Here is a 115,343-nt window from a genome sequence, read left to right as displayed (position 1 = left end):
TCTGGTTTAAATCATCACCACGCTGGCAACGAAGAAGCAGAGCAATGCCAGCGCACCGCCTACCATCGCATAAGGCAGCTGGGTTTTTACGTGTTCCAGCAGATCGCACCCTGATGCCAGGGCTGACACAGCACTGGTGTCTGAGATGGGTGAGCAATGATCGCCGAAGATACCACCACTGAGGATCGCACCCACGACCAGAGACGGGGGCAGTCCTAAGGTCTGGATCAACGGCACCCCAATGGGGATCAGAATCGCAAACGTGCCCCAGGAAGTCCCTGTAGTGAAAGACATCACGGCGCCTGTTAAGAACAGCACAGGCACAATAAAGTAAACAGGTAAGTAATCACCCACTAACGATGCAACAAACACCCCAGTGCCCAGCTCTTTTAAACTCGCGCCCAGCGTCAGTGACAGCAACACGATGCTCACCAGAGGCAATAACTCTCCCATCCCTTTAAAGCCTACATCGACCAGTTGTTGATGGGTAAAATGACGGGCTTTTAACAACAGTAAATAGGCGACTGCCGTTGCCAGTACCGTGGCATATAACACGGACTTTGAGCCACTCCCCTGGGCCAGCTCTCCACCACCAGTCCATAACATAAAGCCCAGCATACTGATGATAAGCGTTGCCAATGGTACGAGCATAAACCGAGCTTTGCTCGCTGCGGGGCCTTTGTCTATCTCCTGATCTTGCTTTGTCAGCGCTCGCTCGGCGACTTTCATCGGACCATGCACTTTGTCAAAAACAATGGTGTAAAACACAATCAGCAAAGCGATGATGGCATAAAAATTAAAGGCCACGCTGCCCCACAAAATACTGACTGCCGACTGCTCTAACTCATAGTTGCTCAGCAAACCCAGCACATAGGCGCCCCAGCCGTTGAGCAGGATAAGAATACACACGGGTGCACTGGTACTGTCTATGATATAGGCAAGGCGTGCGCGGCTCATTTTGAACTTGTCAAACAACCCCCGGGATACAATCCCCGACGTCAGCACACTCATATTTGACTCAATAAAAACCGCCATACCGGTGAACATAGTCAGCAAACCGACCTGACGTTTACTTTTTGCGACACCGATATTCAGCAGCTTATTTACCGTCGCACCCACCCCACCAGACTCTCTGATGTAAGCCAGCAACGCGCCAATCACGATACTAAACAGCAGGATCCGGCTGTTTCCGGGAGAAGTGGCCACACTGACAATGCGCTCAATGCTATTAATAAAGGTGGCAAATAACGCATTGCCATCACCATTCAGCGCGAGCAGAAATTCCGACGAGATCAGCGCCAGGATCAGCGCCACAATGACCTCTTTGCGCCAGAACACCACGGCAATGGCTATCAAAGGCGGTAAAATCGAATACCAGGACATAGATTCCCTATTACTAATTATTAGATCAAGCTGTAAACCCGTTAGCTTAAATAGTTGCGTGGAAAAAACCAAGCTTTTCGCGGCTGAATTTACAAACGCAACAAAAAGAACTTTTTTAGGTACCAACCAGATTAAAAAGCGCAATAATATATCTTTCTGATCTATTACATTGTCATCTTTGAACCTATAATATGGACACCTCTGTTAGTACAGGTTACCAAGTGAAGCGCATGTCTACTTTTATTAAAATAAAGGCATTAAGGCCAACTCTCTCACAAAGTGAGGCAAAACTCGCCGACTTTACCCTTAGTTCGGGGAGCCAGATACGTACTTTATCGTCTATTGAACTGGCCAAAGCGGCCGGGGTGAGTCAGTCGAGTGTCGTAAAATTTGCACAGAAATTAGGATACCGGGGCTTTCCCGCATTTAAACTTGCTGTTGTAGACGCGCTGAATGAGCAAGCGAGTGATCAGGCTGCCCCCTCTGCGCAGTTTGAACAGAGCGACTCTTTGGCAGACATCAGTGAAAAACTCATTGCTAATCAACACAAAACACTCAGTGCAACACAAAAACTCAATAGCAGTGCTGAGTTTGAACGCAGCGTACAAGCCTTAAAAGCAGCACGTAAAGTCCTGATCTGCGCGAAAGGCGCATCCTGGTCAGTGGCCCAGGATTTTGCTTTTAAACTGCAAAAGGTCGGCATTTCCGCTGTTTGCCACAGTGACGAATACAGTGCTGCCAGCTATATCGCCTCCATGGGCAAAGAAGATTTATTGATTGTGATCAGCAACTCAGGCCAAACCAAGGCGTTACTGAAGCTGGCCGAGCAGGCAAAATACAACGAGTGCCGCCTGTTTGCCATCAGCCGTTATGGCGACTCCCGGCTCAGTGACATTGCCGATCATATTTTATTTACTGTGCAAGAAGTAGAGCCTGTGGATCACAGCGCCATACTGGCCCGGGCGTCGCAATGTTATCTTATCGATACCTTGTTTGTTGCGCTGGCGCAGTCAAATTTGCACTGGCAGCGCCGAGTTGAGCGCGCCAATGATAATATGCGCGCGGTCTTTCACGACTGAGCCAATATTACTCGCGTGCATAAAGCAGGTAAGGCAGGCGGCGTGTCTTAAACGCCTGCACTTCCTGTTGCCAGATAGCTTCAATCTGATGTGCTTTCAGACCTTGCTCCAGTGCCAGGCGGATCATATCCGTGCCCGCCAGCTTATCAAAGAAGCTCGGTGAATTGATCAGCGTATTTCCCTGTTGCTCAAACGCACTGTGTGCCTGCACTAGCCAGTCTAACGACAATCCTCGCTGCCCGGAATAGCGCAGGTCTTCACCATAGACCGTTTTGCCCTTTAGCTTAGGGTGCATTGCTGCACCAGGTATTGAACGCGGTGAAAAAGCGAACTTGCCGAGCAGAACCCGATCATGGCCAAGTACCTGAAACGGAAAGTCACTCCCTCGCCCAACAGACACCTGAGTCGCCTCAAATAAACATAACGAAGGGTACAAATAGATGGCGCGTTGATTCGGTAAGTTAGGGCTCGGCGCTATGGGGAGTTCATAGTCATCCTGCGCACTGTAACTGGCTACAGGTATCACCGTCAGGTCTAATTGCCCGGGACTTCTTAACCACCCCTCACCGACGCTCATCAGCGCCAGCTCGCCGAGCGTCATACCATGCAAAACAGGCACCGGCAGCATACCAACAAATGAGCGAAAGCCGAGGTCCAGTACCGGGCCATCAACATAAGCAATATTGGGGTTGGGCCTGTCCAGCACCAGGTAGCTGACCCCACTTTGCTGCGCGGCTTCCATGGTCAGAAACAAAGTGCTGAGGTAAGTGTAAAATCGTACCCCTACATCCTGGATATCGAACACCAGCATGTCTATGCCTGCAAGCTGATCGGGTTTAGGCTTTTTATTAGTGCCGTACAAGGAGACAATGGGCACGCCCGTTTTTACATCTTTGCCATCATCGATGTAAACACCCGCTCCTTTGTTGCCCCGAAATCCATGCTCTGGGGCAAAGATCCGGATGACATTAACCTGATTGTCTGTCAGATAATCCAGCAGGTGCTGATCACCCACCCGCGCACTCTGGTTCACAACCAAACCCACTCGCTTGCCTTTTAGCAAGGGCAGATACTGATCTGTGCGCTCAGCGGCAACCTCAATCGCCCGTGTTTGAAATGAGCAAAGGAGCACACTGGTGATAATCATCATAAGAAAAGCATGGATAGTCTGGCGCACAAAAGTTCTCAGGGGAAAGCAAACTGTATCGAGATTGTGCGGTGCGATGGCTCACCTTTGCAACTATTTACGACGGAAGAAATCACGCAAAGACATGTGCTCACTCGCACCAAACACATACCATAATTCAGACAAAAAAACCGACTCTCGTCGGTTGATTGATCACTTCTTGAAGAAGTGGCGGAGGTGGGTGAGGCAAGACCGAAGCACTGCTTCGCAGCTTGCTGAACGCGAGACATGGAAGTCGAGCCGGTAGCCCTTCACACGGACGTGTGTCCACTCGTACCAAATTACCCAAAACTACAGACACAAAAAAACCGACTTTCGTCGGTTTATTGCTTACTTCTTAAAGAAGTGGCGGACGCGGGACGTCTTTTGTGGAGAGTGGTGAACCTCCGACCGCCTGGTTCGTAGCCAGGTACTCTGTCCAGCTGAGAAAACAATCTCAAATTTCAGATACAAAAAAACCGACTTTCGTCGGTTTATTGCTCACTTTCCCAGAATTCAAGAAAAGTGGCAGACGCGGGACGTACTTTGTGGAGAGTGAACCTCCGACCGCTTGATTCGTAGCCAGGTACGCTATCCAGCTGAAATAACTCACACCAAATTTCAGATACAAAAAAACCGACTTTCGTTGGTTTATTGCTCACTTCCTGAATAAGAAGTGGCGGGCTCGGGACGTCTTTTGTGGAGAGTGAACCTCCGACCGTCTGGTTCGTAGCCAGGTACTCTACCCTGCTGAAACCTTTATCCCAAAATACAGACACAAAAAAACCGACTTTCGTCGGTTTATTGCTCACTTTCCCAGAATTCAAGAAAAGTGGCAGACGCGGGACGTACTTTGTGGAGAGTGAACCTCCGACCGCTTGATTCGTAGCCAGGTACGCTATCCAGCTGAAATAACTCACACCAAATTTCAGATACAAAAAAACCGACTTTCGTTGGTTTATTGCTCACTTCCTGAATAAGAAGTGGCGGGCTCGGGACGTCTTTTGTGGAGAGTGAACCTCCGACCGTCTGGTTCGTAGCCAGGTACTCTACCCTGCTGAAACCTTTATCCCAAAATACAGACACAAAAAAACCGACTTTCGTCGGTTGATTGCTCACTTCCTGAATAAGAAGTGGCGGGCTCGGGACGTCTTTTGTGGAGAGTGAACATCCGACCGCCTGGTTCGTAGCCTGGTACTCTATCCAGCTGAAGTAACTCTCACCAAATTTCAGACACAAAAAAACCGACTTTCGTCGGTTGATTGCTCACTTTCCCAGAATTCAAGAAAAGTGGCGGACGCGGGAGGATTCGAACCTCCGACCGCCTGGTTCGTAGCCAGGTACTCTATCCAGCTGAGCTACGCGTCCGTATTTATTCAATTTTATTACTTGAATAAGTAATCTCTGTTTTTACCATCTGAGAAAGATGGCGGACGCGGGAGGATTCGAACCTCCGACCGCCTGGTTCGTAGCCAGGTACTCTATCCAGCTGAGCTACGCGTCCGTTTCTTAAGTTTGTACTCTTCAGCACTTCATGTTTAACCACTTGAAGAAAGTGGCGGACCGGGACGTACTTTATGGAGAGTGAACCTCCGACTTCCTGATTCCGATTCTTCTTATTTAACCACTTGAAGAAAGTGGCGGACGCGGGAGGATTCGAACCTCCGACCGCCTGGTTCGTAGCCAGGTACTCTATCCAGCTGAGCTACGCGTCCGTTGTTCAATTCTATTTTACTACCTGAATTGGTGTAGTCTTTTTATTTAACCACTTAAGAGAAGTGGCGGACGCGGGAGGATTCGAACCTCCGACCGCCTGGTTCGTAGCCAGGTACTCTATCCAGCTGAGCTACGCGTCCGTTTTGTGTTTTTGGAGCCTAAATACATCCTGTAGCTTGGTTCCGGCTCGTCGTCCTGACTCGCGTTCATCAGACTGCTAAGCTTCGCTTAGGTTCTTCTTCACCCAGCTGAGCTACGCGTCCGTTTTACTACAAAGACACCATTTTAATAAATGGCGGAGAAGGAGGGATTCGAACCCTCGATAGGGCTACAAACCCTATACTCCCTTAGCAGGGGAGCGCCTTCAGCCACTCGGCCACCTCTCCGTCTTTGTGGGGCGTATAATATAGAACCGTGAAAATATGTCAAATACTTTTCTTGTAAAAAAGCACTGTATGGTGATAGATTGTTCAGCTTGGTGTGTTTTAAGGCACTTTGTCGATTAATTTGTCATAAATTAGTCACTTTTAGGATCTGGCTGTATATTAAAGTGGTCCAAAAGGGATTGCTTGCGAGAGGTTTCTTCCGAGATAAAGGCATCTACATAGCCTAAACGCTGAAATTCACTGATACAGCTGCGACAGTAATTTATCCTTGCCTGGTCGTGTTGTGCTTTTGATTTTTGTTGCGACATGGTCAGAGGTCTTTTGCATCCATTCGTAGTGACAGCAGTATAGGTGAAAGCACCAGGTATGCCAGCCCTACTCAGCTATCACGTATTGAAGACACAAGGCTTTTCGACTATCTGACGTCTGATTTTATTGCCCTTTTACAAATACCTTAAGACTTAAGCCAGTTTTTAGCAGAGATCTCTTACACAGATAAAAGAAAAGCGCCTTAGGCGCTTTTCTCAATCGTTTGTTCTGAATAACAGGCTTAGTCAGCCTGAGGTCGCATATGCGGGAACAGGATAACGTCTTTGATAGTCGGAGAGTCAGTAAATAGCATCACCAGACGGTCAATACCAATCCCTTCACCCGCCGTTGGCGGTAAGCCGTATTCAAGTGCACGGATGTAGTCATCGTCGAAGTGCATTGCTTCGTCATCACCGGCATCTTTTTCTTCAACCTGACGGGCAAAACGTGCAGCCTGGTCTTCGGCATCGTTCAGCTCCGAGAAACCATTTGCCAGCTCACGACCCCCTACGAAGAACTCAAAGCGATCAGTGATAAACGGGTTTTCGTCATTACGACGTGCCAGCGGCGACACTTCCCACGGATATTCTGTGATGAAAGTCGGCTGGATCAGTTTATGTTCCGCAGTTTCTTCAAAGATTTCACACAGGAACTTACCGGCACCCCAAACGCATTTCTCAGGGATCTTCACGTGTACTTTCTTCGCGTACGCAACCAGCTCGTCAAAGTGGTTTTCTGGATCTTTAAAAATGTGGGCAGAGGCTTCAGCGTCCGGGCCATACTTGATGATCGCATCCGCCATAGACAAACGCTCAAACGCTTTACCGAAGTCATACTCGATAGTTTCAAGTACTTCGCCTTCCGCGTTCTTAACCGTGTTAACCACAGTAGTAGTACCCAGTACGTCTTGTGCCACTGTGCGCAACATGTCTTCTGTCAGGTTCATCAAATCGTTGTAATCTGCGTACGCCTGATAGAATTCAATCATAGTGAATTCAGGGTTGTGACGAGTCGACAGGCCTTCGTTTCGGAAGTTACGGTTGATCTCGAAAACGCGATCAAAGCCGCCCACAACCAGGCGCTTAAGATAAAGCTCTGGTGCGATACGCAGATACATGTCGATGTCCAGCGCATTGTGGTGAGTCACGAACGGACGTGCTGTTGCACCACCCGGGATCACCTGTAGCATGGGCGTTTCAACTTCCATAAAGTCACGCTCAGCCAGGAAGCGACGAATGCCTTCAATCACTTTAGAGCGAATACGGAAGGTCTCACGAGTTTCCATATTGGTGATCAGATCAACATAGCGCTGACGATACTTAGCTTCCTGATCCGTTAAGCCGTGGAATTTCTCTGGCAGTGGACGTAGTGACTTGGTCAGTAGCTCGTACTGTACCATATCCACATACAAGTCGCCTTTACCTGATTTGTGTAGCGGACCAGACACACCAATGATGTCGCCGATGTCCAGCTGACCATATTTGGCTTTCAGCTCTTTTTGTACGTCTTTAGACGCATACGCCTGAATACGGCCTTTCATGTCTTGTAAAACAAGGAAAGGACCACGCTTGGCAAGGATACGGCCAGCCACAGAGACCTGATGATCTAACTCAACCAGCTCTTCTTTTGACTTATCACCAAACTTAGCCTGTAGATCAGCCGTATAGTCTTCACGGCGGAAGGTGTTCGGATGGCCATTGGCACTGCAATTTTCACGAATTGCATCCAATTTAGCACGACGCTCAGCAATGAGTTTATTCTCGTCTTGGATTTGCTCTGTCATTTTTTAGCTCTTAGTTTAGCTTGTTGATTATAGGCCTGATTTCAGGCTGGCTTCGATAAATTTGTCTAGATCACCGTCCAGGACCGCCTGGGTATTACGATTCTCAACACCGGTGCGTAAGTCTTTAATACGCGAGTCGTCCAGTACGTAAGAACGGATCTGGCTGCCCCAACCGATATCAGATTTGGCATCTTCCTGGGCCTGCTTTTCAGCATTTTGCTTTTGCAGCTCCAGCTCAAACAGTTTTGCTTTGAGCTGTTTCATGGCCTGATCTTTGTTTTTGTGCTGTGAACGGTCATTCTGACACTGCACAACCGTATTGGTCGGCAAGTGAGTAATACGTACCGCAGATTCTGTCCGGTTAACGTGCTGACCACCGGCACCCGATGCACGGTATACGTCGATGCGTAAGTCTGCCGGGTTGATGTCAATCTCAATGTTGTCGTCGATTTCCGGATACACAAATGCCGAGGCAAACGACGTATGACGGCGGCCACCTGAGTCGAATGGACTCTTACGAACCAAACGGTGTACACCGGTTTCTGTGCGCAGCCAGCCGTAAGCATATTCACCGCTAACACGCAGTGTTGCCCCTTTGATCCCCGCTACGTCACCATCGGTTGCTTCAACGATTTCGGTTTTAAAGCCTTTCGCTTCCGCCCAGCGCAGATACATACGCAACAACATGTTACACCAGTCCTGCGCTTCAGTACCGCCGGAGCCTGCCTGCAAGTCAAGATAAGCATCGTTGCTGTCCTGAGCACCAGAGAACATGCGGCGGAACTCCAGCTTTTCAAGCTGGGCGTTCAGGCCCTGTACTTCCTGCTCTGCTTCTGCAAAGGTTTCTTCATCTTCTGCTTCGACAGCAAGCTCAACCAGGCCTTCGGCATCATCTGCACCGCTTACCAGGTTGTCTATGGTTTCGACTATGGTTTCCAGGCTGGACTTTTCGCGGCCCAGCGCTTGTGCCTTTTCAGGCTCATTCCAGACGGCTGGATCTTCCAGTTCTGCATTGACTTCTTCTAAGCGCTCTTGTTTCAGAGCATAGTCAAAGATACCCCCGAAGAAGTTCAGTACGCTCGCGAATTTCCTTGATTTGGTTAATCACAGGATTCACTTCAAACATTCACATTACTCCAATTTACGTGATGGTAACGCAGCCAATGGCACGGTTTTTTTGGCCACTGGGCTGAAAATAGTGTGACCGCTGTGTGTCCACAAAATGAATAAGCGGTCTAAACGGCCAATACTAACAAATAATAGGCGCAGATATCAGCCCTTGTGGAGAACATTTTACGCCTTTCTCGCATTTGTTAGCAGGCGCGGATCTCCCTGACGATTAACTGTAGGGTAAACTTGCCTCTGAACTCATTAATGTCCAGCTGGTAAGCCAGCTCAGCCGCCTGTGCCGCTGTATTGGGCCAGGCACGCACATCCACGTTAAAGGCAATGGCGTCCACCAATTTACCGCTGGGGTGTTTCAACACCAGTTTTAGGTGCTTATCACCAACAATACGCTGTTGCACCAGCTCAAACACGCCACTAAACACCGGCTCAGGAAAATGCTGTCCCCACGGACCTGCCTGTTGCAGCAACATGGCAAAGTCCATATTAAAACACTCAGCAGGCAGTTCACCGTCGGTCAGTAATACCGACTGCTTGTGCTCCTCACTGAGGGTTTCGCTGACCAGAGCCTCAAAGGTGCGTTTAAAGTCGCTAAAGTCAGCTTCTCTGATAGTCAAGCCGGCCGCCATCGCATGACCACCAAACTTTACTATCAGCTCAGGGTGGCGGGTATTGATCTGCTCCAGCAAATCGCGCATGTGCAAGCCTTCTATCGAGCGGCACGACCCCTTGATTTCGTCGTTATCTCCCTGGGCAAAAATAATCGCCGGGCGGTGATACTTTTCTTTCAGTCTGCCCGCCAGGATCCCAATCACCCCCTGATGCCAGTCATCCTGATACAAACATACCGCATCGGGAATGCTTTGCTGGGCAGCGACCAGACGTTCTAGCACCGCTTGCGCTTCTTGCTGCATACCCTGCTCAATCTCGCGTCGCTCCTGGTTCAGGCTATCCAACTGAGCGGCAATGCGCCGTGCCTGATGCTCTTCTTTGGATAACAGGCAGGCGATACCCAGGCTCATATCATCCAGTCGCCCTGCGGCATTCAGCCTTGGTGCCAGCGCAAAACCAAAATCACTGGCGTTAAGCCGGGTTGCAGTGCGATTTGCCACTTCAATCAGCGCGCGGATCCCAGGCCGGGTTTGTCCTTTACGAATGCGTGCCAGGCCCTGATGTACCAGAGTCCGGTTATTCGCGTCCAGCGCGACCACGTCCGCCACCGTGCCCAATGCCACAATGTCCAGCAAAGACGCAAGGTTAGGCTGAGTGAGCCCCTGGCGCTCAAAATAGCCCGACTCACGTAAATGATGACGAAACGCCACCAGCAGATAAAACGCCACGCCAACCCCGGCAATGGATTTTGACGGAAACTGACAATCATGGCGGTTCGGGTTAACGATGGCATCGGCATTAGGCAGCTGCTCACCCTGCAAGTGATGATCGGTGACCAATACCGAAATACCGGCTTGCTTAACGATATCTATGCCTGCCAGGCAGGAAATTCCGTTATCGACCGTGATCACCAGTTGTGGCGCCAGCTGAACAATTTGCTCTGCCAGTGCCGGACTCAGGCCATAGCCCAGGCTAAAGCGATCGGGCACCAGATAGTCGACCTGTTGCAGGCCAATCAGACGCAGCCCCTCCATCAGCACGGCGGTGCTGGTTGCGCCATCGGCATCGAAATCTCCAACAATCAGCACGCTTTGCTGCTGATGCAGCGCCGTTTCAAGTAAAGCACAGGCCTTGTCCATATCACGAAACAAACGGAAATCCAGCAAAGTAGCGGCACTGTTATCAAGCTCTACAGCCTCTTTCACGCCCCGCGCGGCATAAATCTGCTTAATGACCGGGTGAAGATGGGCGGGTAAATGACTATCGTCGACGCGTAATCTGGGTCGGATCTCTGTTTGCATAACACTCTCTGAACTACCTGATGGCGTGGAGGGAGCCCCCACAAAGCAAAAAAGGCCCACAGGCCTTTTTAGAAATGCTGAGAGTATACCTCAGATTTAGGATTTTTTACTGGCCTGATTTAACATTTTTGCCAGTGCATCTGCCGGCTGGTAGCCCGGGATCATGCTGCCATCTTCGAGAACGATGGCCGGCGTACCGGAAATACCAAAGCTCTGGCCTAACTGATAGTGCTCAGCAACCGGTGCCTGACAATTTTTAACGTCCGGTACCTCATTACCGGCCTTTGCTTCTGTCAGTGCCGCAGCTGCATCCTCTGCACACCAGACATTCATCAGGCTCTTGTAGCCGTTACCGCTCAGGCCACCGCGCGGAAATGCCAGGTATTTAACTGTGATACCCGCAGCCAGGTAGTCTTCCAGCTCACGGTGTAGTTTACGACAGTAGCCACAGGTGATGTCAGTAAAAACGGTGATCTGATGCTTTTCGTTTTCAGCCTTGTACACAATCATCGAATCCTGATACTGCGCGACGCCGCTCTTACGTACATCGCTCAGCGCATCTTCTGTGATGTTACGACGATTGGTGACATCAATCATAGTGCCCTGAACCAGGTATTGACCGTTCGGACTGGCATAAAACACGCCTTTATCCGTGATCACGGTTTTAAGGCCTGAAATGGGGCTATCTGATACACTCTTTACCGTTAAACCCAGATCCGCAAACTGAGATGCGATAGGGCTAACCGCCATAGGTGAAACTTCTTGTGTTGTCTCGGCAAAGGCACCGACACTAAAAGCGAGCGACGCTGCTAAAAGTAACTTTTTCATGTTTTTCTCGTAAAATTGCTCTGATTAATCACTAGGACCGGATAACTACAAATAAATTCCATCATGCCCTAGGATGATGTTGCTGATGAAGCGATTTCAGACGCTCACTGGCAACATGCGTATAGATCTGGGTTGTCGACAAATCGCTATGGCCTAACATCATTTGCACAACGCGCAGATCCGCCCCATGATTTAGCAAGTGTGTTGCAAACGCATGACGCAGCGTGTGTGGCGATAACGGTGACTTAACGTCTGCCAACATAGCATAGTGTTTGATGCGATGCCAAAAAGTTTGCCGGGTCATACCAATCCCGCGCTTCGACGGGAAAACAAAATCATTGGCATGCTTGACCATTTGAGCGCGACCCACTTTTAAGAATTGTTCGACCCAGTGCAACGCCTCTTCTCCCATCGGCACCATCCTTTCTTTGCCACCTTTACCACGAACCAGCAGTACAGCCTGGCGCAGGTTAATTTGCTCCATCCGCAAGCCAACCAGCTCAGTGACACGCAATCCCGTTGCATACAACAATTCCAGCATGGCTTTGTCTCTGAGGCCCATGGCATCTTCAACATCAGGGGCGCTTAGCAAAGCTTCCACTTCCTGCTCACTGAGCGTTTTCGGTAACGCCTGTGACAACTTAGGTTGGGCAATATGCGTCATAGGACTGGCAGCAATAACCTGTTTGGTCACCCAGTGTGCATAAAAACGCTTGAGGGCACTCATTGCACGGGCGGTGCTGCGCGGCTTCAGGCCCTGATCGACTCGATAAGCCAGATAGGCTTCCACATCTGCCCCAGTAATGGTCAACAGGGGTTTATCGTCCAGCTCGCCAGACACATAACGGACAAATTTATCCAGATCTGCGCGGTAGGCTGCCAGCGTATTGTCGCTAAGGCCTTGCTCCAAAAAGAGCATATCCAGAAAAGATTCGATCAGTTCACTGTTGCTGAACTTGGCTGGGTCAGATATTTCTAAATCGGTCACGGGGCGCCTGTATCAATTCGTTACACCATAAGGTAGACTTCGCGCCATATAATAACAGCCAATTGAGCGAAGACTACTATGCAGATCGGGTTATTTTACGGTTCAACTACCTGCTACACAGAAATGGCAGCAGAGAAGATGCAGGAGATCATAGGTAAAGACATTCTGTCGCTCCACAACATTAAAGACGAGCCGCTAAAAAACGCAGAGCAGTTCGACTTTGTGATTTTCGGTATCTCCACCTGGGATTTTGGCGAGTTACAGGAAGACTGGGAATCACACTGGGACGACATCGATACCGTCAACCTGGCCGGTAAAACCATTGCCTTGTTCGGCATGGGCGACCAGCAAGGTTACGGACAATGGTTCCAGGACGCCCTGGGGATGTTGCACGATAAAATTGCCCCACAAGGCGTCGATTTCATCGGCTACTGGCCCAACAGCAGTGATTATGAGTTTGAAGCTTCTAAAGCACTGACGGAAGATAAGAGTCAGTTTGTCGGCCTGGCACTCGACGAAGACAGTCAGTACGAAAAAAGCGATGAACGCATTGCCAGCTGGATAGAGCAAATCATGACAGAATATAGTGAGTCATTGTAACAACGCCATAGCTATGCGCCGTTTTAATCGCGGCGCAATTTGATGCAGGCAGTCGCTAACCGCGTTTGTGATACTTTCCCGGAGAACACCCAAACCACCGCTTAAAGGCTTTGTTAAATGCCGCTTGTTCGTTAAACCCTAACTCTCTTGCCAACTCTGCCAGCGGCAGCGTGCCCAGCAAGTTTTCAGCGCGCCTCATTCGCTCTTCAGTCAATAGTTGTGAATAGCTGGTATGACATTGCTTTAACTGCCTTTGTACCTGACGGACCGATTTATTTAGCGCGCCTGCTACCGCGCCCAGCTGACACTGACCCAAGTCGGCACTGGCAGCCAGCATAATCTGGATCTGTGTTGCCAGTGTATGGTGTTGCTGCAATTGCACAAGTGCCTTGTCGGAGAGCCGCTGGAGCGCCTCATGCATTGCGCTATTTGCCCGCCTGAATGGCAAGCTCAGATAGGCTCGGGGAAATTTAATCTGATTGTGTGGCTGACTGCCAACAACCGGACAGTCAAACCAGTGTGCCAGTTGCGATGCTTCGTTGGCGTTGAGTGAGCAGGTAAGCGAAACGTGCTCAGGCGCAACAGGCTGGGTTAATAAGGCACGCACCATAGCAACCCAGCCAGTCATATTACGCAGAATAACATGGCGGGTCGTCTGTAAATTGGGCAGCCAGTCAAGCACAGCCCAGTCTCCCTGATGATGAAATTTGGCTTGTCCAATGCTGGCCACCAGCTGATCGTAACGCAGTAACGCCATCAGTGCCTGATTAAGGTTTTCGCAGTTTTCCACCAGATAGCCCAGCACGCCATAATCTGCCGACTGGATCTGCTGACCCAGGTGAAAGCCAAATAACGGATCGCAGGTTTGCTGCGCCCCAAACTGCAAAACTTGCTCATATTCAGCAAGCTCCACCCGGGCAACCAGCTCAGACTCTGCGCCGCGCGTCGGTGCAACGGCATCGCCGTAGGCTACCCCCTGGCGCTCCAGATACAGCAGCACACTGCTGAAATAATTTTTGTCTAAGGTATTTTCCATGTCGCATTTGGACAAATTTACGTCGCCTTTTCGCAAGATTGCCAGATAAAGCTTATTTACACTAGAAAAAACTGTGAATAAGGAAACACCATGGTCAATATTCGTTGTCACAAAGTGATCCCTGCTGAGCCACATCAGGTCCTGGAAACCCTGCTAGACCACCCACGCCTGAACCGTTTTTTTAATGCCCAATTTAAAGTCGTGCAAAGTGCCGTCCACCCGGAAATTCGTGGCGGCAGTGGCTGTATTCGTGAGGTACGTATGCTGGGGATCCGCTTTTATGAGCAGATCTTACATGCCGATCAAAGCGCGATTCGCTATCAAATCGTGGGCGACTTTCCGGTTAAGCAACATCATGGTGAGATCCGCCTTCGCAGCAACTCAGATAAGCAGTCCACACGCGTTGATTACCATGTACGCTTCGCCGCCCCAACCTATGTACCGGGCTTTGTGCTGCGCCGCCTGATCACACGAGACATCAATCTTGCATTGACCCGCCTGGAGGCCCTGTATGCCACCCGTTGAACTCATTTTGTTCTTACTTAGCCCGGTGTTTCTCATCGCCATTGCCTTGGAATATCGTGCAGCCCGCAAACACTATCGCCTCAAAGACAGCCTCCATAATGTGGCACTTGCCTTACTGCACCAGGGCAGTGATATGCTGGCTTTACTGTTACTGATGCCGCTGTTTTACTGGCTACATCGCTTTGCTCTGTTTGACATTGAGCTCACTGCTGTGACGCTGTTTGGGGCATTTTTGCTTCAGGACTTTCTGTATTACTGGTTTCACCGGGCTTCGCACCATGTTCACTGGCTGTGGCTGGCACATGTGGTGCATCACAGCTCCCGGCATATGAACTTTTCTACCGCCTTTCGTCAGAGCCTGCTTTACCCGTTAGTGGGTATGTGGCTGTTCTGGACGCCTATGATAGTGCTGGGCTTTGCACCTGAGCTGGTGTTAGCCATAGTGGCGATTAACCTCGCCTTTCAGTTTTTTGTTCATACCCAAGTTATCGGCCAGCTGGGCTGGCTTGAGCGGGTGTTTAATACCCCAACGCACCACCGTATTCATCATGCCAGCAACTCCTGCTATCTGGACAAAAACTTTGCTGGTGTCTTAATCATCTGGGACAAACTGTTTGGCACCTACACAGATGCACAGCCGTCGGAGCAGATCCGCTATGGCATTGTCGGCAGCGCACCACAAGATACCCTGCTATCGATTAATTTCCATGAGTGCCGGGTATTACTCAGTAAACTGAAAAAAGCACCGGGATTCAAAGAGAAGCTCCGTCAGTTGTTTTCAGCGCCACGGCATTTACCCTAGCCAGCTCACACGTGGGTCAAAAAAATCACACTTTATCGTTTACTTTTACACCGAAACAAAAGTAAACTGCACGGTGTAGTTTACTTTTAGGTAGCACAATGAAAAAGTGGTTTGTTATTTTTGCCATCGTGTTTGGCGCTATTACAGGGGGCTGTTCTATGATCTCTAACCTTAATGCACACGTGCCTGCTCAGGATTATCAGTCTGCGCATTTTCAGGCTGGGCGGTTTCAAAACCTGCACCCGACCGAACCGACCAGTTTGCGTAAAACGCTGGCGATCACCTGGCGGTTTTTTACCGAAAGCAAGGTCGCCGCAGAGCCAGAGCAAGCCCTGCCAGTTAAAACGTTTACCCGTGCTGAGCTGGATGCATTGCCAGATACCGGCGTGCACATTGTTAAACTGGGTCACTCTTCGGTATTGCTTAAAGTCAATGGTGCATACTGGTTGTTAGATCCGGTGTTCTCCGAGCGCGCCTCGCCGTTTTCATTTATGGGCCCCAGTCGCTTTCATCAGCCTCCGATTTCGCTTGATGAGCTGCCTGATATAGACAAGGTGCTGATCTCTCATAACCATTATGATCACCTCGATAAAGAAGCGGTTAAACAGCTCAATGCAAAAACACGTCAGTTTCTGGTGCCACTGGGTGTGGAGGGAGATTTGATCCGCTGGGGCATAGCAGCTGAAAAAATTCATGCATTTGACTGGTGGCAGGAACAAGCGGAGCAGGATGTGATGGTGGCCTTTACGCCCACTCAGCACTTTTCAGGTCGCGGCCTGAGTGACGCAAATCGCACCCTGTGGGGCTCCTGGGTCATTAAAACCGCCCACGAAAGCCTGTATTTTAGCGGTGACTCTGGCTATTTCCCCGGCTTTAAAGACATTGGCGAGCGCTATGGGCCTTTTGACTACACCTTGATTGAAACAGGGGCCTATGATGCCGACTGGGCCGACATTCATATGACGCCCGAGCAAAGTGTGCAGGCACACCTGGACCTGCGCGGCAAAATCATGATCCCGATCCACAACGGCACCTTTGATCTGGCATTTCATAGCTGGTATGACCCGCTGGAGCGTGTACTCAGCGCCGCACAGCAACAAGGTGTGGTGCTCAACACGCCAACCCCAGGCGAAGTCATCACCATCAACCAGGCCTATTTAAATCAAGTCTGGTGGCAATCTTTAATGGCGCAAGTTGGCCGCTGAGGGCAACACAGGACCCTTGCCTGGCGCAAACATTATCAAGTATGGCAAGTGCGCAAACATTATCAATTCCCCCTGACATAAGCTAAGTTTCGTCGCCAACAACGTCAGTCTGCACCTGCGGGTGCTAGACTGATTGACTTATAAACCAAAGCGAGAAATAACAACATGACAACACGTGCTACCACACTCAATTACTATCAGCAGCGCCTGCTGCGGGTGATTGATTATATGTATGACCATGTTGACCAGGATCTGGATGTGAACACGCTGGCCGATGTGGCCTGTATGTCTTGCTACCACTTCCACCGTATTTTTCGTGAGTTTATGGGTGAAACGGTTAACGCCACAGTCAGGCGGATGCGTTTGTTGAAGGCGGCATCTTACTTAGTTCGCAGCACGCTGACGCAGCAGCAAATAGCCAGGCGGGTAAACTATGGCAGTGTTGAAGCCTTTAACCGGGCATTCAGCCGTCACTATGGTATGACGCCCAATCAATTTCGCCAGCAACAACAAAGCGAGTCGCTGCACAGCGCTGCGTTTTATCCGGCTCAACCACAGGAGTACAACATTATGTATCAGGTAGAACAAACGCAACAAAACGCACTGACGCTGATTGGTCTTGCCCATCAGGGCGATTATATGCAGATTGGCAAAACCTTTGAAAAACTCGGGATGATGGCAGGCAGCGTGGGGCTTATCAATGAGCAAACCCGCTACTTTGGCATTTATTACGATGACCCGCAAACGGTGGAACAAACCAAGCTCAAAGCCATGGCGTGTATTACGCTCGCACCTGGCGCTGACTTCGATCAGGACACCTTTGAAGCCATCACCATTCCGCCAGGTAAACTGATCTCACTGACCTTCAAGGGCGATTACAGCGAACTGGAACAACCCTATAACTGGTTGTTTGGCCAATGGTTGCCGCAAAGTGGTTTGGAACTGGTCGACTTTCCGCCGTTTGAGGAATATCTGAATGATACCCGGGACACAGCGCCACAAGACTTACTGACCCGAATTAACTGCCTGGTACAGGCATAGACAAACGCTGCGCCAGCGCACCTAGCACGGCACTGACCAGTTCTTCCGCCTGCTGCTGCGATGATGCCTCGGCATAACAGCGCAGCTCAGGCGCATTGCCCGATTGCCGCAGATGAACAATGCGCTCTGCGTCCAGCGCAAAGCGTACTCCGTCCAGCGTGCTCAGAACCTGGGGCTCAGCGTTGCACGATACCACTTCAGCCAGCCACTGCGGTTGCTCAGACAATGCCAACAGAAGCCCCGTTGAACTGGCTTTTTCCACACCCTGTAAGCGATCACTGGCGGTAAAACGACTTTCATATTGGCAGCAGAGCTGAGCCAGCGTGACATCTGGCTGCTTGAGCAATGACAGGATGGCCAACAGTGGCAGTAACGCATCCCGGGTCGGAAGACGTTCAATGACTTTGCCATGGATGCGGATGTCTGAGCCCAGTAAAAAGCCGCCATTGGCTTCAAATCCGCCGGCTGTGCGGTATTGCTCTGTCAATTTAGAGAGTTGCTCAATGACATAGGGCGACCCTATTCGTGTACGCTGCACAGCCTTAAACTCACCACAGTGTTCCAGTGAAGAATTACAGTTCAGTGGCACACTCAGCGCCTCAATGCCCAAAGCTTTGGCGCACAGCAACCCCAGAATATCCCCTCTGAGCCAGCGTCCTGAATGATCCGCTATCATAGGTCGGTCGCCGTCCCCGTCGGTGCTAAAGAGCAGATCCAGCTGATGCTCAGCGCACCATTGCCGGGCCTGTACTTTGTCCTGCTCGCTGAGCGCCTCTGTATCAACCGGGACAAACGTATCGCTGCGCCCCAGACACCGCACCCGGGCACCCAGTGCTTGTAACACCGAAACATATAAATCGCGCCCGGCACTAGTGTGCTGATACACGCCTATGGTCAGCCCCGCACACAAATCAGCCGGGAACGCATCCAGCATACGCGCCACATAAGGTAAGCGGATAGTGTCGTCGGGCGTCGGCAGTGGTTGTATCTCAATCTGCTCCGGGACAGCTTGGGCAGACAATATGGCCGCTTCATCGGTTTTATCTATTTCACCGTGGGGATGATAAAACTTGAGTCCGTTACGATCATGAGGAATGTGACTGCCAGTCACCATCACCGCCGCCAACCCATGTCGCTGCGCGTACAGGGCCAGTGCGGGCGTGGGTAACACCCCGGCAAAGTGTACCTTGATGCCCAGTGCACCTAACGCACTCGTACAATATTGTGCTATCTGCGGGCTGGAGGGGCGATTGTCCATGCCTAATACTACTTCATCGAATCCGTAGCGTGCTTGCAGTTGCCCGGTCATTGCGAGCATAAAAGCCTGACAAACCTCGGCGCTAAACTGACTATGCAACCCTCTGGCACCACTGGTGCCAAACTGAATACCACTTTGAGCAATCAACTGCGCACAATTAGCAGGCGTCATGCGTACCCCGGGTATAATCATCCTCAAAACGGACTATGTCATCTTCACCCAGATAGCTGCCCGACTGTACTTCTATCAGCTGTAAATCGACTTTGCCCGGATTGCTAAGTCGGTGTACCACAGTTGCGGGGATGAACACCGACTGATCTTCACTCAATAAACGACGCTCGTCGCCAATTTCAATTTGTGCCGTGCCAGACACCACCACCCAGTGCTCGGCACGATGGTAATGCAGCTGACGCGATAAACTGTGCCCCGGCCGCACAGTGATCCGCTTGACCAAAAACCGCTCTCCCCGATCAACAATGTCATACTTACCCCAAGGCCGATACACTTCCCGATGCTCAGTCACCTCACTCAGCGCCCGGCTTTTCAGCTCATCCACCAGCGTTTTAATCGTCTGGCTCTGAGCGCGATGGGCCACCAGCAGCGCATCTTTGGTATCTACCACCACCAGATCCTGCACGCCGACCGTTGCCACCAGCCGCTCCTGCGCAAGTACTAGATTATCGCGTGTATTGAGCGCTGTGACGTTTCCTATGTGGGCGTTATTGTGGGTGTCTTTGTCCAGGGTCTGCCACAGGGCCTCAAAACTGCCTATGTCATTCCAATTTGCATTCATCGGCACCACGGCAGCATGCAGGGTATGCTCCATCACAGCATAATCGATTGACTCAGACGGCGCAGCCAGGAAGGCCTCCCGATTGACGCGAATAAAATCCAGATCCGGCTGCGGTGTGGCCATCGCCTGCTCACAGGCTTGCACAATATCGGGCCGGTACTTGGCCAGCTCGTTAAGATAATCACTGGCTTTAAATAAAAATAAGCCACTGTTCCAGAGGTAATTGCCCGCCGCTAGGTAACGCTCGGCAACCTCAGCATCGGGCTTTTCAATAAATGCAGCCACCTCGGCACCCAAAGTACCTGCCGGGTCATGCGCAATCGGTGAGCCGCACTGTATGTATCCATAACCTGTGTGTGGGCAGTCAGGGGTGATACCAAAGGTCACCAGTTTCCCCCTGTTCGCCAGCGCCAGCCCCTGTTTAATGCTGTGTCGAAATGCCGTGACATCGCCAATAAAATGATCAGACGCCAGAACCAGTAAAATTGGATCTTCACCATTTTTGCGCGCCTGGAGTGCTGCCAGAGCAATTGCTGGGGCGGTATTTCGCCCCTCAGGTTCCAGTATAATCCCACCGGCCTGATAGCCGATGGTGCGCATTTGCTCCGCACAAATAAACCGGTGCGCCTCATTACAGATCAAAAGCGCAGCCTGATGACTGTCAGGCTCAAGTCGCAATAGCGTTTCCTGCAACAGGGTGTATTCGGATCCCAGCTGTAAAAACTGTTTGGGGTAACATTCGCGCGACATGGGCCACAATCGGGTTCCGGATCCACCACACAAAATAACCGGTAATATCATTTTTACTCTGCCCCTGACACCTTTCGTGCCCGTGTTATACCAATTTGCTTAATTAAGTGTTCTATTTTGAGGCGAGAAAATATGGTCGATAACAAGGCAAAAATTTTGCTATTTAGTTATTCTAAATAAGAAATTTTTAACGCCGTTAGCGTCATATTTGCTCCTTCAAATTGAACAGGTATTAAGTGAAATTGGTATTAAACCAAACCAATCCGCCATTTTACCCGCAGAACATACAGCGGGGCAATGGCTGGCGCTTCACCTGCGATTCACGCTTATGTACTACACTCTTTTATCGCAGTATTGACCTTCGGATAGCAATCCAAATGTATGATATGATAGTGCAGTGCCATTACTGGCACCCTAGGAAATACCTACAACCCCGCTGCACCGCGTGCAGGTCGAAGGAGCTTTAACATGTCGGGCAAGATCCCCTTTCACCCCATTACTCTGTTTGTGTTGTTTTTTGCGCTGGTGTTGCAAGTGACTATTCAGGCTCAGGCCAAAGTGATGCAGCAACCTAAACTGGCCATTGTTGGCTCGGGGCCGCTGGTGGCAAAGGGCGCCAGTCAATCCATTCCTATCACCTATGAACACATTGATGCGGTAGATGTAGAGTTTCTGCGCCTCAATAGTCCCCATGATTTTCTCAGTCGCTATTACCTGACGGACAAGCTCTATCCCAGTTCACTGGACAGACTGCAATACACCTACGACAGTGTCTTTGCCGACCGCTTTACCCTGCCGTCCGCGTCTAAAACAGGTATCCAATCGGCCCGCTTACCTATCCCGAAATCGCTGCCAAGCGGTTGGTACATCATCGTCCTCAAAGCACCGGGCATGTTTGACGATTTGCAGGCTAAACATCTCTTGCTGACCGACTTGGGCATTCAGGCAAAGGTGTTTAAGCAACATGCCAGTTTCCAGGTAAACCGCTTGTCTGACGGCTTGCCCGTCGCAGGTGCTAAGGTCAAAGCCTACCGTAAGCATGAGTTACTGCGTGAAGCCAAAACCGATAAACAAGGCGCGGTGCATTTTGATATCACCCTGAAGCGCAACGACATCATTGTCGCTGAGTACGACGAGCAGGATAAGGCAGAGCTGGCGCTGTTGCCAATTAAAGAAGTGCCACTGGACCTGTCGGATCATCCCATTGGCGGCCGCCCCTATCAGGAGCGAGAAGTCTATATTTACAGTAACCGGGACTTGGTCAAACCGGGCGAAACCTTGCCCCTGAATCTGCTTTTACGTGATGCCGATGGCGTCGCGATTGAAGATCAGCCCGTTACGCTGACCGTCACCAACCCCTTACAAGAAGAGATGCTCCGAGAACAGCTAACCCCAAGTGCCAGCGGTTTTTACAGCAAACGCCTGCATACCGGCAGCAGCTGGCCAACCGGGCGCTACAAAGTCTCGGTGATGCTCGACCCGACTGCCCAATCTGCAATCGGCCACTTTGAATTTCAGCTTGAAGAATTTGTGCCTGAGCGCATGGACTTGACGTTTAGCGGACAACAGCCTTTTGTTGCTGCGGGTACCTCCATGCCCTTGTCGGTACAAGGGCGTTATCTGTTTGGCAGCCCGGCCGCTGGCAACACCTTAAAGGCAAGCCTGGTCCACCATAGCGTGCGACATTATCCGGGTCCCTACGCCGCATTTTTTGTCGGTGAAGACTTTTACCTGAGCAACCGCTTTCAGACACTGCCTGATCAGCAATTGTCTGAGCAGGGCACACTGGCACTGAGCCTGCCAACCGTGTCTGCCGACACGCTAAAAAGCCCGGTAAAAACCCAGGTAAATTTAAGCCTGCTGGAGTCCGGCGGCGCGGCCGTGCAACGTCAGCTTAGCTATACCAGCTGGAAACCCAGAGCGCTGCCCGCGGTGAAGCCCGCACAAACGGAATTTAAATACGCCACCGATGCCGAGTTTGAACTGGCCCTGCTGAGCCCGGATGGCCAGCAATTAACAAGTGGTGAGCTGGAGGTTGAACTCAGTTACGATCAGGGTCGTTATTTCTGGTTTTACGAGGAAGGCATAGGCTGGCGCCGCCAGTCTCAGCCGCAGTGGCGCAGTGAAGCTAAGCAGACCGTGAGCGTGAACCAAAATACCCATACCGTGCGCTTCCCGGTCGACTGGGGGAATTATCGCCTGACGGTGACAGACGTCAGCAGCCAGATAAAAACCGTTTATGACTTTTATGCCGGCTGGTATCGTGGTTATCAGCAACTCAAGGCCAAACCGCAACACCTGTCAATCGTACTCGATAAAAGCAGTTACCAGGCCGGTGAGGTGCTCGCCGTCGAGCTTGACGCCCCGGCGGATGGTCAGCTCCAGCTGGCGCTGGAAAGCGACAAGGTGCTGTGGACACAAAGCCAGTCGGTGCGTAAAGGGAAAACCACGCTGCGTGTGCCTTTAGACAAAACACTCGCCCGTCATGACTTGTATCTCAGTGCCACCTTACTCAGTGGGCAATCCAGTACTTTGCAACGCCACTTTGGCATAGTGCCAGTCACGCTGGCGCGCGAAGACCGCGAGCTGGCACTTAGCCTGACCCTGCCAGATAAAATAGCGCCCCTCAAGCCACTCACAGTCGAAATCCAGGCCGATGGTGTGGCCCAGGCGCAGGCAGATCAGAGCTGGGTTACTCTGTCTGTTGTGGATAAAGGGATCCTCAATTTGAGCCGCTATTATCCGGTCGACCCGCATCATTACCTGTTTAATCAGCGTCGTTATGGCGGCGATGTCATCGACTTATATTCTCGTCGTTATGATAATCGTCCCGATCCGTTTGCACAGTCCCGCTTTGGCAGTGACAGCAATGCACGCAGCGATAACCGCAATGACAATCTGGTCGAAAGTAAGACCGTGATCCTGATGACCCAACCGGTGCAGCTGATTGACGGCAAGGCCAGTATCACTGTCGATATACCTGATTATAATGGCGAAGTACAAATAGTCGCGACCGCTTTCAATCCCACTCAGGTGGGCCATAAAGTCGCTGCCCGCCCGGTCAGCGCCCCCGTTATCGCAGAGCTCAGCGTACCGCGCTTTTTAGTCCCGGGTGACGAAACCGCCGTCACGCTGGATTTGCATAATGTCAGCGGCCAGGCGCAGGATTTGTCGGTCACACTCACCCCCTCAGGCCCCTTGCAGTTTACGCAAGACAGTACCTTTACACTGACTCTGCAAGATCAGGCGCATTGGAGCCAGACCATGCGCCTGATGGTTGCAGACTCCCCCTTGTCGCAAACCGCAAGCGTACATATTGCGCTGCAAGGCACAGAGATAACACAGTCGCGCAGCTGGTCGGTGCCCGTCAAAGCCATTGAGCCGCAGCTGGTGCAGGCGAGCAGCATGATGCTCGCCCCCGGACGAACGTATCAGTTAACACCGGCGCTCTGGCAAGGGTTACACGTCGATGCAGCGGATGCGGGGACTTTGTACGCCAGTCATACACCCAGATTACCTGTCAGAGAATATGCCACCGCTTTACGTGCCTACCCGTACGGCTGTGCGGAGCAAACCACCAGCAAAGCCTGGCCGTTTTTGCTCAAACACCCGCAACTTGACGGCTTATTGCAGCAGGCACTGCAAGCGCCCGCTGGCGAGACACAACAATTTGATGACCCGCGAACCTTAGTCAGCCAGGCGGTACAGCGACTTAAGACCATGCAAAAACCCAGTGGCGGATTTGCGCTATGGGATAGTCAGGGTGCAGAACAGCCCTGGCTAAGCGCCTATGTAACCGAGTTTTTAACCCAGGCACACGCCGTCTTCCCGGGCACTGTACCGCAAAGTATGCTGAACCGTGCCCACTACCGTATGCTGAGATACACCCGTGATAACACAGTCGACGACCTCAGTCAGGATGCCTATGAGGCAACGGCGGCAAAGAGCTTTGCCGCTTATCTTGCCAGCCAGCGTGGCCAGATCAGTTACAGCGATCTGGAGTCGCTGCGGATCACTGAGTACCCGTCGCGGTTAAGCCTGCTCCATATGGCGTCGGCACTGGCCGATGTGGGGGCCACTCAACAGGCTGCGGCGCTGCTCAGACAAGCCAGCACGATAAGCCGCAGCGAAGACTATTTTGCCGACTATGGTTCGGCGCTGCGTGATGATGCCCAATCTGCTCAGGTGCTGGCCAGGCTGGCAAAACATCGCGCGTTGCGCTCACAATCCCGCGTATTGCAAACCAGCTTGCTCGAAAAACTGCCCGATCAGGCACTTAAAACCTGGCTGAGCACCCAGGAGCGCGCCGCGTTACTGCGCACCGCGGTAGAGGTGAGCCAGACCAACCCTAGCCATCCGGTACAACTGGAGATCAACGGCGAGCAGCTGCAACATCCACAGATGATAAGCCACGCACTTGAGCAAACGATGGCCATCAAAAACCCAACTGAAGAGCCGGTGTATGTGCAACTGATGGCCAAAGGGCGCCTTAAACTGGACGCCAGTATTGCCAACGAAATTAGCCCGTTCAACACGCTGGATACCAAACGCATGCTCAGACGCTTGTTTGATTTAAACGGGCAACCGCTGGATAAATCCCGCTTTGAAGTAGGAGAACGCGTGGTGGTTGTGCTGGATGTTCAAACCAAAGAGCCGGTAGCGGATGCCCTATTAATTGAACGCATTCCTGCCGGGTTTGTGCTGGAGAACCCGGCGCTGATGCAAGGCTTTCCAGTGTCGCAATTGTTGCCCGAGCATGTCACGCTGGCCACCACAGATCACACAGAATATCGCAATGACCGTTTTGTGGCAGCGCTGGGGCTTAGCACTCGCAAATACCAGTTTGCTTATGTCTTGCGCGCCGAAGTGCCCGGCGTATATCAGGTGCCGCCAAGTTATCTTGAATCCATGTACCGGCCTCATAAGCATGTGATTTACTGGCAATACCCCTATCAGCTGGAGGTCGTACGCTGAGATGTCTGGCGGACTCAACTATGTATGTGGTTAACGCGCTGCGCCTTGGTCGCATAACGCGCTTTGCTGCGCCGCTGGTTGCTTTGCTCCTGCTACTGTTTTGGCTGGATTGGCGATATCCACTGCCCCAGCCCTATCCGGATGGGCCCGCTACGGTGGTCACGGCCCGCGACGGACAACAACTGCGCGCCTTCAGTGATGATCAGGGGGTCCACCGCTACCAGGTAACGCTGGCAGATGTCGATCCCTTTTATCTCACGGCATTGCTCGATTACGAAGATCGCTGGTTTTACTACCATCCCGGCGTTAATCCGCTGGCGCTGTGCAGAGCCTTGTGGCAATGGCTGGCGCATGGTCGGGTCATTTCCGGTGGCTCTACTCTCAGCATGCAGGTCGCACGGCTGCTTGACCCGCACGAACGCTCCATACCCGGCAAGCTGAAGCAAATTTTCAGAGCTGTACAACTGGAATGGCACTACAGCAAATCTGAGATCCTCACTTTGTATCTCAACCTGGCCCCCTTTGGCGGCAATATAGAAGGCGTCGAGGCGGCCTCACGACGTTACTTCAATAAGCCTGCAAAGTCCTTGTCTATTAACCAATCTGCTTTGCTGGTCGTACTGCCACAAAAACCCTCGCACAACCGCCCGGATCGCTATCCCGAGCGCGCCTGGGCAATGCGCAATAAGGTACTCAGACGCCTGGCCGACAGCCAGCTGGTCAATGCCGAACAACTGGCGCTTCTGAGCCAGGAGCCGGTGCGTTTATCCGCGCCTTCACAGCCCCCTCTGGCGCCCCTGTTAAGCCGTCGCTTAAAGCGTCAGCACCCCACTTCGCACGTGATCCGCACGACTTTGGACCATGACTTACAACAGCGCCTCAGCCAGCTGCTGGCCAATACCAAGCAAAGATTGACGGGCAAAAGTTCGGCCGCGGTGCTGATCGTAGATAATCAGCAGGCCGAAGTACTGGCCTATCAGGGATCGGTTGATTTTAGCGATGACAGTCGCTTCGCACATGTTGATATGATCCGGGCTATACGCTCACCGGGTTCAACACTGAAACCCTTCATTTACGGGCTGGGGCTGGATCTGGGCTTGATCCACAGCCAGAGCTTGATGAGCGATATTCCAAGTGACTTTGACGGATATAAGCCGCAAAACCTTAATGGCCGTTTTAGTGGCGCAGTGAGTGTCACCAAAGCACTGCAACACTCCCTCAATGTACCGGCTATTCAATTACTGCATCGCATCGGTGCCGCGCGCTTTGAGCAACAGCTCAGTCATGCCAAAGTGCAGCTGCATCATCAGGATGCTAACCTGGCGGTTGGGCTGGGTGGCACCGGGATCGAGTTAATCGAGCTGGCAAGGCTTTACCGCGCCCTGGCCAGTCAGGGCCAGGTACAGGATTTATCGCTTGTTGAAAACGACCCTCGCTATCCAAGACCGGTATTTTCTTTGCTGTCTCCCGCTGCCAGCTGGATCACGTTTGAGATGCTCAGCCAGCTGTCTGCACCAGATCGGGTTATCCCCAGCAACCGCCGCAAGATTGCCTGGAAAACCGGAACCAGTTATGGCTATCGGGATTTCTGGTCGGTCGGTGTCAGTGCAGACTACACTGTGGCGGTCTGGGTGGGCCGACCCGATGCCAGCCCGGTGGTCGGGTATTTGGGCGCCACACGCGCCGCACCTTTAATGTTTGATGTGTTCGATTTACTGCCTGCGGATACCCATAGCCTACCAAGGCCCGCGCAAGTTGAGCCCGTACAGATCTGCTGGCCGGGTGGACTGGCACGTCAGGATACGCCAGATAGCGCCTGTCACACGCAACTCACGGCCTACACCCTCAATGGCATGACACCGCCAACCATGCACAGTCAGGGGAGTTTTGTCACTGAACCTGGCTGGCCTGCTGAGCTTGCCAGTTGGCAGGCCCGAAACAATGCGCCCGTGAAACAACCGGACCACACGCAGATCCGTATCGCCGCACCGCGCAGCGGTCAGCATTATTATCGGCAGCAGGTTTCGGCAATCCCCTTGAGCGTATCGGGTATTGGCAGTGAGCAAGCAGAAGCGGTGCGCTGGTATGTCAATCATGCACCACATGACTCAACAACCCTGGCACTGTCTGAGTATCAGGGCAAAGTGGTCATCACAGCGTGTGTTGCACAGCAGTGTGACCAGCAGCATATCGTGGTGCACCCTTAAGTAACAACATATCGTGGTGCCCCCTTAACTGAAACCAGTTACTGCATGGCGGTTTTTAGGTAGCCCACCACAGTATGTAAATCGACCAGGCGTTGCTGGGCTTCCTCTTTGCTGATCCCCTGAATGGCCTCATAATCATCGAGAAAAATAGCACTGTCATAATCACCCGTGCTGGCGTTTCTGACATACACCAATACGTAACAGTAGCGTAAAATTGAATCCAGATAGCGGAAAAATTCGATGTCGTCAGCACTGAGTTCAGGCTTTACTCCACTGCCGAGGCGATTAATAAACACCTGCTTAACATAAACACTTTGCTCTCCGCTGGTATACTTAACAACGCCGTAACAGCCATTGTTATTTATTGATTCAGTGAAGATATCTGCGACTGGTAGCAAGCCTGGCTGATGCATAATCTCGTTCCTGATAACATTAGTTTCATATAATGTTAGAACAAAATTACAAAATGACTATAAATTGACATGAATAATCCCCAAAAGAGCCGGAAATACCCTTTTGGGGAAAATATAATCTAATTGCTGTTCGCCTCAGACGCTGCGTGTCGCCAGTGCCGGTGACACCCTGGCCGCCATCCAGGCAGGCTGACACACAGCCAGCTGACCCACGATGAGGATCACCCCTCCTACCTGGAGTAAATACATCACCGGGACCGGCGCCATATCAAAGTGATTCACCAGCTGCACATTGGCGAGCAGCGCGCACAGCACGCCCAGCGTAATGCCGATAAAAGTGACTATGGCATTCTCCGTCATACAGTAACGTAAAATATCTGCTCTGCTGGCACCGAGGGCTCTGCGCGTACCGATCTGCTTGCGGCGTTTAACAATGGTAAAACGAGCCTGACCAAATATTCCCAGGAGGGTCAGTAACACCAATCCTGCGATCACCCAGTATAAGGTCTTAATGGCCGCCCGCTCAGACTTGAACTTTTCCTGACGGAGCTGTTGATAATCCAGCAGCCGGTCCAGCTGGCGGCCGGGGGTTTTCAGTAATAATTGTGCTACGTCTAATTTGGCCTGCTCGCGCTGTCCGGGCATTGCCCGCACCAGTATTTTGTAGTTGTTACTTATACTTCGCAGCGGCGCTAGCACCGTATTATGGTGTGAATACCAGTCCGGCCATACCGACTTCAGTTCTTTGACTATGCCCTTCACCAGCACCGGCTTGTAATCAAGATAAACCGTCGTTCCCAATATTGCGCGCCAGTCATCCGGGTAATACAACTCGGCAAACCCTTTGGATACCACAGCGTGTGTTGGATCCGCGCTATAGTCTATCGAGTCTAGGATCTCTCCCTCGCTGGGCCCTTCACCCGCAATGAGCTCCAGCCCCATGGTTGCGATGGCATGCTCGTCGCCAGTGTAATAACCGGTATAAATGTTCATGTCTTCTTCGGTCGGCCCTAACCCCGTCGGTACATAACTGCCCCAGTTGCTCAGTGGAAAGGCGTTCGTCACAGTGACATTTTCAACACTCGGTAAGTTGCGAATGTCACGCAGATCTTGCTTTACCAGCGCAATCATTTCCTCCGCCTGGTTACTCTGCACATTGGTCTCAAGCGTAAATACGACATCTTCATCCAGGCCACTGGGCTCAACTAACATCGCCTCTTTTTGAATAATCAGGTAGACCGCATTGACCAAAATGGTAAAGGTCACTGCGATTTGTAAAATCAACAGCAGAGGGGCCGATTTTGCCCGCCAAAGGGTAGTTAGAATGGGCTTAAAATCCTTCATTGTGCGACTCCTATTGGCTTTTTAGCTGAGCTGAGGGTTGGATCTGCGTCGCCCGATAAATAGGCCATAACCCAAATAAGGTGCTGCTAAACACCGCCAGCACCACAGTCAGCACAGCCAGCGCGGTGGTCATTTGCATTAAACCTTCGGGTAAATGCGCAAAAGTATCGGCGGTTAAGCGCAATCCCAGCTGAGCTAATGTCAGCCCTAAAATACCACCCAAAGTACCTATCAGCACCGTCTCGCAGCCAAACTGTACGGCAATATGCTGTTTGCTGGCACCAACCGCTCTGCGTAAACCCACTTCGGCACCTTTACCATAAAACTTAATCAACATCAGGCCCATACAGTTAAGCAGGCAGGCAATCAAGAAGGCAAACGCCAGCCACACCGCGATCCGATCATCGTCCTCGATTACGTGGTCTTCGATAAGCGATTCATTGATATCAAAAAGCTCGCTTGGCTTTTCCCGGACAAAGCGCCCACCTTTTTTTTGTTCCTGGGCGTATGCGTTGATATAGTCGGTATAATCATCGCGCTGCGTCGCATGTTCCAGCTCTACCCAGTAACGGATCCAGACACACTCTGAAGCCAGGAAGCTTTCCAATGAGCCATCATCCAGAGCGGTCCAGCATCGCCAGCTCATTTCCCCTTTTGACAGCAAGTTGTTGTTGACCTGAAACTGAAAAGGCGTAAACAAAGGATACGGCAAATTATGCGCACGATTTGGCCCCTGAAAAACCTGCGGGAGTGGTGCCCAGCTATCAATAACCCCGACAACCCTCACCAGGTGCGGACCAACAAAGATATGCTGACCAACGGAGTTTGCACCGCCAAACAGGCGGTCGTTAGTTTGCTTGTCCAGTATCACCAGCGCGGCACCTTTGTTATCTTCGCTATCGGACCATGGGGAGCCAAACAGAAAAGGCACATCGAAGATTTCAAAGAAGTCGTTGTTGACGGAGTTAAAGCGCAGCATTTTGGCTTCTTTTTCGGTCTGCTCTTCGCTGCGAACCATGCTTTTATACATGACCACCGCGCTCTGATGCAGGCCTTTGCCGTCCTCCAGCAAGTTCATGGTGTCCATGTAAGTCATCATCGGGGGGAGCATTTCTTCCCCTCTGGACAACTGATAGGCCTTGTCCGGGCTCCAGCTGCTCAGGCGCACAGAGAAAACCCGATCACTTTTTTCCGGTAAGGGGTCTTTAGCCATCATAATGCTAACAGTCGAGGTGATCATGGTGGCCGCGATCCCCATGGCAATCGTGCCAATCATCAAAATACTCAGTAGCGGCGTCTTTTTAAGACTGATCCAGGCGAGTTTAAAGTAGTAACCAATCAACATTTCCAACTCCTTCGGACAGCGCATTTCGGGTTAGAAAGAGGTACAAACAAGTGTGGTCGATTTAAAATTAAACGCATACTTATTCCTTTATTGTTTTAATATATGTCCTTTAGGCTGGGGTCACCTCATGTGACCCCAGTGTTATACGCTGCGTGTTGCCAGCGCAGGTGAAACGCGTGCCGCCTGCCAGGCAGGCTGAATTACTGCACATTGACCGGCCAGAAGGATGGCCACTGCCCCCACCAATAGATAATCTGCTGGAACCGGTACAAGTCCAAAGTAGCTCACCAGCTGAGTATTCACCAGTACGGCACAGACCATACCGAACACCACGCCAACCAGAGTCACTATCAGATTCTCCAGCAGATAGTAGCGCAATATCTGTAGCTGGTTGGCACCCAGCGCGCGTCGGGTACCGATTTGCTTGCGGCGCTTGAGAATAGCAAAGCGAGCCTGACCAAATATGGCCAGCATAGTCAGGATCAACAAGCCAATCAGAACCAGCTGCAGCGTTTGCAACTCGGCGACATCGGCCCGGTAACTTTCCTCCCGAGTCTGGCTAAAAGGCTTCAGCTTATCGATTTGTCTGCCCGGCGTCATCAGCAACGCCTCTTTCACGTCGAGCATGGCCTTATCCAGCGTGCCAGGCTGCGCTTTTACCATCAGACCCACTTTATCCTTAATTTCAAACACCGGAGACAATACCGCGTGATCAAACAATCTCCAGAAGCTCCAGACCGCTTTAAGGTTATCCACCACCCCAATCACTTGCTGAGGAGCTCCCTGAACATACAGCGTCTTGCCCAGCACATCACGCCAGTTATCCGGGTGCAGTGTCTGAGCGAGTGCTTTGGAAACTAAAATCTTGCCGCCTGATTTGGCGCCGAAAAACGAATGTGTTACATCGCTTTTCTCAAACCATTGTCCGGCAATTAGCTTGAGGTCCAGCGTATCCTTGCTATCGTAGTTACTGCCATAATATCCGCTACTGGTGAGTTTATCTTCATCAGCAGGACCGTAACCTATATCGACTGAGCGACCATAACCACTCAGCGGCACGGACGTGACAGGGATAGCGTTCTCAACACTGTCCAGGTTTTTTATATCGCGGAGCACTTGTTCAAATTCAGCAACCCGGGCTTCTCCCGTTTCCTGTAAATTAATAAACAGAGAAAACACCTGAGTTTCATTCAGGCCACTGGGCGCCGTTACCTTTTCGTGTTTTTGCATCACCATATAGACGGCATTAACGAAAATGGTGAAGGTCAGGGCAATCTGCAAGATCAACAGCAGCGGGGACGCCTTACTGTGCCAAAGCGATTTAAGAATGACTGAAAAATCCTTCATGACGTCCTCCTACAGGCTCTTTAACTGGCTGGATGGCTGGATCCGGGTGGCACGATAAATCGGCCACAGACCAAACAGCACACTCGCCACGACAGAAAGCACCAAGGTCATCAGCATGATCCGCAGGTCCATTTGCATAATGCTGTCATTCAGATAGGTGAAGATTTGCTGAATTAACTGCAAGCCAAGCTGTGCGAATAGCAACCCCAGCACACCACCCAGAATACCTATCAACAATGCCTCACACAAAAACTGCCAACCGATATCCTGGCGACTTGCACCAACAGCCCGTCGCAGGCCAATTTCACTGCCCTTGCCGTAAAACTTGGTCATCATCAGACTCATGCAATTGAGTAAACACGCCAATAAAAAGGCAAATGCCAGCCACACGGCCATGTCATTTTCGTTGCTCAGCACGTCAGCCCAGCGCAGGTATTCATCAATGGTAAATAAGCGGCTCAGATTCTCTCTGGCAAAGCGACCCGCCGACTTTTGTTCATCGACATACGCATTGATGAAATCCATGTAGTCCGCTCTGTCTTGTGCCGACTCCAGCTCAACCCAGTAAAACAGCCAGATACAATCCGATGTGATGAAGTCACTAAAGGCAACATCCTCAATATCCTGCCAGCACGCCCAGGTGACGTCGCTGCGGGAGAAGATCTCCTGGCTTATCTGGTATTGTAATGGCACAAACAGGTCATGAGGATCATGGTATGCCTGTGACGACAAATAATAAAATCTTGGAATGGGAAACCAGTCGTCCATGACACCGACAATTTGCAACAAGGACTCACCCAACACAATGTGGCGCCCTACCGAGTTTACCCCGTCAAACAATTCGTCGTTTAGTGCTTTGGTGATCACCACAACCTGATTGCCCGCACTATCATCCTGTTCGGACCAGCCACTACCGTACAAAAAAGGCACATCGAACATCGCAAAGAAGTCATTATGTGTGGTGCGTACCATCCGCATCTGTGCATCACGACGGTCTTGCTGCTCTGCCCGGCTCATGCTTTTAAACAAACCAATGGCGGTCTCTTGCTTTGCTTTAGCGGCCGTTTTGAGGTTTTGGGCATCCCGGTAAGAGATCATTTCAGGGATCTCTTCTCGTCCATCGACTACTTTGTATGGTTGTTGCGGACCCCAGGAGCTTAGCTGGACAGTAAAAATACGATCACTTTTGGCGGGCAACGGATCTTTGGTCATCATATAGCTTACGGTGTACGTCACCATCGCAGCCGCAATGCCTAAAGCAATCGTACCCACCATCAACACACTCAGCAATGGCGTTTTACGCAAGCTGAGCCATGCCAGCTTAAAATAGTAACTTAACATAGCTGTTCCTAAGCAATCGCCTGCGCTTGGGCACAACGCTCACTTAGCACACCATCTTTGATCTCAATGATCCTTTGCGCCTGGCTGGCCTGCTCCGTATCATGCGTTACCATCAAAATACTGGTTCCTTTAGCATTGATATCTTTGAGCAAAGACATAATGCCGTCTGCCATTTTTGAGTCCAGGTTACCAGTTGGTTCATCCGCCAGCAAAAATGCCGGGCTACCTGCCAGCGCGCGCGCGATAGCAACACGTTGCTGCTGTCCACCAGAAAGCTGTTGAGGGTAATGATCTTTACGACTTGCCAGGCCAACCTGCTGCAAGGCATCCATAACGCGCTGTTTACGCTCTGCCGCACTAAAGCTGCGATAGCGTAATGGCATTTCCACATTATCAAATAAGTTAAGTTCAGGGATCAGATTAAACCCTTGAAAAATAAACCCGATTTTTTCGTTTCGTAAGCGCGATTTTTGCTTGTCTGACAGTCCGGTGACATCATTGCCATCGAGCAGGTACTGACCTTCACAATACTCTTCCAGCAAACCGGCAATATTAAGAAAGGTCGTTTTGCCCGAGCCAGACGGACCAATGACAGCAACGAATTCGCCCTGCTGCACTTCCAGGTCAAATGGTTGTAGCGCTTGAGTTTTTACCGTATCCGTGTAATAAGCCTTCGCCAGTTTTGACATTTTAAGCATAAAATTTCCTTATGAATTGTCTTTCATTTTGTAGCTCGCAAGCCTGTGTACTTCGATTTATGGCTCACTCTTTGAGAAAGAGCTTGCCCCAAGGCAACACGCTGGCGGCTTGGCGGGCTTATGTCTAAAATAAAACCCGTAAACGATTTACCAGCGGACTCCAGAAGGTACACAAAAAACCATTTAAAGTCACGTTTTTTAAACGTTCCGTTAAACTAATGATGATTCAGTTTTTATCTACTACATTTGTTGTAGGTGATTGAAAATAATGATTAAGCGTCGCTTAGTATAGAGCAGTTTGTTAATAGCAATTGCGCGTCGTGATCCGCTCACCGTGCAGTGAACTTTACGTGCATTTTGATTTTTCTTAACGGGGGAAAAATGAGCCAGATTATTGAGCCATTCATACACTATCTAAACCAAATGCAAACTCTGATGCAGCGCGACGATATTAGTGAAGATTTACTAAAACAGCGACTCAGTCCGGATATGTTTCCTTTGCATCAACAAGTCTCAACGGCTGCGGCTTTGTCGCTACGTTGCTGCTGCCCGTTATTTAATAAAGAGGTCAAGAGCTTTAAACGCCCAACCATCAGCCTCGCCGACTTGCAGCAAGAGCTGGACGACACCATAGAGTATCTGGAGCAGTTAGAAAACGATCCCTTTGAATCGATGCCTTCAAGCATCACTTTTGTTGCGGGCTTTGCCAACCACACTCTGGAACCTGAGCAGTACTTTCAGTTTTATGCCTGGCCCAACTTTTTATTCCACTTCTCAATGGCATACGCAATACTGCGCACAGCTGGCATCCCCCTGGGCAAAGGCGACTTTGATGGCTTTCATCGCTACCCCGCCGGGTTTTCATTTCCTTCCTGAATAGGCCAGGCGGGCCAACTCTGAGGGACAAAAATGCCCCTTTGTACCCCAGAGTTGGCTATGTTGCTATGACACTGTTCACGTGAACAGCACACCTGCAAGCTCCCGGGTAACCCCTGTTAAACCGAGCGTTCCTTAACCTTGCTAAAGTTATGAGCTTATTTGCCGATATATGTGCAACTTTAAGTAACAAGGACAAGGTTATTTATGAAGCTACACTTTCACACTTACCCCAATCAGACAGAGCACCTCTCAAACCGGCAAACACGCAGTACTCAGGAAGTACTGACGACAGAGCACGCAGCGATTGCCGACTCAGGCACATCTATCACAGACGAGCACTTAAAAGCACTGCTACCGGAAACCCCGAACCGCCCAGCCTCGCCTTTCACTTACCCAAGACCCAGTGCAGAACGTTCTGACTATGTCGGTTTTAAGCGCTTTCATATCGTCAGCCAGCAAAGTGCAGACACGCAGCATGGTCAGCTGAGTAAAGAGTATGCTTATGGCGATTTGAGCAACACAGAGGATATCAATGCCTTTCTCGCCCAACTTGATCGTCTGTCACCCGAGCAAAGAAATAAACTTGAGCACATTAAGCCCAGCAAATCTCTGCTGTCCATCGCTGAACGGCTAGACGATGAAGCGCTGTCTCAACTGGCAGATATATTAATAGAGGCTGGCAGCACCCCTGTTTTTTCTGAACAAAGACGAAACCAGGTCCCTGACCAACTCGTCGACGCACTCGCCGCTTTGTCTGACGACGCGCTGGGAGACACCATTGCAACCCTTACCAGTCTGCGCGAGCAAGGTGCCAGCTATCGGGCCCCAGAGTCACCGGTTAGCCTTGATGAGCATGGTCAGGAACACCTGCTAATGGCCTCATATGACCGCGAGAAGTTCTGGAAACATAAGTTCAGCCAACCCGCACAAAAGGTTGAGCTGCTGCACGCCTTCAGTGATTTACTGATCAGTGGTAAATTTAAAGGCGAAGACCTCAGTACACTGAATACCCATCTGCAACAAAGTACCTTTGAGCAAAGCCGCGGCATACTGGATATGGCCACAGTCATTAAACCTTTTGAGAAGCGCAGCATGCTCGAGATGCTGGATGAAGCTGACAAAGACAGTGAACCGAATATTTTTGCTTACCTGAGCCAGCAAGTCGACCTGTCTGCCCACCGTCAGTACTACCAGAGCGAGAACAACGATATGGTGGTACAACAGGATCTGCCGCCGAGTGACTCTGATCGTGGCCGCCTCTATTCTGATATTTTGACCGCTTATGATGAATATGGACTCGGGTGGATCAATGATGCACTGGAACATGTGGCAGATACACCGCCACAAGTACAACGGCAAATCTGGAGTCAGCTGCTGGATGATGCAGCGCAATTTGAAGATCAGTTTATCCGTTCAGATGCCTTGGAGAGTTGGGCAAACCAGGCAATCATGCCAATTATGCATGCATTTCATGATCAACAGATTGAGCGTATTCGCGAATTCAATAGTGAACGTGAAGTGCCTGATTACCTGGGTAACCTCACTTACTTTGGCAGTATGCACCAGGCAACTTTCTCTGCCAATGATACAACACACTCCACACAGAGCAGCGCCGACAACAATCGCCTCACTGATGAAGAATAAAATGAGCGCATGGAATGCAAGCGGCTCAGTTGACGTCGCGTTCGCAGAGACCATTATACTGGACGACAAAGACGTTGCGATCAATGCACCAGGCACCAAAAGCTTTACCTATGACTTTGTTGCAGCTTACCAGTAACATAGCCTCCATCCCTTAAAGGCCTGGCCCATGACGGGCCTTTACCATGCAGTATCTATTCGTTTTACTTCTTTTATTATCGCTTCACAGCACGTACACTTCAGCCCGGGAAGTGGGCGATATTGCCGACTTTGTATTTGCTGATCTGTACGTCGACCAGCAGAACTTTCCCGAAGGGGCTGAGTTACTCACACACGACTACGAACATTACTTTTTATCCCAGGATAACCTCAATGCTCTGCTGTCAGTAACCTCACCATTGATCTGGCAGATAAGCGTTTACATGGTGCAATCTGGGGTGAACAGGTCGAGATTAAATTAGAAGAAGATCAATGGGTAACGCTCGAAGAAGAATCCCATATCCGGCTTGATGTGCTGTTGGCACTTGGCATCGAATCAGAGTTTAATCCGCGTACTCAGGTGCTGGTTTTTGATACCCAAGAGAGGCACCCCAGCTCACAGGAAAAAAGCGCGAAGCGCGCCAATCAGCTTGTGTTAAACGACCAGTATCAATGGTATACAGCGCCTTTTATCGACGTGCAGCTGTCTGCATCAGACAGTAAACACAACTCCAGTGCCTCAGCCTATGTAGCAGTCAACCAGGACTTGGCACACCATCAGGCCCAAGTGATAATAACAGACTCAAATAACGACAAACGCAACGGGCGCTTCCAGCTTTCCCGCAGTCTGGGAGAGCTGAGTGAATATCAGTTTGGCGACTTGCAGGGTATCACAGGCGCATTGCTGCAAACCGGCGGAGGCGGGCTGGGCGTGCAATATGGCGCGACGCACAGCAGTGCTAGTAAACCGCTCATCATCCAGGGCTATGCAGAACCCGGCAGCGACGTCGAACTTTATCGCAATGATGTACTATTTGATCTGATAAGAGTCAAAGGCAATGGTCAGTATCGTTTCAGGCCGATCCAGATTTTTAATTCGAACCACAGCTACCACTTAATGATCCAGTCGCCAGACGGAAAACGCCTTCGCCGGACTGTGATGCATCAGGCACAATCGGGCTATGAACCCGGGCAGTGGTATACCAACCTGGCTGCCTACACAACCAAAGAGTCAATATTAAAAAAAAGCCGCTTTAACCCACAGGAAAAATACCTCAATCCACAATTGAACTATGTCGTCAGTACCCGCGACGAAATTAACCTGGGCGGAGAGTGGCTGGAAAACACCCGCCATAAAGACGCCTTATGGTATCTTGGCTGGAAGCGTTCTGGTGAACCCACTGATGCCAAATGGAACCTCAAAGCGGGCGGGCGTGATCAGCTATTTTATGATCTGAAATGGCTGACCCCACTGAGTACGACACAAGCTTTAAGCCTCGCATCTCAGCGCGGGTATGGTCAGTTTGGCAAGGAAAACATCAATACGCTCAATTATGAACATACACTCAATAGCTGGCAGCTCAGCTCAACTTTAGGTCTCAGCCAGATAAATCAATCTCGTTATAAATCTGTAGATGGCTATCTCAGCTATCAGGCCGACTCCGGCAGTATAAGCACAAATTTCAGCCAAATTAGAGGCGACGACGCACATGAGCAACAATATGCCATGATTGGCAGCCTGTTTGGCAACTGGGGCAGAGCCAGGTTTAACTGGAACAAATCAACAGGCTTGTTTGAACAACATTCGCTGGCGCTGAGTTATGCCAATCAGTTCGACGGTTATTACGGCTCTTTGCAGCTACGTCGCTCCTTCACCCTCCACCGAAATACAACATCCTTCACGTTATCAAAAACTTTCGATGCGGTGGCGGTCAATGCCAGTGCCACCTACCACGAAAGTAATGGCTGGCAATTTGGCTTATCTTGTTCATTTTCATTTTACGGACCAAGACCGCTTAGTACCCTTAGCAGCCAAAGTGGTCGGCTGAGCAGCTCTGTAAAACTACGCGCTTTTTACGACCGCAATAATAATCAGCGCGTTGATGAACAAGACCAGTATTTACCTGGTATTGCTGTGATGATGAACGGCAGTAAGGTTGACACTTTAACTCAACCACAAGCCCAAACATTGCTTCACCTGCTTGCAAACCGCCCAGTAACATTGGAGCTAGAGCACAACGAACCCGACGCCTTATACTTACAGCCACAGTTTGGACTCATAGAAGCCGATCTGCACCCAGGTTCTCAGCCCATCATTGACGTGCCGTTTCATCTTCAATTCGAAGCAGAGGGTATGATCTCCTTGCTTAAAGATTCCGGAGCGCTTGCGGATCTCAGTGGCCGGGTTGCACTGCAACTCACCCGGGAAACCAGTGGTGAACAAACCACCATCTACACAGAACCCGATGGTTTTTTCTTTTTTGACAAATTAAAGCAGGGAAAATACCGCCTTGAAGTTTCCCCACACTATCTGGCACAAAAAGCGCTCTGCTGTGACCCTTGCCAGCTGAGCTTTACGCTGGATGAGCACAGTGAACAGCTGGTGATACTGGACGATTTAACACTGTATCCAACTCCCTCTGGACACCCTAAAAGTTAGCGTTTGCGCCCGCTAAACCGGCGCGAGCAGGCGCCGGCCGGGTGTCATATCCATTTATGCAGTAAAAAAACTGGCTAGAAATAGGCTGCACTGGTAAACCCGCGCAGCCAATACCAACTCACGCTACAGTGAGCAAAACAACCACGACACCATAACACTTGCCAGCGTCTTAACCCTAATTGATCACACTTGTTGCTGATTGTCTGACAACAAATCCTGCAGAGTCGATCGCTTGAACTTGAAATTCAATAAACCGCTCATGGCCCGATTCAGCTTTTACGGTGCCAGACAAGCTAAACACTTTGCTTTCGCCGGGAGCAAGCTCCATGGCCCCCCAGGAGATAAACTCATTGCTGTTACACACAGAGTCAGGACAGTCAACTCCGTCTATATCCCGCTCACTCATCTCTACTAGCTCTTCAGGGAAAATTGCAAACAGCTCATTGATATTGCGCTTAAAATCAGAGTGATTAGTAATTGTAATCTGGAAATCAATAGGGCTATTAACCGCAACCGTCTCGGGAACATTAAGCATCAAACTCATTGGTCGTTCCTCGTCCACGCGCAGGTTGAGCTCATTTATTTGCAACATATCCGCATTGCTCCACACTCGCGTTTTAAATTTATGCAAGTGCCCAGCTTGAGCTGAGTCGACACGTAATATGATGCTATGTTGGCTGCTCCTTGCTGGTAACAATTCGTCGTAGTGCCAGCTCACCGACCCTTCTTCTATATCGGCATTCCCTGTTGCACTCACCACAGTAAACCCTTCTGGTACTTGAGCATCAACAACCACAGCAGTCAGGGTTTCAGCATCGCTTGGTAAAATAGTGTTAACAGCAATACTCACCAGCTCACCGGGTAGTACTGGGTCTTTATTAGCCACTACAACCAATTCCGGATGACTTTTCCCAACGACCAGAGCCTCAGTGTCAAATACCGAATTAAACTGCAATGTTTGAGAGGGATCGCCCTGTTCTAATTCAGCCCGTAAAGGTATCACCACGCCTTCGTTAAGTTCCGCCTTCACCTTAGCCCTAAAACTGACTGTTTTGACTTCATGGGCGCTTAGGGCATTGAAGGACCATATGAGGAATTCGCCGTCGAAGTTACAGTCTCCTGAACAGCTACCACCATAAGAGATATAATCGGAAGCCAGATTTTCAAAGTAGTGAGAGAATCGAACCAATAGGTTAACTAGCTTTCGTTCATAGTCGGAATTATTTGCAATGGAGAGCTTCACGTCGACCCATTCGCCGGGCCGCACATAATGTGTACTGGTAGCCAAATCAAGTTCAACTGGTAGCGCGCGCTCTAACACTGGCACAACACTCGATTGAACTATTACTGGATTTACTTGCTGATTTGCATATAGTCTTGCTTCACCAAAAATAGACCGTTTAGTGTCATGCTCTGAAGCAATATGCAGTGTTTTCCTGATCATTGCTCCAGGCTCTAAACGACCAATACTCCAAGAAACCAAACCATTTTCATATGTACCGTCACTTTCAACATAGCTTGCACCAGCTGGGATCTCAAATTCTAGGTAGACATTTTCCGCAACCTGAGATGTGCCAAGATACGTAATCAATATTTCGTAACGCACAGTGTCGCCCACAGTAACCGTATGTGTAGATGGTATCATGTCCATCACTATCAACTTCTCATCCAAACCTGTCAGGCCGGCTTCTGCGCTAGCAAGCACCTGTGCGCTGCCCTCTAGTTCTAATTCCCCCACTAACTTATGCACTTGGGCATCTCGCCATATTTTAATTGGCACATTCGCGCTAAATACCCGGGACTGACCAGGATCTAACGTGCCAACTGTCCAGGATATGAATTCACCATCATGATTGCAATCTCCACCACAGTTTCCGGAATTACTGATATATTCATCGTAGATAGTATCTGACCAGATGGGCTTTCTAAGATAGATATCAGCACCGGTAATCGCTTCATTAGTGTTGTTCATCACCATGGCTTCTAGATATGCAAACTCGTTGTCAACGACAAAGCTGTCGGATAACGTCAGCGCAAACTCATATTTTTTATCCTCTATAACCTGGGCTACGGCTTTAGCTTGCGCCAAAGTAGAATTGTCTTGTTCATCTGAAAGGAATGCTTCTAGTGGCAGTAAATGAGACACATCACGCACTTCATTACTGACCTGGAAAACCAGACGCATCATGCCCACATCGCCCGGCTTTATTCGACCTACGGTCCACTTGACAGACTGACCATCCTCCACCACTTCTTTATCGGCGCTTAACAATGACAATCCCTCGGGCAGTAAAACTTCGACTTGTCCGTTCTCTATTGGCGTAGAGTTTGACTGATATGCAAACTGCAAATCATATACTGCTTTTGAACCGGGCAAAACTTCAGGAGATCGCTGCACAAGCACCATACTCGTTGCATCATTGTCACTGACTACTACCAATTCGGTTTTAGTTGCTTTGATCCCTTCACCATTGGTGGCTTCTAAATTCAGCTGCTGGACACCAGCCAACTGAAATGTGGGCGTAAGGGTCACATATGTTGAGGAGTTGGGAGCCAAATCACCCAAAGCCCAGCTGATCTCTCCACCATCGGAACAACCACAGGAGCCGCCATCACTGACATAGTCTCTGCTCAACCGCTCAAAAAAAGCCGGGTAAGGTAACTTTAACTCAACATTGTTTATTACGGCGCTCGTTTGATTCGCTACGTAAATCTGCAAAAGGTTTTGTTGACCCAGAATCGGAGCTTCAGCAAAAGCGGCTTCAATGATTAATGGGCCTCCTTGTACTTTTGTTTGAGCAACATTTAGCTCAATCACTTTAGGCACAGCATTATAGCCATCGCTCAATGTCAGTAGCAGCTGGTACTTTGTGTTTGGTGATGCAGAGGTAGGAATACTAACATTTAAAGTCGGCTCATAAGTTTCTGATATATTTAGCTGACCGCTGATATCTTGCCAAACATAGCTAAGTTGATCCCCATCTGGATCAGAAGAGCCCAGTGCAGATATTGTCACTGTTTCTCCCGCAACCGGCGTCTCGTTGCTAATATCAAGTACTATGGTCGGCGCCTGATTTTCACTTCCCCCGGAACTATCGACAACATGGACTTCCACAGTATCTATATCGGAGTTTTCCCAGTTACCATCATCCGAAACTTGCAATACAAAAATCAGGGTTTGTGGCGTACGTATATCCGCAGGAATGGTGAAGTAAGGTTCAGCCTTATCTTTGTCATGCAACTCTGTGGTGGCCTGGTTTTGTGAATGTGCACTCCACCTATAACTTAGAGGTAAATTCGATGTCGTGCTAGATTTAGTGCCATTTAGATAAACGTCTTTACCAGGCTCTGAATACAGGTTTTCACCCGCTTCTGCGCTCACCTCAGTACCACCATCAGTAAACTCAGCCGGAGTGGTCACAGAGACGCTTCTTGATTCAGGCGATGCACCTAAATAATTGCTATACTGGACTTTGTAGTGGTATTCAGTATTCTTTTTTAAGGCCGAGTCAACATAGTGGCCTTTAATGAAACTCTCTTTTGATGAGTCATAGCTGATTGACTTGATTTGTACATAGTCACCGATATCCGCCTCTTTTCGCATTACTTCAAACGTTACAGCATCGTTATCTACCGGTTGTGTCCAGGCTATTTTTACTCGACCATCTTGCATTGGAGTTGCACTAACCGTGACAGGCACCGATGGCGCGTCAGTTGGAACACGCACTCGCTGCATATGTTCAGACACAAATTTTTCTTCGCGATCAGCTACAATGGCTTCGACTTTAAACCACCACTCCTGACCTGGTTGAAAGTCAGCAGAACTGATAACGGCAAAAGGCTGGTTAACCTCCTGCTCATATACAATGGCATTCTCAACTGAAAAGTCCTGACTTTGACTGTAATATACTTTGTAGGTTAATCCGGAATAATTGGACTCCCAATTAAGCCGAATGGTTGGTCCACTGTCTGTGTAAGCAAACACATTGAATGGTTTTGGATCTTTTGGTTGATAGGTATGAAACAGATAAGCCACAGCAACGTCTTGCTTAGACGTCAGCTCGATGAAAGAGTCACTGCTGCTGGAATCAGTAATGGCCATATTTGAACTAGATTGCGCCAGGAAGTCTGAAATACTGACTTCTAGCGCTTCTATTGAAGTCCCTTGGCAATTGGCAGACTGAGATATTCGCGATTTAATCTTTGCTGTATAAACCCCAGCAACCAGTTTAGTCGCTTCCGGGTGTTCTGATGCAGCCTGATAAAAGACTTCTTTTGGTTCATCCAGCTCTGAATACTTCAAATCGCTATACTCGATATCAATACTCACATGAGCACTCAGATTTTTTTTATCTGTATCGCTCATCTCAAGACCGAGCGGTACCCCTGTAAATGCGGTAAAAAGTTCGTCGCCCAAACTAGTAGAGTTGCTCTTGGTCAGGTCATACGTCAAGCCAGTATCGTTGTAAATTTTGGCACTACTGAGCGTGTGCTCCTCACTTTTAGCATCACGATTTGACGTGACTTTTTTCCCTGCTTTCGTTAGCAAGCTACCAAGTGTATAGTGATTTGGTAAAATTTTCGTATCATAGTAAAACTCCTGCCCGTCGACCTGGGAGCCTGTATGAAGATTCTCAAGAACTGTATTCAACTGCTTTGTAATATCATTTACGTTTTCAGCTGCGCTTAATTCACACACCGCCTCAATCTTATCCTTAACAGCGTTATCGTTATTAGAATCTTCACTTCCTCCCCCACAACCCGCTACTATCATCGCAAATACCGCGATCCCTAAACCTCGAAAGCCACACATAAACACCATTCCCTTTACAAAATAAACAACATTAATGTAACGCTAAACACAAAACATTAAAACACTAAACATTGTAAATTAAAGGCAAAAAGATGAAGTTTTCACTGATTGTCAATAAAGGCTTGAAATGCCGTCGCTCTCCTAACACAGCGCGCTGCTGTTATAGTTTGCGCCAGCGAAACTGACGCCGATAGGCGCGGGGAGTTGTACCTGTGTATGCTTTAAAAAACTGGCTAAAATAGGCTGCGCTGGTAAACCCGCATTGCTGTGCCACCACCCCAATGGGCCGACGCTCCGTTGCCAGTAAGTGCTGGGCACGCTGACAGCGCAGCTGAGCACAATACTGTGAAAACGAACAGCCAAGCTCATGTTGAAACCAACGTTTTAAGGTCGCCGGACTGACATTGATATGCGCTGCACACTCAACCAGGCTAGGCGGCGTGTCAACCCGACTTGCAATCCAGGCCTTTACCCGGGCCAACCGCTCTGAATTACGCGAGTGATCCAGAGCGATACCTTTAGCTGGGCGACCGCGTAGCTCAGCCAGTATCTCACACAGCAAAGTCAGCCGATTAAGCGGGCTTGCCGCGTTAAGTGCCAGGCACTGTTCACGCACCTGCTCTGCGGTATCACGGCTAAAGACCAGCCCGCTTGCAATACTATCAAGCCAGCTCTGTAAGTCTGCCAGCTCAGCAATGGCACAAGCCAGTAATGTCTTTGGCCACAATACCACAATCACTAGCTCGGCACTGTCATAAGGTGGCTGGCTGTCCCAGGTATGAGGCACACCCGGTGCAATCAGGGCAAGGTCAATATCAGCAAACGCATGAATGGTGTTGCCGATAAATCCGCAGCCCTGAGCGCCTATAGTCAGGATCAGTTCAAAGCAATCATGCTGATGCCACTCGAACAGGACCTTCTGTTTTTCAATGTACTTAACTTGCACAGATTGATTCAGTGCAAAGCGGATGGGGGCGGGTTTTCCTGTATTAATGGTCAACTTGAGCCGATAATTATAAAAAATGAGCCGATAGCCAAAATACTAACTGGTGAATTTGGCAAAGTAAATGCTCTGTTTTGTACCCGGAAGTTATAATGAATTTTGTTTTTGATTTAGATGGCACGACCGTATTCCATGCCCAGCGCATGCATGATGACATCAAAGATGGCCTGCTGGCATTGCAAAGTAATGGTGGTAAGTTGTACTTTGCCACCGCACGACCTCTGAGAGATACCTTACCTGTCTTGCCTGAGTGCTTCTGGCATCACCCTATCATTGGCTGCAACGGCGCTATGTTCAGCGAGCACAAAGCGGTAGTCAGTGCCCATAGTTTCGAGCCAAAGCAAATCACCACTTTGCTTACTTGGCTGGACAATCACGAAATTGCCTATTTATTTGACGGCCACTGGCAGTATGCCATCTCAAACAAGCCTCATCATTTTCATCAGCATGTGGCCGAACTGGGCATTCCGCCGGGAAGCAATGAACTGCTAAGGCATGAGCCCATAGTGAAGTTACTGGTTTTAGAGGATGAGCATCACGAACAGGTCAAACAAGTATGTGAACAAACACTCAGCAGTTTTGAAGTCTATCATCACAACGGCCATCATTGCTTTGATCTGGTGCCCGCTCGCAGCAACAAGCTTACAGCACTGCTGGAGCTTGGTCTGCATATGCAGCAAACCGTGTGTTTTGGTAACGATGTCAATGACATTGCAATGCTGGAAGCCGCCCACCAAGCCTATGTTGTCGGTGAGCAAATTACGCCGAGTTGTGACTATGTTCAGCTGACACAAGAAACCGTGGCAGCGACCCTGATAAACTTGGCAGAAAGCCTGACACATGATAGCCAGCCGTAAGTTTAGTTAAACAAACCACTAAACCACAAAAGGTGAGGAAATTCGCCGCTGCTTACAGCGGCGAATAGAAGGTTAAGGCTGACTTGCAACCAGGACTTTGTCTAACAACACTGAGCTGCCAAGCTCTGCTCCATCATCAGACATATCCGAAGCATAGGCTGCCTGCATTAAGCGCTCAAAACTGCTTTGCACTGCACTTTGCTCACTTACTGTAAACAACCTGCCTGCCACATCCTGAGGGGTTAGCACCACAGAGTCGGCAAACTGAAAGCGCTCCAGTTGATAGGCGTCCTGCGACGTTTCGTCAAAATAGTTAAGAACAGTCACACTGCTTGTCGCAGACAACTCGATGATCAGATCCATATCCGATTGTTTAAACTGGACGTCTCTAGAGCGGGCTGATTCAAATTTCAAAGTCTCTGAGCGGGATGCCGACTCATCAAAGTTGTTGATCATTACATGCCCTGCCTGAGCACCGATCACATAGGTATCGTCACCACCGCCGCCGATAAGGTAGTCATTTCCACCACCAGACATGATCCAGTCGTCTCCTTGCTTACCATCGATCATATCAGCACTTGAGCTGCCCAATAAGGTGTCATTGTTAGCCGCTCCTGCGAAGCGTGACTCAAATTGCGCTTCATCAGGCAAGTTATCGTACTGAACGGAGCGCTGCCTGTTGGGGTTTGCAATGCCAAATGCAGAGAAAATCTGATCCGCAGAAATACTCGAACCATCCGAAAGCTGAATTTGCTCTACCACAAAATCACCGCCAAGGAACCAATTCTTAACCGTTAGCTTGTCACCGCCAGAGCCGATATTCAGCACCAGGTTATCGCCCGATTTTTGCAGACCGCTTGCTACATCTGAAAAGCTAACCCCCTGTAGCTCGATCACATCATCGCCACCATGGGTATTATCAATCACATCATGACCATCACCAGCTCGGAATAAGTAACGGTCATGGCCTCGACCCCCTATCAAAACATCATTGCCTTTGCCACCCGACAGCGTGTCATTGCCGGACAATCCATCAATGGTCTCATCGCTGTCTGTACCGTTTAGTGTGTCGCTGCCCGCAGTGCCGTGACTGATAGCGGCGGGAGGCGCTTCGGGGTCCGGTAATGGCAAACCAAAGGCACCATAAATTTGCTGCGCATTGAACATGCCCCCGGTTTCAAACTGGAATATTTCGACCATGTTGTGACCACTGGCAAAAAAGCCTTCTATTGTCAGGGTGTTCTCATTACTGCCGTTAATTCTTAGTACAAGATCATCCCCGGAACGGGAAAGACCGGACGCAACATCCGAAAACGTAATGCCATTTCTGAAGATCACACTGTCAACACCATGACTGTCACGAATAACATCTTTGCCGCTGTCATAGAGGTAATAGTCATCATCACGGCCACCCAATAAGATGTCATCACCAGCACCGCCTGCCAGATCATCCGAGCCTGCGCCGCCACTCAAGACATCATCGCCATTGCTGCCAGTCAGGATATCCGAAGTACCACCGAGGTTTTCCACTGAAGCTGTGCTGTCTGAGCCATTACTGTCACCGCCACCAGTTGGATCTCCAGTACCCGGGTCGACAACGACATTTTGCTCTATCTCACTACTGCTAAGCAATGTGCCATCTGCAAACTGTAACGCGTTGATTTTGTAATGCTCTGAACCCATAAACCAGTTTTTAACGGTTATAGTGTCGGCTTCACCTGCGATTTCAATCACCAGATCTTTGTTCACTTGACGGAATACAAGATCTTCTTTTCGGATCCCCTCACCAAAGCGGATCACATCATGCGAGGCTTCAGATTGTGGGCTGGGCATGCGAGGGTCCCACTCAGTAATGGTGTCCTGGCCGTCGCCCTTGTTGAAAATGTAAGTATCATTTCCCAGGCTACCGAAGATTTCGTCATTCCCTTTACCACCCTCAAAGGTGCCTGATACCCGATAAAAGTCATGAAAGTAAGCCATTAATTTATCATCACCTTCTCCGCCTACCAGGTGATTACCATCAAAAAAGCCAGCTCTCAGTTCGTCGTTACCGATACCACCATCCAGATAACCATTTCCCTCAATGAGGTCGTTACCTGCACCACCGTATAATTTTGAGTAAACCTGACCGTGAGAAATAATGGTGTCATTGCCACCCAGGCCATGGATCTCAACGGCTGATTGAGATTTCCCATATAGCTGGTCGTCACCTTCGGTGGCCGTATTCATCAACTGGAACAGATCTTCATAGGTCAATTTTTGGCCGTCAGAAAACTCTATTACTTCAATCGCTTTATAACTTTTGCCATCTCCCCAGAAGTACCCATCCAGAAATATCTGGCTGCCATCTTCTTTCGCAATAATGGTCAGGTGATCTTGTTCTCTGACAAATCGCACATCAGCCAGGGTGATCCCATCTTCAAATACAATGCGATCGTTTTGTGAACCGGACTCTTCAATAACGTCCTGTCCCCAGTATTTAGAAAACAGGTAAGTATCTTCGCCTGAGCCGCCCTGTAAAATGTCGTCGTCATATCCACCGTTTAGCCGGTCATTACCGGAACCGCCTATCAGCTTATCCCGGCCCTCTCCTCCCACCAGATAGTCATTATCCTTGCCACCATCCAGCGTATCGTTTTCATAGCCGCCAAACAGCCTGTCAGCTCCCTCTCCTCCATTGAGCGTGTCATTACCTTCTCCACCGTGTAACGTATCGTGGCCTTCGCCACCCTCAACTTGGTCGTTTCCAAGCCCACCTGTCAGGTGGTCATTGCCTTGCATACCATGGATGGTATCGTCCCCTGCTCCGCCGTCTATCTGGTCCGGCTGAGTAAACCCGACAATCACATCATCAGATGCCGTTGATGCTAATATGTTGGCCTTGATCTGTTGATAGGTAATCACTTCACCATTGGCAAAATGAAATTCATCAATATGTGCAGTGATGCGCATAACACCGAATTCAGTCTCAGACGCAAAGAAACTTTCGACCAGCAATGAGTCCTGACCATGTTCAATCAACAAGGAGTCATCAACACGCTTAAACACCATGTCGCTGAACAATATGCCGTAGCCAAATGAAATGACATTGTGTGGATCATAGCGCCAATCAGCATTGATGAGATTGCCATCCTCATCAAGGTAGGTCTCAAAGCTCTCTGATGGTGCGAGTAACTTGTCTTGCCCCCACCCTTGCTCAAAGTAGAAGACATTATCACCCAATGTGTCTTTTAATGTATCGTTACCCGTACCACCCGAGATAAAGTCGTCGCCGCTGCCACCTTCCAGATTGTCATCACCGGCCCCCCCAAACAAGGCATCATCGCCGGAGCCCCCGTTGAGCGTATCATTGCCTTCATCACCAAACAGCTCATCATGACCATGATCACCGTGCAAAATATCCTGGCCAGTGCCACCGTATAAATCGTCATTCCCTGACTTGCCACTAAGCTGATCATCACCTGCATGACCATACAGTATGTCATGCTCATTGTAGTTACCTTCCAGCGTATCGTTCTGCGCGTCGCCATTTACCGTTAACAACTGCTCCTTTACCTCTGAAGCAGTCATCTCAGTGCCATCGTGAAATTCAAATACATCAATTTGCTGGTACTGACTGGTAAGGTAGTCGCGAATGGTAATGGTCTCGCCACTGGGCGAGATTGTCAGTACGACATCCTTATTTTGACGTGAGATATGAACCTGCTCTTTTGTGACACCCGGACCAAACACGATTTTGTCGTGTGCATCTGACTTATATTGCGAGTTATCATTGATGATGATGTCATTGCCATCTCCCAAATCCCACAGGTACACATCATTACCTTCGCCCCCAGTCAGAATATCGTTGCCCTGGCCACCACGCAGTATATCCTCACCGTTATAACCCCTTAACAAGTCATCCCCTGCTTCGCCGTTTAACTCATCGTCCCCAAAGCCTCCATTTAGCGTGTCATTACCAATATCACCGAACAAGATATCATTATCGGCACCGCCAAACAGACCGTCATCCCCCGCACCTCCTGTGATAAGGTCTTCTCCGGCACCACCATATATACGATCATCGTTTTGACCGCCCGACAGATAGTCTTTTTTACTGGTTCCATTTAATATGCTTTGCGATGATGTACGCCTTACAAAACTCAATTCGGCTAACGCTGCACGTTTGGCAGGGTCACGCACAGCAGCGATAATCTCAGCCTGCATGCGAGGATAAAAATGCTCGAAGACTTCTAAGTCCGACTTGCCATTTTCTTGTAACAGAGCAACTTCAGGAAACATTTCTGATTCACTGATCACGCTATCGGTAATGGCCAGCAATTTACCAAAGTCACTGTTTTCCAACTCTGCTCTCTTTTGCGTATCAAGCAATAGAATACGTAGTTCATCTTTAACCAGGTGATATATATCAACCAGCATAGAGTGACCAGGCTCAGAATAATGATTCAGTATATCGATATATCTGAACAGATAGTCGCCATGTATTTTGCCATCTTCTATATCAGTAATAAGCTGGCTCACAGATGCTTCTAATTCCACCGTGTCATCGTCGAGAAAACCAAGATATGGTGCCAGCGTAGAAGTCGATAACATCTGAAAGTAAATACCTTCCAGCGTTTCGTCAAAGAGTGCTTTTCCTTCCCCCTCCAGAAAACCCAGACGCCAAAGTGTGATTTCTTCACCCCAGAGCTTTTCGATAAACTGCACGTAACCAGAATTAATACCTTGTGTTGGAGAGTCGGCGGGAATACCCGTCCACTGCCAAATTATGCTCGCCATCATGTTACGCTGCACAACCGGATCCGATTCTTGTGCAAAGGCGCGCACCATATTTTTTAACTCATCGCCTTCTTCAAGTAACATGGCGTATCGCAGCGACGCCATATTGCCGTAGCCGTCAGCGTCGGGTAACGCCATTATCTCAGCAGGGATTGTCTTGTCTTTACTCTGGTGAATTTCAATAGGAATGGTATTAATCGTATCTCGCTCAAACCATAAGCTCTCCGTTAATCCCTGGCTGCCATCCTCTTTAGTAAAATACCCAGCACCACGATGGTCTACTCCATTGGGGTCCACACCGCTGCCGCGCGCAGTCTGTAATGACAACTCTGTCACATTCAGCTCAGCAAGACTAAATAACTCCCCTTCATCACTGACGCCATCACTGTTTAGATCCTGCCATACTTTTAGCTCGGCAAAACGTTCGTCCTCAGCATTAATGATGTCATCACCATTACTATCAAACTCCGCCAGTGCCTCATAGCCATCTCTTGCAAGTGTACCATCGGCCAGTCGGGTCTCTGTACCAAACAGTTCACCGCCGCCGTTGACTATGCCATCCTGATTTCGATCTAAGAACAAAAAGCCATCGTCAGGTGCCAGCCAACTCACCCTCTCCGCAAAACCGCTATTGTCTAAATCAAAGTGCACGCCATTTTCAAGTGATTTGGTTTCAATGCCATCCCCATCTAAATCCAGTGCCAGCGGATCTTTGTTCACAGGCGGAGGTGGGGGAGGCGGCTTAGGCTTGCGCTTTGGTTTTCGTCTTGGATATGGCGATATTACATTTCCAGAGTCATCATCTCCATTGCCATTACCACTACCCTTACCGGGCTGGTAGGGAACGTAAGGTGTACCATCCGGATGAATCAGCTTACCGGTGATCACATCTCGCAGCACCAACGTCGAATAGTCCACAAATTCACCGGTGTGAGTCTCTATCAGCTCAACGCCGGGAGGACGCAAATTGGTAGAGGCGTCTTTGTATCCTCCTTTAGTGATAGAGCCATCGGTATTAACCCAAAGTTGATCACTGGGGTGAATATCCTGCCCCATATAAATAAGGTAAGGTTCTATTGGAAGGGCAGTACCGATTTTACATTCAAACCCACCGACCGGAAATTCGGCCGCATCCAGATCGGTTTTAAGCTGCTCAACAAGGCCATTAAATTTAGCGAACATGGCTTTTTTACGCTCGTCCGCCAGCAGGCTGTGCTCACCCTTATTATTGACATCGACAACATTATTGAGATAGTCATTAATCTTGCCCTTTTGTTCACTAAGCAAAGCGTATAATTGTTTTTTTTGCGCCAGTGTCATTGATTCCAGCACTTTGAACGCTTCCGCAAAACGGCGCTCCTGCAAACCATATGGCCTGCCGTCGACCTTGCCATCATCGTTGAAGTCCTTGGATCTATTACTGCCAAACAGCACTTCAAAAAAGGCATTATGAATCTCGCCGCTGACAATCGCAGCCGACAGTTTTTTACCTAGCATGGCCTTGGTGCCGCCATTAAAGACCAAAGAGAATACGGTAGTACGCTGCGAGTCACTCAGCCCTTCCCAGTGGGCTTTAGCCTCTGCATGGCTTATTTTCTGGCGGCTCGCCAGGGTGTTAATAATTTGCCTTTCATAATCCTGTATAGCCGTGTCGAAAATAGGCTTCATGGCCTCTTTGGCTGCAGTATCATCACCAAACTCACTAAAACTAAAGGTATCCTTTGCTTTGGCTTTTAGTTCCGGATCCGTGATTTTATCCTTATACTCTTTTAAAATATCGTTGATTTTTTTGGTGTTAGCACTGAGGGTACTTTTGTTCCATTCTGAACGAACAAAGATATCTTTTATTTCTTCGAAGAACATTTCATAATTTGTCGCATCCAAGTTGGCTTCATTATAACCCAGCTTATCCACCACCAACTTTAAAACATCATCATTTTCAAGATTATAACCAATACCAATCGTCGGTATCCCTTTATGATCAAAGTAGATATCTTTCCTAATACCCTCATGCTTTGATATAAAGTCAAAAATATTATTTTCACCAGACAAAACTCACACTCCTTTCGCAATCAAAACAAAAACTAGTAATTATACCAAAAACCACACCACCTTTCTTTTTCCCCCTTACCACTTTCAAATCTAAAGTAATCCATTTCGACATACTCCTTCCCTCCCCAGTTTTTATAATTTCTATTTGTCACCATACTATTCCGTTCAAAAGAAAGCAGTTTACCTTCAAATAGAACCAAGGCATTCTCCTGCCAATATTCAGCAAGCTTCAAAACACCTTTCGAATCAAGGTTATAAAAAATATCTAAATATCCATTTCTTTCATTTTTTCTCACAATATCTTTGTCACTTAACTCCTGCCAATATACCTTCTTTTCGCGAATTTCCATGTCGGCATCAAGCGGGTCGCAAAGAAAGCTAGGTCTCGAGTACTTAACTACCTTCTCCATCTTCCCATCTTTATCCAGATCAACTTCGGCTATTTCCAGCTTTAAATACCCACTTTGATATTTTTTTAGCTGCGCCTGCCAGTTGGTTTGCTCTTTATAGTTACGTTGCGCTATTTGCTTATCCAGCTGCTTAAGCAACTCCCCCGTAACCGGTTTAAAGGGTAGAGTCTTGAATCCTGAACCGCTCAGGTCGGGGAGTTTGCAACCCCGGAACTCTTCTCTGGGCGTGCGGTTAAGCACCTTGAGGTAAGCCTGACATTCTTTATCTCCCCAGCCGTAGGTCGTCAGCCTGAAGTTCGGCAGCGGCGTGTCCTGACCGTTGATCTGGGCTATACGAGCCTGATAGGCTTGGGTAAAGCAGTCGTTCGTCTTGCATTGTGCCAGCACGGATTTATCCCACTGTCGCTGCTCAGCCCAAAAGTCTTCTTTGGCAGCCATACAATCCCAATCATCTTCACGACGCAGAATCTCAGCCTCCTGACATAACCAGGCACGCTGGTTATGAAACGCCACATTCAGTGCTTCATTGGCCGCCTTTAAAGATGCCGACTGGCACACCCGTTTATCCAGCTCAGACGCCGGCTCTTTACAATCCGCGCCTACCGCCCAAACGGAAGGGGATATAATCAGTAAGCACAGGCTGAGCCTGCTCAAAAATAACTCTTTGTTCATTGCTATCCTTAAATAGTTTAATCAAATTAGTCTTTAAAAAACCTTTAGCAATATTTATTTAAGTGGCGTAGCTCCTTAGCTACCAAAATCTATTCAATCTTCTGAAAAACCACAGAAATGCTAGCTCATTCAGACAACACATTTCACTGGCCTCTCGGCTTGATAACCTCCTTGAAACACCTCAACAAACCAATTAAATTTTAAAGCTCTTTATAACCTTGCAAAAAACACCTAAATGGCCTCTTTGGCTTTCTAATCTCTAATATAAAACACCAAACTCACTAAAACTAAAGGTATCCTTTGCTTTGGCTTTTAGTTCAGGGTCTGCAATCTTACCTTTGTATTCCTTTAAAATATCGTTGATTTTTTTGGTGTTAGCACTGAGGGTACTTTTGTTCCATTCTGCGTTATCAATGACCTTTTTAATTTCACTTTTAAATAGGCTGTAGTTAGCCCCAACATTATCATTACTATAACCGAGCTTATCCAGGACTTGTATAAGCACATCTTCATTTCTAAGGTTGTAACCAACACCAATTGTCGGTATCCCTTTATGATCAAAATAGATGTCTTTTTCAACACCTTCATATTCTGATACAAAATCAAAAATATTATTTTCACTAGTCAAAACACACTCCTTTCGCAATTAAAATAAAAACTAGTAGTTGTACCAAAAGCCACACCACCTCTCTGAGGTGGTATTTACATTACCAAGTTCAATCTTTAAAATTGTAACCTCTTGCTTCCCACCCCATCTCCGCGGTTCTAAGTTGGTTAAAAACTTATTTTCTGAAACGGCATAAAACTCATTGCCGAATTTGACAACATCATTTCTCCCTTTAACATTAAGCGCTTTGAGATTTCCATTCCCATCCAGTTTATAGTAAAAATTAACAAAACCATTCTCTATACTTTTATCTAAAACTTGACGTTCTGTGAGCGCTTCCCACTGTGCTTCTTTAACCTGCATTTCTATACCATCATCCCATGTATCACAAAAATAACTTGGCATAGAGTATTTTATGACCTTCTCTTTTTTTCCTTCTTTATTTATATCAATATTCGCCACCTCCATCCTTATGTGACCATTTTGATATTTGTTAAGCCTTTCCTTCCAAGTAAATGCTTTTGAATGCACGCTCTTTACGATTTGAGGATCTAGTTTTTTCAGCAACTCCGCCGTAACCGGTTTAAACGGCAACGTTGTAAACCCCGAACCGGATAAGTCCGGAAGTTTGCAGCCCCGAAAATCTTCCCTGGGTGTGCGGTTAAGCACCTTGAGGTAAGCCTGACATTCTTTATCTCCCCAGCCGTAGGTCGTCAGCCTGAAGTTCGGCAGTGGCGTGTCCTGACCATTGATCTGGGCTATCCGAGCCTGATAGGCTTGGGTAAAGCAGTCGTTTGTCTTGCATTGTGCCAGCACAGCTTTATCCCACTGCCGCTGCTCAGCCCAAAAGTCTTCTTTAGCGGCCATACAATCCCAATCATCCTCACGACGCAGAATCTCAGCCTCCTGACATAACCAGGCACGCTGGTTATGAAACGCCACATTCAGTGCTTCATTGGCCGCCTTTAAAGATGCCGACTGGCACACCCGTTTATCCAGCTCAGACGCAGGCTCTTTACAATCCGCGCCTACTGCCCAGACTGAGGGTGATATAATCAGCAAGCACAGACTGAGCCTGCTCAAGAGTAATTCTTTTTTCATTGCTATCCTTAAATTTTTTAACCAAATTAGTCTTTTAAAAAACTTTAACAATCTTTACTTAAGTGGCGTAGCTCCTTAGCTACCAAAATCTATTAAACCTTCTAAAAAATCACTGAAATGTAAGTTCATTCAAATAACACATTTCACTGGTTTCCCGGCTCGATAACTTTCTCAATACATTGATAAAAAGTTAAAAATCTTCATAACCGTGTCAAAAATGGCCTCTTTGGCTTTTGACTTTCCAATATAAAACGCCAAAATCACTAAAACCAAAGGTATCCTTCGCTTTGGCTTTTAATTCAGGGTCTGCAATCTTATCTTTGTATTCCTTTAAAATATCGTTGACTTTTTTGGTGTTAGCACTGAGGGTACTTTTGTTCCATTCGGTATTCTCAATGACTTCCTTTAGTTCACCTTTAAATAAATCGTAGTTATCTTCTCCTAAATTAGCTTTGCTATACCCCAGTTTATCCATAACTAGTAAGAGCACCTCTTTATTCTTCAGATTATAACCAACACCAATTGTTGGTATTCCTTTGCAATCAAGATAGATATCTTTCTCAACATCTTCATACTTCGATATAAAGTCAAATACATTCATCTCATCAGACAAAACTAAAACTCCTTTTAAAATTAAAATTAATAATTATACCAGAACCCACACCAATTTTCTTCTACATACCCATCACCACCTGCTTTAACATAATCAATTTCAACATAAGTTTTCCCGCCCCACGTTTCATAATCCCGCTTAGTTACAAGTCCATTTTTTGTAAAACTAAAGACTTTGTTTTCAAAAGCAACCAGCCTGTTCTTACTTCGCTTTCCAATAGACCTTAACTTACCGTCATTACCAACAGTATAATAATTCCTATGATAGCCGTGCTCTAAAGCTTTCTTAAAAACTCCATCCTGGCCTAGCTCACGCCATCTTTTTAATTTATCTTCCACACCCTCTTCATAACCAAGTCCTTCGCAAAATACATCAGGCCTGGAATACCTTACCAATCTTTCCTTATTTCCATCTCCATCAAGATCTAAATAAGTCATTTCCATCTTTATATAACCACTTTGATATTTTTTCAGTTGCTCCTGCCAGTTGGTTTGCTCTTTATGGTTACGCTGCGCTATTTGCTTATCCAGCTGCTTAAGCAGCTCTCCCTCAACCGCTTTAAAGGGTAGAGTCTTGAATCCTGAACCGCTCAGGTCGGGGAGTTTGCAACCCCGGAACTCTTCTCTGGGTGTGCGGTTAAGCACCTTGAGGTAGGCCTGACATTCTTTATCTCCCCAGCCGTAGGTCGTCAGCCTGAAGTTCGGCAGCGGCGTGTCCTGACCATTGATCTGGGCGACCCGAGCCTGATAGGCTTGGGTAAAGCAGTCGTTTGTCTTGCATTGTGCCAGCACAGCTTTATCCCACTGCCGCTGCTCAGCCCAAAAGTCTTCTTTAGCGGCCATACAATCCCAATCATCTTCACGACGCAGAATCTCAGCCTCCTGACATAACCAGGCACGCTGGTTATGAAACGCCACATTCAGTGCTTCATTGGCCGCCTTTAAAGATGCCGACTGGCACACCCGTTTATCCAGCTCAGACGCCGGCTCTTTACAATCCGCGCCTACTGCCCAGACTGAGGGTGATATAATCAGCAAGCACAGACTGAGCCTGCTCAAGAGTAATTCTTTTTTCATTGCTATCCTTAAATTTTTTAACCAAATTAGTCTTTTAAAAAACTTTAACAATCTTTACTTAAGTGGCGTAGCTCCTTAGCTACCAAAATCTATTAAACCTTCTAAAAAATCACTGAAATGTAAGTTCATTCAAATAACACATTTCACTGGTTTCCCGGCTCGATAACTTCAAGAAAAATTATCAACCCTTGATGAAAAAAACCTGTATAGCCGTTTAAAAATGGACTTCATGGCCTCTTTGGCTGCAGTATCATCGCCAAACTCACTAAAACTAAAGGTATCCTTTGCTTTGGCTTTTAGTTTCGGATTCGTGATTTTATCCTTATACTCTCTTAAAATATCGTTGATTTTTTTGGTGTTAGCACTGAGGGTACTTTTGTTCCATTCTGAGCCATTAAAAACAGTTCTTACGTCTTGCTCAAGATTGTTATAATTATCATTTAAAACAGATTCTCTATAACCAAGAGCATCGAGAACCAAATTTAGAACATCACTATTCCTAAGATTATACCCAACGCCTATTGTCGGTATCCCCTTATGATCAAGATAGATATATTTTCCACACCTTCACATTTTTACATGAAATCAGATACACTCTCTTCACTAGACAAAACAAACACTCCTTTTTTAAAAATCATCATTAATAGTTATACCAAAAACCACACCATGAGCTCAGTTCTAGACGTGATTTACTGAAATCAAACTTTGAAACTTTAATGTCTTGCTTACTTCCTACAGGGCCTGGGTTAATACTGTTCCTAAAGTAACCTTTTGAAACAGCATAGAAATCATTATTCATTCTAATAATTTCGTTCCTACCTTTAATGTTAAAATAACTAATAACTCCATCCACACCCAGTGTAAAATACGCATTATTGTAACCATTGCTCCTGGTCTTATTTAAAACTTCTTCATCAGGAAGAAGTTCCCATTCAGCTGCTTTATCCAACGGGCTTGCATCATATTCCCACATTTCACAATGGTAGTTAGGGTAAGAATATTTAACGATACGTTCGTTCTTTCCATCTTTATTAAGATCAACGTCAGCAATCTCCAACTTTAAATACCCACTTTGATATTTTTGCAATTGATCCTGCCAGTTGTTCTGTTTCCTGTGGTAAATCAGTGCTATTTGCTGATCCAGCTGCTTGAGCAGCTCTCCCTCAACCGGTTTAAAGGGCAGTGTCGTAAAACCAGAACCGGTCAAATCTGGAAGCTTACAGCTTCGAAAATCTTCCCTGGGTGTGCGGTTAAGCACCTTGAGGTAGGCCTGACATTCTTTATCTCCCCAGCCGTAGGTCGTCAGCCTGAAGTTGGGTAGTGGAGTGTCCTGGCCGTTGATCTGGGCGACCCGAGCCTGATAGGCACGGGTAAAGCAGTCGTTCGTCTTGCATTGTGCCAGCACAGCTTTATCCCACAGCTGCTGCTCAACCTCTAATGTCTTTTTAGCTTCTACACAGTCCCAGTCATCGTCATGCTGTAACTCACTCGCTAACTCACACAGCCATGCTCGTTGGTTGTAATAAGCAACTTGCAACGCGTTGTTTTCTATTTTGAGCATTGCCGACTTGCATATTAGTTTATCCAGCTCAGACGTCGGTTTTTTACAATTCGCGCCTACTGCCCAGACGCAGGGCGTCAGTAATAACAAGGTACTGCCGAGTACAGCCGATTTAGTGAAACCAGGCATAATGTTTCCTTTTTTAAATTAAGTGTTGTGCCTCAACGCTCACGGGCACCTTCGTCCAGGTGTTGAACAACAGGCGATAACAGAAATTCGATGATCCGACGCTGTCCAGTTTTTACTTCCGCAGAGACACTCATACCTGCGCTGAGCGGCACAACGCGGCCATCAACTTGGATAGTTTGTTGATTAATCGCTACTTTGACGGGAAAATATAGGCCAAGCTGCTCATCTTCTACCGCATCTGTAGACACGTCGAGTACTTCACCTTCGACGATCCCGTAACGGGTAAACGGAAAGCTGTCGATTTTCACCTCAACAATTTGCCCCCGGTAAGTAAAGCCAATGTCTTTGTTTAGCAGTCGTGCTTCTACTATCAGTTCATCTTCTGCAGGTACTATGGTCAGTAATTGTTGAGCTGGGGTCACCACTTCACCGAGTGTACTCAGTGCCAGCGCCTCCACAGTGCCGGACACAGGTGCATACAGCTTATTTTGGTTTAACAAAAACTGCGACTTTGCCAGTTCTTGCTGCGCATTCACTAACTCCTGCTGCAGCTGGTTGAGCTCGGCCTGAGCTGTGCGTATTAAGGCCGCTTTTAATGTTTCCTGCTCCTGCTGTGTTGCTTTAATGGTGGCCTGCAAGGTTTCTATGGTTGCCAGCTCAATATGACGCTGTTCACGGTTGTGAATCGCCGTTTGTTTTATTTCCAGATACTCTTCTCGCGAAACCAGTTTGTTAACTTGCAGTTGCTCCAGCGCTTGCGCTCGTTCCTCAACCAAAGGCAACACCTTGTCCAGCTGAGTCAGCTTCGCCTGCGCGCCAGCCAGTTCGGCTTCAAACCTGAGTAATTGCGATGACAGCGAGGCCCGCTCACTATGATACTCGGCCAGCTCAGCTTCCAGCAGCGCTTGCTGTGCCGGATTGAGTACTGCGGTGCTGGGTGGTTTAACCTGATTAAGACTCGCAATGAGCAGCTGCTTGCGCCGGATCTGCTGAGAAAAGTCCTGTGTTGACAATCTGATACGCTGAAAATTTGACTCGGTAATGGCCGGGTCGAAAGACACCAGTAGCTGGCCTTGCTCAACCCGCTGCCCTTCGTGCACATGGATCCCCCGCACCACAGCAGTTTCCAGCGGCTGGATCACTTTGACCTTTTGTTTGGGGATCAGCTGACCCTGTGCAATTGCCACGATATCTACCCGGCCAAAACAGGCCCAGATAATCGCAATGATTAAGCAAACCAGTAATGTCCAGACAATCGCCCGCGCCCCTTTTGGCGGCGGTGCAGCCTGGATCTCTAAAGCTGGTGCCAAAAATTCATATAACTGAGCGTCCGACTTGCGACTCATGGCGTCACCTCCGGCTCCAAAGAAGCGTACTGCACCTGTCCATGATGCTGTATATGCGACAAGTGCGCATAGTGGCCCCCCTTTCTGAGCAGCTCAAAATGGGTGCCCTGCTCCGCAACTTCCCCCTTGTCAATAACCAAAATACGGTCGGCATTTTGCACTGCACTCAGGCGATGGGCGATAATAAACACAGTGCGGTTGTTGGCGATACGTGCCATATTGTTGGCAATGATCTGCTCAGACTCATAGTCCAGTGCACTGGTCGCTTCGTCGAAAATAAGGATAGGCGGGTCGTTCACCAGTGCCCTGGCAATTGCCAGACGCTGTCGCTGACCACCCGAAAGCATGCCGCCTTGTTCACCTATCTGGGTATCATAAGCTTCTGGCAGTTGTAAGATAAACTCTTCAGCGCCAGCCAGCCGGGCCGCTTCAATTACCCGTTCCAATGGCATCGACGGGTCGCTCAGCGCAATATTGTCGCGCACGGAGGCATTAAACAAAAAGTTTTCCTGCAACACAACGCCAATTCGGGTCCTTAACCAGGCCGGTGGTAGTAAACTGATATCAATTCCGTCGATAAATACACGACCCTGATGGGGTAAGTACAAGCGCTGGATCAATCGGGTTAATGAGCTTTTTCCAGAACCTGAGCGGCCCACAATCCCAATTACCTCGCCCGCTTTGATGGTCAGGTTTATGTTATTCAAAACAGGCGGTCTGTTCGGAGCATAACGAAACTCAACATCTTCAAATCGCACCTCGCCACGCAGTTTTGGCAGCATCATATTATTTGAGCCTTGTGTTTCGGTGGGTGTATTCAGGACGTCCCCCAATCGAGCCAAAGATATTTTAGCTTGCTGAAAATCCTGCCATAAATTTGCAAATCGCATGATGGGCGCAGCAACACGCTGTGCAAGAATATTAAATGCAATAAACTGACCTATGGTAAGCACGCCACTGGTAACAGCAATGGCACCAAAATAGAGGATCAATAACCCGGTTACTTTTGTTACATACCCGGACAACTGACCATAAATATTATTAAGCTGAAACGCCTGAAATGAAACCCGGACGTAATTTGCCAGTTTTTCATCCCAGCGCTGCCTGAGCTGGGGTTCAACCGCCAGAGATTTGATGGTTTCGATGCCATTGACAGATTCGACCAAAAACGAATGATTTTCTGCACTACGCTGAAACTTAGCCTCCAGCCGGGTTCTGAGACTTGGTCCCATCAGCAAGGCAATCACAAAGTAACAAGGCAGACTGGCAACCACAATCCATGTCAAACCCGGCGCGTAATAAAACATGATGGCAAAAAAGACCACGGTAAAAAACATGTCCAGGACCACAGTAAGAGCAGATCCGGTCATAAACTCCCGGATGGTATCCAGCTCTTTTATGCGGGCCACAGTGTCTCCAACCCGACGTGACTTAAAGTAAGCCAGCGGTAAAGACAGCATATGCTGGTAAAGCTCACTACCCAGACTCACATCGACACGGTTAGTCGTATGACTGAACAAATATGAACGTAATCCAGTTAGTATTACTTCAAACGTGATCACAAAGAAAAAGCCGATGGCCAGCACATCGAGCGTCGTCATGCCTTTGTGTACCATGACTTTATCTATTGCGACCTGGAAAAAAATAGGCGAAGCCAGTGCCAGCAATTGAATAAAGAACGAAGCCAACAGCACGTCTGTAAAATACACTTTATATCTGGCCAGTGCGGGTAAAAACCATTTAAAGCCAAACTTAACCTGACTTGCGCCTTGTCTGGAACGTGGCGTCAGCATCAGCATTCTGGGTTTAAACTCAGCAATAAACTGGGCCTGAGTGATCTCTTGTGGTGGCTGTTGCAGGTCACTGTGCTGCACTAAAACCCCTTCTGAGGTAATTTTAGCGATAACAAAAAATTGACCATCCTGAGTTTCAGCCATGACCGGAAGTAAATCCTCATTAAGTTTTTCTAACTTAACAACTTTAAACTTGGCTTTATATCCAACTGAGCGAGCAGCTCTCAGGATCTGAATATCAGAAAATTCATCATCACTATCAGCGCTGATCACAAATTCATGACGAATATCATTTATATTTATGGACTTTCTATGAAACTTACCGATTAATGACAGGCATAGGATGGCATTATCGAAACGTGTTTGCGCCGATCTTTGTTCATTATTATTATTAACTTTCAAAGTTAAATTTCCTTTTCCCAAAAAGGGACGTTCCTTTTCCGCAGACTTTATCAATCGAATATTTCAACTTCAATAAAAAAGTACCAGTTTATGACTCAAACATAAGTTGCTGAAAGAACTTGTATATTAATCGTTCCGACGTGTTACTTTTTCTTCTCACTGAACTTGGTTTGCAGCGCCTTTGCCGCTAAGTGTAAAGCTTCAATATCCTTCCCCCTCATACGCGATTTAATGCTAAAATCGCGGCAATTGAATCTAATGAGCACCCCTTATGCTGTCTTGTAACAACATCACCATGCAGTTTGGCGCCAAGCCGCTGTTTGAAAATATCTCGGTCAAATTTGGCGACGGTAATCGCTACGGTCTGATCGGCGCCAATGGCTGTGGTAAATCGACCTTTATGAAGATCCTCAGCAAAGAGCTTGAGGCCAGCGCGGGTAACGTCTCTTACGATCCCAACGAGCGCATCGCGAAACTAAACCAGGATCAGTTTGCCTACGAGGAATTCTCTGTGGTCGATACGGTCATCATGGGTCATAAAGAGTTGTGGGAAATAAAACAGGAACGCGACCGCATCTACTCACTGCCCGAAATGAGTGAAGAAGATGGCATGAAAGTGGCCGATCTGGAAACTCAGTTTGCCGAAATGGACGGGTATGCCGCCGAAGCTAAAGCGGGTGAGCTGCTGTTAGGTGTAGGTATTCCAACCGAGCAACACTACGGACCTATGTCTGAAGTTGCACCCGGCTGGAAACTACGAGTGCTGCTAGCGCAGGTACTGTTTGCCGAGCCAGACATCATGCTGCTCGACGAACCCACCAACAACCTGGACATCTATACTATCAAGTGGCTGGAAGACGTGCTTAACCAGCGCGACTGCACCATGATCATCATCTCGCACGACCGCCACTTCCTGAATTCGGTGTGTACGCACATGGCCGATATCGACTACGGCGAGCTACGCATTTACCCGGGTAACTACGACGAGTACATGCTTGCGGCCACTCAGGCGCGGGAACGTCTGCTGGCTGACAACGCTAAGAAAAAAGCTCAGATCACTGAACTTCAACAGTTTGTATCACGCTTCTCGGCAAACGCTTCAAAAGCGAAGCAGGCCACGTCTCGTGCCAAACAAATAGACAAGATCCAGCTGGAAGAAGTGAAAGCCTCAAGCCGTCAGAATCCGTTTATTCGCTTCGAACAATCCAAACAGCTATTCCGTAATGCACTGGAGCTGGAAAATCTTTCGCAAGGTTTTGACGAAACCCTGTTCAGTGGCCTCAACGGACTGGTCGAAGTGGGCGAAAAAGTCGCGATCATCGGTGAAAATGGCGTGGGTAAAACCACCTTGCTGAACACACTGGCCGGGCGCATGGCACCTAAGTCGGGTGAGTTTAAATGGTCTGAAAATGCCAACATTGGTTACTATGCTCAGGACCATGCGGATGAGTTTGAAAAAGACTTAGATCTGTTTCAGTGGATGGAACAGTGGCAACAGGAAGGCGATGATGAGCAGGTAGTACGTGGATTCCTGGGTCGTATGCTGTTCTCACAAAACGACATTAAAAAGTCCGTTAAGGTGATTTCCGGGGGTGAGCAGGGTCGTATGCTGTTCGGTAAGCTGATGATGCACAAGCCGAATATTCTGTTAATGGATGAACCGACCAACCACATGGATATGGAATCCATTGAATCACTGAATATGGCACTGGAGCAGTACGAAGGCACCCTGTTCTTCGTGTCACACGACCGCCAGTTTGTTTCTTCTTTGGCCACGCGCATTTGGGAGATCAAAGACGGTCAGATCATTGACTTCCAGGGCACTTACGACGAATACCTGGCTAAGCAAGCAGCTGAGCAGTAAGCCTGACTTTCTGGCCGCGCCCTGCGGCCAGAATTACCCACCCAACAAGCTTGTTATTTTCCCCGCATAACTTTATTTCAAAAAGCTTAAATAAGCAGCCTTATCAAAAGCTTAATAAAAACCCCATGACTAAACTCAAGCTAAAATATTTCTATTTTTCTCTCTTTGTAAAAATTCGCTAGGATTTTACCCTCTCTGCTTAGGCATGGTGAAGGCGTCTTTTTTACAGGAAAAATAATCATGAAATTCACACTTCCTCATTCGACGCTTTTACTGCTGACCATCTGTGCACCCGCACTCGCCGGTAAAACCCCTTCACCCATTGAACCCATTATGGTTACGCTCCCGCCAGGCAGCTTTATTATGGGTACTACAGACAATAAGAACAGCCAGCCGGTTCATACTGTAACGCTGCCAGAGTTTAGCCTGGGCAAATATGAGGTCACGGTCAGAGAGTATCGACGCTTTGTAGAAGCGACCGGCTTTGTGGCACCGCAGGAATGCTATCACCAGCTTGATAGCTGGTTTATTGGCAGCACACCGGGTAGCTGGGATAACAACAGCCTGACAGACAATGAGTTCCAGCCTGCTATCTGTGTCAGCTGGGCGGGCGCGAAAGCCTATGTGGACTGGCTGGCAAGAACGACGGGGAAACCCTACCGACTACCCACTGAGGCGGAATGGGAATATGCGGCAAAAGGAGCGGTTCAGACGCGCTTTTATTTTGGCAACGACCCCAAACATCCCTCAGTCTGCCAATACGAGAACACGGCAGATCTCAGTGGTGAAAATGCATTGCAGCGTACCACCAGCAGTACCTATGTGAACTTTGTTGATGGGTTTGCCGATTGTGTCGATCATGCTACGTATGCCAGTGTTGTTGGCATGTACCAGCCCAACCCCTATGGTTTGCACGACATGCTCAGCAACGTAGCCGAATTGATGGGTGATTGCTTTGAGGACGACTATCAAAACGCCCGCTCCGATGGCAAAGCCTTATCGTCCGAGCAGTGTGACAGGCGCGCCGTTCGCGGCAGCAGCTGGCACTGGAATATCTGGCCGGTCACCCGCCGCGGCAGCCAGCCCGAAAACTTTGCCGGGGCTGCGGAAGGCTTTCGCGTCGCACTAGATGGCCCGGCTCCCAAATCCAGCAAAACCACGCAACACTTTAAAAAACAGCTCGCCTTCGCGCAGCAGCAGGAACAAAGTCGGCGCGACCAGCAGTTTGCTTACCCTATGCCAGTAACTGGCCTCACCCTGTCACAAAGCCATGGTAATACTGTACTCAGCTGGGATCCTAGCCCAGAAAAAGACATTGCCGGTTATCGTATTTATCGAAATCAAAGTGCAGGCTCTATGTTTGCACTGATGGCTGACAATGTCATAGATACTCGATTTATTGATGCCAATGCCTCTCCCAATGTGTATGAGTATACGGTGGTCGCGGTGCGCCGCAATCTGCAAAGTAACTACAGTAATGTGGTTAAAACCCCAGGGACGGTCTTTTCTATTCCTGGCAGAATTGAAGCCGAATACGCCCATGCAATCACAGGCGCAAACTCAGCCCGTACCTCAGACATTGACGGGCGCTTTAACCTCACCGGTGGCAATGGTATAGCCGAAGACGCACAACTAAAATACCAGGTTAACGTTAGCCAAAGCGGTCACTATCGCCTGAGTTACCGAGTTGCCGGACCTCGCGATGGTAAGGGCTTTAGCGTAATCCTTGACGAAAAGCCTCTGGGCGAACACGCAGTAAAAGGCACCGGGGGTTTTCACCAGTGGCAAACGCAGCAGGGTCCGCGTATCTTCCTGAGCGCCGGTCAGCATACACTGACCCTTCATTCTCACGACAGCCACTGGAAACTGAACTGGCTGGCACTGGATAGCGAATAACACAGAAATCGGGGAAACGCGGTTTCCCCGTCTTGCCTAATCACGATAACAGTGACTATTTTTATAAAGGGTGTGGATCCGACTTATCACTCAGATGGTCGACAATACGGAATGCACTACCAGATGCTCATAAAGACCTTAAGTATATTGCTCATTGCCTGCTGCTCATTTGCTCTGCAGGCTCGCTCGCTTTGCGACAGCCCTCACTATCATGCCTTTGATTTTTGGGTTGGTGAATGGCGGGTCATGTCAAAAGGTCAGTTTGCTGGTAATAGCAAAATCACAAAAATACTCAATGGTTGCGTGATCCTGGAGGAATACCAGGCAGTGTCCGGCTATCAGGGAAAAAGCCTCAATATCTTCGACAAGCAACAACAGCAGTGGCACCAAAGCTGGACCGACAACGCCGGTTTGCTACTGCAGCTGAACGGCAACCGCGACAATAACGGTATGGTGTTACAAGGTCCGGGGCTGGATAGCGAAGGCAAACCCGTGTTACACCGCATTACCTGGCAACCCAAACAAGATGACACGGTACACCAACACTGGCAGTCTTCAGCCAACGAGGGCAAATCCTGGCAAACCTTGTTTTATGGTATTTACCATAAAATTCAATAACCAATGGTCGCGTGCTGATGTGGGGGCTAACATTTCATTAAGCATAAAAAAGCGCAGACTCGTCTGCGCTTGCTCCTGTCCGTTACTGTGCGGGTATCGCCGGCCAGTAACCCAGCACAAAGTTATCCATCTCTCCTTTGATGCTGGCATTACCATAAGCACGCACCCTGACCAGAATGCGATATAATCGCCGTTCGGAGTCTACCGGATAGACGTCATACAGTGCGAAACTGCCAACGCCCAAAACCCGCTCTTTACAGTAACTGTCTTTACCTCCTGCCATGTAATATACATCTGTACAGACTCTGACCGGCGTATCTTTCTGGGCATCTTGTAGTTGCACGGCGATCTGAGTATAGACTTTGTCTGCGTAATACTGATTAGCCCAACCAAAGTAATGGGTAAACCCGGCCTGACGCCATGGGTTCATCTCAAAGCCCAGGCTTTGCTCACCGCTGATCACCTGTTGAGCCTGACTGATAAGCGTAACGTCTTGCGGTGAACTGGTAGTAAACCCACCCGAGTCGGTTTCAAAACCAGACGCCGCAATGGTCACCAGACCGTCTGACAGGCTGGTCCCTGAATGCAATGTGAGACTGTTTAATAACACGGCCCCATCAGCCTCAATACGCAGCTCAGTAGATGCAATATCTGTGGTCAGGCCATCTTTACCTAAATCTACGATAATCGGCACCACGGCTGTACTGTTCGGTGCAATATAATAGCTGGGAGCAAACACGGCACTGTGATCTGCGTCTCTAAACTGCTTTTGATAGCTGGCGCTGCCATAAAGCTGCGCACTCACCGGCTGGGAGCTTGAGTTAGTAATACTCGCCTGATACATCAGATACTCAGGATAGGTGTGAGAAAACTCAGGCGCCTCGAGATGAAACCGGGTAGTGTAACGACCAGATGAGGCTTGACTCAGACGCAAACTTGTCGTGCCATTGTCGTGCGTTAAAGTCGGTGTATCACTGAAAAAAGTGTCGACCTGCGCCTCGCTCAACTCAGAGAAATCCCGTCCTTGCCAAAATAGATCTACCTGCGCATTGCGCTGATGGCTGCCTTCATTGAGCGTGATTTCGAGATTATCCAGATAGACGGTTTCATTAGGCAAGGCATAGCTGTCGAGAAACCAGGTTACCTTATGGATGGCTTTGCCCGCAGGCAAAGTAACCTGGCAATTATGTGAATAAATACTTTGCTGGTAAGTCGGCACGTCGTCATTACGTGACACATAAGACTGATACACGTTGCCATCGGCATATTCAATCTCAAACATACACTGCACGATAGTATAGGGCCTGCGACTATGAATATCAGACAGTGGCATCGCTATGTCGAACGATGCATTCAACTGGCTCACCTTCGGCAGTGTTCTCATGATCATTGCTTCGGTGCCAACTCGATAGTGCCCTTCGCTGGTCATCGCCAGGCTCTTATCTCCACTGATAGGTCTGAGCGATGAGGCCTCAAATTGGCTTAACGCGCCATCTGCCACGAAAAGGCCCACATAGCCACTATCAAAGTTCTGACTGACCAGCGTTGTTGTGGCGTTTGAAGCCTGAACGGCTGCGGTAAAGGCCAGCAAACTGACCAGGGGTAAAATAGTTTTGGACATAACTTTATTTCCTTTTTTGTATCCCTAAGCCCTATCGGCCAGTCTGAAAAAATATTGAGTAAATACTCAAGACTTATTCTCATTTGACAATGGATGAGAAAAAATTATTCCAAATCCATTTTTTAATCACAATTTAAAAACATAGTATTAACCTTATGGCATTTGGCACAGACGGCTTAGAACCTGCTAGTAGCAAGACAATTAATCTCTCGTGACATGACCTGGCATAAAAAGCGTGAAACAAAGGATAAAACAATGTTAATATAAATTTACATAATTTACTTTTTATCACACATATCTGGTAAGGCGGATGGCAAAGGCATGTTTACATACAGTGACCGGTAAGCCACCGTCGAAATGAAGACATCACTCTAAGGGATTAACATGGATCTCAACTTTACCGAAGAAGTAATGTACACCCTGCCCTTTTATCTGGGCCCGCTATTTATTCTGGCAACCATTAACTTTTTACGAAAACAAAAAAACTATCGCCTTAACGACACGCTCACCAATGCCACCATTGCGCTTGGCAATTTGGGGTTGTCCTTTATTTTTTTACTTGCCGTAGTCGCACTGTATACGCTGGTATATAACGAGTATCGCTTATTCGAACTCGACCAAAGTAACCCGCTGATCTATGTGCTGGCATTCTTTGTTTATGACTTTTTGTATTACTGGAATCACCGCTTTCACCATATGATAGGGCTGTTCTGGGCCGACCATCTGGTGCATCACACCGCAGAGAATTTTAACTTTGGGGTTTCTATTCGGATCAGCTATTTCACTGAACTCACCATGTGGATGACCTTTATTCCTATGGCATTTATGGGCATTTCACTGGAAGTGTTCCTGGCCGCCAGTTATACCCAGATCATCTGGGCATTTTGTATCCACACTAAATACCTGAAAAAGACCCCGCGAGCTGATAAGATTTTTAATACCCCTTCGCTGCATCGCGTGCATCACGCCCGCAACCGTCAGTATATAGATAAAAACTATGGCGGCATTTTGATCATCTGGGATCGCTTGTTTGGCACCTACCAACGCGAGCTGGAAGATGTTCCTGTGGTATACGGCGTACGTGAATCCTACCCGAGTTTTAGCCCTTTGGTGATCAACTCCTATTACCTCAAAACCATCTGGCAAAAAATCAAATGTTCCAGCTCCGTGTTTGAGGTGTTTTGCTCTGTTTTCGCGCCACCTGCCTGGCTCCCTAAAAACGCCAACAAAGCGGATTTTTACTCGCTCACCGCCAAGGTACGCTCTAAAGACTTTAAGCCAAAAGACCCCCTCATCTGTAAACGTACCAAATGGACCGCATTCGTGCGCTTTAGCGCCATTGTGGTCGTATTTACCTATCTAATGAGCTATTTTGGCGAGCTACCCACTTTACCGCTGGTGAGTATGTCACTGCTGTTTTTCTGGTTATGTCACTTTAATGGTCTGGTTTTTGATGGTGCCAAAGTGGGCCTGCATATGGAGGCGGTCACACAGCTGTTGTATGGTTTAATTTTGTACTGGGCAATTACGACTGAACAAGCTGCCTGGGTAACGTTAGGGACTGCCACACTGGCGCTGATATCTCTGTGTAATTACATGATCTATCGTACACGTACTGTTGAGCCCGTGGCGCTGGCCGCAGAGCCCCAACACCAGACAACCACTTAAGCTATATCGATTGAAGGAAAAAATATGGAAACAGTAAATCATAACTCGGACAGTCAAAATGCCGGTGGCGGGGTCAACCGCGAACATGGCCGCACCGTGGCACAAAGATGGACCTTTGTTGGCCTGCACTTTGGTTTAGTGCTTTTTTGTGCCTGGCTGGCACTGGCCGAAGGCTGGACACACATAGGCCAACTCTTTGGCCAGCAATGGACCTTAGTTGATCAAGACAGAGCCCTGCTCATGCTGGCGTGCGTTTTTGTCTACTGGCTGCGACACGCCATTACTGTACTGTATCTGTTGCAGCGCCGCATCGATTGGGGTGAGGCGCTGGGCTTGCTGTGCTTTATGGCGTTTTTCGAAATCGGCCTGCTGCTGGTCGGCGGTGGTGCATTCAGAGCTGAGGTGATCCCCTTTGGTACTTTGGATATCGTGGCGCTGGCACTGCTGGTAATTGGCTCATACCTGAACAGCGGCTCTGAGATCCAGCGTAAATGGTGGAAACAAGACCCGGCAAACAAAGGCCAGTGTTACACTCAGGGTTTGTTTAAATACTCAATGCACATCAATTACTTTGGTGATGTCGTCCTGTTCACCGGCTGGTGCTTACTGAGTTATAACTACTGGACTCTGCTGCTGCCTTTCTTTATGGCGTACTCTTTTATCAGCTTCCATATTCCGGCGCTCGATGGCTATTTGTCAGAGCGTTACGGTGAGAAGTTTGATCAGTATGCGGCAAAAACCAAAAAGCTGATCCCCTTCGTATACTAAGGCCCTGCTTGCCAGGCTCAACGGTCCTGATGGTCCCTGAGTCTGGCACCTCAATTAACATTAACTAATCCAGGCTCAGTCACTGTTCGGTGCCAGATTGAGTGCCAGTAACTGCGCTGCATTCTGAGTTCGCCAATCCGGCGTTGCATGTTCGCTGATATACTGGGCATAAAAGTCGCTGTTGACGCCCAGCTCAATGGGCATCTGACACAACAACAGCGCAACATCGAGGCCAATCCGGCGATCTCCCGATAACTGCGCCAGTTCAAAGGCACGCAGCGCAAGCGGCAGAAGCTCTGCCTGAGTTTGAGCAGCTGCAGCATACATGACTGCCAGGTAAGCGCTCTGAACATTGTCCGGGCTCACACTGTCGACCAGCGACTGGGCCTCAGCATATCGTCCTTCACTCAGATAATAGCGAACCAGGGATTTTCGACTGGCCTGAGCGACCCAGTGGTTCGGTGTTAAAGCAGTGTACTCCAGTACTTGCCGGTAATGAGGTTCTTTGTCAGCGGGTTTGTCCGCAAAAATGGCGTAATGAAAGGGCACTTTGGCAAAGTGATAAATCGGCAATTCATAGCCTCGCATTTTCTCCTCAGCCTGCCTCAGGTAAAGATATTTATCATTATCCTGATGGTTTTTACTCGCCATAATGGACAAATAAGTCAGGGCATCTAGCTCTCTGGCAATATCCTGTGCCTGAACAGCCAGTTGTGCCGAGCGCAGCAGGCTGGTTTTGACCTGTCCATAGTTACCCTGTAAATGATACAACCATGAACGACTGTGCCAGACACCCGCCTGCGCCCTCAGATCCTGACTGATTTCCAGCGCCTCCAGGGCGGCATCCAGTCTTATCAGGCTCAGGTCGACCAGGTTTTTGCGTAACAAAATTTCGCCCTGATAGGCCAGTGCGCGACCCAGTTGCTGTGAATTGGTTTGCGTTTTGGCCAGCACTGCCAGCTTCTCTGCCATTGCCATCGCTTTTTCCAGCTCCCGAACATCGAGATAGGCACTAACCAAGGCCCCCAACAGGACCAGATCCTCTGGTGCAGCCTGATGTGCCTGAGTCAGCATGGCCAGTTTCAGGTCAGGAGAATGCGGGTTCTGCAATAAAGACTGTACCACAGGCTGATTGAGGTGATGATAGAGCAGCTGCTTAACCGTTTGAGGGGTTTCACCATGCAATACACCCTGCCACTGCCCAGCCGGCCCTTTTAGCCAGAAAGTCAGGTACCAAAGGGAGTCGACATAGCGGGCACTGGCAGTGAGGATAACCGGGTGTTGTGGTGCCACTTCAGGATAAACCAGCTCTTGTGATGTTCTGAAATGGGCGGCAGAAAGCGTGGTAACGGCGGTAAAGTCCAGCCGGGCTGTGTCTTGAAGTTGCCACTCATCTGCTTGTGCACCTTCAAATGGCAAGTAAGCCAGCGCAAAGGAAGCGTGCTCAGGCTCGTCGCGCTGGATGATAAAAACCACGGCAAACAGGACTAATATGCAGCTCATTAGTATGCCAAGCCACTTTGCGCCAGAATGACGCACAGGCAGAGCGGTATCGGTCACTGCCACTTGCGGCTGTGTATTATTAACCCTTAACTCTGTTATCGGCTCGCCAAGCGGTCGTTGCCACTGATAACCTCGCTTTGCATAGGTTTTGATGGCGTCGTTGCCGAATAAGGCCCGCAAATGACTGATATTCTGAAACACCGCCTGTTCAGAGACTACCTTGCCCTGCCACACTTCATTCAGGATCTCTTCTTTACTGAGCACGCGGTGGGGGTTTGCCAGCAACAGCGCAAGGAGCCTTGCCTCATTATGACGAATCGCAAGCGCTGCCCCCGCACGGTGCAAAGTCAAATCTTTTCTGTCAAACTCAAAGTCATCAAACCGGTAACGCATGGTGATAGGTAATTATTGTTAGTTCACTCCCCGCCAGCATAACCCAATTACCACCGAAACACTAAAGGTATACCTGCACGGCCTCGCGCTGCTTTTTGGTCATCTTTGCGATTACCAGTAAAAAGGAATTGTCTATCATACGTTCGATTTCTCCGCGCGGCACTGTGCCATCGAGGATCACGGTATTCCACAACCGCTTATTCATATGATAACCGGGGATCACCGAATCAAAGATATCCCGCAGCGCCTGCGCCTCATCCGGGTCGCATTTCAGATTCAGCCACCAGTGACGCGTTTCTCCTTCGTTGTATTTGCCAGGAGACAGCGTGGCAAACATTTTGTCTTTCACTTTAAACACGTCGACGCCCTCGCCAAAGGGCTGGCCGACGCTTGAAAAAGGCTTACTAAGTAGATAGGTGTGCGCCTGAGTATGGTCCATGGTGAATTCCTTTGCCGTTGTTATACATGCACCATACAGGTTAGCGCGGGTCAGGCCAAGTGGCCAGAGGGCGATTTGCGCTCGCCAAAAGTCGTAAAGATTTGCTCATAAAAATGCGCCCGGGTGCCCATCAGCAGCGCGGCGCGTTTATGCGGAAAGTCAAACTCAAACTGGCTGTCATAGCCCAGCTCAGCCATGCGCATCATCAGCCGTGCGTTATCGGCTCTGGGCTCCAGCACAATGCGTTGAGTCAGTGGCTGGCTTTGGTAGATAAGGTGGCTCAGGCTGCTCATCCAGCCACGAAAGTTCTCCGGTCCACGACAACTTTGTTCCCCCACCAGCAGGTGGATCCCACGGTCATAAGGCGCGGCGTCATAGTGCTGTGCCAGCTTGTCTTTTGCCGCCCAGTACACTTCCAGATAGGCAAACGGCTGCTCATCCAAATAACCAATCAAAGGCAAAGTATGAGCATCGGCGAGTTTCTCGCTGAGATACTGCCATTGCTTTTCCTCACTCCAGGCTTGCTGCCAGAATTGCTCTACCCTGGGGTCATTCATCCAGCGGCAAAAACGCGCCAGATCAGCGCGCTCAATCAGTTTGAGCGAAAAACGCTTGTTGATGTATGGGTTATGATGCTCGGCCAGCACAGCGCCCATTTCGCGGGGCTTATCCTGTTCAAGCCCACTGGCCCATAAGTTTACGATATTCATAGATAGTTTAATCAGATTGGCGGATAACACTTTACCAGACGACTGCTCAGCAAATAAATTTAACGTATTCTATTACTGCCTGTATACCGCGGTATTCATCTATCCGCTAGAAACAAAGGGCTCATTTGAGCCCTTTTTCAGTTCACTATCATCAATGGCAGATTAAATCTGCGGCAGTGACTGGCCGGGTACCCAGGGGGCGCCTTTGGCCTGCAGTTGTTGCTCAAACGCTGGAATGGTGTCGCTCAGAATGGTCTGCAATTCATTACGTATTGCTCTGAGCTCTTGTGTTGCCAGGTCTACGCTGGTGCGAATAGCCGGGGTCGGGCCATACGTCGAGAAGCTGGTGCCAATCAGCGCATGGAACAAACGGTCACCCACGGTGGCCGTGTCATTCGTTGCACCAACCTGGTTTTTCGCCGGGTTGCCGTTCAGGCGGCTGTCCAGTGCCAGCAACTGACTGCGGATGGCTGCAAACTGGCTGTCAAATTCACCCGGTTCAACGGAGGTGCGATCCAGTGACTGCTCCAGCATATCCAGGCGCTTCACCGCTTTGCCCAGTGCCTGGCCGGTTGCGCTGGCCACACGCTGAACATCTGCAAGCTCTTTCCAGAAGGCCGCTACTTTTTCGCCGTCAATTTCCTTGAGCGCGTTACGCTGATTCAGCTGCACCACTTCAAAAGTTTGCGGCGCCTGTAACTGAGTTATCTGGCCGTCGACCTCTTTACTCATGCTGACACTGTAAGTACCCGGTGTCACCAGTGGGCCCTGAGGGTTAGGCGAGAAGTAATTGCCCTGCACGCCAATGGCCTGATGTGCCGGCCAGCGCAAATCCCAGTTAATGCGGTGCAAGCCTTTTTTGGCCTTGCCCTGCAATTTGCGGATCACGTTGCCCTGGGCATCGCGCACAGTGAACCACACAACCGGCTGCTGCTGACGTTCTTCGTCTTCCAGCGACTGCCAAGATGGAACACCAAATGACTTGTCATCTTCTTTCAGGGCTTTTTCTTTTTCCTGACGCTGCGCCTTCAGGCTCTTAATGTCGTCTTTAAGGTAGTAAGTAAAAGTGGCACCAAAGTCTGGGTTCGGTGCACGGTACTTATTGCCGCCCTGAGTGCCCACTTCCCCGCCACCCAGCGGGCTGCGTTCGATATACCAAAGTGCATCGCGGGTTGGGAATAACAAAGACTCCTCGGCCAGCTTATCCTCAGACAGATTGCGCAGTGCGCGGTAGTCATCCAGCACAAAGAAGCCGCGGCCAAAACTGGCGCCCACTAAGTCGTTTTCACGGCGCTGAATGGCCAGATCGCGGAACGAAATGGTCGGTACGTTGCCCGTCAGCTCCACCCAGCGTTTACCGCCATCAATGGTGAAAAACAGGCCAAACTCAGTACCCGCGAATAACAGTTTCGGGTCGACATGATCTTGTACCACACGCCATACCAAGTGTTTGTCCGGCAAATTGCTGGCGATCGACTTCCAGGATTTACCACGGTTGGTACTTTTCAGTAAGTAAGGCTTATAATCACCGAATTTGTGGTTATCCAGCGCAATATACACGGTATCCGGGTCAAACAGGTCGGCTTTAATGTCGTTGATAAATGCCGTATCTGGCACTTTAGGTAAACGTTTTACATCGACTTTACGCCAGGACTTGCCGCCATTTTCGGTGATCTGAATATGCCCATCGTCGGTGCCGGCATACAGCAGGCCTTCTACCAGCGGCGACTCCGATAAAGAAGTGATGGTGCTGTATTGTGACATTGCGAACATATCCCAGGCGCCATCCCAGCCCTGCTTACCCCCCATGATAGGCTGATGAATACGCTCGCGGTTTTTGGTTAAATCGTCTGAGATTGGCGTCCAGCTGTCGCCACGGTCTTCAGACTGCCACACCCGGTGTGAGGCAAAATACAAGCGCGACGGTTTGTGCGGGCTGACCAGAATGGGCGCGTCCCAGTTAAAGCGTTCAGGCTTTTCACCCTTACCAGGCTGCGGCTTAATATAGACAATTTCACCCGTGGTGCGGTCATAACGGGTCAGGTTGCCCTGTTGCCACTGCGCATACACAATATCCGGATTACCTGGCTCAGTGGCTGGTTGGTGACCATCACCAAACAGCACCACTTTCCAGTCGGTGTTCAAAATGCCGTGGCTGTTTAGCGTACGAGACGGCCCGCCCTGGGTATTGTTATCCTGCGTACCGCCGTAAATGTTATAGAATGGCTTGTCATCGTCCAGTGCCAGCTTGTAGTACTGAGTGACCGGCAAGTTTTCGTGATAGCGCCAGTGCACACCACTGTCGAAGCTCTCATATAAACCGCCATCAGAGCCGACCATCATGTAATTCTTATCACCGGCGATGAACTCCATCGCATGGTTATCGCCATGTTTGTCTTTCTCTTGCATTCTTTTGAAAGACTGGCCACCATCTTTGGACTCATGTAGACGCACACCGGCCAGATAGATATGGTCGAAGTGGTGAGGGCTGGCGTAGAGCTCCTGGTAGTAATGCGGTCCGGTACCACCCGCGACGGCATCGGCCCCTTTCACCCAGGATGCCCCGCGATCCGAGGAGCGATATACCGCACCTGTGCGACGGTTGAGTTCAATTGCGGCATACACCACATCCGGATTGATTGGCGAAACTTCCAGGCCAATCTTACCCATTTCCCCCGCCGGTAACCCTTGCGACAGCTTTTGCCAGGTTTTACCACCGTCGGTCGATTTATGCAGGCCCGAACCCGGACCGCCGCCATAGTACGCAGCCACGGTACGGTGGCGCTGCCAGGTTGCCGCATACAACACATTCGGATCGCGCGGGTCGATGGCCACGTCGGTCACGCCGGTCCAGTCATTGTCGCCCAGCACTTTGTCCCAGGTTTTACCGCCGTCGATGGTTTTGTACAGACCGCGCTGACCGCCTTTGCTCCATAAAGGGCCCTGAGCTGCCACCCACACTGTGTTTGAGTCGCTTGGGTGAACAATGATCTCGGAAATATGCCCTGAGTTTTTCAGGCCCATATTGGTCCAATTTGCCCCGCCATCATGACTGACATAAATGCCATCACCAAAGCTGACGTGACGACCGCCGACGTTTTCACCCGTTCCAACCCAGACGGTATTGCTATTATTTGGATCCAGCACCACGGCACCAATAGAATAGACCGGCTGATCATCAAAAATGGGTTGCCAGGTCACGCCCGCATTATTCGTTTTCCATACTCCGCCGGAGCCAACTCCCACATACCAGACACTGGTATCTCTGGGGTCGATGGCAATATCGGCAATGCGGCCCGACATAAAGCCCGGCCCAATATTTCTCAGCTCAAGCCCCTTGAAGGTGGCCGCAGACAATACCCCTTCATCACCTTTTGCAGCCAGCCCAGGCAAGCTACACAGCGCAGTGGCAGCACCAAACAATGCGATACGCATAGTGCGGCCAAGTTTTAGTTGTTGCATACATTTTCCCTATTTTTATTTTTGGATTACCCAGAGCGTTACAATATAACACCTCGAAAAAACTTATTAACAGTATGTTACATACAAAGGCAGTGCAATAAGTGTGCGTTGGCGCTCAAATAAAATGCGATAAAGAACGGAGGCAGAAAATCGGATTATCAGCTTGTCATAAAGACATACAATTTAGAGATATGATTTAATTAAAAAAGTTTTTTATGAGATATCATTGTTATCCAGTTCGCCGCCCAGCTCACCGCCTGCCCTGGCAAGATTAACAGTCCCCTGTCCGACATAGATGCATTGATGGCATACATTTTCGTGATTTACTGTTAACCAAACCCCAAACCGGATATCGCGTCAATCGATTACATATCAGCCAGATAAATAAAAAAGCCTATTTAGGCCCGTATACGCAAATGATAGTGGATATCATTTGTATTTTTAGAATAATCCAGTATTATGCCCGGGAAAAATTATTTATAACTCTCTTACTCTCTGGAAGCGTGACGTATGAAACTGAATATTTTGGCTAAATCTGTCGGATTAGCGCTGATCTCTGCTGCTACGGCATCAACTTCAGCCATTGCAGATGAAGCAAAAGAACTGGATGTTATCGTAGTACAAGGTCAGAAGATTGACCGTACTTTGCAGGAAACCCCAAGCAGTGTTGCCGTTGTGACCAGCAAAGACATGGAAAAGAACAATCTGCAAAATATCAATGATGTCTTTGCTATGATGCCGAACGTGGCCGGGGATTTTAACCAGGGCTTCAGCATCCGTGGCGTCGATTCGTTCTCGGTTTCCGGAGGGGGCAGCAGCTTTCTGACCAGTATGTACCTGGATGGTGCACCACTGCCATTTCGCATGGTAAAAAGCGGCGGTTTGTCTGTGTGGGATCTGGCTCAGGTTGAAGTGTTCCGTGGCCCGCAATCTACCCTGCAAGGGCGCAACGCACTGGCTGGCGCCATCATGATGCGCTCGCAAGATCCAACTTATGAACCAAGCGCAAAATTAAAAGCAACGGTCGGTCAACACGGTCAGCAGGAATATGCCTTTGCTGGTGGTATGGGACTGGTAGAAGACATGCTGGCGTTCAGAGTCAGTTACGAAGACAAACAAACCGATGGTGACATAGATAACATCACCCGGGGCGATACCGCCAACTTTGAAAACAGCGAAACACTGCGTGCCAAACTGTTATTTGAGCCAAACGATGATGTGGATGTGCTGTTTACTTACACCAACAACGACAACCGCTATGGTGCTCAGTTTGCCATGTATGACTTTGGCGGCACACCGTTTGACCGCCAGGTAGATTTCAACTCACCTATCTGGGAAGAAACCAAAACCGATATTTATAACCTGGAAATGAGTTGGGACCTTAACGACACCACGTCGCTCCACTCAGTCACCACCTATAACGAATCTGACTATCGTTACAACTGGGATGGCGATATGCTGCCCACCCAGCTGGTAAAAGACAACTACGACCACCGTATCGATGAAACCTTCAGCCAAGAATTCAGAGTGACCTATGAGTCTGACGCAATCCAGGCTGCGTTTGGTGTCTACGCTTCTCAGGTCGATGTCGATGACAAAGCACAAGGCCAGCGTCTGATGACCCTGGAGCAAGCGGTCAGAGCACCCGATCTGGTTACCGCGGTAACAGGCCTGCTAATGCAACAAGGTCTGCCTGCTGAAATGGCTGCACAAACCGCGGCAATGGTTGCGCCTTTCTATCCAGATATCGACCCGATCAATCTTGAGCTTAATTATGGTCTGACACAAAAGATCAAAACGGCGGCAGTTTATGGCGACCTGACATGGTCTGTCACTGACCAAATTGACCTGCTGGCCGGACTACGCTACGACACCGAAGAGCAAACCAATAGTGCCAACAATGCCTACAAGATCAATAACCCAATGCCAGATCCAGCTCAGGTTCCGGCCCAAATTGCACCGGTTATTAGTGGCATCAATGCCCACCTGCACAGCTTTGCACAAGCCGCTTCCGGTGTAGAGCCAGCAACCAAAGAAGACTTCAGTGCGTGGTTGCCAAAACTAGGCGCCACTTACCACTTTAACCAGGATATGTCGACCAGCTTTATCTACCAAAAAGGCTACCGCTCTGGTGGCGTCGGGTTTAATGTCGCACGCTCCAATATTTTCAGCTACGACCCGGAATACACCAACAACTATGAGTTGTCTTTACGCTCTGTGTGGCTGGACGGCAAACTGGTCGTAAACGCTAATGCGTTCCTACTGAAATGGACAGATCAGCAAGTCATCAAGAGCTATTCTTCGTCTCCTTATGACAAAGAAACCACCAACGCTGCTGAATCAGAAGTGAAAGGGTTTGAAACCGAAGTCTTCTACTACCCAAGCAATAACTGGTCTGTGACTGCGGGTGTGGGACTGGCAGAATCTGAATTTACCGACTATGGCCACCTGACTGGCCGAGCGTTTGAGGATGCGCCTGAGCTAACCGCAAACCTGGCAACTAATTATGCTTTTGACAATGGCTTCTATGTGAATGTCAATGCCAAGTATACCGACTCAAGCATTGCCTACCTGGACCCGGCTGCATCTTTAACGAAAGAAAAGTATGCCGTTAACTCAGATCCAGTCAATGATCAGCATACGATTGTGAATACACAGTTGGGCTACAACTGGGATAACTACACCGTACGCCTGGACGTGAGGAACCTGTTCGATAAAGAATATATCAGCACCTACTTTAAAGATGCCGATAACCAGGGTAACCCGTTTACCAGCTACGGCCAGATGTACCTTGGTAAATCTCGTCAGGTGTCGTTAACGCTTCAGATGAATTTCTAAGTCGCTACGAACACCCGTATTTAAAAAGCCGCCATCGGGCGGCTTTTTATTACAACTGATTCTTACAGTCAATCCTGTATTGCAACGCCTTTGCACTGCGAGCTTTTTACACTCAAACAACCCACCTGAGCGCGCCTGCTTTATTGTTTGCCCTTCCCGTTCAACAAAGCAACGTGATACCAAAAACAACTCACCTCCTTGCTAACACGGTAACAGATAACATTTTAATATCCACACTAATGTGTTGAAATATATAAAATTACCCAAAACATTGATTAACCATGAAAATCCTCGTTGCGGATGACCATCATATCGTCAGGCAGGGACTGCTGGCGTTGATCCAGGCAGCTAACGTTGGCACCATCATTGCCGATGTCGACTCCGGTGAACGGGCCTGGCAATACATTATCAGCCATCAACCGGATATTGCCATCCTGGATATTACTATGGGCGAAGTAAGCGGGCTCAGCGTGTGTCAGCGCATCAAAGCGCGTCGTCTTAAAACCCGGGTGATTTTACTGACAATGCACAGTGACATTAAAGTCATTGATACCGCACTGGAAGCCGGCGCCCATGGCTATTTACTTAAAAACGATGCGTTTAATTCGCTAGCCAACGCAATCCAAACCGTACAAGCTGGCAGGCAGTATCTCAGTGCAGATAATCAATCCGAGTTGCAAAGCTATCGCAACAACAAAACTGACTTTGATTTAACCAGCCGGGAAAAGGAAATCATCCGCTATATTTCTCAGGGCCAAACCAATAAAAAAATTGCCGAAACCTTATATATATCGGCTAAAACCGTGGATGCGCACCGCACCCGGATTATGAAAAAGCTGGGATTTAATAAAACCGCTCAGTTAGTACGCTTCGCAATTGAAGAAGGCTTATCGTTGTAATGCACAAACACGATACATACTAAGTGCCAGTATAGGGTAAATACCCTATACCCTGCCTATCGCTATCACACTACCCTTGAGCCAATACCCACACACTCGTTGCAAAAGCCACAAATCTGCAGCGATACAATACAACTCAAGGAATAGATATGGATACACGCAAAAAAAATACTTTGCACACACGCTCAAACATAGCCTCTTCATTTTTCAGTCGCAGCCTGCTTGCAGTTAGTGTACTCGGCATACCTTATGCAGCCCAGGCACAACAGCCTGATAAAGTCGGCGAGCGGGTTACTGTGAACTCCCATTTACCGGGCCCTCAGGGCCACCAAACCATGGAATTACTCCAGGATGGGAGTTATGTTGTGGCCTGGGAAAGCCATAATCAGGGGAATAGCCGCAGCGGAATTTACGCACAGAGATATAGCCAAAGTGGCACGCCACTTGGCAGTGAATTTAACGTCAATGCGCCAACACATACTCGACCGCTTGAAAGACCCGCTATCAGCCGTCTATCTGACGGTGGCTTTGTCATTATCTGGCTTCGCAAAGATAGCGCAGATTACACCTATGCCCTGATTGGTCAACGCTTTCATGCCAATGGCGCAAAGAATGGACAGGAATTTCAGGTGCCGGGCCAGGTATCTGGCGGTTATGGCTTTCTCAGCGTCAGCGATCTGCCCGATGGCGGGTTTATAGTCACATGGCACCAGCAAGCAGATGCACCCGAAACCCGTTCGGACATCGTAGCACAGAGATATACCGTAAATGGTGTACCTAACGGCGCCAGAATCGAAGTAAATACGTCCAAACGGGGTGATGCATTCAACCCTGTTGTAATCACATTGAACAATGGCCAATATGTCATTGCCTGGGAAGCACCTGACAGTGCGGGTAACTATGATATTGTCGCTCAGCGTTATAACACCGACGGAATAAAATCTGGCAGCGAACATACTTTACACCCAGGTGATGAAATTCACCAGGCTGCGGCGGCACTCAGTGCGCTCCCGGATGGGGGCTATATCGCAACCTGGCAAGCACAAAGCGATAATCGTTGGGGTATTTTTGCACGGCGTTTTGCATCCGATGGAAGCTCATCCAGTAGCATATTCCAGGTTAATACGGGCGTCGCCACCAAACATCGTGAACCCAAAATCAGCGCTCTTGCCAATGGTGGCTACGTGATAACTTGGATGAATTATGAGGAAAATGGCTCACTTGGTAGTTATTATGCACAAGCTTTTTCACCGGATAATCAAAAGTTAGGCGGCGAATTTCTGATTGAAGGGCCATCTTGGAACGCAATCACTCCACCAAGTGTACTTGGTTTGAGCAATGATAGTTTTGTAGTTAGCTGGGCACACATTGAAAATGATAGCTCTGACTTTGACGTGTTCGCACAACGGTACAAGTTAGCGTCGGTGCAAAGCAACACAATGACACTCTCATTGCCACAAACAGAGGTGCTGCAAGGCGATGTTGTCACATTGCCCCTGCAGGTATCAGGCAGTGATATTTATGGCCTGGATGCAGTTGTTAGCCTGAATGACACCAGCAAAGCCCGTATCTCTGGTGGTGAATATGGTGAGTTTCTGCCTTCACATGAGCGCCTGTCCGTACCTATGGGTATCAGCGACAACCAATGGGATGGTGCACTGGCACTGATGGCCCCGGCCACCGCCAAATCGGGCGAAGGCGACTTTGCCGCTGTCACTCTGATTGCCGAGCAAGCGGGTAACGTCAACCTGACGCTGCAAGCGCAAATGACCGACCAGCAAGGTAATTACCTGCTACAAAACAGTACCGACTACACCTTCACCATCGCGGAATCCGTCACCTTAACGGGTAACATTTCCAGCCTGAGCACCGCTGGCGACCTCGCCTCTGTGACGCTCTTAATCAACGGACAGCGCGCCACTATCAACCCTGATGGCAGTTTCTCTGTGCGCGTTGGCCTGGGTGACGTCACTATGACGCTAAGTGCACCTGGGTATCTCACGGCCGAAAAGCAGGTCAACCTGGCAGCGGGTCAGGCCGATATTGACTTTGGTCAGATAAACCTGGTGGGTGGTGACAGCAATGGCGACAACCAAATCGACATTGCCGACCTGACGCTATTGCTGGGAGCTTATCGCTCAGTTGAAGGCGAACAAAATGGCTATGTGATGGCCGCCGACTTTAACCGCGACGGCGCAATCAACCTGCAGGATCTCACTTTACTGGGTGCCAACTTTGGTAAGCAAGGACCACAAAGCTGGTAACTAATACATGGGGTTAGGGTTTAACGCTAACCCCTTTACAATAATTTTAAGGAACAACAAGATGAACTATATGGTGTGTATTGCGGCGTTGCTGGTGAGCTTGAGCGCTTTTGCAAAGCAAGGGCGTATTTACCTTGAAACGTCTAACCCGCAAATCAAAACCGGCAGCGAATTTTATGTAGATGTGATGGTGGAAAACCTGCCTAAGGTCTACGGCGTACAGCTGACCCTAAGCTACGACGCCAAATCTGTCACCCTTATTGATCAGGATGCTAAAGCCAAGGGCACGCAGCTGGAACAGGGTGACTTTCTCAATAAGAAACACCTTTACACCCTGCGTAACCAAGCGGACCTGCAATCAGGACAGATCCAGTATATTGCAAGCCAGGTCGCACCGGCACAAAGTGCTGCCGGTAGCGGTCGCCTTGCCCGGCTGTACTTCAATGCTCCAGCCAATACCAGTGAAACCGAGGTGTCTATTCAGGTTGCAGAATTTGGCACCCGAAACGGCGAAAAATACACTTACGCAGCCCAGGCGCCTTTAAGCCTGAGCTTTAATGCCAGTTATCAGGTGCAAAGCGCACCGCGCTCAAGCATCCCATTGTGGGCGTTCGGCTTAGCAATAGTGTTGCTACTGAGCATTCTGAGTGCCTTTTTTATCCGCAGACGCCCAGCTACCACGCCTGATAGCCAGCCTGCTTAAATTATGCGCTCTGCTTAGCGATGCTTATACTGTGTCGGGCAATAACCTCTGGACACCTCAGCCGGTCGTATCTTACCGTGCTTGGTTGCCCGACCACTCACCCGCTTGCGCCACAGTCGAAAGCTGGCAGGCTTAAGGTGAGTGCGCATTAGTCGGATCAATGCTGATTCGTTTAATCCGAATTGCTGCTCAATGGCCTCAAACGGCGTTCTGTCTTCCCAGGCCATCTCAATGACCCTCGACTGCTCATCACTCGTTAACTGCATTATGTGCTCTTATCTTGCGTTTCTACCCGGTAACAGTACGAGACAAAAAGCCGCGCGGTTTAGTGGGTTGATTCGTATTTAGTGATGAACCTGAGAGTTTTAAACTTTTTCTATAGAAGAGAGTAAAAATTACAAAGTCATTGATATTTTACATAAAAATTTTTCACTCTTTTATAGCCTAAAAAATATAACCAATAAAAATCAACACCTTAAAATTGGCAAATATATTGCTCTATCTATATCGAATCTAATTTTTAAGGAGTCGAAATATGAAAAAGACACTGTTTATCTCTTTGCTAACTACCTCTTTAATGGCCAGTTCTGCCTTTGCCGCTGACAATAACTGGGAAAAAGAAGCCAGTGATGCCTGGATTGACGGCAAAGCAGAAGCCACCCTGTTATTTAATGGTGAATTGAACAACTTCGATATCAATACAGATGTAAAAAATGGCACGGTCATTTTGACCGGTGAAGTTGAACATGCCGTTGACAAAAAACTTGCTCAAGAGCTGGTGCTGGGCATTGACGGAGTTAAAAACATAGAGAATGAACTAACGGTTGTCGATATGTCTGATGACAAGACGTCGGGCCAACACCAGGCAGAAACCAGCACCTTTACCGATGCCAAAATTGCCACAGTGATCAAGTCACGATTTTTATTTGATTCTGACATCGATGGCACCGACATTGACGTCGATGTCGAGCGCGGTGTCGTGACCCTCTCAGGGGATGTAGATACCGACGCCGAGCGCCAGCTTGCAGTGCAAATTGCCAAAAATGCCGACGATGTAAAATCGGTCAAGTCTCGCCTGACTCTGGATAAAGACGCATAACAGTCTTTGCAGATAACCCCGTTTTAACGCTTTAAACAAACAGATTGAATAAAGAGGGATCAATTATGAAACGCTTTTCTATTGCAACGACGTTACTTGCACTGTGTGGTATGACAGCAACGATGGCACAAGCAGAGACCACATCCGATCCGGACAGCTACAAGATCTACACCGGCCTGGGTTATGGCCAATACTCTTTTCAGTGGGAAGACAGAGAAAATGACACCTCGTTTGATGAAGATGCTTCCATGCTCAAGGCCTATGTAGGTACGAAAATCAATCCATACTGGAGCTTTGAGCTGGCATACGAAAACTTTGATGAAGCCAGTGACATAGACAGCAGCGCGGAAATAGACGGCGTCTCTTTGTCTACCCTCTTGTCGGCTCCTATTAATGAATACTTTTCTTTGTACGCCAAAGGCGGCTGGCTGGAGTGGGACGCTGAGCTCTATACCGACATCCCGGCTATTGGCCGGATAACCTCTGAGCTCGAAGGGGGCGACTGGCTATATGGTGCGGGTGCAACGTTTCATGTCAGCGACAACGTCAATCTGCGTCTGGAATACGTACGCTATGAGCTGGAAAAAAACATTGAACCGGATATGGATGTGGCCTCGGTCTCGGTAGAGTATCAATTTTAAAATGACTGAGAAACGCACTGCACAGCAGTTCCAAAGCGTGGCAGTGGCCGCATGAGCTCGGCTACTGCAACCAAACGTCAGGCTAAACTGCTGTATAACGGAGATACCGGCCCAGAGCCGGTATCACTATTTCACCTTGCGTAAAGACCAAGCTAAAGCTTGACTTTACACCACAGTTCGCCAAAAAAGAGATAATTAATCTCTGGTACGAGTGGACAAACCTCCTTGCGGAGGGCTTTCGGCTCACCCGTCCATGTCTCGCGTTCGCCATAAAAGAGATACTTAATCTCTGGTACGAGTGGGCACACATCCTTGTGGGGGGCTTCCGGCTCGACGTCCATGTCTCGCGTTCGCCAAAAAAGAGATAATTAATCTCTTTTTTGGCTCACCCAAACATCTTTGTGTAAGTAGCCTTGATAGTTGACTTTGCTTGGGTCGAAGTGGATTTTTTTCGCTGACTTTTGCTGGCTCTGGTAGTCTTTTGTCAGGTTCATAATTGTCGGGGTGAGTTGGATGATGGCGTAGATGTTCACTAGTGTCATCAGGCCCAGGGCCATGTCGGCCAGGCTCCAGACTTGCTGCAAGGTGGCACTGGCGCCCCATAACACCATGGCCAGGTAAACGCTTGTGTAGCCGAGGCGTCCGGCTTTGTTGTCCAGCTTGAACAAGTGCAGGTTGCTTTCTGCATACGCGTAGTTAGCAACCACAGAGGTAAAGGCAAACAAAGTAATGGCGGCGGCTATCAGGTAGTCGCCCACCTCACCAAAATGTGCCTGCATGGCATTCTGGGTCAGGCTGATACCGGCCATTTCGCCGCTAACAGGTAGCCCGGATAGCAATACCACCACGGCGGTACAACTGCACAACACCAGGGTATCAATAAAAACTCCCAGCATTTGCACATAACCCTGCGCCACCGGGTGATTGGGCACCGGCGTTGCCCCGGCTGCCGCATGGGGCACGCTGCCCGCACCCGCTTCGTTGGAATACAAACCGCGCTGAATACCATTTTTAATGGCGGCCCCCAAAGCACCAGCACCGGCTTCTGTGAGGCCAAATGCGGACTGGAAAATATCCAGCAACATGGCGGGCACCTGAGTAATATTGAGGACCAGAATCAACAGTGCGGTTGCCACAAACGCCAGGCCCATAAAGGGCACGATCAGCTCGGCAAAACGCGCAATACTGCGCAGCCCGCCATACACTATCGAGCCTGCCAGCACAGCGATCACCAGGCCCGTGTAGAGCGGATTTATGGCAAAGGTATTGTTCAGCGCTTCGGCAATGGTATTGGCCTGCATGGCGCTGAAACTAAAGCCATAACCGAGGAATAAACACAACGCAAACACCACGGCCAGTTTAGGCTTGCCAAGCCCCGCGCGGATATAATACGCCGGGCCGCCACGAAACTCGCGATGTTCATCGCGCACTTTATAGAGCTGACCGAGCACACTCTCAGCAAAGCCGGTTGCCATACCCAGCAGGGCTATCACCCACATCCAGAACACCGCGCCGCTGCCACCCAGCGAAATGGCCATCGCCACCCCCGCCAGGTTACCTGTGCCGACTCGCGCTGACAGGCCGGTGCATAATGCGGCAAAAGAGCTGATCCCCGAGCTGTCGCCGCTCATGCTGCCTTTCATCACACTGAACATATGGCCAAAGTGACGAAACTGCACCCATTTCAGCCGCCAGGTAAACCAGCATCCGGCTCCCAGCAGCAGGTAAATGAGGATCTGACCCTGCCCCCACAAAAGGTTGTTAATCGGGTCAACGATAAATGCCATCATAGTCACCAGCCTGTTGTTATTGTTGTTGTGTTTATTATGTTTATTCAGCCGCTTGCGTTAACGCCGGGACAAGTGCACACCCGCCAGCATACAGCGTACCGAGCCACCCGCCAGCTCAATGGCAGAAACCTCCAGCGGCAGCAAAGTAACACAGGACTCCAGCACCGCAATTTGCTCAGCCGTTAGCGCATCATAGGCTGTTTGCGACAGCGCCAGCACCCGCCCTTCACTTGCGCTCAGTTCCAGTGCGTTACCACAAAAAGCGTTGATCTGGGCTTCACTCAAAGCTATCAGCTTTTTACCAGCCAGCTGCAAGCGGTGTTTGATTTCTGCGCGCCGCGCCGGGTCAACTATCATATCGAACCCGCCCAACGCATAGTCACTGCCCACACACAGCAGCACATTGGTGTGATAGACCGGTACGCCGCCCTCACTGAGCGCCTCGAACACCATAGGCTCAAAATTAAAATGACTACAGAACCGCTCCAGCACGTGGGAATCCGTACGTTTTGAGCGGGCGGTGTAGGCAACTCGCTCAATGTGATCCAGCACCATAGCGCCGGTACCTTCCAGAAACAGGTTGTCATATTCCAGGCCAGAGTAATCAATCACATCCTGCACCCGGTACTCGCGCTTTAACAGCTCAATGATGTCGGTGCGTCGCTCGCGGCGGCGGTTTTTCGCATACATGGGGTAGATGGCGATTTGCCCACCCGCATGGGTGGAAAACCAGTTGTTTGGAAACACCGAGTCAGGCGTATCTGTGCCTAAGTCTTCGAACAAGTGCACCCGCACGCCGGCCTGCTCCAGTTGCTCGGCCGCCCGCGTTACTTGCTCGTAGGCCAGCTGACTAACCCCGCCATCGAACTGCTGTGCCTGAGACTGAAAACTGTTGTCGGCGCGGGTTTCTTCATTGGGCAAAAAATGATGTGGTCGGATCATCACCACGGCACTGGGCGCTTGTGGAAACATAACTGAATACCTCTAGTACAAATACGGATAACACGCGCCGTCTGGCCGGGCAAGATGGCGTCATTCATACACCTAAACTTGGCTGGTGCACAGGCTAGACGTGTGCGCGCCTGGAATATTTTTTCATCTACCATCGCTCATAAAGAAAACAAACGCAAAAACTATTGCAGTGATTTACTCACTTACCCAAAGCCAATACACTATGCGCTGGATTTACAAACTCAGGAAGTAGTGATGATCACGGTAGGTATCGACTTAGGCACAACCAATAGCGCAATCAGTTACTGGGATGGTGAACAAAGTGTGTTAATTCCCAATTCGCTGGGCGACGCTCTGACCCCGTCGGTGGTTGGGGTTGACAACAGCGGCGAGGTATTAGTGGGCAAAGCGGCTAAAGAGCGGCTGATCTCGCATCCGCTACACACCACCGCCTTGTTTAAACGTTACATGGGTACCCAACGTACCGTGACTCTGGGTAAGCAACACTATAGCGCCGCCGAGTTATCCTCCCTGGTACTGAAATCGCTTAAAGCAGATGCCGAAGCGCAGCTCGCGCAACCCGTTACACAAGCCGTGATCAGCGTACCGGCCTACTTTAACGACTATCAGCGTAAGGCCACGAAACTGGCCGCAGAGCTGGCCGGATTGGAAGTGCTGCGCCTGATCAACGAACCCACCGCGGCGGCACTGGCCTATGGCCTGCAATCACAAGAAGACGACACCCATTACCTGATCCTGGATTTGGGCGGCGGGACGTTTGATGTGACCATTTTGGAATACTTCGACAGGGTAATGGAAGTCAAAGCCTCGGCAGGCGACAACCATCTTGGCGGCGAAGATTTTACCGGCTTGCTGATCTCGGATTTTCTGCGTCAACACCAGTTGCAGCCGCAGCATCTCAATGAGCATCAGCAGCAAAACCTGACCCGACTGATTGACGAGTGTAAATGCCGCTTAAGCGGCGAAAAACAACCGCACTTTGAGATAGAGCTGGCCGAGCAAACTCTGCGCTATGAGCTAAGCGAAGACAAGATGCGCGAGATCTGCCAGCCACTGCTCAACCGTTTACTCACACCCATTGAACGGGCATTTAATGATGCCGGACTGAGTCCCTCAGACATTGACCACATTGTGATGGTCGGTGGAGCATCGCGCATGAATATTTATAAGCAGTGCCTTATCAAAGCACTCAAATGCTTTCCGACTACTCAGCTTGACCCGGACTTGGTGGTGGCGATGGGCGCCGGCATACAGGCAGGCCTGGTAGACAAAAACGAAGCCCTGGATGACGTGGTACTGACCGATGTCTCGGCGTTTAGCCTGGGGACCGGCACCCACAATGAGCACGACAGCGATGGTAAGGTTGGCAACTATTTTACGCCCATTATTGAGCGCAATACCGTTTTGCCGTGCAGTAAAGAGGAGCTATTTTATCCTATCCATAAGGCGCAAAAACGCCTGCTGATGACCATTTACCAGGGTGAAAGCCGCTATGTGAAAAACAACATCAAGCTGGGTGAAATTGATGTGCCGCTGCCCAAATCCGACAGCATCGACGACAAAATGGTCCGCGTACGCTTTACTTACGATATCAGCGGCCTGCTGGATGTAGACATTACGGTAGAGCAAACCCAGCACACCATCAGCCAGACCTTTGAACAGTCTTCTTCGATGCTGTCAGACAAAGAAAAGGCACAGCTGAAAGAGAAAATGCAAAAGCTCAAAGTACACCCCAGAGATCAGCAGCATAACCGCCTGCTGATGGCCAAACTGGAGCGTATTTACGAGCAAAGCCGCGCTCAGTATCGTGAGCAAATAGCCGAGCTCATCAGCGTCTGGGAAGCGGCACTCGCAAGCCAGGACAGCCAACGTATTGAGCAAACCTATCAGGAAATTACCCAATTTTTAAAAGAGTTAGGTGAATAAAGTGACAGACAATCCCTGGGACGTACTGGGCATTGAGCCCGGTGCAGACAAAAAGACCATCAAGCGTGCTTATACAAGCAAGCTCAAGCAGTGTAAACCCGATGAAGATCCTGAAGGGTTTCAGCTACTACGGGCAGCCTATGACGAAGCTCTGGCCCAACTGGAAGAACAACCACAGCAGCGCGTAAAGCTGGGTGCAGAGGAGGCGCCACCGGTTCAGGCCACCGAACAGGTAACCCCACAAAGCAACCCAGCGGAAGTTTTACCTGATATAACTGTGCAACCTCATAGTGAGCCTGTGCAGACACACGTTTGTGCACCCGATGAAGGTGCTCAACAGATGCAGGCGTTCGAAAAAGAACTGACGGAGCTGCTGGATAACGCCTACCGGCGCAACCAGCAAGGTGCCTGGCAACTGCTGATTGAACACCCGGCCTGTGTAGATATGCAAAACCGCCGCACGGCTTCTCACCGGGTATTTCATGCCGTGCTGGGTTTTCAAAAATCAGCGCGCGCGGAAGTCACCCCGCTGGCTATTGAGATCCTGGTGTTTCTGAACCAGCATTTTGACTGGGCTGAAGATCAAACGCTGGAGCAGCAGGTGGGCCATCCTGACTTTTACAATATGACCCACAAAGAAATGCCAGAGCCAGAAGTACGCATAGAGCCGGTGGGCGACACCAGTAACATCGCCAACCTGTTTATTGGCCTGACCATACTCTGTGCGCTGGGCCTGATCATGATTTCGCTCTAAGCGTCTGGCACCTCATGTGACGACGCGGCTGGCTGAGATGGATCCTCGCTGCTGCGTTTACGCCACCAGCTTGCCAGCATAGAGCCGCTGACATTGTGCCACACAGAAAACAAGGTGCCGGCCAATGCACTGGCCGGGGCAAAGAATTTCATTGCCAGGGCAACCGCCAGCCCGGAGTTTTGCAGCCCCACTTCCAACGCAATTGTGCGGCAGCTTTTCTCTGGTAACCCCAACTGCTTGGCCACCAGGTAGCCAAGCGCTAACCCCGTCGTATTGTGCAGCACCACAGCCAGCGCCACGATTGGCCCTATGGTCGGTAAGGTTGCTGCATTCAGTGCCACCACAATGGCGATAATCAGCACAATGGCCGCCACTGAAAACAAAGGCAAAAGTGGTGCCAGGCGCTGTATCGGGGCGCGAAAAAAATGGTTCAGCAGCACACCCAGTACCACCGGGATCAGAACAATTTTAAACAGGTTCAGCATCATGCCCAGGAGCGGAATATCCACTACCTGACCGGCCAGCAGTTCAACCAGTAACGGGGTCAGTACCACCCCAGCAAGGGTGCTGATGGCCGTCATAGAAATAGACAAGGCGACATCGCCTTTGGCCAGAAAACACATTACGTTGCTTGCCGTGCCACCAGCCACACAACCCACCAGCACCATACCTAAGGTCAAATCGGCATCAAACTGCAACAAGGTGGCCACCAGCAAAGCCACCAGCGGCATGACGCTAAACTGTAGCACCAGGCCAACCAGAACCGCTTTGGGTTGTTTGAGCACATGACGAAAGTCCGCCGGAGTCAGGGTCAGCCCCATGGTCAGCATAATAAAGGCAAGTAAAGGAATGATGCTGGCTTTGAGCGCCACAAACGGCTCGGGAGTAAATAGGGCAAAGGCACTGAGCAAAATCGCCCAGAGCGGAAACAGTTGGATGGTTAAACGCAGCATATAAGGCGCTCTGTCTGGCAGTTAAGGTGGCTCAGTTATACCGCATTTACCGCGTAAAACAAATCCTGCCTCTGCGCTCGTATTTTTTACGCTGTGTGATAGAGTTAGGTCCAGTATCGTGGATTTATGCGAAGGAATGACATGGCCGAGTACCGCTTTTTATCTTATCGTTTTGATTGCCAGACACACACGCTAAAACAAGGCAAACAGCCACTGGAGCTGCGCCCGAAAGCCGCCAAAGTGCTGTGTTACCTGCTACAAAATGCCAACACTGTGGTGACCAAACAAGAGATCATCGAAGCAGTCTGGGGCCATACACAGGTTCAGGACCATCGTTTATTTCAGCTGATCAGCGAGCTCAGAAAGCTCGCCCCCGAGCAGGATATGATCCGCACCTTCCCGAATCAGGGTTACTGCTGGCAAGTCAAAACGACCATGATTTCATCGCCCTCTTCATATTCTCTCATTGCCATGGCGGCTTCGGTCACGCTTATACTGGGCGCTGTTACCACAGCCTATCTGGGTAACCTGAACCCGCCTGCTGCCACATCGGCCATGCTGCCGGCATTGTCGGCCTATCACAAGGCCATTGTCGCCTTTGAGCAACAGGATTATGGCCACGCAAAACAATGGCTGACATTTAGCCTGCAAGAAAACCCGGACTCCGTTGAAGCACAACTGCTGATGGCTGAAACCTTGCTGCAATTAGATGAAACAGCACAAGCCCAGCATTATGCCAGCCAGGTTGTGCAGCAAAGCCCCGTTAACAGCTATTACTTTTCCCAGGCAGCTGACGTGCTAAGCCGCCTTTATGCCAGACAGGCCCGCTTTACCGAAGCGCTGGACTTTGCCATTCAGGGACAACAAGCAATCGATGAGCAGGCGATTTGCAGCGCAGTGGTCATGCAACAGCGCATAGCCGATTTGATCTTAGCGCAGCCGGCACCTTTGCACTCCCCCACATTGCAAAATACCAGCGTGCAGCTGCTCACAACGCCCGACACACACTCAAAGCAGGCCATGCTGTGCAAGCAGCTGACCCAGCCGGGCCCGACTTCTATGCGCCTGTGTCCTGCGAGTCACGATGTTCAGGTCGCTCGAGAGAGGCTCGCTTAACCCAATGATTTTATTGCTTTGATAGAAGATTATAGATAGCTTAAGACGAATTTATAAGCCCGATTCAGCAACGCACGTTATAACCGGTGTAACTTAATCACAACCGGAATAATCACCATGACTTTGTCCTGTACTTTTTCTACTTTACTGCTTGGTACCGCCCTGCTAAGCGCCTCTCCCCTGGCAGCTGACCCCGAGCACCGAGCCTCTGCAACTCCCGCCAGTCCGATAGAACAAGCAAAAACTAAATTGCGGGCGCTGACGGGCACAGACATTAGCTTTGAACTGCACCCCTACTCGGATGACTTTTATCGCCTCAATCTGGGTAATGAACACTTATTGTTGTCAAAAGATGGTAATTACCTGTTCAGCGGCCGTGTTATCGATGTGCGCAGTCGGGTAGACCATATAGCCAAAATACAGCAAATCGCCAATCAGCAGAGCATGGCCAACATCCCTTATGAGCAACTGCTTACTTACCCGGCAAACAACGAGCAGTATAGCATTACCGTGTTTACCGATATCGACTGCCCTTATTGTCGTAAGTTTCACAAGGAATTGCCCGCGCTCAATCAGCTCGGCGTCACCGTTCATTATGTGATGCTTCCCAGAGGCCGTGCCGGCAGCCCGGCTTATGAAAAAACGGCGGCAACACTGTGCGCCGAGCGGCCTAATCAGGCCATGGATGCCGCCATGCGCAGCTCGCCTGCACCGCTGCAAAATGCCCAGTGTCAACACTCACTGGATACCCAGGTCGCACTGGCCAGGCAATTTGGTTTTCAGTCCACGCCAACCATTTTGCTGCCAAATGGAGAAGCCTTACCAGGCTACGTACCGGCCAGAGAGCTGGTTGCGCGGCTGGAAAAGCTTTAGCTATTGAGAGCACAGGATAAATCGGGTTAGTATGACAACATAATTGGTTTGCAACATCGCGTGTTGCTCTGAGGATACCATGCTGGATAGTTGTCATACTCGTCGTCAATTTGGCTCTTTTTGTCCGCTGGCATGGCTGCGTGCTGGCACGTTAATGCTGCTGTTGACACTGTCCGGCATGCCGCCAGTGCAGGCTCAAAACAGCTCAGCAACCCCGCCCTCAGACGCGGTGCTGGTCGCACGCCAGCAACTCGCCCATGCTCAAACGCTCAGTAAACAAGCTGCCATAGACGCCTATCTGTCATTGCTTGACATGCCTGTACACGATGCACCCGATATACACTTTCAGGCCCTTGAATCCTTGTTTTTTTTGTATATACGGCAAGGGGATTATGAGGCGGCTAAAGCTACAGCAAATCAGCTCTCCACTCGCTCAATACAACTTGAAGATGCATACTACCCTGTATTTTCAAAGCTTTTGCTAGGTTACATAGAAGACCAGCAAAACCATTTTCCTCAGGCTGAGCAGCACTACCGAGATGCACTTGAGGATGCCCTGGCTATTGGCCATAACGAGTTAATGGCCAGATCATATGAACGAATATCTTCTGTTCTTAGACGTCAGGATAAATATATCGAGGCACTGCAAATCGCTCAGCGCTCAACCAATGTGTTACGGGATCTCGGTGAAGACTTACTCTATCTCAATGCTTTACAAAATTTGGGGATTATCCAGGCTATTTTAGGTGATTACACCACCGCTCTGGCGACTTTGACCCAGGTATTTGAGCTGGCCACTAAACTGGATGATAGAGCGAGTATTGCCGATGCCTTATACGAAACGGGCGAAGTGTATCGGAAAATGGATAACTTCGAGCAAGCCCTGCCGCACTTTCAACAGGCTCATACACTTGATGAACTAGGCGGTAATAAATTACACATTGGCAACAGTGCCATGAAGATTGGCTATATCGAACTGGAACGTCAGGAATATGAGACTGCGCTGCACTATGCACGCAAAGCGTACGGACTCTACCTGGAAGTTGACTCAAAAACCGGCCAGGCCAGAGTGCTCAACCTGCAAGGCCTAATTGCACTGAAGCAAAATAACCTCAGTGAAGCGCAAACACATCTGGAGCAGGGGCTGGCACTGGCCAGCCAGCACCAGTTTGAGTCAATTGTGGTCCTGTTGCAGATCAGCACTATCAAGTTGGCGCAGGCACAACAACGCCATGAAGATGCCATCGCACTGAGCGACACGGCACTGGCTGCCGCCACTTCAATGCAGGACAAAAAACATCGGCTTGAACTCCATGAGCTGCGCGCAATCTCTTTTGAGGCGCTTAAGTTACATCAGCAGGCACTGGCCGAAACTCAGGCTTACCACACATTGAGCGATGCCCTGGGGCAGAACCAGCATAATCTGACTCTGGCAGCCCTGCAAAGCAAAGTTGAATTTATGCGCAAGCAGCAGGAAATTGAAAGCCTGAACCTGGACAGAGCGCTTCATCAGGCTGAGCTCAGCCAGAGAGAGTGGCAGCTGCGCGCCTGGTGGTTGGCTTCTGCTGCCTTGTTTATTCTGATTTCAGCACTTGCCTATCGGCAGGTTAAAAAGCGCAAACTGGCGGCGGAGCGGGCAACCCTATTACAAGAAGTGGTGGATAAAAAGAATGCGATGCTGGCGGATGTGTCCCATGAGATCCGCACACCACTGACCGCCTTACAGTTACAGGTTGAGGCATTACAATTCAACATCGCTCAGGATGTAGACGCCTCATACAACACCATCAACCGTAAGCTGTCAGATATCAACCGCCTTATCTCGGATATTCACCAGCTGGCGATGGCCGACTCACAGAGTTTGCACCTGAATCTGGTGCAATGTAACCTGACCGAAGTGATGGCTCTGTGGGAGCAGGAATTTGCTCAGTTTACGCACGGCAAAGGCTTTGACTGGGAAGCGCATATTCAGCTCAGCGGTGAAGTCACCATCAGCTGGGATGTCGATCGCATCAAGCAGGTGCTCACGAACTTGATTGCCAACAGTACGCTATATACGGATAAACCGGGTAAACAGCGGCTAACGGTTTGGCAGCAACGCCAGCACATCCACATTACCCTGGAAGATACCGCACCGGGCGTTGCAGATGAGCACCTGAGCGACATATTTGAACGGCTATTTCGGGTCGAAAAATCTCGCAGCCGTCGCACTGGCGGCTCAGGTTTAGGTCTGGCTATTTGTAAAAGCCTGATTGAAGCGCATCAGGGCACCATTTGTGCCCAACACAGTGAACTGGGCGGGTTGAAAATGGTGATTGAGTTGCCTGTTCATGTGATAGATTAAAACGCCCTGAGTGGCACAAGAGACATAAGTTAAGGACGATGGCCGAAACTTTTTACTACTATTTAAACGGACTAATCGATTACTTTTTATCTGACTTTAGTCTTCACCCTGAGCCACTATTTGCCTCTTTGCTGGTAAGTCTTATCGTATTATCGGATGCAAAGTATGCTCGAATTAATAAAATAAAGTATTTGTTCAGTGCCCGTATCTGGTTAAGTGACTCAACCCGGCTTGATGTTAAAGTCATGCTACTCAACACCCTGATAGTCTTTTCTTGTGCAAATTTATTATATTATTTTGCCACGCAAATCAGTGTGCCTCTGAGCAATTATATGCAAGTTCCTGATAGTAAGAGCACTCAGCCTCTTAGTTTAGACAATGCCATCTTGCTTAGTTTATTTGTAGCCTTGTATTTGGACCTGGTCCAATATACCGTACACAGAGCAATGCATACGATCCCTTTACTATGGCGTTTTCATAAACATCATCACTCAGCTACCACACTGACACCGCTAACCACACAACGCTCCCACCCTGTTGCATTAATGATAAACCATGGTGCCAATGCAATCGCAATATACATACTGGGTGTCGCCTGCTTCTATAGTGGTATAGATATCAATGATTTGATCACAGTTATGGAGGTCAATTTGTTTTTCTGGATAATCACAATGGCAGGAGGGTTACTGACACATTCACATGTCTGGGTGGACTGGCCATGGGGGTTCAATAAATTGGTTGTGAGCCCCGCTTATCATCAAATCCACCATAGTTGTGCGCAGCATCATGTAAACAAAAACTACGCAAATTTTTTTCCAATTTGGGATATTGTTTTTCGCTCAGCCTACTTCCCCCAAACCAGAGAAAAGCTGGTATTTGGCATCAAAGCAAACACGCAACACACAATACGAGAGTTTTATTGTCGCTAGCTGATTGAGCTACTTAGCTTTATCGGTACGAGGTTGAGTATCGGGCCGTGGCTTGATCACCGCTCCCCATTTTTGAGAGCGATTGGACATCGCGTTTTTCACAGTAGCAGGTTTAGCCTCCGTCGTTTGCTGACTTTTGGTGAGTCTGTTGTCATTCGCAGCGAAGAAAGTTATCCCGATAGTCGCTAACAATAATACCGTCAAGCCAGTGCGTTTAACCTGCATCATTATTTCCTTTTAAAATGTATTTTATGCATCTTCAAAATGATTATGCCGAAGTTATTGCCTCTATGTGGACTAACCAGTATGGCTTCCTCTTTAAGTTTTACTGGGTTAAAAATGGTGATTGAGTTGCCTCAGTCGGTAAGCTAAGGCACCTGCGCCCGGTCATGGCTGCCATAATCGCGTGCCACCGCAGCCACGCGAATGCGATAATGCTCAAAGATGTGCTTCCGCCCCTGTTGCTGGGCTGCTCGATGTTCTTCCTGCGCTCGCCATTGCTGCACCGCCGTCTCATCCCGCCAAAACGAGAGTGACAGTAATCGATCAGGGTCGTTCAGGCTTTGATACCTTTCTATGGATATAAACCCGTCTATTTCTTGTAGCCTGGATTTAAGGTCCGCCGCGACATCCAGGTAAACCTGCCGCTTGTCTCTATGCGGGGTCACTTCAAAAATAACGGCTATCACTGTGCATTCACTCCTTGCAAAAACGTCTGCGGAACACAAGATAAAAAGCTGCGTTTTTCCTGCAAAATAAACCGCTCTTTAAGGGCAAAGTTAAAATTATCCCGGCCTTGCTGATCTGCCTTGAGCCGAACCCGATACGCCTCGTATTCGGCCAGGCTGGCAAAATTGATCAAGCCATAAGCCACAAAATTGGTGCCTTCGTGTGGTAAAAAGTAGCCAACCAGCTCTCCTCCACACCTTGGGATGATCTCCCCCCAGTTTCGGGCATATTGCTCAAACAGCGCCAGTTTGCTCGGGTCTAACTGATATTCGATAAAACAAGTGATCATAGTGCATTGTCTCCTTTAGCGTTTTTAGGCACTATACAGAGCACCCAATAGCTATGCTTCGGCCTGTATCGAACTATTCCTATGCACGAACCCGACATCACCCTGATTGCCAGCTTAATTGGCGAGCCCGCCAGAGCCCGTATGCTCACCGCTCTCATGTCGGGTAAAGCACTGACAGCAACGGAGCTGTCACTGGAAGCAGACATAACTGCCCAGACTACCAGCAGCCATTTGGCGAAATTGGTTGAAGGCTCACTACTGTCGGTCAGAAAACAAGGCAGGCATAAATATTTCCAGCTTAAAAACCAGAAGGTTGCAGGGTTAATTGAGCAACTACTGACGCTCAGTAGTGAAATAACACTGAAAACACACACAGGGCCAGCGGACCCCTACTTACGGCAAGCACGCGTCTGTTATGACCATATTGCGGGTGAGCTGGGTATACAGCTTTATGACGCGCTGGCTGAAGCTAACTACATAGAAGACAAACAAGCTGAAACCCTGCTGACTCCAAAGGGGATCGCCTTTTTTGAGCAACTGGGTGTCTGCGTTCAAACGCTTAGGAAAAAAAAGCGCCCGCTCTGTAAATCGTGCCTGGACTGGAGTGAACGGCGCAACCATCTGGCAGGTAGCCTGGGACACTGGATTTTAAATGATGCACTTGAGCGAGGGTGGCTGCAAAGAGTACCGGACTCCCGGGCACTTATCCTGGATAAAACCCGCGGCAACCTCTTTGCAAAAACCTATGGTATTGCGTTTACAGGCAATACTGAGAAATGATTTTATACACCTGATTGATGTTATCGCCCGCTTTAAACTCTTTGGTCAGCGGCTCGGGCTCTGAACCAATCCAAATTTTTAGCTCGGCGTCGAGATCGAAATGACCCGCCGATTCTTTACTGAACTTGGTGATTTTACCATACGGAATACTCAGCATTTCGACTTTCGAGCCGGTGACTCCCTGCTTGTCTATCAGGATCAGGCGTTTGTTCGTAAACACAAACATATCCCGGATCACTTTGTACGCCTGCGCTACACTTTCCCCTTCAATCAGGGTGTCGTTGAGTAGCTTATCCAGCTCATCGCTGTCTACTTCGCTGGCATTGCCTAGTAACCCACTTAATAGTCCCATCTGGTTGCTCCTTTTTATTTAATCAGCCACAAGCTTAGTAATATAACCGCTGTTTGTCGAAAGCCTTATCTTATTGCTCGCCTAAGCTGCCATAAGGTAAGGCTCTCGGCCCTGGTGTTTGTCCTTACGACGGTAGCTGCCTTTGCCTTTTTTGCTTTTCTCTACTTTGCTTCTAAACAGCGGGCTGGTTACCAATGCTTTTAAAGCGTTGTCTTTTATGTCGCCCCGTAAATGTTCGTGGGACTGGCTGCGTTTGCTTGCCATATTCTTTTTGCTCCTGAATTTAGTTTAAATAACCACCAATTGTGGCGCGCTGATTATTGATGTATTCCCCCTCGTACGCAAGTCAATTTTTTACTTTTTTCGTAAAAATTTTCTTGTTCATTTCGCCTTCAGCTCAAGATTGTAACTCTCTATGCGCTATACTTTTTTCTTAACCGTAGAGTCGCACTAAAAAACCCTATGCGCAGCATTAAAACCTCAAACGGCATAACCCTGAGCTATCAGGATTGTGGTAACCGACATGCACCCGCCATTATTTTGATCATGGGGCTGGGCGCACAAATGACGGTGTGGCCCGATGAGCTGTATTTTGGTCTGGTAGACAAAGGCTTCAGAGTGATCCGCTTCGATAACCGGGATACCGGGCTGTCGAGTCACCTTGACGAACATGGCACTCCCAACCTGTTTAAAACCTGGTTGCGCCGCAAAGTGCCATTTGGAAAACAAGCGCCCTACTCGCTCGAAGATATGGCAGACGATGTACTGGCACTGATGAAGGCACTTAAAATTAAAAAAGCCCACCTGGTCGGCGCCTCTATGGGCGGCATGATAGCGCAGATTTTAGCCGCCAAGGAGCGCAAAAAAGTGCTCAGTCTCACTTCAATCATGTCTAATTCAAACAATCAGCTAATTTCAGGAAAAAGCCTGGGTGTGCTGATCAAACTGGCACGACTCACGCCCCGTGATAACTGTCGACAGGCCGCGATTTCATATAATGTCAGACTTAATCAGCTGATTGGCAGCCCCGCCTATCCGCGAGACGAGCACACTCTGCGAGAGCAGGCTACCATGCATATCAGCCGGGCCCATAATCCGGCTGGGTTTAAACGCCAGCTGGCCGCCATCACCGCGAGCGGCGACCGACGCCACCTGTTAACCCGGATCAAGGCGCCTACCTTAGTGATCCACGGCACCCACGACCCGATTTTTCCGCTTACAGCAGGTGAGCAAACCGCCGCCGAGATCCGCAAGGCACGGCTAAAAGTGGTAGAAGGCCTGGGGCACGACTTTCCGCCCATACTGATGGGCAAAATGGCCAAGTGGATTGCCAAACACGTAAAAAAGGCCGAATTCAAACGGCTCAAAAAGAAGCGTAAGAAAAAGGCAGATACACAAAAAGAAGTACAACTATCCGTGCAAGAGAAAACGCCCTAACCGTTAAATGTGCGCTTTGGTGCAATATTCACTTTTCTTCTGAGCGATTTTCCCGGTATGCTTACAACACATCAGACCAGTTAAAATCATCAACATGAAAACACCTATTACCGACTTACTGGGCATAGAAAAACCCATCGTCTTACCTGGCATGAGCTGGATCTCAGTTCCTGAGCTGGTTGCAGCAGTATCCAATGCCGGGGGCCTGGGGATCTTAGCCACCGGACCGTTAACGCAGGAGCAAACCCGTCAGGCCATAGCCAAAATTCGCACCCTTACTGACAAGCCCTTTGGCGTTGGGATCACCTTGCTGATGCCCGGCGCAAAAGAAAACGCCAAAGTTGCGCTGGCTGAGCAGGTGCCGGTGATTAACTTTTCGCTGGGTAAAGGCGACTGGATAGTGGAAGGCGTGAAACGTTACGGCGGCAAAACCATCGCCACCGTCGTGACCGAAAAGCATGCGCTGGCCGCGCAAAAAAGTGGCGCTGATGCCCTGCTGGTAACCGGCCATGAAGCCGCCGCACACGGCGGTGAGGTCACATCCTTGTGCCTGGTACCCAACATTGTCGAGCTGGTCGACATCCCGGTGATTGCAGCAGGTGGATTTTCCGATGGCAAAGGCTTACTGGCTGCCTTGGCACTGGGGGCCGATGCCGTTGCCATGGGCTCCCGTTTAGCAACCAGCACACAAAGCCCGGTCCATCAGAATGTTAAACAGGCGGTGGTCGATAAAAAAGTCGCCGACACCATTTATTCTAAGAACTTCGATGGCCTCTACGCCCGGGTAATGAAAACCCCGATGGCAGAAAAAGCCACCCGCCGCCCGATGAATCCCATCGTGGCCGTTTTTAAGTCCTTTAAGGCCTCAAAAATGGTCGATATGCCGCTGTGGAAATTACTACTGGGCTTACTGGCTCAGTTCGACAAAATCCGTATGCTGACCCTCTTTGGCGCCGCCACCGAAAAGCTGGAAGCCGCCACCATCAGGGGCGACCTGGAACACGGCGTCCAGTTTATTGGCCAGTCACAGGGGATGATCCGCGACATCGAACCCGTTGAGGTCTTGATCGACCGAATCATGGCCGAAGCGAAAGCCGAGCATGCCCGGGTAAGCAAACTACTGGCAGAGTGATTTGCAATAACAGCGCGTACCGTGGTTTTAGCAAGCAAAGTCACAGGATGATTTTAAATGGCTGTCTGTGTAATAATCGACTGTAATTAAAACACTTATATAAACCAGGCACCCAGATGCAACAGGTAATCGACATCCAGTGGTGGCAGCTGGGCTTGTTTAGCCTGACCCTGCTGCTGCCTTTTGCTATCAACGCGCTGTATCAGCTCAATATTGGTAAAGAAGCCGTGATTGGACTGATCCGCATGGCCGTACAGTTATTGCTGGTCGGCCTGTATCTGGAATATCTGTTTACCCTCAATAATCTCTGGGTGAACCTAGCCTGGTTATTGGTGATGCTACTCATCGGCAGTAGCGCTATTCTCAGTAAAGCCCGCCTGCCAAGGCGCCCGCTCTTTGTGGCCGTGTTTACCGGGTTGTGTGCCGGCCTCTTACCCCTGTTGAGTTTTGTCACTTTGGTGATTATCCAGCCAACGCCCTATTACCATGCTCAGTATCTGATCCCACTGGCGGGCATGTTGCTGGGCAACAGCCTCAATGCCAACATCGTTTGCCTGCAACACTTCTTCGATGCCTTTAAAACCCGCTGGCCTGAATATGAAGCCGCACTGTCGCTGGGGGCACAGGTACGCGATGCTACTTTACCCTTTGTACAAAACGCGCTGCAAAAAGCACTTGCGCCCATTTTGGCGACCATGGCCACCACAGGCCTGGTGTCGTTACCTGGCATGATGACCGGCCAGATCCTCGGCGGCGCCAGCCCTATGGTCGCCATCAAATACCAGGTGATGATCATGATAGCCGTCTGGGTCATGATGAGTGTGTCTATTACCGCATGCTTATTTATTACCGTGCGTCGAGTGATTAACCCGCAGGGCAAGCTGCACTCTGGGTGTTTGGAGTAAGGAGTAACCTAACGTGGTTGATCTTCTGGCGATTAAAGAGAAATATTAGAGTAATGTTATATCTGGCGAAGGTACTTGCCAGATCAGCGAGCCAGTTTCGTCGAAAAGTATCGCGTAGTTCAGAATTGTCATTCGCAACCTGATCAAATAGCACACGGCTTGTAAAAACTTGATCTGTGGTAAGTGTGTTGGGGCTAACTTTGATGATAAGTTCAGGACAAAGCTCATCTGTGGTGAATGACAACTAACAAAATATACGTACGCCCTGCATAATACGTTATCTAAGTTAGAATTTTTTTACTTGAGTTTTGAAGCTTTAAGTCGATTAACAAGATTAGTACACACTATAGTGAAATAAGGAATATGACATGAAAGTGAGTAATAACCAAGGGGCAATACAGTATGCCAGTAATCAAACTGCCCCAGCACTCCAAGATAATAAAGCACTTCATCAAGACGCGACTAAGAGCCAAGATGAAGCACTGAATACGGTCCTTGCCGATGACATATTCACCCGCTCAAACGCCGACTTTTCTGATTATGAAAAAGCAAATTACACACCGGATGGTCGCTTAAACCTTCCCCCTGCTTTTGAATCGCACCGAGGTACAATTGAAGCGATTTTTACCTCTATGGACAAACTTTATAGTGACACACCTAAAGCGGCTCAGCGTATGTTTCAAGCGTACTCTGGCTTAGAAAAGAAAATTCTGAGTGAATCACCTGAATTAAGGCATAAAGACTGGGGGTTTTCAGTGAATGACCAAGGTGTTTTGGTTGCTACAGGCCAGCTATCGGATGCGCAGCGTGATGTGATAGAAACTAACCTCAACAGTAACGATAGCCTGGTGAAGGCTGCGCAAGATTTTAAAGCGCATTTTATCGAAGGACTTGAAATTCAACGAGGAGACTCGGGTAAGAGCCAATACTGGGGCAAGTATGATGTAAACAATGAAAACTTTTCAGATATTATCGACTTTAAATCGATGATGAACCAAATTGCAAGCGCCAATGAAAGTAAAACGGGTGGGTTTGAATGGCGCTCAAAAAGCCAATATGCGTGGGAGCAAGGCATGGTTGCACAGTTGAAAGCCAAAGCAGAGCCTAGATTTCAGCTTGAGTGACACAAGCAAAGTAAACCTGCCTGGAATAGAATACGGCTCGCTTTTGTTGCTCAAAAGCAGACGTGGTTTACAGGTGTGGCATGGAGAATAAATTTCGATATTAGCACCATCAACCCCTCTAAAAATAATACTGAACAGTTGCAGTAAAAGCGTGACTGGCACCTACAGTCAACAAAAGCCTCAGGCGCTTGATCTTGGCTTATTTAACGTTCGTACTAATTTGAGCATAAGCAAATGACCAAGAGCACGGTTGGTTTGCTTGCTCACAATACATGCCAAACGAAACCAGTGCGAGTAACTGGCGCAAACCATTACTCTGTTACTAACCAAGACATACATGGTAATGAAGATATGAAGCTATTCTATAAAGACCTGGCAGCAAAAAAAATTGATAAGCTCATCATCAACTCCCTTGATCAGGCGCTGTATCAAGCAATTGTCATAATAAATGGTGCAGAACATATCGTCTGGAAAGATGAAAAAACAACCCTGCTGACCAGAAACTTAACCGAGATGAGAGAGCACTTTGAGCAATTTGATATCAATGAAATCGTCCTCAGACATGAAAGTGCTTACGACGAAATGATAGGGTCTGAGCCGAAAAAAAACAGCAACCGGCTAGAAATTCCGCTGGGCAAAAACCCATATGCCTTGCCCAAACATCTGCACTGAGCATTTAGGTCAAATATATACGATTACCTCGTTGGCGCAAAATGCGACTGAGTGGGCCTCAATCTTTACCTAATATGTACTTTACAGTCGAGTTTTAAGATTGCGCATGTATGAAATGACTATCCGAGGTTGCAAAATCTAACGAGGACATCACAATAGACGCCTGCTAGTTCGCGCCTAAATTCACAGGGAGTTCAAATGAAACTGATACCACTCATTGCTGGCTTTGCAGTGGCTTATATTGGATATGAAAAACTGACTTCTGAGCCACCTGAACAAGTAGGCTGGCTAATAATAGCTGGCGGTGTTGTTTTTATTCTGAGTGCTTTTAACACATCTAAAAGTAAATCCGAGTTGAGTATTGAACTGGACAACGGCGGTTCTGATGGTGGTGGTGGCAGTGACTGACCAGGCTGGCAGATAACCACTTGCACCATGGCGCCTGGCTGCAGTTTAGACCTACTCCACCCTTGCCTTAAAACAAACTGCAAACTCCTCTGCGAAACAAAAGCAACCGTGAGCTATGCTAAATAGTAGAGAGCTTTTCCAACTTTCATTTTATCAGTATGTTAGTATTATCCCCCTGATTAATTGTGTAAATGCGCTTTAAGTCAATGAAAGAAAAATTATTTGTGCTGAAAATGCCGTTCGAGGATGGACCCGGGAAAATGTGGATTTGTTCACATTGTGCGTTAATAGAAGGTGCGCTATCGGCCAACCCGCATTGGGAAAGTGCTATCGATATTCACCGTATCGACTTTCCAAAACCGCGCAGTGAAGTTGTTGCGATTTTGGGCGAAGAGAGACAGTGGCTGCCTGTATTGATTTTGGATGAAAACCATACAATCACTGACCCCATAGAGATAATCAACTATCTTGCTGAACAGTTTGGTGGTGCCAGCGTACACCCCTAAGCCATTTAAAAACGCGCACCAGTCGGACATTTTTATATACAATACGTAATACCTGCCAAGTTCATATATTGCGCTGACTGTTTTAAAAAGGATCCCTGATGGAAAAAGTACTCGTTAGCGCCTGCCTGCTTGGCAACAAAGTTCGCTACAATGCCAGTTGTTTGTCGATCCCCGAATCCGATTTACATTGGCTGCAATCCAATATGAAGCTGGTTGTGCTTTGCCCCGAAGTGTCGGCAGGGTTACCCACGCCAAGAGCCCCGGCGGAGATCATCGCAGGGCAAGGCCTGGACGTGCTCAACGGCTCAGCCAGAGTCGTTGAAAGTACGGGCGTCGATGTCACCACGCCATTTATTAAAGGAGCAGAAAACGCATTACTGCTGTGTCAGCAACAGCAAATAAAATATGCGGTACTTGCTCAGGGAAGCCCTTCATGCGGCAGTACACAAATTTACGACGGCACATTCTGTGGGGTCAAAATCGATGGCGCAGGGGTAACCGCAGCATTGCTGGCGCGCAGCGGAATTAAAGTGTTCAGCCAGCATGCTATATCTCAGCTGCGAGATTTACTGCAAATGCCAGGTAGATTGGCAATAGGGCAGCCAATCAAACAGTAGCGCAACACCAAAACCCCCAATAAGTAACAATTACAAAACCAAGACCCCAAAATCATTACATTTAATATATCTTATTTTCAGGGACACGCTTACAATAGGTAAAATATACTGCCAAGCCAGCACCTTACGGATAGCTGCGAAGCAGTAATCAAACAACAAAAGCCTTTGGAGTATCCAGTGATATACAGACGTATTTTCCCTGCAGCAGCCCTGCTCTCCCTTATTTTGAGTGGGTGTGGTGGTGGCAGTAACAACGCAAATAACACAAACCAACCAGCTCCCCCTGCACCAGAAGAAACCTTTACTCTGACTACCAATGTTAGCGGCTCTGGCAAAATCACTCCCGCGACACAATCGGTCAGCAAAGGTGATTATGTCAATTTAATGCTCGAACCTGACGAAGGCTATTACACAGACTCAGCCACCGGGTGTGGCGGCACACTGGATGGCAATCTCTATATTATTGAAAACATGCAAGCTGCCTGTACTGTTGAAATTCAGTTTAAACCCCGCACTAAACTCAACGAGCTGGATATGGACCCGGTACTCGCGCAATGTTTAGCCCGCGACAATGAACACCAGTACATTGACGACGTGATTCATTTATACTGTGAAGAACCCATCAGTAACGCTGACATCATCAAGCACTTTAGAAAGCTTCAGTCTTTAGAAGTGTCTAGCGACAGTTTAACAAATCTGGATATCTCAGAAAATTCAGAGTTACATACGTTAATCATCACAAGCCCAATGCTTGAAGCACTTGATGTATCAAACAACACAAAACTTGAATTCCTGCACGTAAACGATAGTCAACTTCAGTCATTAGATATATCCAAAAACCTTGCCCTGAGCAACCTGGCAGTATCCAGTGAGCAACTTAAAATACTGGATATCTCTAAGAACAAACAACTTTCTGATCTATCAGTGCACTCTGCTCAATTACAAGCGCTGGATGTGTCAAACAACCCGGACCTAACCTATCTGTCAGTAACCAGCCATGTGCTATCGAACCTAGATCTCAGTAAGAACATAAACCTTGAAAGTTTGAGTCTTAGCGATACGTTAATAACAACCCTGGATCTCTCTGACCATGCCAAGCTGAACTATCTGTGGCTCGGCAGTGTGGCAGTTAGTCAACTCGACTTGTCGCACAACCCAGCGCTGCGTGAGCTCTCTCTTATCAGCGTCCCACTGACCAGTCTGGATCTCACTGATGCAACACAACTGAGCTATTTATGGGCATCCAATAATCAACTTACTGAAATTGACCTTAGCAAAAATACCGCGCTGCAAAGCATCACCCTGGCCGGTAACGCGCTAAAAAGCATTAGTTTGAATAATAATCCACACTTGCAATCACTGGACCTTCAGCGCAATGCACTAACACAGATTAATTTGAGCAATAACCCGCTTTTACATTCACTAACCGTTAGCGATAATGCATTAACACACATTAGTTTGAATAATAATCCGAACTTGCAATCACTGGACCTGCAGGGCAATGCATTAACCACCATTGATCTGTCCAATAATACGGCTCTGACCTATTTACAGCTTGCTTATAATCAACTCTCTACCCTGGATTTGTCTGGCTTATCTAACCTCGTTGAACTCAATGTACAAAACAACCAGCTGAGTGAGTTAGATATCTCATACAACCCCATGCTTGGCGCACTTCACCTGTCAAACAATCAGCTAACACAACTGAGCTTTCCGGTGAATGATGCACTAACCGAACTGTCTGTTTCTGGTAATGGCTTTACCCAACTGGACTTTTCAAACCTCACTGCACTGACAAAGCTATCTGTGTCGGGCACCCAGCTGACAAGCATCACGGTAAAACAAAATACGGGCCTAAAAGAACTCACGGTATTCGCAGATAGTTTGCAGAATCTGGATGTGTCAAAAAACACCGCGCTGACTCACTTTGCAATCGAAAGCAACGCCCTCACAGCACTGGACGTCAGCAACAACACGGCACTGCAAACACTGAAAATATATGACTCGCAACTCGATACGCTGGATATCTCTAAACAGACTTCGCTGACGGAGCTGTTTGCCCATGCATGGGGCTTACAAAGCCTGGATATTAGTCGTAATCCGTTACTTGAAAAGTTGTCAGTTAAAAGTGACAAGCTCACCACGCTCGATTTGTCCAATAACACACAGCTTGAGCAGCTAACCGTGTATGCAGAGCAACTACCTCAGCTGGATGTCTCTGTTACCCCCAACCTAAAAGAGCTCAAGGTAAGCAGTTATTACCTGGACAACCTGGCCCTATCCAAATTACCACAACTGGAGCTTCTGGGGTTGAGCTCAATGCCAATCACGACACTGGATTTGTCCACTAACCCTAAACTCATTGACGTATGGTTTCAGGGTGTACCACTTAACAGCTTGAATCTGTCAAATGTACCTGAATTAGAAAACCTGTCTGTCTGGTGGGCACAACTTACCAGCCTTGACCTTTCATATAATACCAAGCTGCGCGATCTGGACGTCAGCCTAACCCCACTGAGCAGCATCAATTTATCTGCCAATGCACTATTAGAATTCGCCTATTTATCTGATAATCAACTCACCCAGCTGGACATTACTAATAAGCCCAAGCTGCATACGCTGAGTGCGAGCAATAACCAGCTGGCAACATTACGCATTGCAGATCTACCCGAATTGCAGGGCCTATATCTGAGAGACAATTCGCTCACAACACTATCAGTTACAAACACACCGTCGCTTTCTGAGCTTTACGCCTCTGGTAACCAGCTCACATCGCTTAACTTATCAGGTATCGAGGCGCTCGAAAGCCTCGTTATATACAACAATCAATTCAAAGAGCTGGATCTATCTGCGCTTTCAAAACTACAAAAATTGGATGTAAGTGCAAACCAACTCACAATGCTGGAGCTATCAAAGCTGTCAGAACTGAAAGAGTTAGACATAACTTCAAATCAATTCAAATCGCTGGACTTATCTGAGCTACCAGCACTGGAAGAATTGAGCGCAAGTTCAAACCAACTCACAACGCTGGACCTGAGTAACAACCCTGCACTTAGCTCAGTGCTTGTAAACTACAATCAATTGTCCTCTGTGACGCTGGGCCGTCATGATGCACTCACAGAGCTGCGGGCAGTATACAATCAGCTGAAAGAACTTGATCTTTCATCGACCCCGGCGCTCATTACCCTGGAAGTAGACGGCAACCTGCTGACGCAATTGGATACCACTGCAAATCCGGCAATCGAGTCAATAAGTGCCAACTACAACCAGTTGACCCGGCTTAATCTGGCAGCCAACTCGGCCTTACAAAGCCTATCGGTTTACAAAAACCAGCTAAGTAGGTTAGATGTCTCAGGTCAAGCTGCACTCAACTACGTTGACGTGAGAGAGAATAATATCGCTCAGCTTAATATCGCCCAAAGTGCTGCATTGCATACCCTGATGGCCGAAAACAACCAGCTAACAGGGCTGGACACTTCAAGTAATAATGCACTAGTGGATTTAAACCTGGTTAGTAACCGGATCACATCTCTCGATTTAACCAATAACAGTAAGTTGAGCTACCTCTACTTGTACGACAACGCCTTGTCACACATCGATATCAGTACCATTGAGCAGCTATTTACATTGATTATCGACCGTGGCGTAACCTGTACTGGCGATATGTGTTCAATAGCCTATTATCCCTAATCTGCAACACAGTTACTGGCACACCGGGTGTGCCAGTAATCCAAATGGTAAACACGCGTCAAGCACACAGGGCTGCACAAAGCAGCCCTTTTTATTCTCGATGGATGCGGGGCCCTGAGCAGGACTTTGTATTCATCTTGCGTTCTGTCGAAATAAATCCTCTATGCCTGTGATTTGCTGTGCCGATTCTGGCGCACGGAATAACTCTAAAGAATAATGGAATTAGAAATACAATGGATATGTCTCATTTTGCTCTGCTACACACGATATTGAACCAAGTCTCTGCGCTCGACCAATCATTGACAGCCCGCCTGGCTCACGCCATGCACATACAGCATTACCCGGCCAACGCCACGATTTTTGCCTGTGGTGACACAGTTAAGAGCGTCTCTTTTTTACTTGACGGGATTGGCCGCTATTTCTACCTGGATAGCCAAGGTAACGAGCGTAATAAATCTCTGGTCCAGCCGGGCGGCGCTTTTACCAGCGTCAGCTCATTGGTAACCGGTTGTCCAAGCCCATTTGCAACACAAGCCATCACCCACTGCACCACGGCAAAGATCCACTACAGCACACTGCTCGAATTGTCTGAACAACACGTCGAAGTAGCCACTTTTGTCCGGCGCCTGTATGAGCGCCTGGTGATTAAAAAAGAACAACGCGAGGCTGCTTTTTTAATGCAAAGTGCCACTGAGCGCTATCAGGCGTTTTTACTCGAATTCAGTGATACCAGCCACCAGATCCCGCTGCGCCAGGTGGCCATGTATCTGGGGATCACCGATGTGGCCTTGTCCAGAATAAGAAACCAGATGGGCTTAACCTAGGTTAAGGCCGATGCTCAAGTCGCTTGCTAGAGTGCCTCTGTCCGCACAATGAATGGAGACTCACAATGCAGCGATTACTGCCACCAATATTACTGATACTTTTTATAACAATCATGCTAGTCGGCTGCTGGTACAGCGAACTGGCACACCTTCTGCTCACCCCTTACAACTTACTCGGGTTGCCTTTCTTGTTGGGAGGTCTTGCCCTGGCGCAAACGGCAAAAGGGATCTTTAAGCAGGCTAAGACAAACATCATGACATTTGATGACCCGGATAAACTGATCACCCAGGGGCCATTTGCTTATTCGCGTAACCCCATGTACCTGGGGATGAGTAGTGCGCTATTAGGTTGTGCGCTGCTGTGCGGCGCAACGCAGTGGTCACTCGGGTTAACCCTGTTATTTATTGTGGTGGTCGACTTTTGGTACATACGCCATGAGGAACAGGCCATGGGCAATAAATTTGCTGAAGATTACGAGGAATACCGTGCACGCGTCAGGCGATGGCTCTGAGCAACAGAGACATCGACCACCTCAACAGTACGCACCACAGTCGATACAGGCGGCCTGTGCCGCCTTGTTACATATAGCTTTCTGCATCATAAAAAAGCTGTTTCAGTGTGCCGCAGTTAATGAACTTGTAGGCCAGCTCCCCTGCGTTGGGCACCCGCTTTGAGGCCCGGAACTTTTGCAGGCAGGCTCCGGTTAAATCAACAAAAATCAGGTGATTAAAGCTGGGCCTTTGCTGAATCTTGTGCACGTAAATGCGCTCCGTTTTATTGATTTCAATGACGTCATATTCGTGCCACTGAGAAGCGGGCTCCAGTTTACTGAGCTTGCGGGCAAATAGCTTATCACTGAGCACCAGTTGCCGCTGCGGATACACCAGCCGGCCATCACGTGCGTAGTGGCCTTCATAAACATCAGCCATTATTGTTACTTCTTCGCCGCGCTCCAGCCGTTGTAAGTTAAACGGCTCGGGTTTGATGGTGATCAGTTTTGAATCTCTGATCAGGCTCAGAAAGGCCACATCCGGATTCTCGAGCCGGTATACAACATGAATATCGTTGGGTAGCCCATACGATGGAAAGTTACTTGCATAAATCCGTGAGCCCCGATTCATCAATACCATGCCGTGCTCACCCTTGTATGCCGGGTTCAGCGGCGGTGCTTGTTTTTCATCGGCTGATGCCACACAGGTAAATATCAGTGTGACTAGTAGCAGAATCACTTTCATTGTCAGTTTCCTTGCAGTGTTTCCACTGAGTATAGCAAGCAATGCGCAAGTCACCTCGGTACAAGTTGGGCTGAATAACTGAGCGATGGACACTTTTCTGGCAGAGGAAATGCCCTATCGCCAGGACACAAAAAGGCCGCGCAGACTAAGCTGAGCGGCCAGGTATCAACGTTGCCAAACAGTGATAGGTTATGGCTTAACCGGGATCAGGTTAAAGTTTTCCAGTCTACCATCCAGATTGCGGAATGCTTCAATCTCAGCAAAGAATGCCTGACCATTGCGTGTCGCAGGGGTAACCACTGAGTAGAATACAAAGTTAAGACCTGCAACAACCTGCTGCTGCGCAGCCAGGATGTCATAATCTACGCCGATCAGCGATTCAATTTGCTCAGCTGCTGCTTGCTCTGCTTCTGTGAACTCACCACGCAGCGCAACACCGTCGAACGAACCAATAGGTGGAACCAGTACAGGGCGGCTCAATACGCGCTCTGCGCTTTCAGTGTACTTGTCATCCAGCGCATGTACTACGATAAGCTCTAGCTTGTTTACTTTTGCCACATCCGGTGCAACAACCGGCTCAACCAGGCAGTAGAACGCATAGTTAATGCCATTAACCACCTGAGACTGGCCAGCCAGTGGCGTGATTTTCACACCATCGCGCTGATTAATGTGCTCAAACGCATTGATAAAATCTTTGCTGAAATCTTTTGCCAGTACCACAGAACCATAGGCACCCAGGTTATGAATTGTCTGAGACATAATTGTTTCCTTATTATTTCCAGTAATCCCGCACCATGCGGGGCTTATTCAACTGGCACTCAGTGTAGATGCGAATGACCCGCTTGTTGGTATCAGTTCAGTATCAGTTTGGTATCAGTTTCGCTGCCCCCAAATCTAAGACATTAGGGTGAAAAAATACTGACAGTGTGTAGCAAAAAATGAACACTTAAAGTCACTATCATCATTTGGCAAAAGACGCCAATGACTGCTAGCCTTTGCTCTCAAAGTCAGTCAGGAGCACGTCAATGGACGGCAGAGTCAAACTCAATTGTCATCGGCTCAAGGAACTTAGAAAAAGCCTGGGCCTGAGTCAGGAAAAACTAGCTTGCGCATGCCAGGATCAGGCTTTGTGCGTATCAATTGCCACGCTTAAACGCGCCGAATGCGGCAACCGTGTCTACTATCGCACCGCAGGCGATCTGGCACGCTTTTATCAGATCCCCGTTGCCGAGCTGCTCAGCGAACAATCCGGTTAGCCGCGTTCAGCTGCGACCCTCCATCACTCAACCCACTTCAGGCACTGACAAAAATTGCTATATTGGGGCAAATCTTGTACTCTTCCGGCCCGCATTCTTCAGAGTACACAATCATGAGCTTCAGCAGTCTCGGCTTATCTCCCGAAATTAATCAAGCCGTAGCCGATCAGGGCTACTCAACGCCAACCCCCATTCAGGAGCAAGCCATTCCAGCCATCCTGCAGGGGCGAGATATTATGGCAGCAGCCCAAACGGGCACAGGGAAAACCGCAGGCTTTACCCTGCCAATGCTGGAGCTGCTCGGCAACAAGCCAAAAGTTCAGGCCAATCAAGTCAGGGCTTTGATCCTGACACCCACGCGCGAACTGGCAGATCAGGTCTGGCAAAGTGTTGAGCTGTACAGTAAACACCTGACTTTATCCTGCCAGGTTGTGTATGGCGGCGTGAAGATCAACCCGCAAATGATGAAACTGCGCAAAGGTGCCGATGTCCTGGTTGCCACGCCAGGCCGACTGCTCGATTTGTACCAGCAAAATGCGGTGAAATTTGACCAGCTGGACATTTTTGTACTCGATGAAGCAGACCGAATGCTGGACATGGGGTTTATCCACGACATCAAACGTCTGATCAAACTGCTGCCTCAGCGCCGTCAGAACCTGCTGTTTTCGGCAACCTTCTCTGATGACATTCGTGCACTGGCGAAAGGACTTATTCAGGATCCAGTCGAAATATCGGTGGCTCCGGCGAACAGCACCGCCAAAAGTGTCACCCAATGGGTGTACCCGGTCGATAAAAGTCGTCGCACCGCCTTGCTCAAACACCTGCTGACAAGCCATGGCTGGCAACAGGTGCTGGTCTTTACCCGCACCAAACATGGCGCTAACCGACTGGTCCGAGACCTTGAAAAGGCTAAGATCAATGCCGCGGCCATTCATGGCAACAAAAGCCAGAGCGCACGTATGAAGGCACTTGCCGGGTTTAAGAGCGGCGAATTACGGGTGCTGGTCGCCACTGACATCGTCGCGCGCGGCCTGGATATCCAGGAACTCCCCCACGTTGTTAACTTTGACTTACCTAACGTCTATGAAGACTATGTACACCGGATTGGTCGCACAGGCCGTGCTGGCGCAACCGGCGAAGCGGTTTCTTTTGTCAGCGAAGACGTTACCAGCGACTTATTTGGCATTGAGCGGCTTATTCAGCAAGTGATCCCGCGCGTGGTTGAGCCTGGCTTTGAGCCGCAAAATCCGGTGCCGGAATCTAAGCTGGATACACGCCCCATTAAACCAAAAAAACCCAAAAAGCCTAAGAAACCGAAAACGTCGGCCACTGAGCAGACGGCACAAAATAAACCGGCAAACAAGCCCAAAAACGGCCAAAAACCGCAATCCGGCGATGACAAGCAAGGCGCGCCAAAGCGCCGTAGAAGACGTCCGGCTCCTCGCAAAGCACAATAAAATTCAGACACTGTGGGCTGGCAATGTTACACACCCGCCCACAACCCGCTTTATTTTGCTAACAAAACCCACAAGTTGACAACACCCTTTGGTTGATATACGTTAAAATTCCCTTTTTAGGGGAAATTGAGTATCAAATATGTATACAAAACCAAAGGAC

89 protein-coding genes and 5 tRNA genes are annotated in these 115,343 nt (G+C 49.0%); 45 read left to right on the top strand and 49 right to left on the bottom strand.

Going from position 1 to position 115,343, the window contains the following annotated elements; genetic code table 11:
* Positions 1-6: 6 nt before the first annotated feature.
* Entirely contained in the window at positions 7-1,383 is a 1,377-nt protein-coding gene (locus L1285_RS09610; protein WP_235412152.1) for a Na+/H+ antiporter NhaC family protein, read from the bottom strand.
* A 230-nt stretch (positions 1,384-1,613) separates the two neighbouring features.
* Between L1285_RS09610 and L1285_RS09605 the strand changes: the two genes are divergently transcribed.
* Positions 1,614-2,462, top strand: coding sequence for a MurR/RpiR family transcriptional regulator (locus L1285_RS09605; RefSeq protein WP_046005513.1), 849 nt, complete (start codon positions 1,614-1,616; stop codon positions 2,460-2,462).
* Positions 2,463-2,469: 7 nt separating this feature from the next.
* Here L1285_RS09605 and L1285_RS09600 read toward each other — a convergent pair whose 3' ends face one another.
* From L1285_RS09600 to xerD, 12 genes are all read right to left on the bottom strand, one after another.
* Positions 2,470-3,639: an exo-beta-N-acetylmuramidase NamZ family protein gene (locus L1285_RS09600; RefSeq protein WP_442960486.1), complete on the bottom strand. Its 1,170-nt coding sequence runs from the start codon at positions 3,637-3,639 to the stop codon at positions 2,470-2,472.
* A gap of 1,279 nt (positions 3,640-4,918) precedes the next feature.
* A tRNA-Arg gene (locus tag L1285_RS09595) sits at positions 4,919-4,995 on the bottom strand.
* Between the two features lie 59 nt (positions 4,996-5,054).
* Positions 5,055-5,131, bottom strand: a tRNA-Arg gene (locus tag L1285_RS09590).
* 134 nt (positions 5,132-5,265) lie between these two features.
* A tRNA-Arg gene (locus L1285_RS09585) sits at positions 5,266-5,342 on the bottom strand.
* A 64-nt stretch (positions 5,343-5,406) separates the two neighbouring features.
* Positions 5,407-5,483 (bottom strand) — tRNA-Arg (locus L1285_RS09580).
* A gap of 153 nt (positions 5,484-5,636) precedes the next feature.
* Positions 5,637-5,729 (bottom strand) — tRNA-Ser (locus L1285_RS09575).
* 131 nt (positions 5,730-5,860) lie between these two features.
* Positions 5,861-6,037 carry a hypothetical protein gene (locus L1285_RS09570; protein ID WP_235412150.1) on the bottom strand — a complete coding sequence of 59 codons (177 nt, stop codon included), beginning with the start codon at positions 6,035-6,037 and terminating at the stop codon, positions 5,861-5,863.
* A 242-nt stretch (positions 6,038-6,279) separates the two neighbouring features.
* Positions 6,280-7,821 (bottom strand): lysine--tRNA ligase, encoded by a 1,542-nt coding sequence (lysS, locus tag L1285_RS09565; RefSeq protein WP_125721837.1) that lies wholly within the window; start codon positions 7,819-7,821, stop codon positions 6,280-6,282.
* A gap of 27 nt (positions 7,822-7,848) precedes the next feature.
* Positions 7,849-8,947, bottom strand: a protein-coding gene (prfB, locus tag L1285_RS09560; RefSeq protein WP_125562743.1) for a peptide chain release factor 2 whose coding sequence is annotated in 2 segments (ribosomal slippage) — positions 7,849-8,871 and positions 8,873-8,947 — 1,098 coding nt in all. Because the reading frame shifts where the segments join, the coding sequence is not laid out codon by codon here.
* Positions 8,948-9,134: 187 nt separating this feature from the next.
* Positions 9,135-10,859: a single-stranded-DNA-specific exonuclease RecJ gene (gene recJ / locus L1285_RS09555; RefSeq protein ID WP_235412149.1), complete on the bottom strand. Its 1,725-nt coding sequence runs from the start codon at positions 10,857-10,859 to the stop codon at positions 9,135-9,137.
* 96 nt (positions 10,860-10,955) lie between these two features.
* A complete protein-coding gene (dsbC, locus tag L1285_RS09550) occupies positions 10,956-11,687 on the bottom strand; it encodes a bifunctional protein-disulfide isomerase/oxidoreductase DsbC (protein WP_046003520.1) in 732 nt (243 codons plus the stop codon).
* A gap of 61 nt (positions 11,688-11,748) precedes the next feature.
* Positions 11,749-12,606: a site-specific tyrosine recombinase XerD gene (gene xerD, locus L1285_RS09545; protein WP_235412209.1), complete on the bottom strand. Its 858-nt coding sequence runs from the start codon at positions 12,604-12,606 to the stop codon at positions 11,749-11,751.
* Positions 12,607-12,753: 147 nt separating this feature from the next.
* Here xerD and fldB point away from each other — a divergent pair, with 147 nt between their 5' ends.
* Positions 12,754-13,275 carry a flavodoxin FldB gene (gene fldB / locus L1285_RS09540; protein ID WP_125779640.1) on the top strand — a complete coding sequence of 174 codons (522 nt, stop codon included), beginning with the start codon at positions 12,754-12,756 and terminating at the stop codon, positions 13,273-13,275.
* A 55-nt stretch (positions 13,276-13,330) separates the two neighbouring features.
* Here the strand turns inward: fldB and L1285_RS09535 are convergent, their stop codons facing one another.
* The gene (locus tag L1285_RS09535; protein ID WP_235412148.1) at positions 13,331-14,311 is read right to left on the bottom strand and encodes an AraC family transcriptional regulator; all 981 of its coding nucleotides are present in this window, start codon (positions 14,309-14,311) and stop codon (positions 13,331-13,333) included.
* A gap of 90 nt (positions 14,312-14,401) precedes the next feature.
* Between L1285_RS09535 and L1285_RS09530 the strand changes: the two genes are divergently transcribed.
* The 4 genes from L1285_RS09530 (at position 14,402) to L1285_RS09515 (ending at position 17,884) form a co-directional block, all read left to right on the top strand.
* Positions 14,402-14,836, top strand: coding sequence for an SRPBCC family protein (locus L1285_RS09530; protein ID WP_235412147.1), 435 nt, complete (start codon positions 14,402-14,404; stop codon positions 14,834-14,836).
* Positions 14,823-15,638 (top strand): sterol desaturase family protein, encoded by an 816-nt coding sequence (locus L1285_RS09525; protein WP_235412146.1) that lies wholly within the window; start codon positions 14,823-14,825, stop codon positions 15,636-15,638. Before L1285_RS09530 ends, L1285_RS09525 begins: the two co-directional genes overlap by 14 nt.
* A 98-nt stretch (positions 15,639-15,736) precedes the next feature.
* Positions 15,737-16,843, top strand: coding sequence for an MBL fold metallo-hydrolase (locus tag L1285_RS09520; protein WP_442960485.1), 1,107 nt, complete (start codon positions 15,737-15,739; stop codon positions 16,841-16,843).
* 165 nt (positions 16,844-17,008) lie between these two features.
* Positions 17,009-17,884 (top strand): AraC family transcriptional regulator, encoded by an 876-nt coding sequence (locus L1285_RS09515; RefSeq protein ID WP_235412145.1) that lies wholly within the window; start codon positions 17,009-17,011, stop codon positions 17,882-17,884.
* Here L1285_RS09515 and L1285_RS09510 read toward each other — a convergent pair.
* On the bottom strand, positions 17,862-19,313 hold the full coding sequence (locus tag L1285_RS09510; protein WP_235412144.1) for a phosphomannomutase: 1,452 nt from the start codon (positions 19,311-19,313) through the stop codon (positions 17,862-17,864). The two genes, L1285_RS09515 and L1285_RS09510, sit on opposite strands and share 23 nt — an antisense overlap.
* Positions 19,300-20,736, bottom strand: coding sequence for a mannose-1-phosphate guanylyltransferase/mannose-6-phosphate isomerase (locus L1285_RS09505; protein WP_235412143.1), 1,437 nt, complete (start codon positions 20,734-20,736; stop codon positions 19,300-19,302). Before L1285_RS09505 ends, L1285_RS09510 begins: the two co-directional genes overlap by 14 nt.
* Before the next feature lie 417 nt (positions 20,737-21,153).
* On the opposite strand from L1285_RS09505, the gene L1285_RS09500 reads away from it, so the two are divergent.
* Both L1285_RS09500 and pbpC read left to right on the top strand, forming a co-directional pair.
* A complete protein-coding gene (locus L1285_RS09500) occupies positions 21,154-25,659 on the top strand; it encodes an alpha-2-macroglobulin family protein (RefSeq protein WP_235412142.1) in 4,506 nt (1,501 codons plus the stop codon).
* A 20-nt stretch (positions 25,660-25,679) separates the two neighbouring features.
* Complete coding sequence (gene pbpC / locus L1285_RS09495) at positions 25,680-27,866, top strand: penicillin-binding protein 1C (RefSeq protein ID WP_235412141.1); 2,187 nt, start codon at positions 25,680-25,682, stop codon at positions 27,864-27,866.
* A 38-nt stretch (positions 27,867-27,904) separates the two neighbouring features.
* Here pbpC and L1285_RS09490 read toward each other — a convergent pair whose 3' ends face one another.
* The 6 genes from L1285_RS09490 to L1285_RS09465 form a co-directional block, all read right to left on the bottom strand.
* Positions 27,905-28,279 (bottom strand): hypothetical protein, encoded by a 375-nt coding sequence (locus L1285_RS09490; RefSeq protein WP_046003528.1) that lies wholly within the window; start codon positions 28,277-28,279, stop codon positions 27,905-27,907.
* A 135-nt stretch (positions 28,280-28,414) separates the two neighbouring features.
* On the bottom strand, positions 28,415-29,623 hold the full coding sequence (locus L1285_RS09485; protein WP_235412140.1) for an ABC transporter permease: 1,209 nt from the start codon (positions 29,621-29,623) through the stop codon (positions 28,415-28,417).
* Between the two features lie 10 nt (positions 29,624-29,633).
* The gene (locus L1285_RS09480) at positions 29,634-30,968 is read right to left on the bottom strand and encodes an ABC transporter permease (protein WP_235412139.1); all 1,335 of its coding nucleotides are present in this window, start codon (positions 30,966-30,968) and stop codon (positions 29,634-29,636) included.
* A gap of 141 nt (positions 30,969-31,109) precedes the next feature.
* Entirely contained in the window at positions 31,110-32,315 is a 1,206-nt protein-coding gene (locus L1285_RS09475; protein ID WP_235412138.1) for an ABC transporter permease, read from the bottom strand.
* 9 nt (positions 32,316-32,324) lie between these two features.
* Positions 32,325-33,656, bottom strand: a complete 1,332-nt coding sequence (locus L1285_RS09470) for an ABC transporter permease (RefSeq protein ID WP_235412137.1) — start codon at positions 33,654-33,656, stop codon at positions 32,325-32,327.
* 8 nt (positions 33,657-33,664) lie between these two features.
* Positions 33,665-34,354 (bottom strand): ABC transporter ATP-binding protein, encoded by a 690-nt coding sequence (locus tag L1285_RS09465; protein ID WP_046003532.1) that lies wholly within the window; start codon positions 34,352-34,354, stop codon positions 33,665-33,667.
* 381 nt (positions 34,355-34,735) lie between these two features.
* Here L1285_RS09465 and L1285_RS09460 point away from each other — a divergent pair, with 381 nt between their 5' ends.
* From L1285_RS09460 to L1285_RS09445, 5 genes are all read left to right on the top strand, one after another.
* Complete coding sequence (locus L1285_RS09460; protein ID WP_235412136.1) at positions 34,736-35,230, top strand: DUF1993 family protein; 495 nt, start codon at positions 34,736-34,738, stop codon at positions 35,228-35,230.
* A gap of 207 nt (positions 35,231-35,437) precedes the next feature.
* A complete protein-coding gene (locus L1285_RS09455) occupies positions 35,438-36,877 on the top strand; it encodes a hypothetical protein (RefSeq protein ID WP_235412135.1) in 1,440 nt (479 codons plus the stop codon).
* A 1-nt stretch (position 36,878) separates the two neighbouring features.
* Positions 36,879-37,013 (top strand): hypothetical protein, encoded by a 135-nt coding sequence (locus L1285_RS23590; RefSeq protein WP_268836011.1) that lies wholly within the window; start codon positions 36,879-36,881, stop codon positions 37,011-37,013.
* Positions 37,014-37,059: 46 nt separating this feature from the next.
* The gene (locus L1285_RS09450; protein WP_235412134.1) at positions 37,060-37,335 is read left to right on the top strand and encodes a hypothetical protein; all 276 of its coding nucleotides are present in this window, start codon (positions 37,060-37,062) and stop codon (positions 37,333-37,335) included.
* Between the two features lie 50 nt (positions 37,336-37,385).
* Positions 37,386-39,512, top strand: a complete 2,127-nt coding sequence (locus tag L1285_RS09445; protein WP_235412133.1) for a carboxypeptidase-like regulatory domain-containing protein — start codon at positions 37,386-37,388, stop codon at positions 39,510-39,512.
* A 175-nt stretch (positions 39,513-39,687) separates the two neighbouring features.
* On the opposite strand, the gene L1285_RS09440 is transcribed toward L1285_RS09445, so the two are convergent.
* Together L1285_RS09440 and L1285_RS23860 are read right to left on the bottom strand one after the other, a co-directional pair.
* Entirely contained in the window at positions 39,688-44,325 is a 4,638-nt protein-coding gene (locus L1285_RS09440; protein ID WP_235412132.1) for a PKD domain-containing protein, read from the bottom strand.
* 160 nt (positions 44,326-44,485) lie between these two features.
* Positions 44,486-45,271: an AraC family transcriptional regulator gene (locus L1285_RS23860; protein WP_235412131.1), complete on the bottom strand. Its 786-nt coding sequence runs from the start codon at positions 45,269-45,271 to the stop codon at positions 44,486-44,488.
* Positions 45,272-45,420: 149 nt separating this feature from the next.
* On the opposite strand from L1285_RS23860, the gene L1285_RS09430 reads away from it, so the two are divergent.
* Positions 45,421-46,185, top strand: coding sequence for an HAD-IIB family hydrolase (locus tag L1285_RS09430; protein WP_235412130.1), 765 nt, complete (start codon positions 45,421-45,423; stop codon positions 46,183-46,185).
* A gap of 72 nt (positions 46,186-46,257) precedes the next feature.
* Here the strand turns inward: L1285_RS09430 and L1285_RS09425 are convergent, their stop codons facing one another.
* The 10 genes from L1285_RS09425 to L1285_RS09380 all read right to left on the bottom strand — a co-directional run bounded on the left by L1285_RS09425 (position 46,258) and on the right by L1285_RS09380 (position 62,726).
* Complete coding sequence (locus L1285_RS09425) at positions 46,258-53,016, bottom strand: calcium-binding protein (RefSeq protein WP_235412129.1); 6,759 nt, start codon at positions 53,014-53,016, stop codon at positions 46,258-46,260.
* Between the two features lie 32 nt (positions 53,017-53,048).
* Positions 53,049-54,098: a hypothetical protein gene (locus tag L1285_RS09420; protein WP_235412128.1), complete on the bottom strand. Its 1,050-nt coding sequence runs from the start codon at positions 54,096-54,098 to the stop codon at positions 53,049-53,051.
* A gap of 259 nt (positions 54,099-54,357) precedes the next feature.
* Positions 54,358-54,726 (bottom strand): hypothetical protein, encoded by a 369-nt coding sequence (locus tag L1285_RS09415; protein WP_235412127.1) that lies wholly within the window; start codon positions 54,724-54,726, stop codon positions 54,358-54,360.
* A 30-nt stretch (positions 54,727-54,756) separates the two neighbouring features.
* Positions 54,757-55,806: a hypothetical protein gene (locus tag L1285_RS09410; RefSeq protein ID WP_235412126.1), complete on the bottom strand. Its 1,050-nt coding sequence runs from the start codon at positions 55,804-55,806 to the stop codon at positions 54,757-54,759.
* Positions 55,807-56,017: 211 nt separating this feature from the next.
* Positions 56,018-56,419, bottom strand: coding sequence for a hypothetical protein (locus L1285_RS09405; protein ID WP_235412125.1), 402 nt, complete (start codon positions 56,417-56,419; stop codon positions 56,018-56,020).
* 26 nt (positions 56,420-56,445) lie between these two features.
* The gene (locus tag L1285_RS09400; protein WP_235412124.1) at positions 56,446-57,495 is read right to left on the bottom strand and encodes a hypothetical protein; all 1,050 of its coding nucleotides are present in this window, start codon (positions 57,493-57,495) and stop codon (positions 56,446-56,448) included.
* Positions 57,496-57,663: 168 nt separating this feature from the next.
* Positions 57,664-57,975 carry a hypothetical protein gene (locus L1285_RS09395; RefSeq protein WP_235412123.1) on the bottom strand — a complete coding sequence of 104 codons (312 nt, stop codon included), beginning with the start codon at positions 57,973-57,975 and terminating at the stop codon, positions 57,664-57,666.
* Between the two features lie 160 nt (positions 57,976-58,135).
* Positions 58,136-59,185, bottom strand: coding sequence for a hypothetical protein (locus tag L1285_RS09390; RefSeq protein ID WP_235412122.1), 1,050 nt, complete (start codon positions 59,183-59,185; stop codon positions 58,136-58,138).
* Positions 59,186-59,217: 32 nt separating this feature from the next.
* Positions 59,218-60,531 carry an HlyD family type I secretion periplasmic adaptor subunit gene (locus L1285_RS09385; RefSeq protein ID WP_235412121.1) on the bottom strand — a complete coding sequence of 438 codons (1,314 nt, stop codon included), beginning with the start codon at positions 60,529-60,531 and terminating at the stop codon, positions 59,218-59,220.
* The gene (locus tag L1285_RS09380; RefSeq protein ID WP_268836010.1) at positions 60,528-62,726 is read right to left on the bottom strand and encodes a type I secretion system permease/ATPase; all 2,199 of its coding nucleotides are present in this window, start codon (positions 62,724-62,726) and stop codon (positions 60,528-60,530) included. The genes L1285_RS09385 and L1285_RS09380 overlap by 4 nt, the downstream gene beginning before the upstream one ends.
* Positions 62,727-62,997: 271 nt before the next feature.
* Between L1285_RS09380 and L1285_RS09375 the strand changes: the two genes are divergently transcribed.
* From L1285_RS09375 to L1285_RS09365, 3 genes are all read left to right on the top strand, one after another.
* On the top strand, positions 62,998-64,590 hold the full coding sequence (locus L1285_RS09375; RefSeq protein ID WP_235412120.1) for an ABC-F family ATPase: 1,593 nt from the start codon (positions 62,998-63,000) through the stop codon (positions 64,588-64,590).
* Between the two features lie 240 nt (positions 64,591-64,830).
* Positions 64,831-66,486 carry an SUMF1/EgtB/PvdO family nonheme iron enzyme gene (locus L1285_RS09370; protein WP_235412119.1) on the top strand — a complete coding sequence of 552 codons (1,656 nt, stop codon included), beginning with the start codon at positions 64,831-64,833 and terminating at the stop codon, positions 66,484-66,486.
* 246 nt (positions 66,487-66,732) lie between these two features.
* Positions 66,733-67,104, top strand: coding sequence for a DUF1579 family protein (locus L1285_RS09365; protein ID WP_162197938.1), 372 nt, complete (start codon positions 66,733-66,735; stop codon positions 67,102-67,104).
* An 82-nt stretch (positions 67,105-67,186) separates the two neighbouring features.
* Here the strand turns inward: L1285_RS09365 and L1285_RS09360 are convergent, their stop codons facing one another.
* The gene (locus L1285_RS09360; RefSeq protein WP_235412118.1) at positions 67,187-68,725 is read right to left on the bottom strand and encodes a hypothetical protein; all 1,539 of its coding nucleotides are present in this window, start codon (positions 68,723-68,725) and stop codon (positions 67,187-67,189) included.
* A gap of 384 nt (positions 68,726-69,109) precedes the next feature.
* Here L1285_RS09360 and L1285_RS09355 point away from each other — a divergent pair, with 384 nt between their 5' ends.
* Both L1285_RS09355 and L1285_RS09350 read left to right on the top strand, forming a co-directional pair.
* Positions 69,110-70,393 (top strand): sterol desaturase family protein, encoded by a 1,284-nt coding sequence (locus L1285_RS09355; protein ID WP_235412117.1) that lies wholly within the window; start codon positions 69,110-69,112, stop codon positions 70,391-70,393.
* A 24-nt stretch (positions 70,394-70,417) separates the two neighbouring features.
* The gene (locus L1285_RS09350; protein ID WP_235412116.1) at positions 70,418-71,161 is read left to right on the top strand and encodes a DUF1295 domain-containing protein; all 744 of its coding nucleotides are present in this window, start codon (positions 70,418-70,420) and stop codon (positions 71,159-71,161) included.
* Between the two features lie 75 nt (positions 71,162-71,236).
* Here the strand turns inward: L1285_RS09350 and L1285_RS09345 are convergent, their stop codons facing one another.
* The 4 genes from L1285_RS09345 to L1285_RS09330 all read right to left on the bottom strand — a co-directional run bounded on the left by L1285_RS09345 (position 71,237) and on the right by L1285_RS09330 (position 77,668).
* Entirely contained in the window at positions 71,237-73,057 is a 1,821-nt protein-coding gene (locus L1285_RS09345; RefSeq protein WP_235412115.1) for a winged helix-turn-helix domain-containing protein, read from the bottom strand.
* Between the two features lie 61 nt (positions 73,058-73,118).
* Positions 73,119-73,496 carry an MmcQ/YjbR family DNA-binding protein gene (locus tag L1285_RS09340; protein WP_235412114.1) on the bottom strand — a complete coding sequence of 126 codons (378 nt, stop codon included), beginning with the start codon at positions 73,494-73,496 and terminating at the stop codon, positions 73,119-73,121.
* Between the two features lie 50 nt (positions 73,497-73,546).
* On the bottom strand, positions 73,547-74,206 hold the full coding sequence (locus L1285_RS09335; protein ID WP_235412113.1) for a GNAT family N-acetyltransferase: 660 nt from the start codon (positions 74,204-74,206) through the stop codon (positions 73,547-73,549).
* A gap of 162 nt (positions 74,207-74,368) precedes the next feature.
* Complete coding sequence (locus L1285_RS09330; RefSeq protein WP_235412112.1) at positions 74,369-77,668, bottom strand: VPS10 domain-containing protein; 3,300 nt, start codon at positions 77,666-77,668, stop codon at positions 74,369-74,371.
* A 510-nt stretch (positions 77,669-78,178) separates the two neighbouring features.
* On the opposite strand from L1285_RS09330, the gene L1285_RS09325 reads away from it, so the two are divergent.
* The 4 genes from L1285_RS09325 (at position 78,179) to L1285_RS09310 (ending at position 84,372) form a co-directional block, all read left to right on the top strand.
* The gene (locus L1285_RS09325) at positions 78,179-80,506 is read left to right on the top strand and encodes a TonB-dependent receptor (RefSeq protein ID WP_235412111.1); all 2,328 of its coding nucleotides are present in this window, start codon (positions 78,179-78,181) and stop codon (positions 80,504-80,506) included.
* Positions 80,507-80,787: 281 nt separating this feature from the next.
* On the top strand, positions 80,788-81,405 hold the full coding sequence (locus L1285_RS09320) for a response regulator transcription factor (protein WP_235412110.1): 618 nt from the start codon (positions 80,788-80,790) through the stop codon (positions 81,403-81,405).
* 149 nt (positions 81,406-81,554) lie between these two features.
* Complete coding sequence (locus L1285_RS09315; protein WP_235412109.1) at positions 81,555-83,669, top strand: dockerin type I domain-containing protein; 2,115 nt, start codon at positions 81,555-81,557, stop codon at positions 83,667-83,669.
* Between the two features lie 61 nt (positions 83,670-83,730).
* Positions 83,731-84,372, top strand: a complete 642-nt coding sequence (locus L1285_RS09310) for a cohesin domain-containing protein (RefSeq protein WP_235412108.1) — start codon at positions 83,731-83,733, stop codon at positions 84,370-84,372.
* Between the two features lie 14 nt (positions 84,373-84,386).
* Here L1285_RS09310 and L1285_RS09305 read toward each other — a convergent pair whose 3' ends face one another.
* Positions 84,387-84,638, bottom strand: a complete 252-nt coding sequence (locus L1285_RS09305) for a TIGR03643 family protein (RefSeq protein WP_268836009.1) — start codon at positions 84,636-84,638, stop codon at positions 84,387-84,389.
* Positions 84,639-84,907: 269 nt separating this feature from the next.
* Between L1285_RS09305 and L1285_RS09300 the strand changes: the two genes are divergently transcribed.
* Positions 84,908-85,471, top strand: coding sequence for a BON domain-containing protein (locus tag L1285_RS09300; protein WP_235412107.1), 564 nt, complete (start codon positions 84,908-84,910; stop codon positions 85,469-85,471).
* A 65-nt stretch (positions 85,472-85,536) separates the two neighbouring features.
* Positions 85,537-86,112, top strand: coding sequence for an outer membrane beta-barrel protein (locus tag L1285_RS09295; protein WP_235412106.1), 576 nt, complete (start codon positions 85,537-85,539; stop codon positions 86,110-86,112).
* A 368-nt stretch (positions 86,113-86,480) separates the two neighbouring features.
* On the opposite strand, the gene L1285_RS09290 is transcribed toward L1285_RS09295, so the two are convergent.
* Together L1285_RS09290 and ctlX are read right to left on the bottom strand one after the other, a co-directional pair.
* A complete protein-coding gene (locus L1285_RS09290) occupies positions 86,481-87,902 on the bottom strand; it encodes an alanine/glycine:cation symporter family protein (RefSeq protein WP_235412105.1) in 1,422 nt (473 codons plus the stop codon).
* A gap of 57 nt (positions 87,903-87,959) precedes the next feature.
* The gene (ctlX, locus tag L1285_RS09285) at positions 87,960-88,874 is read right to left on the bottom strand and encodes a citrulline utilization hydrolase CtlX (protein WP_046003555.1); all 915 of its coding nucleotides are present in this window, start codon (positions 88,872-88,874) and stop codon (positions 87,960-87,962) included.
* Between the two features lie 102 nt (positions 88,875-88,976).
* Here ctlX and L1285_RS09280 point away from each other — a divergent pair, with 102 nt between their 5' ends.
* Both L1285_RS09280 and L1285_RS09275 read left to right on the top strand, forming a co-directional pair.
* The gene (locus L1285_RS09280) at positions 88,977-90,800 is read left to right on the top strand and encodes an Hsp70 family protein (RefSeq protein WP_235412104.1); all 1,824 of its coding nucleotides are present in this window, start codon (positions 88,977-88,979) and stop codon (positions 90,798-90,800) included.
* The gene (locus tag L1285_RS09275; protein ID WP_235412103.1) at positions 90,793-91,554 is read left to right on the top strand and encodes a J domain-containing protein; all 762 of its coding nucleotides are present in this window, start codon (positions 90,793-90,795) and stop codon (positions 91,552-91,554) included. Before L1285_RS09280 ends, L1285_RS09275 begins: the two co-directional genes overlap by 8 nt.
* On the opposite strand, the gene L1285_RS09270 is transcribed toward L1285_RS09275, so the two are convergent.
* Positions 91,551-92,507 (bottom strand): bile acid:sodium symporter family protein, encoded by a 957-nt coding sequence (locus L1285_RS09270; protein WP_235412102.1) that lies wholly within the window; start codon positions 92,505-92,507, stop codon positions 91,551-91,553. The two genes, L1285_RS09275 and L1285_RS09270, sit on opposite strands and share 4 nt — an antisense overlap.
* Positions 92,508-92,648: 141 nt before the next feature.
* On the opposite strand from L1285_RS09270, the gene L1285_RS09265 reads away from it, so the two are divergent.
* From L1285_RS09265 to L1285_RS09250, 4 genes are all read left to right on the top strand, one after another.
* A complete protein-coding gene (locus L1285_RS09265; protein WP_235412101.1) occupies positions 92,649-93,623 on the top strand; it encodes a winged helix-turn-helix domain-containing protein in 975 nt (324 codons plus the stop codon).
* Between the two features lie 117 nt (positions 93,624-93,740).
* Entirely contained in the window at positions 93,741-94,496 is a 756-nt protein-coding gene (locus L1285_RS09260; protein WP_235412100.1) for a DsbC family protein, read from the top strand.
* A 79-nt stretch (positions 94,497-94,575) separates the two neighbouring features.
* Complete coding sequence (locus L1285_RS09255; RefSeq protein ID WP_235412099.1) at positions 94,576-96,840, top strand: tetratricopeptide repeat protein; 2,265 nt, start codon at positions 94,576-94,578, stop codon at positions 96,838-96,840.
* 38 nt (positions 96,841-96,878) lie between these two features.
* Positions 96,879-97,769 carry a sterol desaturase family protein gene (locus tag L1285_RS09250; RefSeq protein ID WP_235412098.1) on the top strand — a complete coding sequence of 297 codons (891 nt, stop codon included), beginning with the start codon at positions 96,879-96,881 and terminating at the stop codon, positions 97,767-97,769.
* A 368-nt stretch (positions 97,770-98,137) separates the two neighbouring features.
* Here L1285_RS09250 and L1285_RS09245 read toward each other — a convergent pair whose 3' ends face one another.
* Both L1285_RS09245 and L1285_RS09240 read right to left on the bottom strand, forming a co-directional pair.
* The gene (locus tag L1285_RS09245; RefSeq protein WP_235412097.1) at positions 98,138-98,458 is read right to left on the bottom strand and encodes an antibiotic biosynthesis monooxygenase family protein; all 321 of its coding nucleotides are present in this window, start codon (positions 98,456-98,458) and stop codon (positions 98,138-98,140) included.
* On the bottom strand, positions 98,455-98,787 hold the full coding sequence (locus tag L1285_RS09240) for an NIPSNAP family protein (RefSeq protein ID WP_235412096.1): 333 nt from the start codon (positions 98,785-98,787) through the stop codon (positions 98,455-98,457). The genes L1285_RS09245 and L1285_RS09240 overlap by 4 nt, the downstream gene beginning before the upstream one ends.
* A gap of 81 nt (positions 98,788-98,868) precedes the next feature.
* Here L1285_RS09240 and L1285_RS09235 point away from each other — a divergent pair, with 81 nt between their 5' ends.
* The gene (locus L1285_RS09235) at positions 98,869-99,567 is read left to right on the top strand and encodes an ArsR/SmtB family transcription factor (protein ID WP_235412095.1); all 699 of its coding nucleotides are present in this window, start codon (positions 98,869-98,871) and stop codon (positions 99,565-99,567) included.
* On the opposite strand, the gene L1285_RS09230 is transcribed toward L1285_RS09235, so the two are convergent.
* Positions 99,545-99,919 carry a PH domain-containing protein gene (locus tag L1285_RS09230; protein WP_046003562.1) on the bottom strand — a complete coding sequence of 125 codons (375 nt, stop codon included), beginning with the start codon at positions 99,917-99,919 and terminating at the stop codon, positions 99,545-99,547. The two genes, L1285_RS09235 and L1285_RS09230, sit on opposite strands and share 23 nt — an antisense overlap.
* A gap of 81 nt (positions 99,920-100,000) precedes the next feature.
* On the bottom strand, positions 100,001-100,183 hold the full coding sequence (locus tag L1285_RS09225; RefSeq protein ID WP_046003563.1) for an alternative ribosome-rescue factor A: 183 nt from the start codon (positions 100,181-100,183) through the stop codon (positions 100,001-100,003).
* Between the two features lie 198 nt (positions 100,184-100,381).
* On the opposite strand from L1285_RS09225, the gene L1285_RS09220 reads away from it, so the two are divergent.
* From L1285_RS09220 to L1285_RS09170, 11 genes are all read left to right on the top strand, one after another.
* Positions 100,382-101,356 (top strand): alpha/beta fold hydrolase, encoded by a 975-nt coding sequence (locus tag L1285_RS09220; RefSeq protein WP_235412094.1) that lies wholly within the window; start codon positions 100,382-100,384, stop codon positions 101,354-101,356.
* A 94-nt stretch (positions 101,357-101,450) separates the two neighbouring features.
* Entirely contained in the window at positions 101,451-102,488 is a 1,038-nt protein-coding gene (locus tag L1285_RS09215; protein WP_235412093.1) for an NAD(P)H-dependent flavin oxidoreductase, read from the top strand.
* Positions 102,489-102,604: 116 nt separating this feature from the next.
* Positions 102,605-103,393, top strand: coding sequence for an ABC transporter permease (locus L1285_RS09210; protein ID WP_235412091.1), 789 nt, complete (start codon positions 102,605-102,607; stop codon positions 103,391-103,393).
* A gap of 368 nt (positions 103,394-103,761) precedes the next feature.
* Positions 103,762-104,517 carry a hypothetical protein gene (locus L1285_RS09205; RefSeq protein ID WP_235412089.1) on the top strand — a complete coding sequence of 252 codons (756 nt, stop codon included), beginning with the start codon at positions 103,762-103,764 and terminating at the stop codon, positions 104,515-104,517.
* A 234-nt stretch (positions 104,518-104,751) separates the two neighbouring features.
* Positions 104,752-105,189, top strand: a complete 438-nt coding sequence (locus L1285_RS09200) for a DUF6482 family protein (RefSeq protein ID WP_235412087.1) — start codon at positions 104,752-104,754, stop codon at positions 105,187-105,189.
* A 198-nt stretch (positions 105,190-105,387) separates the two neighbouring features.
* A complete protein-coding gene (locus tag L1285_RS09195) occupies positions 105,388-105,597 on the top strand; it encodes a hypothetical protein (protein ID WP_235412085.1) in 210 nt (69 codons plus the stop codon).
* Between the two features lie 206 nt (positions 105,598-105,803).
* Positions 105,804-106,103 carry a DUF3088 family protein gene (locus L1285_RS09190; RefSeq protein ID WP_235412083.1) on the top strand — a complete coding sequence of 100 codons (300 nt, stop codon included), beginning with the start codon at positions 105,804-105,806 and terminating at the stop codon, positions 106,101-106,103.
* Positions 106,104-106,201: 98 nt separating this feature from the next.
* The gene (locus L1285_RS09185; protein ID WP_235412081.1) at positions 106,202-106,720 is read left to right on the top strand and encodes a DUF523 domain-containing protein; all 519 of its coding nucleotides are present in this window, start codon (positions 106,202-106,204) and stop codon (positions 106,718-106,720) included.
* 177 nt (positions 106,721-106,897) lie between these two features.
* The gene (locus L1285_RS09180) at positions 106,898-110,410 is read left to right on the top strand and encodes a hypothetical protein (protein ID WP_235412079.1); all 3,513 of its coding nucleotides are present in this window, start codon (positions 106,898-106,900) and stop codon (positions 110,408-110,410) included.
* 233 nt (positions 110,411-110,643) lie between these two features.
* On the top strand, positions 110,644-111,234 hold the full coding sequence (locus tag L1285_RS09175) for a Crp/Fnr family transcriptional regulator (protein WP_235412078.1): 591 nt from the start codon (positions 110,644-110,646) through the stop codon (positions 111,232-111,234).
* Between the two features lie 65 nt (positions 111,235-111,299).
* Positions 111,300-111,746, top strand: coding sequence for a methyltransferase family protein (locus L1285_RS09170; RefSeq protein ID WP_235412076.1), 447 nt, complete (start codon positions 111,300-111,302; stop codon positions 111,744-111,746).
* A 67-nt stretch (positions 111,747-111,813) separates the two neighbouring features.
* On the opposite strand, the gene L1285_RS09165 is transcribed toward L1285_RS09170, so the two are convergent.
* Both L1285_RS09165 and L1285_RS09160 read right to left on the bottom strand, forming a co-directional pair.
* On the bottom strand, positions 111,814-112,470 hold the full coding sequence (locus L1285_RS09165; RefSeq protein ID WP_235412074.1) for a hypothetical protein: 657 nt from the start codon (positions 112,468-112,470) through the stop codon (positions 111,814-111,816).
* A 189-nt stretch (positions 112,471-112,659) separates the two neighbouring features.
* Complete coding sequence (locus L1285_RS09160; protein WP_235412072.1) at positions 112,660-113,229, bottom strand: hypothetical protein; 570 nt, start codon at positions 113,227-113,229, stop codon at positions 112,660-112,662.
* A 266-nt stretch (positions 113,230-113,495) separates the two neighbouring features.
* Here L1285_RS09160 and L1285_RS09155 point away from each other — a divergent pair, with 266 nt between their 5' ends.
* A complete protein-coding gene (locus L1285_RS09155; RefSeq protein ID WP_046003574.1) occupies positions 113,496-113,726 on the top strand; it encodes a helix-turn-helix domain-containing protein in 231 nt (76 codons plus the stop codon).
* Between the two features lie 113 nt (positions 113,727-113,839).
* Positions 113,840-115,183, top strand: coding sequence for a DEAD/DEAH box helicase (locus tag L1285_RS09150; RefSeq protein ID WP_235412069.1), 1,344 nt, complete (start codon positions 113,840-113,842; stop codon positions 115,181-115,183).
* Positions 115,184-115,343: the final 160 nt, after the last annotated feature.

The sequence above is a fragment of the Pseudoalteromonas sp. DL2-H2.2 genome (assembly GCF_021532535.1).
Classification (GTDB): domain Bacteria; phylum Pseudomonadota; class Gammaproteobacteria; order Enterobacterales; family Alteromonadaceae; genus Pseudoalteromonas; species Pseudoalteromonas rubra_A.
Note: the sequence above shows the minus strand (reverse complement) of the source record. Positions and strands in the feature narration are given on the sequence as shown.

Excerpts from the sequence above, each read along its gene's own strand:
- L1285_RS09490 (WP_046003528.1), bottom strand. The coding sequence starts at position 28,279 with ATGCATCAGCCAGGCTTGCTACCAGTCGCAGATATCTTCACTGAATCA.
- L1285_RS09505 (WP_235412143.1), bottom strand. The coding sequence starts at position 20,736 with ATGATATTACCGGTTATTTTGTGTGGTGGATCCGGAACCCGATTGTGG.
- L1285_RS09350 (WP_235412116.1), top strand. The coding sequence starts at position 70,418 with ATGGAAACAGTAAATCATAACTCGGACAGTCAAAATGCCGGTGGCGGG.
- L1285_RS09185 (WP_235412081.1), top strand. The coding sequence starts at position 106,202 with ATGGAAAAAGTACTCGTTAGCGCCTGCCTGCTTGGCAACAAAGTTCGC.
- L1285_RS09400 (WP_235412124.1), bottom strand. The coding sequence starts at position 57,495 with ATGAAAAAAGAATTACTCTTGAGCAGGCTCAGTCTGTGCTTGCTGATT.
- L1285_RS09290 (WP_235412105.1), bottom strand. The coding sequence starts at position 87,902 with ATGATGGCATTTATCGTTGACCCGATTAACAACCTTTTGTGGGGGCAG.
- L1285_RS09470 (WP_235412137.1), bottom strand. The coding sequence starts at position 33,656 with ATGTTAAGTTACTATTTTAAGCTGGCATGGCTCAGCTTGCGTAAAACG.
- L1285_RS09515 (WP_235412145.1), top strand. The coding sequence starts at position 17,009 with ATGACAACACGTGCTACCACACTCAATTACTATCAGCAGCGCCTGCTG.
- L1285_RS09305 (WP_268836009.1), bottom strand. The coding sequence starts at position 84,638 with ATGCAGTTAACGAGTGATGAGCAGTCGAGGGTCATTGAGATGGCCTGG.
- L1285_RS09460 (WP_235412136.1), top strand. The coding sequence starts at position 34,736 with ATGAGCCAGATTATTGAGCCATTCATACACTATCTAAACCAAATGCAA.
- L1285_RS23590 (WP_268836011.1), top strand. The coding sequence starts at position 36,879 with ATGAGCGCATGGAATGCAAGCGGCTCAGTTGACGTCGCGTTCGCAGAG.
- L1285_RS09150 (WP_235412069.1), top strand. The coding sequence starts at position 113,840 with ATGAGCTTCAGCAGTCTCGGCTTATCTCCCGAAATTAATCAAGCCGTA.
- L1285_RS09420 (WP_235412128.1), bottom strand. The coding sequence starts at position 54,098 with ATGAACAAAGAGTTATTTTTGAGCAGGCTCAGCCTGTGCTTACTGATT.
- L1285_RS09175 (WP_235412078.1), top strand. The coding sequence starts at position 110,644 with ATGGATATGTCTCATTTTGCTCTGCTACACACGATATTGAACCAAGTC.
- lysS (WP_125721837.1), bottom strand. The coding sequence starts at position 7,821 with ATGACAGAGCAAATCCAAGACGAGAATAAACTCATTGCTGAGCGTCGT.
- L1285_RS09235 (WP_235412095.1), top strand. The coding sequence starts at position 98,869 with ATGCACGAACCCGACATCACCCTGATTGCCAGCTTAATTGGCGAGCCC.
- recJ (WP_235412149.1), bottom strand. The coding sequence starts at position 10,859 with ATGCAAACAGAGATCCGACCCAGATTACGCGTCGACGATAGTCATTTA.
- xerD (WP_235412209.1), bottom strand. The coding sequence starts at position 12,606 with ATGCTCTTTTTGGAGCAAGGCCTTAGCGACAATACGCTGGCAGCCTAC.
- L1285_RS09255 (WP_235412099.1), top strand. The coding sequence starts at position 94,576 with ATGCTGGATAGTTGTCATACTCGTCGTCAATTTGGCTCTTTTTGTCCG.
- L1285_RS09200 (WP_235412087.1), top strand. The coding sequence starts at position 104,752 with ATGACCAAGAGCACGGTTGGTTTGCTTGCTCACAATACATGCCAAACG.
- L1285_RS09440 (WP_235412132.1), bottom strand. The coding sequence starts at position 44,325 with ATGTGTGGCTTTCGAGGTTTAGGGATCGCGGTATTTGCGATGATAGTA.
- L1285_RS09310 (WP_235412108.1), top strand. The coding sequence starts at position 83,731 with ATGAACTATATGGTGTGTATTGCGGCGTTGCTGGTGAGCTTGAGCGCT.
- L1285_RS09410 (WP_235412126.1), bottom strand. The coding sequence starts at position 55,806 with ATGAAAAAAGAATTACTCTTGAGCAGGCTCAGTCTGTGCTTGCTGATT.
- L1285_RS09295 (WP_235412106.1), top strand. The coding sequence starts at position 85,537 with ATGAAACGCTTTTCTATTGCAACGACGTTACTTGCACTGTGTGGTATG.
- L1285_RS09215 (WP_235412093.1), top strand. The coding sequence starts at position 101,451 with ATGAAAACACCTATTACCGACTTACTGGGCATAGAAAAACCCATCGTC.
- L1285_RS09160 (WP_235412072.1), bottom strand. The coding sequence starts at position 113,229 with ATGTCTCAGACAATTCATAACCTGGGTGCCTATGGTTCTGTGGTACTG.
- L1285_RS09480 (WP_235412139.1), bottom strand. The coding sequence starts at position 30,968 with ATGTTGATTGGTTACTACTTTAAACTCGCCTGGATCAGTCTTAAAAAG.
- pbpC (WP_235412141.1), top strand. The coding sequence starts at position 25,680 with ATGTATGTGGTTAACGCGCTGCGCCTTGGTCGCATAACGCGCTTTGCT.
- L1285_RS09270 (WP_235412102.1), bottom strand. The coding sequence starts at position 92,507 with ATGCTGCGTTTAACCATCCAACTGTTTCCGCTCTGGGCGATTTTGCTC.
- L1285_RS09345 (WP_235412115.1), bottom strand. The coding sequence starts at position 73,057 with ATGCGTTACCGGTTTGATGACTTTGAGTTTGACAGAAAAGATTTGACT.
- L1285_RS09155 (WP_046003574.1), top strand. The coding sequence starts at position 113,496 with ATGGACGGCAGAGTCAAACTCAATTGTCATCGGCTCAAGGAACTTAGA.
- L1285_RS09375 (WP_235412120.1), top strand. The coding sequence starts at position 62,998 with ATGCTGTCTTGTAACAACATCACCATGCAGTTTGGCGCCAAGCCGCTG.
- L1285_RS09370 (WP_235412119.1), top strand. The coding sequence starts at position 64,831 with ATGAAATTCACACTTCCTCATTCGACGCTTTTACTGCTGACCATCTGT.
- L1285_RS09485 (WP_235412140.1), bottom strand. The coding sequence starts at position 29,623 with ATGAAGGATTTTAAGCCCATTCTAACTACCCTTTGGCGGGCAAAATCG.
- L1285_RS09330 (WP_235412112.1), bottom strand. The coding sequence starts at position 77,668 with ATGCAACAACTAAAACTTGGCCGCACTATGCGTATCGCATTGTTTGGT.
- L1285_RS09300 (WP_235412107.1), top strand. The coding sequence starts at position 84,908 with ATGAAAAAGACACTGTTTATCTCTTTGCTAACTACCTCTTTAATGGCC.
- L1285_RS09230 (WP_046003562.1), bottom strand. The coding sequence starts at position 99,919 with ATGGGACTATTAAGTGGGTTACTAGGCAATGCCAGCGAAGTAGACAGC.
- L1285_RS09265 (WP_235412101.1), top strand. The coding sequence starts at position 92,649 with ATGGCCGAGTACCGCTTTTTATCTTATCGTTTTGATTGCCAGACACAC.
- L1285_RS09455 (WP_235412135.1), top strand. The coding sequence starts at position 35,438 with ATGAAGCTACACTTTCACACTTACCCCAATCAGACAGAGCACCTCTCA.
- L1285_RS09390 (WP_235412122.1), bottom strand. The coding sequence starts at position 59,185 with ATGCCTGGTTTCACTAAATCGGCTGTACTCGGCAGTACCTTGTTATTA.
- L1285_RS09335 (WP_235412113.1), bottom strand. The coding sequence starts at position 74,206 with ATGAATATCGTAAACTTATGGGCCAGTGGGCTTGAACAGGATAAGCCC.
- L1285_RS09570 (WP_235412150.1), bottom strand. The coding sequence starts at position 6,037 with ATGTCGCAACAAAAATCAAAAGCACAACACGACCAGGCAAGGATAAAT.
- L1285_RS09340 (WP_235412114.1), bottom strand. The coding sequence starts at position 73,496 with ATGGACCATACTCAGGCGCACACCTATCTACTTAGTAAGCCTTTTTCA.
- L1285_RS09430 (WP_235412130.1), top strand. The coding sequence starts at position 45,421 with ATGAATTTTGTTTTTGATTTAGATGGCACGACCGTATTCCATGCCCAG.
- L1285_RS09205 (WP_235412089.1), top strand. The coding sequence starts at position 103,762 with ATGAAAGTGAGTAATAACCAAGGGGCAATACAGTATGCCAGTAATCAA.
- L1285_RS09465 (WP_046003532.1), bottom strand. The coding sequence starts at position 34,354 with ATGCTTAAAATGTCAAAACTGGCGAAGGCTTATTACACGGATACGGTA.
- L1285_RS09220 (WP_235412094.1), top strand. The coding sequence starts at position 100,382 with ATGCGCAGCATTAAAACCTCAAACGGCATAACCCTGAGCTATCAGGAT.
- L1285_RS09315 (WP_235412109.1), top strand. The coding sequence starts at position 81,555 with ATGGATACACGCAAAAAAAATACTTTGCACACACGCTCAAACATAGCC.
- L1285_RS09240 (WP_235412096.1), bottom strand. The coding sequence starts at position 98,787 with ATGATCACTTGTTTTATCGAATATCAGTTAGACCCGAGCAAACTGGCG.
- L1285_RS09535 (WP_235412148.1), bottom strand. The coding sequence starts at position 14,311 with ATGGAAAATACCTTAGACAAAAATTATTTCAGCAGTGTGCTGCTGTAT.
- L1285_RS09260 (WP_235412100.1), top strand. The coding sequence starts at position 93,741 with ATGACTTTGTCCTGTACTTTTTCTACTTTACTGCTTGGTACCGCCCTG.
- L1285_RS09225 (WP_046003563.1), bottom strand. The coding sequence starts at position 100,183 with ATGGCAAGCAAACGCAGCCAGTCCCACGAACATTTACGGGGCGACATA.
- L1285_RS09450 (WP_235412134.1), top strand. The coding sequence starts at position 37,060 with ATGCAGTATCTATTCGTTTTACTTCTTTTATTATCGCTTCACAGCACG.
- L1285_RS09525 (WP_235412146.1), top strand. The coding sequence starts at position 14,823 with ATGCCACCCGTTGAACTCATTTTGTTCTTACTTAGCCCGGTGTTTCTC.
- L1285_RS09500 (WP_235412142.1), top strand. The coding sequence starts at position 21,154 with ATGTCGGGCAAGATCCCCTTTCACCCCATTACTCTGTTTGTGTTGTTT.
- L1285_RS09190 (WP_235412083.1), top strand. The coding sequence starts at position 105,804 with ATGAAAGAAAAATTATTTGTGCTGAAAATGCCGTTCGAGGATGGACCC.
- L1285_RS09325 (WP_235412111.1), top strand. The coding sequence starts at position 78,179 with ATGAAACTGAATATTTTGGCTAAATCTGTCGGATTAGCGCTGATCTCT.
- L1285_RS09520 (WP_442960485.1), top strand. The coding sequence starts at position 15,737 with ATGAAAAAGTGGTTTGTTATTTTTGCCATCGTGTTTGGCGCTATTACA.
- L1285_RS09360 (WP_235412118.1), bottom strand. The coding sequence starts at position 68,725 with ATGTCCAAAACTATTTTACCCCTGGTCAGTTTGCTGGCCTTTACCGCA.
- L1285_RS09385 (WP_235412121.1), bottom strand. The coding sequence starts at position 60,531 with ATGAGTCGCAAGTCGGACGCTCAGTTATATGAATTTTTGGCACCAGCT.
- L1285_RS09365 (WP_162197938.1), top strand. The coding sequence starts at position 66,733 with ATGTCAAAAGGTCAGTTTGCTGGTAATAGCAAAATCACAAAAATACTC.
- L1285_RS09605 (WP_046005513.1), top strand. The coding sequence starts at position 1,614 with ATGTCTACTTTTATTAAAATAAAGGCATTAAGGCCAACTCTCTCACAA.
- L1285_RS09355 (WP_235412117.1), top strand. The coding sequence starts at position 69,110 with ATGGATCTCAACTTTACCGAAGAAGTAATGTACACCCTGCCCTTTTAT.
- L1285_RS09530 (WP_235412147.1), top strand. The coding sequence starts at position 14,402 with ATGGTCAATATTCGTTGTCACAAAGTGATCCCTGCTGAGCCACATCAG.
- L1285_RS09210 (WP_235412091.1), top strand. The coding sequence starts at position 102,605 with ATGCAACAGGTAATCGACATCCAGTGGTGGCAGCTGGGCTTGTTTAGC.
- L1285_RS09320 (WP_235412110.1), top strand. The coding sequence starts at position 80,788 with ATGAAAATCCTCGTTGCGGATGACCATCATATCGTCAGGCAGGGACTG.
- L1285_RS09510 (WP_235412144.1), bottom strand. The coding sequence starts at position 19,313 with ATGACGCCTGCTAATTGTGCGCAGTTGATTGCTCAAAGTGGTATTCAG.
- fldB (WP_125779640.1), top strand. The coding sequence starts at position 12,754 with ATGCAGATCGGGTTATTTTACGGTTCAACTACCTGCTACACAGAAATG.
- L1285_RS09475 (WP_235412138.1), bottom strand. The coding sequence starts at position 32,315 with ATGAAGGATTTTTCAGTCATTCTTAAATCGCTTTGGCACAGTAAGGCG.
- L1285_RS09195 (WP_235412085.1), top strand. The coding sequence starts at position 105,388 with ATGAAACTGATACCACTCATTGCTGGCTTTGCAGTGGCTTATATTGGA.
- L1285_RS09165 (WP_235412074.1), bottom strand. The coding sequence starts at position 112,470 with ATGAAAGTGATTCTGCTACTAGTCACACTGATATTTACCTGTGTGGCA.
- dsbC (WP_046003520.1), bottom strand. The coding sequence starts at position 11,687 with ATGAAAAAGTTACTTTTAGCAGCGTCGCTCGCTTTTAGTGTCGGTGCC.
- L1285_RS09610 (WP_235412152.1), bottom strand. The coding sequence starts at position 1,383 with ATGTCCTGGTATTCGATTTTACCGCCTTTGATAGCCATTGCCGTGGTG.
- L1285_RS09170 (WP_235412076.1), top strand. The coding sequence starts at position 111,300 with ATGCAGCGATTACTGCCACCAATATTACTGATACTTTTTATAACAATC.
- L1285_RS09250 (WP_235412098.1), top strand. The coding sequence starts at position 96,879 with ATGGCCGAAACTTTTTACTACTATTTAAACGGACTAATCGATTACTTT.
- ctlX (WP_046003555.1), bottom strand. The coding sequence starts at position 88,874 with ATGTTTCCACAAGCGCCCAGTGCCGTGGTGATGATCCGACCACATCAT.